The 115,343-nt window shown below is 29.7% G+C and carries 115 protein-coding genes, 3 tRNA genes and 2 riboswitches (2 of these 120 running past the window's edge); of the genes, 65 read left to right on the top strand and 53 right to left on the bottom strand.

What is annotated here, in order from left to right; translation table 11 throughout:
* On the top strand, positions 1-489 hold the final stretch of the coding sequence (locus G6N05_RS01680; protein ID WP_166124828.1) for a gliding motility-associated C-terminal domain-containing protein. The gene continues 1,305 nt to the left of window position 1, outside the view; 489 of the gene's 1,794 nt are visible here — the last part of the coding sequence; its start codon lies off the left edge, out of view; the stop codon is at positions 487-489.
* A 4-nt stretch (positions 490-493) separates the two neighbouring features.
* Here the strand turns inward: G6N05_RS01680 and G6N05_RS01675 are convergent, their stop codons facing one another.
* Complete coding sequence (locus tag G6N05_RS01675) at positions 494-1,234, bottom strand: RDD family protein (protein ID WP_166124827.1); 741 nt, start codon at positions 1,232-1,234, stop codon at positions 494-496.
* A gap of 20 nt (positions 1,235-1,254) precedes the next feature.
* Between G6N05_RS01675 and G6N05_RS01670 the strand changes: the two genes are divergently transcribed.
* The 26 genes from G6N05_RS01670 (at position 1,255) to G6N05_RS01545 (ending at position 34,858) form a co-directional block, all read left to right on the top strand.
* The gene (locus tag G6N05_RS01670; RefSeq protein WP_166124826.1) at positions 1,255-2,232 is read left to right on the top strand and encodes a stage II sporulation protein M; all 978 of its coding nucleotides are present in this window, start codon (positions 1,255-1,257) and stop codon (positions 2,230-2,232) included.
* Complete coding sequence (locus G6N05_RS01665) at positions 2,216-3,157, top strand: DUF4013 domain-containing protein (RefSeq protein ID WP_166124825.1); 942 nt, start codon at positions 2,216-2,218, stop codon at positions 3,155-3,157. Before G6N05_RS01670 ends, G6N05_RS01665 begins: the two co-directional genes overlap by 17 nt.
* Entirely contained in the window at positions 3,147-3,896 is a 750-nt protein-coding gene (locus tag G6N05_RS01660) for a DUF4129 domain-containing protein (RefSeq protein ID WP_166124824.1), read from the top strand. Before G6N05_RS01665 ends, G6N05_RS01660 begins: the two co-directional genes overlap by 11 nt.
* 2 nt (positions 3,897-3,898) lie before the next feature.
* Positions 3,899-5,272: a DUF4350 domain-containing protein gene (locus G6N05_RS01655; RefSeq protein ID WP_166124823.1), complete on the top strand. Its 1,374-nt coding sequence runs from the start codon at positions 3,899-3,901 to the stop codon at positions 5,270-5,272.
* Positions 5,273-5,281: 9 nt separating this feature from the next.
* Positions 5,282-6,304: an AAA family ATPase gene (locus G6N05_RS01650; protein ID WP_166124822.1), complete on the top strand. Its 1,023-nt coding sequence runs from the start codon at positions 5,282-5,284 to the stop codon at positions 6,302-6,304.
* A gap of 107 nt (positions 6,305-6,411) precedes the next feature.
* The gene (locus G6N05_RS01645; protein WP_166124821.1) at positions 6,412-7,743 is read left to right on the top strand and encodes a DUF58 domain-containing protein; all 1,332 of its coding nucleotides are present in this window, start codon (positions 6,412-6,414) and stop codon (positions 7,741-7,743) included.
* A gap of 8 nt (positions 7,744-7,751) precedes the next feature.
* A complete protein-coding gene (locus G6N05_RS01640; RefSeq protein ID WP_166124820.1) occupies positions 7,752-8,696 on the top strand; it encodes a hypothetical protein in 945 nt (314 codons plus the stop codon).
* Positions 8,697-8,730: 34 nt separating this feature from the next.
* The gene (locus G6N05_RS01635; RefSeq protein ID WP_187002984.1) at positions 8,731-11,745 is read left to right on the top strand and encodes an amidohydrolase family protein; all 3,015 of its coding nucleotides are present in this window, start codon (positions 8,731-8,733) and stop codon (positions 11,743-11,745) included.
* Positions 11,745-13,058 (top strand): amidohydrolase family protein, encoded by a 1,314-nt coding sequence (locus G6N05_RS01630; protein ID WP_166124819.1) that lies wholly within the window; start codon positions 11,745-11,747, stop codon positions 13,056-13,058. Before G6N05_RS01635 ends, G6N05_RS01630 begins: the two co-directional genes overlap by 1 nt.
* Before the next feature lie 14 nt (positions 13,059-13,072).
* Positions 13,073-13,492 carry a hypothetical protein gene (locus G6N05_RS01625; protein ID WP_166124818.1) on the top strand — a complete coding sequence of 140 codons (420 nt, stop codon included), beginning with the start codon at positions 13,073-13,075 and terminating at the stop codon, positions 13,490-13,492.
* 112 nt (positions 13,493-13,604) lie between these two features.
* Positions 13,605-14,393 (top strand): TrmH family RNA methyltransferase, encoded by a 789-nt coding sequence (locus G6N05_RS01620; protein WP_166124817.1) that lies wholly within the window; start codon positions 13,605-13,607, stop codon positions 14,391-14,393.
* Between the two features lie 134 nt (positions 14,394-14,527).
* Positions 14,528-16,057, top strand: coding sequence for a serine hydrolase (locus tag G6N05_RS01615; RefSeq protein WP_166124816.1), 1,530 nt, complete (start codon positions 14,528-14,530; stop codon positions 16,055-16,057).
* A 174-nt stretch (positions 16,058-16,231) separates the two neighbouring features.
* A complete protein-coding gene (locus G6N05_RS01610) occupies positions 16,232-18,451 on the top strand; it encodes a RelA/SpoT family protein (RefSeq protein ID WP_166124815.1) in 2,220 nt (739 codons plus the stop codon).
* A 139-nt stretch (positions 18,452-18,590) separates the two neighbouring features.
* Entirely contained in the window at positions 18,591-19,028 is a 438-nt protein-coding gene (locus G6N05_RS01605; RefSeq protein ID WP_091307728.1) for a Fur family transcriptional regulator, read from the top strand.
* 57 nt (positions 19,029-19,085) lie between these two features.
* Positions 19,086-20,357: an adenylosuccinate synthase gene (locus tag G6N05_RS01600; RefSeq protein ID WP_166124814.1), complete on the top strand. Its 1,272-nt coding sequence runs from the start codon at positions 19,086-19,088 to the stop codon at positions 20,355-20,357.
* 233 nt (positions 20,358-20,590) lie between these two features.
* A complete protein-coding gene (locus tag G6N05_RS01595; RefSeq protein ID WP_225875110.1) occupies positions 20,591-23,179 on the top strand; it encodes a DUF7619 domain-containing protein in 2,589 nt (862 codons plus the stop codon).
* Between the two features lie 232 nt (positions 23,180-23,411).
* Entirely contained in the window at positions 23,412-25,115 is a 1,704-nt protein-coding gene (locus tag G6N05_RS01590; protein WP_225875109.1) for an OstA-like protein, read from the top strand.
* 69 nt (positions 25,116-25,184) lie between these two features.
* Complete coding sequence (locus G6N05_RS01585; protein WP_166124813.1) at positions 25,185-26,375, top strand: aspartate aminotransferase family protein; 1,191 nt, start codon at positions 25,185-25,187, stop codon at positions 26,373-26,375.
* 198 nt (positions 26,376-26,573) lie between these two features.
* Positions 26,574-27,968: a tetratricopeptide repeat protein gene (locus G6N05_RS01580; protein WP_394351447.1), complete on the top strand. Its 1,395-nt coding sequence runs from the start codon at positions 26,574-26,576 to the stop codon at positions 27,966-27,968.
* A 9-nt stretch (positions 27,969-27,977) separates the two neighbouring features.
* Positions 27,978-28,622, top strand: coding sequence for a VTT domain-containing protein (locus G6N05_RS01575; RefSeq protein ID WP_166124811.1), 645 nt, complete (start codon positions 27,978-27,980; stop codon positions 28,620-28,622).
* A 99-nt stretch (positions 28,623-28,721) separates the two neighbouring features.
* Positions 28,722-29,480 carry a shikimate dehydrogenase family protein gene (locus tag G6N05_RS01570; protein WP_166124810.1) on the top strand — a complete coding sequence of 253 codons (759 nt, stop codon included), beginning with the start codon at positions 28,722-28,724 and terminating at the stop codon, positions 29,478-29,480.
* Between the two features lie 82 nt (positions 29,481-29,562).
* Positions 29,563-31,521, top strand: a complete 1,959-nt coding sequence (locus G6N05_RS01565; protein WP_166124809.1) for a DUF349 domain-containing protein — start codon at positions 29,563-29,565, stop codon at positions 31,519-31,521.
* A 610-nt stretch (positions 31,522-32,131) separates the two neighbouring features.
* A complete protein-coding gene (locus G6N05_RS01560; protein WP_166124808.1) occupies positions 32,132-32,443 on the top strand; it encodes a hypothetical protein in 312 nt (103 codons plus the stop codon).
* 54 nt (positions 32,444-32,497) lie between these two features.
* Positions 32,498-33,286, top strand: coding sequence for a PhzF family phenazine biosynthesis protein (locus tag G6N05_RS01555; protein ID WP_166124807.1), 789 nt, complete (start codon positions 32,498-32,500; stop codon positions 33,284-33,286).
* Positions 33,287-33,297: 11 nt separating this feature from the next.
* Positions 33,298-33,837, top strand: a complete 540-nt coding sequence (locus G6N05_RS01550; protein WP_166124806.1) for a hypothetical protein — start codon at positions 33,298-33,300, stop codon at positions 33,835-33,837.
* 52 nt (positions 33,838-33,889) lie between these two features.
* Positions 33,890-34,858 carry a hypothetical protein gene (locus tag G6N05_RS01545; protein WP_166124805.1) on the top strand — a complete coding sequence of 323 codons (969 nt, stop codon included), beginning with the start codon at positions 33,890-33,892 and terminating at the stop codon, positions 34,856-34,858.
* A gap of 5 nt (positions 34,859-34,863) precedes the next feature.
* Here the strand turns inward: G6N05_RS01545 and G6N05_RS01540 are convergent, their stop codons facing one another.
* Positions 34,864-35,166 carry an antibiotic biosynthesis monooxygenase family protein gene (locus tag G6N05_RS01540; protein WP_166124804.1) on the bottom strand — a complete coding sequence of 101 codons (303 nt, stop codon included), beginning with the start codon at positions 35,164-35,166 and terminating at the stop codon, positions 34,864-34,866.
* A 109-nt stretch (positions 35,167-35,275) separates the two neighbouring features.
* Here G6N05_RS01540 and G6N05_RS01535 point away from each other — a divergent pair, with 109 nt between their 5' ends.
* From G6N05_RS01535 to G6N05_RS01500, 8 genes are all read left to right on the top strand, one after another.
* Positions 35,276-35,833: an RNA polymerase sigma factor gene (locus tag G6N05_RS01535; RefSeq protein ID WP_205729723.1), complete on the top strand. Its 558-nt coding sequence runs from the start codon at positions 35,276-35,278 to the stop codon at positions 35,831-35,833.
* Entirely contained in the window at positions 35,834-36,445 is a 612-nt protein-coding gene (locus tag G6N05_RS01530) for a cupin domain-containing protein (RefSeq protein ID WP_166124803.1), read from the top strand.
* A gap of 363 nt (positions 36,446-36,808) precedes the next feature.
* The gene (locus tag G6N05_RS01525) at positions 36,809-37,432 is read left to right on the top strand and encodes a hypothetical protein (protein ID WP_166124802.1); all 624 of its coding nucleotides are present in this window, start codon (positions 36,809-36,811) and stop codon (positions 37,430-37,432) included.
* Between the two features lie 41 nt (positions 37,433-37,473).
* Positions 37,474-38,811 carry a 2TM domain-containing protein gene (locus G6N05_RS01520; protein WP_166125416.1) on the top strand — a complete coding sequence of 446 codons (1,338 nt, stop codon included), beginning with the start codon at positions 37,474-37,476 and terminating at the stop codon, positions 38,809-38,811.
* Positions 38,812-38,813: 2 nt separating this feature from the next.
* Positions 38,814-39,119: a 2TM domain-containing protein gene (locus G6N05_RS01515; RefSeq protein ID WP_166124801.1), complete on the top strand. Its 306-nt coding sequence runs from the start codon at positions 38,814-38,816 to the stop codon at positions 39,117-39,119.
* A 15-nt stretch (positions 39,120-39,134) separates the two neighbouring features.
* The gene (locus G6N05_RS01510; RefSeq protein WP_166124800.1) at positions 39,135-39,422 is read left to right on the top strand and encodes a 2TM domain-containing protein; all 288 of its coding nucleotides are present in this window, start codon (positions 39,135-39,137) and stop codon (positions 39,420-39,422) included.
* A 60-nt stretch (positions 39,423-39,482) separates the two neighbouring features.
* Entirely contained in the window at positions 39,483-39,797 is a 315-nt protein-coding gene (locus G6N05_RS01505) for a 2TM domain-containing protein (RefSeq protein WP_166124799.1), read from the top strand.
* A 49-nt stretch (positions 39,798-39,846) separates the two neighbouring features.
* Positions 39,847-40,599, top strand: coding sequence for a LytR/AlgR family response regulator transcription factor (locus G6N05_RS01500; protein WP_166124798.1), 753 nt, complete (start codon positions 39,847-39,849; stop codon positions 40,597-40,599).
* Here G6N05_RS01500 and G6N05_RS01495 read toward each other — a convergent pair.
* On the bottom strand, positions 40,596-41,372 hold the full coding sequence (locus tag G6N05_RS01495) for a CDP-alcohol phosphatidyltransferase family protein (RefSeq protein ID WP_166124797.1): 777 nt from the start codon (positions 41,370-41,372) through the stop codon (positions 40,596-40,598). The genes G6N05_RS01500 and G6N05_RS01495 overlap by 4 nt on opposite strands.
* A 142-nt stretch (positions 41,373-41,514) precedes the next feature.
* Between G6N05_RS01495 and G6N05_RS01490 the strand changes: the two genes are divergently transcribed.
* Positions 41,515-42,000 carry a TlpA family protein disulfide reductase gene (locus G6N05_RS01490; RefSeq protein ID WP_166124796.1) on the top strand — a complete coding sequence of 162 codons (486 nt, stop codon included), beginning with the start codon at positions 41,515-41,517 and terminating at the stop codon, positions 41,998-42,000.
* Between the two features lie 7 nt (positions 42,001-42,007).
* Positions 42,008-42,601: a thioredoxin family protein gene (locus tag G6N05_RS01485; RefSeq protein WP_166124795.1), complete on the top strand. Its 594-nt coding sequence runs from the start codon at positions 42,008-42,010 to the stop codon at positions 42,599-42,601.
* A gap of 75 nt (positions 42,602-42,676) precedes the next feature.
* On the opposite strand, the gene G6N05_RS01480 is transcribed toward G6N05_RS01485, so the two are convergent.
* The 8 genes from G6N05_RS01480 to G6N05_RS01445 form a co-directional block, all read right to left on the bottom strand.
* Complete coding sequence (locus G6N05_RS01480; RefSeq protein WP_166124794.1) at positions 42,677-43,696, bottom strand: COX15/CtaA family protein; 1,020 nt, start codon at positions 43,694-43,696, stop codon at positions 42,677-42,679.
* A gap of 61 nt (positions 43,697-43,757) precedes the next feature.
* A complete protein-coding gene (locus G6N05_RS01475) occupies positions 43,758-44,138 on the bottom strand; it encodes a hypothetical protein (protein ID WP_166124793.1) in 381 nt (126 codons plus the stop codon).
* Between the two features lie 6 nt (positions 44,139-44,144).
* A complete protein-coding gene (locus tag G6N05_RS01470) occupies positions 44,145-45,560 on the bottom strand; it encodes a CCA tRNA nucleotidyltransferase (RefSeq protein ID WP_166124792.1) in 1,416 nt (471 codons plus the stop codon).
* A 98-nt stretch (positions 45,561-45,658) separates the two neighbouring features.
* Positions 45,659-46,033 (bottom strand): GxxExxY protein, encoded by a 375-nt coding sequence (locus G6N05_RS01465; RefSeq protein ID WP_166124791.1) that lies wholly within the window; start codon positions 46,031-46,033, stop codon positions 45,659-45,661.
* Between the two features lie 84 nt (positions 46,034-46,117).
* Positions 46,118-46,684, bottom strand: a complete 567-nt coding sequence (locus G6N05_RS01460; protein WP_166124790.1) for an L-threonylcarbamoyladenylate synthase — start codon at positions 46,682-46,684, stop codon at positions 46,118-46,120.
* Positions 46,685-46,691: 7 nt separating this feature from the next.
* On the bottom strand, positions 46,692-47,324 hold the full coding sequence (locus G6N05_RS01455) for an acetyltransferase (protein ID WP_166124789.1): 633 nt from the start codon (positions 47,322-47,324) through the stop codon (positions 46,692-46,694).
* Entirely contained in the window at positions 47,318-47,962 is a 645-nt protein-coding gene (locus G6N05_RS01450) for an acetyltransferase (protein ID WP_166124788.1), read from the bottom strand. Before G6N05_RS01450 ends, G6N05_RS01455 begins: the two co-directional genes overlap by 7 nt.
* Positions 47,963-47,965: 3 nt before the next feature.
* The gene (locus G6N05_RS01445; RefSeq protein WP_166124787.1) at positions 47,966-49,030 is read right to left on the bottom strand and encodes a DegT/DnrJ/EryC1/StrS family aminotransferase; all 1,065 of its coding nucleotides are present in this window, start codon (positions 49,028-49,030) and stop codon (positions 47,966-47,968) included.
* 93 nt (positions 49,031-49,123) lie between these two features.
* Here G6N05_RS01445 and G6N05_RS01440 point away from each other — a divergent pair, with 93 nt between their 5' ends.
* Positions 49,124-50,290 (top strand): glycosyltransferase, encoded by a 1,167-nt coding sequence (locus G6N05_RS01440; protein ID WP_166124786.1) that lies wholly within the window; start codon positions 49,124-49,126, stop codon positions 50,288-50,290.
* 186 nt (positions 50,291-50,476) lie between these two features.
* Positions 50,477-51,439: a glycosyltransferase gene (locus G6N05_RS01435; protein ID WP_166124785.1), complete on the top strand. Its 963-nt coding sequence runs from the start codon at positions 50,477-50,479 to the stop codon at positions 51,437-51,439.
* Positions 51,440-51,445: 6 nt separating this feature from the next.
* Here G6N05_RS01435 and G6N05_RS01430 read toward each other — a convergent pair whose 3' ends face one another.
* The 5 genes from G6N05_RS01430 to G6N05_RS01410 are packed head-to-tail and all read right to left on the bottom strand — an operon-like array spanning position 51,446 to position 56,337.
* Positions 51,446-52,459: a glycosyltransferase family 2 protein gene (locus G6N05_RS01430; protein WP_166124784.1), complete on the bottom strand. Its 1,014-nt coding sequence runs from the start codon at positions 52,457-52,459 to the stop codon at positions 51,446-51,448.
* 5 nt (positions 52,460-52,464) lie between these two features.
* Positions 52,465-53,613 (bottom strand): glycosyltransferase family 4 protein, encoded by a 1,149-nt coding sequence (locus G6N05_RS01425; RefSeq protein ID WP_166124783.1) that lies wholly within the window; start codon positions 53,611-53,613, stop codon positions 52,465-52,467.
* 8 nt (positions 53,614-53,621) lie between these two features.
* Positions 53,622-54,437 (bottom strand): glycosyltransferase, encoded by an 816-nt coding sequence (locus tag G6N05_RS01420; protein ID WP_166124782.1) that lies wholly within the window; start codon positions 54,435-54,437, stop codon positions 53,622-53,624.
* Positions 54,427-55,395: a hypothetical protein gene (locus tag G6N05_RS01415; RefSeq protein ID WP_166124781.1), complete on the bottom strand. Its 969-nt coding sequence runs from the start codon at positions 55,393-55,395 to the stop codon at positions 54,427-54,429. Before G6N05_RS01415 ends, G6N05_RS01420 begins: the two co-directional genes overlap by 11 nt.
* Positions 55,396-55,407: 12 nt before the next feature.
* Positions 55,408-56,337: an exostosin domain-containing protein gene (locus G6N05_RS01410; protein WP_166124780.1), complete on the bottom strand. Its 930-nt coding sequence runs from the start codon at positions 56,335-56,337 to the stop codon at positions 55,408-55,410.
* Between the two features lie 109 nt (positions 56,338-56,446).
* On the opposite strand from G6N05_RS01410, the gene G6N05_RS01405 reads away from it, so the two are divergent.
* Genes G6N05_RS01405 through G6N05_RS01380 form a run of 6 tightly spaced genes read left to right on the top strand, consistent with a single transcriptional unit; the run spans position 56,447 to position 61,606 of the window.
* Positions 56,447-57,172 carry a lipopolysaccharide kinase InaA family protein gene (locus G6N05_RS01405; RefSeq protein ID WP_166124779.1) on the top strand — a complete coding sequence of 242 codons (726 nt, stop codon included), beginning with the start codon at positions 56,447-56,449 and terminating at the stop codon, positions 57,170-57,172.
* A 2-nt stretch (positions 57,173-57,174) separates the two neighbouring features.
* Positions 57,175-58,323, top strand: coding sequence for a glycosyltransferase family 87 protein (locus G6N05_RS01400; RefSeq protein ID WP_166124778.1), 1,149 nt, complete (start codon positions 57,175-57,177; stop codon positions 58,321-58,323).
* Positions 58,316-59,251, top strand: coding sequence for a glycosyltransferase family 2 protein (locus tag G6N05_RS01395; protein ID WP_166124777.1), 936 nt, complete (start codon positions 58,316-58,318; stop codon positions 59,249-59,251). Before G6N05_RS01400 ends, G6N05_RS01395 begins: the two co-directional genes overlap by 8 nt.
* Positions 59,248-60,030, top strand: a complete 783-nt coding sequence (locus G6N05_RS01390; RefSeq protein WP_166124776.1) for a polysaccharide deacetylase family protein — start codon at positions 59,248-59,250, stop codon at positions 60,028-60,030. Before G6N05_RS01395 ends, G6N05_RS01390 begins: the two co-directional genes overlap by 4 nt.
* Positions 60,031-60,036: 6 nt before the next feature.
* Positions 60,037-60,867 carry a glycosyltransferase family 2 protein gene (locus G6N05_RS01385; protein WP_166124775.1) on the top strand — a complete coding sequence of 277 codons (831 nt, stop codon included), beginning with the start codon at positions 60,037-60,039 and terminating at the stop codon, positions 60,865-60,867.
* The gene (locus G6N05_RS01380; protein WP_166124774.1) at positions 60,857-61,606 is read left to right on the top strand and encodes a glycosyltransferase family 2 protein; all 750 of its coding nucleotides are present in this window, start codon (positions 60,857-60,859) and stop codon (positions 61,604-61,606) included. Before G6N05_RS01385 ends, G6N05_RS01380 begins: the two co-directional genes overlap by 11 nt.
* Before the next feature lie 22 nt (positions 61,607-61,628).
* Here G6N05_RS01380 and G6N05_RS01375 read toward each other — a convergent pair whose 3' ends face one another.
* The 7 genes from G6N05_RS01375 to G6N05_RS01345 form a co-directional block, all read right to left on the bottom strand.
* Complete coding sequence (locus G6N05_RS01375; RefSeq protein WP_166124773.1) at positions 61,629-61,988, bottom strand: transcriptional regulator; 360 nt, start codon at positions 61,986-61,988, stop codon at positions 61,629-61,631.
* Positions 61,989-62,727: 739 nt separating this feature from the next.
* Positions 62,728-63,225, bottom strand: a complete 498-nt coding sequence (locus G6N05_RS01370) for a hypothetical protein (RefSeq protein ID WP_166124772.1) — start codon at positions 63,223-63,225, stop codon at positions 62,728-62,730.
* Positions 63,226-63,258: 33 nt separating this feature from the next.
* Positions 63,259-63,879: a T9SS type A sorting domain-containing protein gene (locus G6N05_RS01365; protein WP_166124771.1), complete on the bottom strand. Its 621-nt coding sequence runs from the start codon at positions 63,877-63,879 to the stop codon at positions 63,259-63,261.
* 63 nt (positions 63,880-63,942) lie between these two features.
* On the bottom strand, positions 63,943-68,256 hold the full coding sequence (locus G6N05_RS01360; RefSeq protein ID WP_166124770.1) for a T9SS type A sorting domain-containing protein: 4,314 nt from the start codon (positions 68,254-68,256) through the stop codon (positions 63,943-63,945).
* A gap of 187 nt (positions 68,257-68,443) precedes the next feature.
* Positions 68,444-69,565, bottom strand: coding sequence for a glycosyltransferase family 4 protein (locus tag G6N05_RS01355; protein WP_166124769.1), 1,122 nt, complete (start codon positions 69,563-69,565; stop codon positions 68,444-68,446).
* Positions 69,565-70,380 (bottom strand): 2,3,4,5-tetrahydropyridine-2,6-dicarboxylate N-succinyltransferase, encoded by an 816-nt coding sequence (locus tag G6N05_RS01350; protein WP_166124768.1) that lies wholly within the window; start codon positions 70,378-70,380, stop codon positions 69,565-69,567. The genes G6N05_RS01355 and G6N05_RS01350 overlap by 1 nt, the downstream gene beginning before the upstream one ends.
* 77 nt (positions 70,381-70,457) lie before the next feature.
* A complete protein-coding gene (locus G6N05_RS01345; protein WP_166124767.1) occupies positions 70,458-71,384 on the bottom strand; it encodes a hypothetical protein in 927 nt (308 codons plus the stop codon).
* 86 nt (positions 71,385-71,470) lie between these two features.
* Between G6N05_RS01345 and G6N05_RS01340 the strand changes: the two genes are divergently transcribed.
* The 3 genes from G6N05_RS01340 to G6N05_RS01330 are packed head-to-tail and all read left to right on the top strand — an operon-like array spanning position 71,471 to position 72,920.
* On the top strand, positions 71,471-71,857 hold the full coding sequence (locus G6N05_RS01340; protein WP_166124766.1) for an RNA-binding S4 domain-containing protein: 387 nt from the start codon (positions 71,471-71,473) through the stop codon (positions 71,855-71,857).
* Complete coding sequence (locus tag G6N05_RS01335) at positions 71,841-72,422, top strand: class I SAM-dependent methyltransferase (protein WP_166124765.1); 582 nt, start codon at positions 71,841-71,843, stop codon at positions 72,420-72,422. Before G6N05_RS01340 ends, G6N05_RS01335 begins: the two co-directional genes overlap by 17 nt.
* 3 nt (positions 72,423-72,425) lie before the next feature.
* Positions 72,426-72,920, top strand: a complete 495-nt coding sequence (locus tag G6N05_RS01330) for a phosphoribosyltransferase family protein (RefSeq protein WP_166124764.1) — start codon at positions 72,426-72,428, stop codon at positions 72,918-72,920.
* Here G6N05_RS01330 and G6N05_RS01325 read toward each other — a convergent pair.
* Positions 72,912-73,427: a shikimate kinase gene (locus tag G6N05_RS01325; protein WP_205729722.1), complete on the bottom strand. Its 516-nt coding sequence runs from the start codon at positions 73,425-73,427 to the stop codon at positions 72,912-72,914. The genes G6N05_RS01330 and G6N05_RS01325 overlap by 9 nt on opposite strands.
* A 201-nt stretch (positions 73,428-73,628) precedes the next feature.
* Between G6N05_RS01325 and G6N05_RS01320 the strand changes: the two genes are divergently transcribed.
* The 8 genes from G6N05_RS01320 (at position 73,629) to G6N05_RS01285 (ending at position 78,903) form a co-directional block, all read left to right on the top strand.
* Positions 73,629-73,701, top strand: a tRNA-Lys gene (locus G6N05_RS01320).
* Between the two features lie 42 nt (positions 73,702-73,743).
* Positions 73,744-73,816, top strand: a tRNA-Lys gene (locus tag G6N05_RS01315).
* A 43-nt stretch (positions 73,817-73,859) separates the two neighbouring features.
* Positions 73,860-73,941, top strand: a tRNA-Leu gene (locus tag G6N05_RS01310).
* Positions 73,942-74,034: 93 nt separating this feature from the next.
* Positions 74,035-74,934, top strand: a complete 900-nt coding sequence (locus G6N05_RS01305) for a MerR family transcriptional regulator (protein WP_166124763.1) — start codon at positions 74,035-74,037, stop codon at positions 74,932-74,934.
* 34 nt (positions 74,935-74,968) lie between these two features.
* On the top strand, positions 74,969-76,429 hold the full coding sequence (locus G6N05_RS01300) for a phytoene desaturase family protein (RefSeq protein ID WP_166124762.1): 1,461 nt from the start codon (positions 74,969-74,971) through the stop codon (positions 76,427-76,429).
* A 1-nt stretch (position 76,430) separates the two neighbouring features.
* Entirely contained in the window at positions 76,431-77,270 is an 840-nt protein-coding gene (locus G6N05_RS01295; protein ID WP_166124761.1) for a phytoene/squalene synthase family protein, read from the top strand.
* A gap of 59 nt (positions 77,271-77,329) precedes the next feature.
* Positions 77,330-77,776: a sterol desaturase family protein gene (locus G6N05_RS01290; RefSeq protein WP_166124760.1), complete on the top strand. Its 447-nt coding sequence runs from the start codon at positions 77,330-77,332 to the stop codon at positions 77,774-77,776.
* Between the two features lie 221 nt (positions 77,777-77,997).
* Complete coding sequence (locus G6N05_RS01285; RefSeq protein WP_166124759.1) at positions 77,998-78,903, top strand: helix-turn-helix transcriptional regulator; 906 nt, start codon at positions 77,998-78,000, stop codon at positions 78,901-78,903.
* A gap of 1 nt (position 78,904) precedes the next feature.
* On the opposite strand, the gene G6N05_RS01280 is transcribed toward G6N05_RS01285, so the two are convergent.
* The 6 genes from G6N05_RS01280 to G6N05_RS01255 form a co-directional block, all read right to left on the bottom strand.
* Positions 78,905-79,348 (bottom strand): hypothetical protein, encoded by a 444-nt coding sequence (locus G6N05_RS01280; RefSeq protein WP_166124758.1) that lies wholly within the window; start codon positions 79,346-79,348, stop codon positions 78,905-78,907.
* Complete coding sequence (locus G6N05_RS01275; protein WP_166124757.1) at positions 79,345-79,884, bottom strand: YqiA/YcfP family alpha/beta fold hydrolase; 540 nt, start codon at positions 79,882-79,884, stop codon at positions 79,345-79,347. Before G6N05_RS01275 ends, G6N05_RS01280 begins: the two co-directional genes overlap by 4 nt.
* Positions 79,884-80,951 (bottom strand): hypothetical protein, encoded by a 1,068-nt coding sequence (locus tag G6N05_RS01270; RefSeq protein ID WP_166124756.1) that lies wholly within the window; start codon positions 80,949-80,951, stop codon positions 79,884-79,886. The genes G6N05_RS01275 and G6N05_RS01270 overlap by 1 nt, the downstream gene beginning before the upstream one ends.
* Positions 80,952-81,048: 97 nt before the next feature.
* Positions 81,049-82,521 carry a hypothetical protein gene (locus G6N05_RS01265; protein WP_166124755.1) on the bottom strand — a complete coding sequence of 491 codons (1,473 nt, stop codon included), beginning with the start codon at positions 82,519-82,521 and terminating at the stop codon, positions 81,049-81,051.
* A 58-nt stretch (positions 82,522-82,579) separates the two neighbouring features.
* Positions 82,580-84,214, bottom strand: a complete 1,635-nt coding sequence (locus G6N05_RS01260) for an ABC-F family ATP-binding cassette domain-containing protein (RefSeq protein ID WP_166124754.1) — start codon at positions 84,212-84,214, stop codon at positions 82,580-82,582.
* 134 nt (positions 84,215-84,348) lie between these two features.
* Positions 84,349-84,549, bottom strand: a complete 201-nt coding sequence (locus tag G6N05_RS01255; RefSeq protein WP_166124753.1) for a DUF2007 domain-containing protein — start codon at positions 84,547-84,549, stop codon at positions 84,349-84,351.
* A gap of 112 nt (positions 84,550-84,661) precedes the next feature.
* On the opposite strand from G6N05_RS01255, the gene G6N05_RS01250 reads away from it, so the two are divergent.
* On the top strand, positions 84,662-87,415 hold the full coding sequence (locus tag G6N05_RS01250; protein ID WP_166124752.1) for a PKD-like domain-containing protein: 2,754 nt from the start codon (positions 84,662-84,664) through the stop codon (positions 87,413-87,415).
* A 78-nt stretch (positions 87,416-87,493) separates the two neighbouring features.
* On the opposite strand, the gene G6N05_RS01245 is transcribed toward G6N05_RS01250, so the two are convergent.
* The 8 genes from G6N05_RS01245 to G6N05_RS01210 form a co-directional block, all read right to left on the bottom strand.
* Positions 87,494-88,108 (bottom strand): DEAD/DEAH box helicase, encoded by a 615-nt coding sequence (locus G6N05_RS01245; RefSeq protein WP_166124751.1) that lies wholly within the window; start codon positions 88,106-88,108, stop codon positions 87,494-87,496.
* 168 nt (positions 88,109-88,276) lie between these two features.
* Complete coding sequence (locus G6N05_RS01240) at positions 88,277-89,440, bottom strand: sigma-54-dependent transcriptional regulator (RefSeq protein ID WP_166124750.1); 1,164 nt, start codon at positions 89,438-89,440, stop codon at positions 88,277-88,279.
* Between the two features lie 94 nt (positions 89,441-89,534).
* Positions 89,535-90,851 carry an ABC transporter permease gene (locus tag G6N05_RS01235; protein WP_166124749.1) on the bottom strand — a complete coding sequence of 439 codons (1,317 nt, stop codon included), beginning with the start codon at positions 90,849-90,851 and terminating at the stop codon, positions 89,535-89,537.
* A 177-nt stretch (positions 90,852-91,028) separates the two neighbouring features.
* Positions 91,029-91,946 carry an ABC transporter ATP-binding protein gene (locus G6N05_RS01230; protein ID WP_166124748.1) on the bottom strand — a complete coding sequence of 306 codons (918 nt, stop codon included), beginning with the start codon at positions 91,944-91,946 and terminating at the stop codon, positions 91,029-91,031.
* 294 nt (positions 91,947-92,240) lie between these two features.
* Positions 92,241-93,356, bottom strand: a complete 1,116-nt coding sequence (dnaJ, locus tag G6N05_RS01225) for a molecular chaperone DnaJ (protein WP_166124747.1) — start codon at positions 93,354-93,356, stop codon at positions 92,241-92,243.
* Between the two features lie 75 nt (positions 93,357-93,431).
* Complete coding sequence (locus G6N05_RS01220) at positions 93,432-93,968, bottom strand: nucleotide exchange factor GrpE (protein ID WP_166124746.1); 537 nt, start codon at positions 93,966-93,968, stop codon at positions 93,432-93,434.
* A gap of 253 nt (positions 93,969-94,221) precedes the next feature.
* Positions 94,222-95,127 carry a TIGR01777 family oxidoreductase gene (locus G6N05_RS01215; protein ID WP_166124745.1) on the bottom strand — a complete coding sequence of 302 codons (906 nt, stop codon included), beginning with the start codon at positions 95,125-95,127 and terminating at the stop codon, positions 94,222-94,224.
* 85 nt (positions 95,128-95,212) lie between these two features.
* On the bottom strand, positions 95,213-95,674 hold the full coding sequence (locus tag G6N05_RS01210) for a DUF4442 domain-containing protein (protein ID WP_166124744.1): 462 nt from the start codon (positions 95,672-95,674) through the stop codon (positions 95,213-95,215).
* Positions 95,675-95,914: 240 nt separating this feature from the next.
* On the opposite strand from G6N05_RS01210, the gene G6N05_RS01205 reads away from it, so the two are divergent.
* From G6N05_RS01205 to G6N05_RS01190, 4 genes are all read left to right on the top strand, one after another.
* Positions 95,915-96,244: a PadR family transcriptional regulator gene (locus tag G6N05_RS01205; RefSeq protein WP_166124743.1), complete on the top strand. Its 330-nt coding sequence runs from the start codon at positions 95,915-95,917 to the stop codon at positions 96,242-96,244.
* A 6-nt stretch (positions 96,245-96,250) separates the two neighbouring features.
* The gene (locus tag G6N05_RS01200) at positions 96,251-97,987 is read left to right on the top strand and encodes a PspC domain-containing protein (RefSeq protein WP_166124742.1); all 1,737 of its coding nucleotides are present in this window, start codon (positions 96,251-96,253) and stop codon (positions 97,985-97,987) included.
* Between the two features lie 294 nt (positions 97,988-98,281).
* On the top strand, positions 98,282-99,121 hold the full coding sequence (locus tag G6N05_RS01195; protein WP_166124741.1) for a GIN domain-containing protein: 840 nt from the start codon (positions 98,282-98,284) through the stop codon (positions 99,119-99,121).
* A 4-nt stretch (positions 99,122-99,125) separates the two neighbouring features.
* Entirely contained in the window at positions 99,126-99,533 is a 408-nt protein-coding gene (locus G6N05_RS01190) for a hypothetical protein (RefSeq protein ID WP_166124740.1), read from the top strand.
* Positions 99,534-99,559: 26 nt separating this feature from the next.
* Here G6N05_RS01190 and G6N05_RS01185 read toward each other — a convergent pair whose 3' ends face one another.
* Positions 99,560-100,420, bottom strand: a complete 861-nt coding sequence (locus G6N05_RS01185) for a helix-turn-helix domain-containing protein (protein WP_166124739.1) — start codon at positions 100,418-100,420, stop codon at positions 99,560-99,562.
* Between the two features lie 92 nt (positions 100,421-100,512).
* On the opposite strand from G6N05_RS01185, the gene G6N05_RS01180 reads away from it, so the two are divergent.
* The 3 genes from G6N05_RS01180 to G6N05_RS01170 all read left to right on the top strand — a co-directional run bounded on the left by G6N05_RS01180 (position 100,513) and on the right by G6N05_RS01170 (position 101,913).
* Positions 100,513-100,875 carry a DUF983 domain-containing protein gene (locus tag G6N05_RS01180; RefSeq protein ID WP_166124738.1) on the top strand — a complete coding sequence of 121 codons (363 nt, stop codon included), beginning with the start codon at positions 100,513-100,515 and terminating at the stop codon, positions 100,873-100,875.
* A 277-nt stretch (positions 100,876-101,152) separates the two neighbouring features.
* Complete coding sequence (locus G6N05_RS01175) at positions 101,153-101,707, top strand: hypothetical protein (protein WP_166124737.1); 555 nt, start codon at positions 101,153-101,155, stop codon at positions 101,705-101,707.
* A 2-nt stretch (positions 101,708-101,709) separates the two neighbouring features.
* Positions 101,710-101,913: a helix-turn-helix domain-containing protein gene (locus G6N05_RS01170; RefSeq protein WP_091464200.1), complete on the top strand. Its 204-nt coding sequence runs from the start codon at positions 101,710-101,712 to the stop codon at positions 101,911-101,913.
* 269 nt (positions 101,914-102,182) lie between these two features.
* Here G6N05_RS01170 and G6N05_RS01165 read toward each other — a convergent pair whose 3' ends face one another.
* The 11 genes from G6N05_RS01165 to thiS all read right to left on the bottom strand — a co-directional run bounded on the left by G6N05_RS01165 (position 102,183) and on the right by thiS (position 112,304).
* Positions 102,183-102,719, bottom strand: a complete 537-nt coding sequence (locus G6N05_RS01165) for a DUF4252 domain-containing protein (protein WP_166124736.1) — start codon at positions 102,717-102,719, stop codon at positions 102,183-102,185.
* 6 nt (positions 102,720-102,725) lie between these two features.
* The gene (locus G6N05_RS01160) at positions 102,726-103,244 is read right to left on the bottom strand and encodes a DUF4252 domain-containing protein (RefSeq protein ID WP_166124735.1); all 519 of its coding nucleotides are present in this window, start codon (positions 103,242-103,244) and stop codon (positions 102,726-102,728) included.
* 146 nt (positions 103,245-103,390) lie between these two features.
* On the bottom strand, positions 103,391-105,307 hold the full coding sequence (locus G6N05_RS01155) for a TonB-dependent receptor plug domain-containing protein (RefSeq protein ID WP_166124734.1): 1,917 nt from the start codon (positions 105,305-105,307) through the stop codon (positions 103,391-103,393).
* Between the two features lie 74 nt (positions 105,308-105,381).
* Positions 105,382-105,591: riboswitch (cobalamin riboswitch) on the bottom strand.
* A 44-nt stretch (positions 105,592-105,635) separates the two neighbouring features.
* On the bottom strand, positions 105,636-106,346 hold the full coding sequence (locus G6N05_RS01150) for a HesA/MoeB/ThiF family protein (protein WP_166124733.1): 711 nt from the start codon (positions 106,344-106,346) through the stop codon (positions 105,636-105,638).
* Between the two features lie 113 nt (positions 106,347-106,459).
* Positions 106,460-107,578, bottom strand: a complete 1,119-nt coding sequence (gene thiH / locus G6N05_RS01145) for a 2-iminoacetate synthase ThiH (protein WP_166124732.1) — start codon at positions 107,576-107,578, stop codon at positions 106,460-106,462.
* The gene (locus tag G6N05_RS01140) at positions 107,578-108,348 is read right to left on the bottom strand and encodes a thiazole synthase (RefSeq protein WP_166124731.1); all 771 of its coding nucleotides are present in this window, start codon (positions 108,346-108,348) and stop codon (positions 107,578-107,580) included. The genes thiH and G6N05_RS01140 overlap by 1 nt, the downstream gene beginning before the upstream one ends.
* The gene (locus G6N05_RS01135) at positions 108,336-108,956 is read right to left on the bottom strand and encodes a thiamine phosphate synthase (RefSeq protein ID WP_166124730.1); all 621 of its coding nucleotides are present in this window, start codon (positions 108,954-108,956) and stop codon (positions 108,336-108,338) included. Before G6N05_RS01135 ends, G6N05_RS01140 begins: the two co-directional genes overlap by 13 nt.
* Entirely contained in the window at positions 108,949-109,701 is a 753-nt protein-coding gene (locus tag G6N05_RS01130; protein WP_166124729.1) for a hydroxymethylpyrimidine/phosphomethylpyrimidine kinase, read from the bottom strand. The genes G6N05_RS01135 and G6N05_RS01130 overlap by 8 nt, the downstream gene beginning before the upstream one ends.
* On the bottom strand, positions 109,674-110,261 hold the full coding sequence (locus G6N05_RS01125; protein ID WP_166124728.1) for a thiamine phosphate synthase: 588 nt from the start codon (positions 110,259-110,261) through the stop codon (positions 109,674-109,676). Before G6N05_RS01125 ends, G6N05_RS01130 begins: the two co-directional genes overlap by 28 nt.
* On the bottom strand, positions 110,261-112,081 hold the full coding sequence (thiC, locus tag G6N05_RS01120; protein WP_166124727.1) for a phosphomethylpyrimidine synthase ThiC: 1,821 nt from the start codon (positions 112,079-112,081) through the stop codon (positions 110,261-110,263). Before thiC ends, G6N05_RS01125 begins: the two co-directional genes overlap by 1 nt.
* Before the next feature lie 16 nt (positions 112,082-112,097).
* The gene (gene thiS / locus G6N05_RS01115) at positions 112,098-112,304 is read right to left on the bottom strand and encodes a sulfur carrier protein ThiS (RefSeq protein ID WP_166124726.1); all 207 of its coding nucleotides are present in this window, start codon (positions 112,302-112,304) and stop codon (positions 112,098-112,100) included.
* Between the two features lie 71 nt (positions 112,305-112,375).
* Positions 112,376-112,473: riboswitch (TPP riboswitch) on the bottom strand.
* Positions 112,474-112,550: 77 nt separating this feature from the next.
* Here thiS and G6N05_RS01110 point away from each other — a divergent pair.
* A complete protein-coding gene (locus G6N05_RS01110; protein ID WP_166124725.1) occupies positions 112,551-113,393 on the top strand; it encodes a T9SS type A sorting domain-containing protein in 843 nt (280 codons plus the stop codon).
* On the opposite strand, the gene cobC is transcribed toward G6N05_RS01110, so the two are convergent.
* From cobC to cobT, 3 genes are all read right to left on the bottom strand, one after another.
* Positions 113,383-113,904, bottom strand: coding sequence for an alpha-ribazole phosphatase family protein (gene cobC, locus G6N05_RS01105; protein WP_166124724.1), 522 nt, complete (start codon positions 113,902-113,904; stop codon positions 113,383-113,385). The two genes, G6N05_RS01110 and cobC, sit on opposite strands and share 11 nt — an antisense overlap.
* A complete protein-coding gene (locus G6N05_RS01100) occupies positions 113,889-114,683 on the bottom strand; it encodes an adenosylcobinamide-GDP ribazoletransferase (protein WP_166124723.1) in 795 nt (264 codons plus the stop codon). The genes cobC and G6N05_RS01100 overlap by 16 nt, the downstream gene beginning before the upstream one ends.
* A 138-nt stretch (positions 114,684-114,821) precedes the next feature.
* Positions 114,822-115,343, bottom strand: partial view of a nicotinate-nucleotide--dimethylbenzimidazole phosphoribosyltransferase gene (gene cobT / locus G6N05_RS01095; protein WP_166124722.1) — the final stretch only. 1,158 nt of this gene lie beyond the right edge of the window; 522 of the gene's 1,680 nt are visible here — the last part of the coding sequence; its start codon lies beyond the right edge, outside the window; its stop codon occupies positions 114,822-114,824.

The raw sequence follows: 115,343 nt of genomic DNA, 5'->3' as shown, positions 1-115,343 counted from the left end.
TCCTATGCGAATTCCATAAAAATTGAAACTAATGATTTGGTAGCTTTTTACGAGTCTGAAAATGATGCAATTGCTGAAATAAATCAAATTGCCAACACTACAAACTTTGAAGCAGTAACTACTCCTAAAACTATTTGGGTACGAATTGAAAATACGGATGGTTGTTTCTCTATAACTTCCTTTTTATTGAAATCGAGAAATTGTGAAATAATTGTTTATAATGCGGTTTCACCAAATAATGATGGCTTAAATGATACTTTTTTTATTGATGGTTTACGAAATATTTATGTGAATTTCAGTCTAGAAGTTTATAACCGCTGGGGAAGATTAATTTGGACAGGAAATAACAACAAACCAGATTGGGATGGAAAAGCAGAAAATTCAGTTGGGGATTCAGATTCTCCTGGCGGAACCTACTACTATATTCTGTATTTGAATGACCCTAAATATCCAGATCCAATGAATGGTTATTTATATTTGAAAAGATAAATAATTACATATTTCTCGTATAGAAATTATAATCTTTTAAAACGGTTCTCATAAATTCTACATCCGTATTTGAATTGTATTTTATACCTGTTACGTCAATAATTTTCTTTCTCATTTTAGAAATGGTCACAAAATCTTTAGATTGTAAACACGTCTCAAAAGTATCTTTAATAATTCGCATATCGTTATCAGAAAGTTTAATTACTTCAGGATAAATAGGCACGTAATCCTCATGTAATTCTTGAAGAATAGTATGATTAATATTTATTTTGTTTTTAAGTGAAATTACAGCAGTTCCGGCAGCAATATCTCCTAATCTTTGATTTTTTTTGCTTGTTGCAATGAAAATCAAACCTATAATTCCACTACCAATTAACACATCAACAGTTCTAAATAACCATCTGATTAAATAATCTCCAAAACCAGCTTGATAACCATCAATTTTAATGACTTTAATTTTCATTATTTTTTTACCAATGGTTCGACCTTCCCATAAACTTTCCTGAAGTAAACTATAAATGATAACCGGAGAAAATATCATAATATATACTGCTCTTGTAGACCATGAATCCTTAAAATCTAAATTATCACTAAATCCAGTATAATCTAAAAGATAAGAAACAGAAATTATATAGGCCAATTGAACCAACATATCAAGTATTTGACCAATAATTCTATCACCAACACTTGCTGCTGTAAAATTTATATTAACATTTTGTGTAGTTGTTATGGATAATTGATTCATAATTTATATTTTAGCACTTCATGAGAGAAGTAGCATTTATTAAGCAAAATAAACCAAAATGGCTCGACTTTGAGCAAGCAATTTTTGGTAAAACTAAAAAAAATCCTGATGATTTAGCTAATTTGTACATACATTTAGTTAACGATTTGTCTTACGCGCAAACGTATTACCCAAAAAGTAAAACCGTTGTATACTTAAATCACTTGGCTTCACAAACGTATCAAAAGATTTATAAAACGAAAAGACAAGACTCAAATAGACTAGCCTTTTTCTTTAAAGAGGAAGTTCCAATGCTAGTTTATGAATACAGAAGATATGTTTTGTATGCTTTTATTTTATTTTTTTTACTAACAGGAATTGGTGTAGTTTCTGCACATTATGATGATTCTTTTGTACGATTAATTCTTTCTGATGGTTATGTAAATGAAACTTTAGAGAATATTAAAAAAGGAAATCCGGTTGCTATTTATAAATCTGGCAGCAATTGGGGAAGTTTCATAGGTATTACTTTTAACAATTTAATGGTTGGAATTAAGTCGTATTTCTATGGCATTTTCGCAGGAATTGGTACGTTCTATATTTATATGTTCAATTGTATTATGATAGGTTCTTTTCAATATTTCTTTTATCAACAAGGTGTTTTATGGCAAAGTGTTAGAGGAATTTGGATTCATGGTTCTATGGAAATTTTCGCAATTGTAATTGAAGCAGCTTGCGGCTTTGCTTTAGGAGCTAGTATTTTATTTCCAAAAACGTTCTCGCGTTTAAATTCATTTAAAATTGGTTTTAAAAATACATTTAAAATATTCTTGAGTACATTTCCTTTTACAATTGCCGCTGGTTTTTTAGAAGGCTACATCACCAGATATTCTGTAGAAATGCCAAATTGGCTTAGCATTGGAATCATCTTAATTACATTATCTATTATCAGTTTTTATTATTTAGTATATCCATTTATTGTTAATCGAAAAATTAAATTACATGTTCCAACTCTATAAAAAAAGAAATTTTAACGACTTAATTGGGGATACTTTTAACTTTTTTAAAGTGCACGGAAAAAATTATTTCGCCAACTATATTGCTATAAATGGTGGAGTTCTTTTAGTATTGATCGTATTACTTTACTTTTTCATAAAAATATTTTATGATGGTCTTTTTACAAATGGATTACCAAATAGCGGAAACGGATTTGAAAGCTATTTTCTGCAAAATATTGAATTATTTATCGGATACGGAATTGGTGCTTTTATTTTAATCTTAATTCTAACTTTAATTAATAGCTTATATCCAATAGCCTATTTAAAATTAGTTGAAAGAAATGAAGAAACTAACACTACAAACATCTGGAAATATATTAAATCAAAAATTGGAAAATCTTTAGTTTTCTTTCTTTTATCTTTAGTAATTCTTTTTCCAATTACCATTATTATTGGATTTTTATGTTTTGCTTTAGTTTTTATATTAATCGGAATTCCTCTGATTTTAATTGTAATTCCAGCCCTTTTCACTTGTATTTCATTTACTTATTATAATTACATTACAACAAATGAAGGTTACTTTGATTCTCTATCAAAAGGCTATAAATTATTTACAAAAAAACCTTGGCCTTTGATTGGTTCAACAATGATTATATATTTTATAGTAAACACGGTCGTTTCATTTATCTCATTCATTCCTTATTTTATTGGAATATTTGGTGTTATGTTCAACATTGAAACTGAAGGGATAGAAAATCAACAAGAAACGATTTCGTTTATGATCATAATGTTTGGAATCACATTTATTCTATCAATTAGTTTAAATTATTTATTACAAAATATAATTTCTATAAATCAAGGAATTATGTATTATTCTATGATTGATGAAACGGAAAAAACAAGTAATATTTCTGAAATTGACTTAATTGGAAGCAATGAAGAATAAGTTTATTTACCTCCTATTTCTATTTTCAATTGTTTTTTCAAATGCGCAAGAAGAAGTGGATTCTTTAGCCATTCGTTCCAAAGAAAACACAGCATATTACGCTACTTCAAAACCCGTAGAAAAAAAGTTTGAAGCTAATTTTCAATCAAAATATAAAGGTGAAGCATATAATTATCAACCTAAATTAGAAAACACGCAGCTTACAGCTTGGGAAAAATTCAAGAAAAAAATCGCTGATTTCTTTAGCCGATTGTTCAGTTTTTCAAATAACGGAAAAGTGTTTTCTAACTTTGAAATTATTATGAAAGTACTAGGCTTTGCTATTATTGGCTTTGTAATTTTTATGATTGTAAAATTAATTCTAAACAAAGAAGGCGGTTGGGTTTTTAGTCGAAATAAGAAAAAAATAAATGTTGGAACTATGGATGAAGAAAACATTCATTTTATCAATTTTAAAGATGTGATTGCTACAGCTAAGTCAAAAAATGAATTCCGAATTGCAACTCGATATTATTATTTATGGTTATTAAAATCGCTTTCCGATAGAACAATTATCGATTGGGATATTGAAAAAACGAACACCGATTATTTAATTGAAATTAAAAATAATGGGCTAAAAAAAGAATTCGAATTTTTATCTTACATCTATGATTATTGTTGGTACGGTGAATTTGAATTAACTCAAGAAGACTTCGCCAAAGCTGAAAATCATTTTATAAACGCCATCCAGAATAGATAATTATGGGTAAAAATATCAAAATACTTATTTTCTTTTTAGTGCTGGTTTTGGTTCTGATTATTTTTGCCGATTCTAACAAGAAAAAACCTTTAAATTGGAGACAAACTTATGGTTTAAACGATAAAATTCCGTTTGGATTAAAAGTTTTCAACGATGAATCTGAAGGTTTATTTAAGAATCAAAATTTAGAAAAATTTTCAGAAACGCCCTATGAGTTTTTTTACGGTACAAATTCATCTGTAAGCGATAGTAACTATTATGAAGAAAACGTTCCTCCAGTTGTTGTAGATACAATTGATGACCAATTTGCAGATACAATTACTTACGAAAATGAAAGTGACACTGTTTCATATAACAACGTTAGTGATACCCTTTCTTTTGACACTATTTCTGTTGATAACAGTTCATATGAAGAAAATGTTATTCAAAGTGTTGAAGTTAGAGATAATAAAAACGGGACTATTTTTGCAATTTCAGATTTCTACAAATTTGACGAAAGATCAACAGAAGAATTATTATATTATGTTGAAAGAGGAAACACGGTTTTTATTAGCTCAACAACAATGCCTGATATTTTAAAAGATTCTTTGAATTTTGAAGTAATGTTAAGGAATCATATCGAAACAAAATTAAAAAGCACATTAGTAAACTCAAACATAAATTTCGAATTTGACAAAGGTGCTTCCGATTATTATTTTAGTAAATTTGATAAAAACACCACTACTATTTTAGGGAATATTCACGATGAAAAATACACTTTACCTAATTTTGTAGAAATAAAACATGGTGAAGGTAAATTTGTATTACACTTACAACCTATTGCTTTTACCAACTATTATTTACTGAAAAACAATTATAAATATATCGAAACTGTTTGTTCACATATTGATTCTGAAACAATTTATTGGAGTGTTGAAGGAAGTCAAGAAAGTTCAATTTCAGATAGTCCTTTACGTTTTATATTCAGTCAACCTGCCTTAAAATGGGCTTGGTATTTAGGTTTGTTTGGAATAATCATTTTTATGCTTTTCAATGCAAAAAGAAGACAACGCATTATTCCTATAACAGAACCTGTGAAAAACACAACCGTAGAATTTGCTAAAACAATTGGAAATTTATACTTTTTAGAAAAAAATCACAAAGACATAGCCGAAAAGAAAATAGTATATTTCTTAGAGAAAATTAGAAAAGAATATTACTTAGAAACAACTGTTTTAGATGAAACTTTCATGAACAGATTACATCAAAAAACATCAAAAGACAAAACAGATATTGTGAAAGCAATTAATAAAATAAATCATATAAAAAATAGTTCTTCTTTAACTGAAAAAGATCTAGTTGAACTGAATACACTAATAGAAAAACTTAATTTATAGTTATAAAATATGGAATCATTTGAATCAAACGAAGTAAACGAAACAACAGAAACAAACGAAAATGTGAATTTTCAATCAAGAATTAATCTAGAACCTTTAAAAACGAGTGTTGATAAAATCCGACACGAATTAGGAAAAGTAATTGTTGGTCAGCACAAAATGGTGGATCAATTAATCGTTTCTATTTTGGCAAATGGTCATATTTTGTTAGAAGGTGTTCCTGGTGTGGCAAAAACGCTTACAGCAAAATTATTATCAAAGTCTATGGCTTTAGATTTTAGTAGAATTCAATTTACGCCAGATTTAATGCCATCAGATATTATTGGAACTTCGGTTTTCGATTTATCAAAGTCAAATTTCGAATTTAAAAAAGGTCCTGTTTTTTCTAACTTTATTTTAATTGATGAGATAAACCGTGCGCCTGCCAAAACTCAAGCAGCTTTGTTTGAAGTGATGGAAGAAAGACAAATTACAGTAGATGGAAAAACGTATATTATGGACGAACCCTTTTTAGTAATTGCTACTCAAAATCCAATTGAACAAGAAGGAACATATCGTTTACCTGAAGCACAATTAGACCGTTTTTTATTCAAAATTAGCATTGGTTATCCAAATTTATCCGAAGAAATTACCATTCTTCAAAAAGAAAACGAATTGCAAAACAGAAATAAAATGGCTGATGTGGCTACAATTGTTTCTAAAAGTGAGATCAAAGAATTTCAAGGTTTATTAAAGCAAATTATTATTGAGCCACAATTAATTGAATACATTGCAAAAGTAGTTTTAAACACGCGTGAAAATCCATTTTTATATTTAGGAGCATCACCTAGAGCTTCAATTGCCATTTTAAATGCTTCAAAAGGTTTCGCAGCTATAAAAGGAAGAGATTTCGTAACACCAGAAGATATTAAAGAAGCAGCAATTCCTGTTTTACAACACCGTGTAGTTGTTACGCCAGAAAGAGAAATGGAAGGAATTAGCGCCTCTGAAATTATCAAACAAATTGTGGATTCAGTAGAAATTCCAAGATAAAACTAAATTATGATGTTTGTCAAGCTGAACTTGTTTCAGCTTCTCTCAATAATTAAAAGATTCTGAAACAAGTTCAGAATGACAACGAATATTTTAACAATTCCAAAATGAAATTATATAAACAATTATTCATCAATAACTTTTTCTTCTATTGCTTAATGGGAGTCATTACTTGTTTTATACTTTCATTCTTTTTTCCTGCTTTGTATTCTGCAAGTTGGTATGTGTTTTTTATTTTATTAGTTTTCACGATTATCGATTATATTTTACTATTTTCTTTCGGACAAAAAATCAAAGCCAACAGAATTACACCTGAAAAATTATCAAATGGTGATGAGAATGAAATCATAATCAAAATTTCAAATCAGTACACCTTCCCTATTGAAATAAATGTGGTGGATGAAATTCCGTTTCAATTTCAGGTTCGAAATTTTACTATTCAGAAAAAAATAAAAGCTCAAGAAAAAACCGATTTAAAGTATTTTCTCCGACCAACAGAAAGAGGCGAATATGCTTTCGGAAACCTAAATATTTATGCCATTTCGCCATTAAAATTACTTTCGAAAAGATATACTTTCGATAACGGTCAAATGGTGCCAACTTATCCCTCGTACATTCAATTGAGAAAATACGATTTGATTGCTTTTTCGAATAAATTATTCCAACACGGATTGAAAAAAATTAGAAGAATTGGTCATACCATGGAATTTGAACAAATTAAAGAATACGTTCAAGGTGACGACATGAGAACCATAAACTGGAAAGCAACTGCCAAGAAAAACGCTTTGATGATTAATCAGTTTCAAGATGAAAAATCACAAAATGTGTATATGGTTATTGATAAAGGTCGTGTCATGAAAATGCCTTTTAATGGTTTAAGCTTACTTGATTATGCGATAAATGCGACTTTAGTTTTATCCAACGTAATTTTAAAGAAAAACGACAAAGCTGGAATGTTTACTTTTTCCAAAAAGGTAGAAAACAGAATTGTTGCCGAAAGAAGAAGCAGTCAAATGAATCTGATTTTGGAAAATTTATACAACATCAAAACAAATTATTTTGAAAGCGATTTCAGCCGTTTGTATGTCGACGTTAAAAAGCATATTAATCAAAGAAGTTTGATTGTTTTATATACGAATTTTGAAACTTTAGATGGTTTAAATCGCCAATTACCTTATTTAAAAGGAATTGCAAAAAATCATTTACTTATGGTTGTGTTCTTTAAAAACACAGAGTTAAATGATTTAATTGATAAAAAAGCAGAAAATATTCAAGAAGTTTACGATAAAGTAATTGCAGAAAAATTCGATTTTGAGAAACGATTAATCGTAAACGAATTAAGAAAATACGGAATTTACGCTTTATTAACACAACCTGAAAGTCTAACTATTGATACTATAAATCAATATTTAGAAATTAAAGCAAGAGGAATTTTATAATGCCGAAATTGAATATTGACCTACTCAATATTTTTCTAATTCTTTTTTCAGGAGTTTTAGCTTTCATTTGTCCTTTTGAAACTTTTCTTATAGTTTATGCTTTTCTAGGTCCGCTTCATTATCTTACAGAAATCAATTGGTTGCAACAACGAAACTATTTTCTTCAAGATAAAACCCATGTTTATTATCTGTTTGTTCCACTATTTCTAATTGGTAGTATTGTTTACATTCCAACTTTAGCGCAATTAAAACCTACAATTCCATTTCTAATATTTTTCACGTTTTTAGTTTCCATTTTCAATTCGAAAGAAAATATAAAACTTTATAAAAATTGGAAATTTATACTTTCAATTGGTATTGGAATTGTTGCTACAATTTATTTTAAAGAATATTTTAAAACCGTTTTTTCTTTATTTCTTCCATCCTTAATTCATGTTTTTATTTTTACTGGAATCTTTATCCTTTCAGGTTTTTTAAAAACTAAAAATAAATGGTCGTTAATCACTTTAATTGTTTTTTTGGCAACTAGTTTGTTCTTGTTGAATTTCAATTGGAAAATTTTTCTTTCAGAAGTAGACATCCTTTCAAAATACCAATCTTTTGAAAAACTAAACCAAACCTTATTAATTCTTCTCGGAGAAACACACACACCTGAACACATCATTTATTTTTCCAATTTAGGAACTCGACTCATGCAGTTTATTGCCTTTGCTTACACCTATCATTACTTAAATTGGTTTTCAAAAACGTCAATTATTCAATGGCATAAAACCACTAAAGTAAAAATTTATGCAATTATTCTAATTTGGATTTTATCCGTTCTACTCTATTTATATAATTACAAAACAGGATTATATTGGTTATACCTATTAAGTTTAACACATGTAATTTTAGAATTTCCTTTGAATATAACATCTGTTAAAAGTCTATTCAAAGGAAAAACTTATCAATAATTTTCCTATTTTTAGCACACAAAAAACCAAAACTATGCGAATATTTAAACTTTTAATAGTTCTTCTGACTGTTAATTTAAGTTTTAGCCAAGATTATTTTCCGAAAAATGACGGCGTAAAACAAACCTTCAAAAACGTTGTAGCTGTAACAAATGCTACCGTTTACACTTCATCAAATGTAAAAATTGAAAAAGCTACAATTTTAATCAAAGAGGATAAAATTTTAGAAATTGGTGCTTTAGTTTCCATTCCTAAAGAAGCGACAATAATTGATGCTACTGGTAAAACAATTTATCCATCATTTATTGATTTGTATACCGAATTTGGTATTCAAAAACCTCAAGCTAAACCAAGAAATTCAAGAGCTCCACAATATGATTCGGAAAGAAATGGATATTATTGGAACGACCACATTAGAGCCGATTTTAATGCCTTTGAAAATTTAAGCTACGATGAAAAAATAGCAAAAGATTTAAGAGAGACAGGTTTTGGAACGGTTTTAAGTTTTAATAACGATGGAATTGTTGCCGGAACAGGTTTACTTTGGACATTAAACGACGGAGAAACTAATGGAAATCGTATTTTAAATAAAAAAATATCTCAACATTTAACTTTTAAAAGAAGTTCACTTTCTAGTCAAGCCTATCCTTCTTCCTTAATGGGAAGTATGGCGTTAATTCGTCAGTTTTACCACGATGCAAAATGGTATGCAGCTGGCGGTTCAAAAAGTAAAGATGCTTCATTAGAAGTCTTCAATCAAAATAAAAATTTACTTCAAATCTTTAATGCAGGAGATAAATTAAACATTTTAAGAGCAGATAAAATTGGTGACGAATTAGGAATAAACTACATCATTAAAGGAAGTGGAAACGAATTTGAACGTATTGAAGAAGTTAAAAAAACGAATGCTACTTTGATTATGCCAATTAATTTCCCAGAGGCTTACGATGTTTCTGATTCTTTTTTAGCAGAACAAGTAGTTTTAGCAGATATGAGATTTTGGAATCAAGCACCATTCAATTTAAAAGTGCTTTCAGAAAACAATATTAATTTCGCATTAACTACCGCCGATTTAAAAAATTCAAAAGACTTTTTAACTAATTTAAGAAAAGCAGTTGAATTAGGTTTTCCAAAAGAAAAAGCTATTGCTGCCTTAACGGAAATTCCAGCAAAAATTGCGAATCAATCAAATATTGGTTCTTTGAAAAAAGGAAATTTAGCCAATTTTATTATTGTTAGCGGTGATATTTTCGATGCTAAAAACACGATTCAAGAAAACTGGATTCAAGGTAACAGATTCGTAATTGAAAAAATGCAACCTTCAGATATTAGAGGAAAATACGATTTGACTTTTGATAATACCAAATACGATTTAGCAATTGAAGGTGAAATTTCAAAATTAGACGCTAAAATTTCTCAAGATAAATTAGAATTCGGAACAAAAATGACTTACAACGAACCATGGATATCAATGGTTGTTAAAAGTAAAGATTCAGTGGCTTCAAAATTCATTAGAATTTCTGGATTAAAATCAGAAACGGGTTTATCTGGAAAAGCAATTTTAGAAAACGGAAAAGAAGTTTCTTGGTCAGCCATAAAAAAAACAGCACCTGCCGAAGTTAAAAAAGAAGAGAAAAAAGAAGAGAAAAAAGCACCTGTTTTTTATCCAGTAACTTTCCCAAATATGGCTTTTGGAAATGCTTCAAAACCAAAACAAGAAACGATTCTATTTAAAAACGCAACCGTTTGGACAGGGGAAAAAGAAGGAAATTTAAAAGAAACTGACGTATTAATTGAAAACGGAAAAATTATCAAAATCGGTAAAAACTTACCGCAAAAAGGAAAAGTGATCGATGCGACTGGAAAACACTTAACTGCCGGAATCATTGACGAACATTCACATATTGCCATTTCAAATGGTGTAAACGAAGGCGGACAAAATTCTTCTGCTGAAGTTACTATTGAAGATGTCGTAAACTCGGAAGATATTAATATTTACAGAAACTTGGCTGGTGGTGTAACTGCTGCTAATTTACTACATGGTTCTGCCAATCCAATTGGTGGTCGTGCCGCATTTATCAAACTAAAATGGGGTTACAATCCTGAGGAAATGTTGGTTCCAAGTGCACCAAAATATATCAAATTTGCTTTAGGTGAAAATGTAAAACAATCGAATTGGGGCGATGTAGAAAGATTACGTTTTCCTCAATCTAGAATGGGTGTAGAACAAGTGTATGAAGATTATTTCTCTCGTGCTTTGGCTTACCAAAAAGAATGGGATTCGTACAATGCTAAAAAAAGTGGAATTGCACCACGATTTGATATTGAATTAGAAACTTTAAGTCAAATCTTAAACAAAAAACGTTTCATTACTTGTCACTCTTACGTACAATCTGAAATCAACATGCTATTAAAAGTAGCTGAGAAATACAACTTCAAAATTCAAACCTTCACACACATTTTAGAAGGATATAAAGTAGCAGACAAAATGGCGAAACATGGTGTTGGTGGTTCTACTTTCGCAGATTGGTGGGGTTATAAATATGAAGTAAACGATGCAATTCCTTACAATGCAGCACTTATGAATAATGTTGGTGTAACGGTTTCAATTAATTCTGACGATGCAGAAATGTCTAGAAGATTAAATCACGAAGCTGCAAAAACATTAAAATATGGTGGCGTTACTGAAGAACAAGCGTGGAATTTCGTAACCTTAAATCCAGCTAAATTATTACAAGTGGATGATAAAGTGGGAAGTATAAAAGTAGGTAAAGATGCCGATGTGGTACTTTGGTCTGATAATCCTTTAACTATTTATGCTAAAGCAGAAAAAACAGTTGTTGATGGAATTTTATTCTTTGATATTGAGCAAGAAAATGCGAAAAATGAATTAGTTCAAAAAGAAAGAAATGAATTAATTAATTTATTGTTAGACGCCAAAAACAAAGGTTTAAAAACACAAGAACCAAAGAAAAAATCGAGCGGACATTATCACTGTGATACCCTTGGTGAAAAATGTAGAGAATTTCACGCTAAATACAACAACTAATGAGAAAACTAACATTCATACTAGCCTTAACTTCATTAGTAAGTTTTGCGCAACAAACACCAGCACCTAAGCAAACAAAATCCATTTTAATTATGGGTGGAACTGCACATTTAGGTAACGGAAAAATTCAAGAAAACAGTTTAATTTCGATTGTTGATGGAAAAATTGCTTCGGTTTCAGATGGAACTTTAGCCAGACCAGCCAAACATGATATTACAATTGAAGCTTACGGAAAACATATTTATCCAGGTTTCATCGCACCTAATTCAACTTTAGGATTAGTGGAAGTGGATGCGGTTCGTGCTTCAGATGATGAAAGTGAAATTGGAGAATTCAATCCACATATTAGAAGTTTAATTGCCTATAATACAGAATCTAAATTAACAGAAACGGCAAGACCAAATGGTGTTTTGTTAGCGCAAATCACACCTCGTGGTGGAAGAATTTCTGGAACTTCATCAGTAGTACAATTAGATGCTTGGAACTGGGAAGATGCCGTAATTAAAGAAAATGACGGAATTCACATGCGTTGGCCAAATAGCTATGCCAGATTAGGTTGGTGGGCTGAACCAGGCGGCATCGAACCAAACAAAAAATACGACGAACAAACTAAAGCCATTCAATCCTTTTTTGACCAAGCTTTAGGTTATTCGAATTCGGATAAAAAAGTAAAAGATATTCCTTATGATGCTATGAATGGCTTACAAAACGGCGATAAAACCTTGTATGTAAACGCAAATGGCGAAAAAGAAATCACAGATATTATTTTATTCAAAAAGAAAAATAACATTAAAAAATTAGTAATTATTGGTGGCTATAACGCACATAAAATTGCCGATTTATTGAAAGAAAATAATGTTTCTGTTTTATTAAGAAGAATTCATGATGTGCCTAATTCTGAAGATGAAGATGTAAACTTACCTTACAAAATTGCAAAAATCTTAACCGATAAAGGTATTGTAGTTGGTTTAGAAAATTCAGGTGATATGGAACGTATGCAAACTCGTAACATGCCTTTTTATGCTGGAACTTGCGCCGCTTGGGGAATGAACAAAGAAGATGCGTTGAAATTAATCACATCAAACACCGCAAAAATTTTAGGAATTGACGCGAAATACGGAACTTTAGAAAGTGGAAAAAGTGCTACCCTATTCATTTCTGAAGGAGATGCTTTAGATATGAAAACGAATAAATTATCTCATGCTTTTATTGATGGAAGACAAATTAGTTTAGAAAGTCATCAAACAGAATTATACGAAAGATATAAAGGGAAGTATGAAGCTGGAAGTGTGAAGTCGGAAGTGAAACAATAGATTTCAAATTTTATATGCTAAATAAATATAACATATTAATTCCAACAACAATAGTTTTACTATTTGGATTATTATCAATTAAATATCAAAATATGATTGGTATTAGTGCACATATTTACATGCCAATTTGTTTGATAATACTTCTTTATAATTTAAATCAAGATAATTTTAATAGTAAAATATCAATTGCTTTTGGATTAATAATTTTAAATGAAGTTATAATACGAATTTTAGGTGATATTTCATTGAAATCAGATGGGAATCCGTGGGCTGCCTTTTCATTTTTGTTAATGTCATTATTAAGTTATTTTACAATTATAATTGCTACATTAATTAAAAAGAATGTACTAGAAAATTATTTGAATAAGGTTATTTATATAACAATAGCTTTCTTAATAATATCAATCTCATATATTTTTATTTTCTTGATATAGATTAAAATAACAAAATTTTCAAAGTCGCAAAGCCATTCGTTTTGCGACTTTGTTTTTATCTCTAAAAAAGATAACTTTGTAACTTAGATTCTTAGCAACTTAGTTACTCAAAATGAAACAAATCACCTCCATTCAAAATCCGTTTGTAAAAAACTTAGTTTTATTGCAAGACAAAGCCAAAGCACGAAAACAATCGGGAACTTTTATTATTGAAGGACAACGTGAAATTGAATTAGCCGTAAAAGGCGGTTACGAATTAGAAACTGTTTTGTTTTTACCAGAAATCATCTCGGAAAATCAAATCGAAAAATTAACTTCACAACAAGTGGAATTAATTGAAATTTCGAAAGAAGTCTACCAAAAATTAGCTTATCGCGATACAACTGAAGGAATTATTGCCATAGCAAAATCGAAACCTTTACAATTATCCGACTTAAAATTATCTAAAAATCCATTAATTTTAGTCGCAGAAGGCTTAGAAAAACCAGGAAATTTAGGTGCTTTATTACGAACTGCCGATGCCGCCAATATTGATGCGGTTATTATTGCCAATCCAAAATCGGATTTATACAATCCAAATATTGTGCGTTCAAGTGTAGGTTGTTTATTTACAAGACAAATTGCTGTGGCGACTTCAGAAGAAGCCATTGCCTTTTTAAAAGAAAACAACATCAATATTTATTGTGCGACTTTACAAGATTCAGCCACTTATCATACACAAAATTATAACGACCCAACCGCTTTAGTAGTTGGAACAGAAGCCACAGGAATTACAGAAGTTTGGAGACAAAATTCAACCAAAAACATCAACATTCCGATGCAAGGTATTATCGATTCTATGAATGTTTCGGTAGCTGCCGCTATTTTATTATTCGAAGCCAAAAGACAAAGAGGGTTTTAATTAGTCAATTATCAATGTGTCGATATGCCAATTAAACATCAATAGCAATAATCGTCACTTCGAGTGATTTTCGAAATGAAATGTAGAAAATTGTATCGAGAAGCTTTTAACTAAACAACCAAAAACATCATAAAATGAAAAAAATAATATTAATCTCACTTCTAACTACATTCACAGCTTTTTCTCAAATCACGGAAAAACAAATTGATGAAGTAGCAGAAAACACACTAAAAGCATTTAATGTTCCTGGTGTTGCAGTAGCCGTTGTAAAAGACGGAAAAATCATTCACAGTAAAGGTTACGGTGTAAAATCTATTCTGAAAAAAGATAAAGTAGATGGAAATACACTTTTTGGAGTAGCTTCCAATAGTAAAGCGTTTACTACTGCTGCCATTGCGATGTTAGTAGATGAAAAGAAAATGAATTGGGATGATAAAGTGGTGAAACACTTACCAAATTTTAAAATGTACAATGAGTATGTTACGAATGAATTTACCGTTCGTGATTTAGTTACACACAGAAGTGGTTTAGGTTTAGGCGCAGGAGATTTAATGATTTGGCCTGACGGAAGTAATTTCAAACCAAAAGATGTTATTGAGAATTTACAACATTTAAAACCTGTTTCTGCATTCAGAACCAAATACGATTATGATAATTTATTGTACATCGTTGCCGGTGAAGTGATTGAAAAAGTTAGCGGTTTATCTTGGTGTGATTTTATAGAAAACAGAATGATGAAACCTCTAGAAATGAACAATAGTGCAGGTTCCTTTTTACGTTTAAAAGACACGACAAACATTATCGATCCACACGTACCAACAGACGGAAAATTAAAAGTTATTTCTCGATATAAAAATCAAACTTTTGATGCAGCTGCCGGAATTTATTCTTCTGTCAACGATATGAGTAAATGGATGATTATGCAATTGCAACAAGGAAAATATGGTTCTGAAAAACAATTCAAAATGTTTTCTGAAGCGCAACATAATGAAATGTGGCAATTACAAACTATCATTCCAGCCAGAACTAAAGAACCCTATTTTACTCATTTTTCTGGTTACGGATTAGGTTGGTTTTTAAGTGATGTGAAAGGCTACAAACAAGTCACACATACTGGTGGTTTAGAAGGAATTGTTACGCAAGTCACTCTTATTCCAGAATTAAATTTAGGAATTGTAGTGTTAACGAATCAGCAATCTGGTGCAGCTTTCAATGCAATTACAAGTACAATTAAAGATGCTTATTTAAAAATTGAGTACAAAGATTATGTAAAAATTTTTAGTGATAGAGAAAAAAACAACATCGCTGAAGCTGATAAAGTAACTACAGAAGTTTGGGCAAAAATTGCAGAAAATAAGAAGAATAAAGTAAAAGTAGATGCTAAAAACTATGTTGGAACTTACAAAGACAATTGGTTCGGTAACATCACTATTACGGAGAAAAAAGGAAAGATGTATTTCAATTCAGAGCGTTCTCCTCAATTAGCTGGTGAAATTTTCTTCTACAAAGACAACACATTTGCGGTGAAATGGTTCAATAGAAGTTTTAATGCTGATGCTTTAATCACTTTTTCAGCCAACAACACCAATATTAAAATGGCAGCAATTTCTGAACTAACTGATTTTAGTTACGATTTTCAGGATTTAGATTTTAATAAAAAATAGGAAATTCAAGAACTAAAAAAAACAACACAGATTAGAGAAATTATATAAATTTTTGAAATTTCTTTAATCTGTGTTTTAAATTATTTTAATCTCTGTTCTTACCTTAATATTTCTTTAATCTTTTTTTGATATCTGATTTTTAAACACTATTTTTATATTTCCCAATATTCAGATATGACAGAGATAGATTTAGAAGCAGAAAACAAAGCCATCGCCAAAGAATATAAAGAGCTACTTCGCATTAGTTATCAAAATCTTACAGATGAAGATAAAAAACTAATTCGTAAAGCTTTTGATGTTGCTGTAGAAGCACATAGCGAACAAAGAAGAAAATCAGGTGAAGCCTATATTTTTCATCCCATTGCTGTGGCCAAAATTGTAGCTTCTCAAATTGGTTTGGGCTCAACTGGTATTGCTTCTGCCCTATTACATGATGTGGTGGAAGATACTGACATCACCATTTCTGACATTGAAAAAATGTTTAATCCTAAAATTGCTAAAATTGTTGAAGGATTAACCAAAATTCCAAAAGTAAAAAACGAACAAGAAATTTCTCTTCAAGCGGAAAATTTCCGTAAAATGTTATTGACATTAAACGATGATGTTCGAGTAATCCTAATCAAAATCGCAGATAGATTGCACAACATGCAAACTATGGACGGAATGGCAGATTACAAACAAGCCAAAATCGCTTCAGAAACCTTATATATTTATGCGCCACTCGCCCATCGATTAGGTTTATACAATATCAAAACACAGTTAGAAGATTTAGGTTTAAAATATACAGAACCAGAAGTTTACGCAGATATTTTCAGTAAAATCAAAGAAACGAAAGAAGAACAAGACGCTTATATTAAGGCTATTTCTGATGTTTTAGGAAAATCTATGTTAGAAGAAGGTATCGATTTTATCATTAAAGGCCGACCGAAATCTATCTATTCTATCCGAAGAAAAATGAAAGCACAAGGGGTAACTTTCGATGAAGTGTACGATAAATTTGCCCTTAGAATTATCTATAAATCCAATCTTCACGATGAAAAATTCCTAGCTTGGAAAATTTATTCAGTTGTGACAGATCATTACCGACCAAGTCCGAGTCGTTTACGTGATTGGATATCTTCACCAAAATCAACAGGTTACGAAGCGTTACACATTACCGTAATGGGACCAATGGGTCGTTGGGTAGAAATTCAAGTTCGTAGTGAACGAATGGATGAAATTGCAGAAAAAGGATATGCCGCACACTACAAATATAAAAATAATGCTACCGAAGAAAACAGCTTAGAAATTTGGTTAAATCAACTGAAAGAAGCGCTAGAAAATTCGAATAATAATGCGGTAGATTTTGTAGAAGATTTCAAGCTGAATTTATACGCCAAAGAAATTTACATTTTCACTCCAAAAGGGGAAATTAAATCGTTACCAAAAGGCGCAACTTCGCTAGATTTTGCTTTTAGTATTCACTCAGAAATTGGAGTAAAAACTCGTGGTACGAAAGTCAACGGGAAATTAGTGCCTTTAAATTATGTATTAAATAGTGGTGATCAAGTTGAAATTATTACTTCTCAAAATCAAAAACCAACAATCCATTGGTTAGATTATGTAACGACAGCCCGAGCAAAAAACAAAATTAAAAACGTATTAAACGATAATATCAAAAAAATTGGCGAAGACGGAAGAGAAATTCTTACCAGAAAATTACGCCATTTAAAAATTACTTTAAACGAAAATTCTATCAACGAATTAGTAAATTATTTTAAACTACAAACCAGTTTAGATTTATTTTACAGAGTTGGTATTGGTGCAATCGAAAATCAACAATTACGTGATTATGCCGCACAAAAAAGCAATACTTTAGTCAACTTCTTCAAGAAAACTATTAAAAGAAATCCAAGTTCTTACGAAGAAAAAATCCAGAAAAATGATAATACTAAAAAATTAGATTTATTAGTTTTTGGAACGGAACAAAGTAAATTAGAGTATAAACTTTCTCCTTGTTGTAATCCAATTCCTGGTGATAGTGTTTTCGGATTTGTTACTATCAATGAAGGTATAAAAGTCCATAAAACCGATTGTCCGAACGCGATAAGTTTACAATCGAATTTTGCTTACCGAATTGTACAAGCGAAATGGATAGATTCAACTCAGGAAGAATTTAATGCCATTTTAAAAATTACAGGAATGGACGTTATGGGACTAACAAACCAATTAACAAAAGTAATTTCTAATCAAATGCATGTTAACATTCAAAGTATCAGTTTAAATACAGATGCTGGAATTTTTAACGGGCAAATTACAGTTGTGGTTCAAAACAATATGATTCTTAAAAAATTAATTGAAAATATAAAAACAGTTGATGGGATTGACAAAGTAACAAGGGTTTATAATAATTAGGCATTAGGAAAAATTAAATAACTTCAATCTTTATACTTAATTATAACACACTTCTTATAATCTTAATTCTATTTTCCAAAATCTTGCATCTATAAGGTAACTTTCATTATATTTGCATTTCTTTTCATTTAAATAACAAATGGATAACAACCAAAACCAAGAAACGGTTAAAAACGTTTTTACAAAATACCTTGAAGAAAAAGGGCATCGCAAGACACCTGAGCGCTACGCTATACTTCAAGAAATTTACGAGAATCAAGAACATTTTGATATCGAATCCTTGTATATCAAAATGAAAAACAAGAATTATCGTGTTTCTCGTGCGACTTTATACAACACCATCGAATTATTATTGGATTGTAAATTAGTACGACGTCATCAGTTTGGTCAAAACCAAGCGCATTACGAGAAATCTTATTTCGACAAACAACACGACCATATTATTTTGACAGATACTGGAGAAGTTATAGAATTTTGCGATCCACGTATTCAGCAAATCAAACAAACTATGGAAGAAATGTTCGGAATCAATATCGAAACTCATTCCTTATATTTTTACGGAACAAAAAATAAGTAAGGACAAGTCGCGACTTGTCCCTTCAAAGCATAAATACAAACAACAAACAACAACACAATGAATGTAGACTTACTACTTGGATTACAATGGGGTGACGAAGGAAAAGGGAAAATCGTCGATGTATTAACTTCAAAATACGACATTATTGCTCGTTTTCAAGGTGGACCAAATGCTGGGCACACACTTGAATTTGACGGAATTAAGCATGTTTTAAGAACGATTCCTTCTGGAATTTTTCATAAAAATAATGTAAATATTATCGGAAATGGTGTAGTAATGGACCCTGTAGTGTTTCAAAAAGAAATTGAAGGATTAGAAAAATTTAATTTAGACATCAAATCAAAATTATTACTTTCAAGAAAAGCACATTTAATTTTACCAACGCACCGTTTATTAGACGCAGCATCTGAAGCTTCTAAAGGAAAAGCGAAAATTGGTTCTACTTTAAAAGGAATTGGTCCAACTTATATGGACAAAACTGGTAGAAATGGTTTGAGAATTGGTGATATTGAAATGGCTGATTTCAAAGAAAGATACCGCGCTTTAGCTGACAAACATGAAGCTATGATTGCTTTTTACGATGTAAACTTGCAGTACAATTTAGCGGAAATGGAAGAGGAATTTTTCGCAGCTGTGGAAGAATTAAAAACATTAACTTTCATTGATTCAGAAGAATATTTAAACAAAGCATTAAAAGCTGGAAAAACAATTTTAGCAGAAGGCGCGCAAGGTTCTTTATTAGATGTAGATTTTGGAACGTATCCATTTGTAACTTCTTCAAATACAACAGCTGCTGGAGCTTGTACAGGTTTAGGAATTGCTCCTAATAAAGTAAAAGAAGTTTTCGGAATTTTCAAAGCATACACAACTCGCGTAGGAAGTGGACCTTTCCCAACAGAACTTTTTGACGAAGATGGAGCCAATATGGCAAAAATTGGTAATGAATTCGGTTCAGTTACTGGTCGTGCTCGTCGTTGTGGTTGGTTAGATTTAGTAGCTTTAAAATACGCTGTTGAAGTAAATGGTGTAACTGAATTATACATGATGAAAGGTGATGTTTTATCTGGATTCGAAACGTTAAATATCTGTACAGCTTACAACTATAAAGGAAAAACATTAAAACATTTTCCATACAATATTGAACCAGAAAATGTACAACCAATTTATACAGAAATGAAAGGTTGGCAAGCAGATTTAACTGGTATGACAACTTACGAAGAATTACCATCAGAATTAAAAACATACATCGAGTTCATTGAAAAAGAATTAGAAGTGCCAATAAAAGTAGTTTCTGTTGGACCAGACAGAACACAAACTATCACAAGATAAATTTTAAAAATCCCGAGCAATCGGGATTTTTTTATTCCCAAAAGTCAACGTAAACTTGTCATACTGAACTTGTTTCAGTATCTAAACCGCTAATTCATAGATTTAATATTCTAAGAATTAGCGGTTTTTTTAGATAGTTTCTTAAAAAACAAACACTTATTATTAAAATAAGAAATTTCTTAAAAAAAGACGCAACCAATTACAAAGTTTTGCATCTTATGAAAAAAGAAACTATGATGAAGAAACTTACTTTTACACTAATTTTAGTAATTAGTACAATTTGCGCAAAAGCACAAATTATCAATTTTCCTGATGCCAATTTTAAAGCAAAATTATTAGAAGCAAATTACAATAATAATATTGCTTCTTCAGCACAACCATTTTATGATTCAACATCAAACTCTTGGTCTACAAATTCATCTAACTCTATAGACACAAATAATGATGGTGAAATTCAGATACAAGAAGCAGAAATAATTACTATCTTAAACTTATCAGGATCAAATATTACAAGCTTAGAAGGATTAAATTATTTCACAAATTTAATCAGTTTAAGATCTAGTTTTACAGGAATTACAAATTTAGATTTAAGTCAAAACGTTAATCTAAAAAGTTTAGATTGTTCAAACAATCAACTAGCAAATTTAGATTTATCATCAAACCCTTTATTAACGTCTTTACATTGTCATTATAATCAAATCTCAAATTTAAATATTACTCAAAATAATCAATTAGAAATTTTGTTTTGTTGTGACAATCAAATTACAAATTTAAATATATCTCAAAACACAGCATTAAAAACATTAATTTGTAGTTCAAATCAATTATCAATCTTAAATACAACTTCTAACATTAATCTTGAAATACTTGAATGCCATAGTAATAATATTTCAAATTTAAATTTATCTCAAAATATATTATTGACACGCTTGACATGTGCATATAACCCAATAACTAATTTAGATTTGTCTCAAAACATTAATTTAATATATCTAAATTGTGACGACATTGAAATATCAAACATTAATATTACTCAAAACATTAGTTTAAAAGGATTAGATGTTAGTAATAATCAATTAACGGGCTTAGATATTTCTAATAATAATTTATTAGAATCTATTGATTGTCAAAATAATCAATTAACAAATTTAGATGTTTCAAATAATAATTTATTAGAAATTATTGATTGTCGAAATAATCAATTAACAAATTTAGATGTTTCAAATAATTTTAATTTAACAATACTAAATTGTAAGGATAATCTTTTAACAATGTTAAATATAAAAAATAACAGTATCGAAAAATCATACAATAGTCCCATGGACATGAACTATACGTCTATTTCATTAATTGGAAATCCAACTTTACAATATATATGTGCTGATGAAACACAAATAAATTTAATACAAAATAAAATACAAGCACTTGGATATATAAACTGTCATGTAAATACATATTGTTCTTTTGTACCAGGTGGAGAATTTTACACCATTGAAGGACAACAAAAATTTGATAATGAAAATGACGGATGTGATATTACTGATAGTACTTTCCCAAATTTAAAATATTCAATTACTGATGGAATTATAACTGGTTCAATAATTTCAAATAATTCTGGTAATTATGCTATACCTGTACAAGCTGGTCAATACACAATAACTCCAATTTTAGAAAATCCTAATTATTTTACTGCTACACCTCCAAATGTAGTTATGAGTTTCCCAACACAAACTAGTCCGTTTACACAAGATTTTTGTATTAGACCAAACGGAATAAAACACGACGTTGAAGTTTCTATTATTCCAACAACTGTGGCCAGACCAGGTTTTGACGCTATCTATAAAATCATCTATAAAAATAAAGGTAATCAAGTTGAGAATGGAACGATTAATTTACAATTTAATGACGCTGTTTTAGATATCGTTTCAACAAACCCAGCATTTACAACTCAAACATTAAATAATTTAAGTTTCAATTATAGTAATTTAAATCCTTTTGAAACTAGAGAAATCAGTGTTGTATTGAATGTAAATTCGCCAGTTGAAAGTCCAGCAGTTAATGCAGGTGATTTCTTAATTTATATAGCTGAAATAACTCAATTAGATTCAGATGAATTACCAATTGACAATACTTTTGGATTAAAACAACTTGTTGTTAACTCTTTGGATCCAAATGACAAAACGTGTTTACAAGGAACAACAATTTCTCCAAGTGAAGTTGGAAAATATGTACATTATATGATTCGCTTTGAAAACACAGGAACTTTCCCTGCAGAAAATATCGTAGTAAAAGATATGATTGACACCACTAAATTTGATGTTTCAAGCTTAGTTCCTTTAAACGCAAGTCATAATTATGTTACAAAAATTTCAGGTAATAAGGTTGAATTCATTTTTGAAAACATCAATTTACCTTTCGATGATGCAAATAACGATGGTTACATTGCATTTAAAATCAAAACTTTACCAAGTTTAGTAATCGGAAATACATTTAGCAACTCAGCAAATATTTATTTCGATTATAATTTCCCAATTGTTACCAATACAGCAACTACAACAATTGCAGCTTTAAATAATCCGAGTTTCGAATTTGCGAATTATTTCAGTTTATACCCAAATCCAACATCTAACGAATTGAATATTGCCTTAAAATCGGCAATTGAAATTAACTCGATTGAAATTTATAACCCAATTGGACAATTAGTAACGGTTCAAACTGGAAATGCTCTAAAAGTTGATGTTTCGAATTTAAAAACTGGAAATTACTTCATCAAAATAAATACGAATGATGGTTTTAGTACCAGTCAATTCATAAAAGAATAATCCTATTTTGTCATACTGAACTCGTTTCAGTATCTCAACCGCAAATTCATAGATTTAATACTCTAAGAATTTGCGGTTTTTTATTCCCAAAAGGTAACACAATCTAATATTAATTCTTTGCGCCTTCGTGTCTTTGTGGCAAAAGCCTTGTCTTATAAAAAAAACCATAAAATATTCTTAATACCTACACATTTTTATACATTTTACTTAAATTTGACAAAAAATAGAAACCTTGAGAAAATATATATATGCTGTCGTTTTGATATTCTCCATTTTATTTGGAAATGCACAAACACCAACTCAACCCATTGCTCCAACAAATCCGAATGGAATTAAAATTTTACATTCTGACTTTATTGATAAAAACCAAAATGAAATTCCTGGTGCGATTGTATTTACTGGAAATGTTCAAGTGGAACATAACGGTGTTAGAATTAACTGCAACAAAGCCTATCATTATACTGATGAAGATTATGTAAAAGCATTCGGAAACGTTTCCTTAAACCAAGGTGATACGATTGTAATGAATAGCCGATATGCCGAATATAACGGTAAAACACAATTCGCTTTTGCAACAGGAAATGTAAATTTACGTTCACCAGATTCTAACTTAACTACCGATACAATTTATTTCGACAGAAGTATTCAACAAGCCTATTATAAAAGCTGGGGTACAATCGTAAATAAAGAAAATACCTTAAAAAGTAAATCAGGAAGATATTTTTTAAACAGTAAAAAATATGTTTTCAAAACAGCCGTTACAGTTGTAAATCCACAAGTGACAATTAAAACTAACAATTTAGATTTTTACGATAATTCTGGTCACGCTTATGTTTACGGACCTAGCACAATTACCAGTAAAGAAAACGTAATCCATACTTCGAAAGGATTTTATGACACTAAAAATGATGTTGGAAGACTGCTCGACAAATCAGATATCGTTTACAACAATCGGAAAGTGGAAGGCGATATAATCAATTACGACAGAAAGAGAAATTTCGCTAAAGCCACAAATAATGTAAAAATAACCGACACAATTAACAATTTAATTGCAACCGGACATTATGCAGAAGTGTTTAGAAATGTTGGTGGCACTAAAAAAGATTCGATGTTTATTACCAAAAAAGCGTTGGTAAAAACGTTGGTGGAAAAAGACACGATGTATTTACACGGTAAAAAAATATTAGTAACTGGTCCACAAGAAGATAGAACGATTAGAGCTTTTAATAATGTGCGTTTTTTCAAAACTGATATGAGCGGAAAATGTGATTCGATCCATTCGAACTACAAAACACAATTAACAAAACTAATAGGTAGACCCGTAATTTGGAATAGCGACAACCAAATGACTGGCGACGAAATTCATTTAATTGGAAATAATAAAACCGAAAAACTAGATTCATTAAAAATTCTAAACAATGCATTTTTAATACAAAAAGACACACTTGGAGAAGATAATTACAACCAAGTAAAAGGACAATTTTTGTATGGAAAATTTAGAGACAATAAATTATACGAAGTTGATTTAATAAAAAATACCGAAAAAATCTATTTCATGTATAACGATGCTGATGAAATGGTTGGTATTGACAAAGGAGTTTCAAGTAGTATTAACATGCAATTAGAGAACAATCAGATTTTAGAATTAACCTCGTTCAAACAAATTTTAAGCGATACCTATCCAGATAAAGATTTCCCGAAAAATGCAAGGCGACTTCGAGGTTTTGTTTGGCGAATTGATGAAAAAATAACTTCTCTAGAAAACATTTTTCCAGAAGAAGAAAAAGCCATCGATGAAAAAATAAAAGCAGAAACGCAAAAGAAAGAAAAAGAAGAGAAAAAACCCATGGACGTAATGAAAGAAACTACGGAATATGGGAAGAAAGAAGTTAAAAAAGAGCCAAGTAAAAAGGCAAAAGTAAAAAGTAAAAAGTGATTAGTGATTAGTGAAAAGCAATTAGCAAACCCTTTTAAACTTTTAACCTTATAAACTCCCAAACTAAACATGCTACAAGATTTCTTTAAATATCAAGCACAAACCTCTCCTCACCCATTAGCTATGGAAATTTCTCATGCTAAAGGTTCTTATATTTACGACACTTCGGGAAATAAATATTTAGATTTTGTAGCTGGTGTTTCGGCTTGTAGTTTGGGACATCAAAATGAGCGTGTTAATAATGCCATAAAAGACCAATTAGACAAATATTCTCACGTGATGGTGTATGGCGAATACGCTCAAAATCCTGCTACAGAATATTGTAAATTATTGGCACACCATCTTCCACATCCGTTAAAAAAAACGTATTTGGTAAATTCTGGAACAGAAGCTACGGAAGGCGCTTTAAAATTAGCAAGAAGAGTAACTGGAAGAAGTCAATTCATTTCTTGTCATAATGCGTATCACGGAAATACGATGGGAAGTTTGAGTGTAATGGGATTCGAAGAACGTAAACAAGTATTCCGACCTTTAATTCCAGATGTCGATTTCATTACGTTTAATAACGAAGAAGACATTCAAAAAATTACCACAAAAACAGCCGGAATTATCTTAGAATCTATTCAAGGTGGCGCTGGGTTTATTCAACCACAAAACGATTTTCTAAAAAAAGTTCGAGCACGTTGTACAGAAGTTGGCGCAATGTTAATTATAGACGAAATTCAACCCGGATTTGGTCGTACAGGAAAATTATTCGGATTTGAAAATTACGATTGCATTCCTGATATTTTAGTGATCGGAAAAGGAATGGGCGGCGGAATGCCAGTTGGTGCTTTCGTAGCTTCAGAAGCACATATGGATTTATTATATGATAATCCGAAATTAGGACATATTACTACATTTGGCGGTCATCCCGTAATTGCAGCCGCTTGTTTAGCAACCTTACAAGAAATTACCGAAACCAATTTAATGGCGGAAACGTTAGAAAAGGAAAAACTATTCCGAAAACTATTGGTGCATCCTTTAATTACCGAAGTTCGTGGAAAAGGCTTAATGTTAGCAGCTATGACAAAAAGTCCGAATATTACCAACGAAGTTATTTTACGATGTCACAAACGTGGTTTAATTTTATTTTGGTTATTATTCGAAGGAACTGCTATCAGAATTACACCTCCATTAACCATCTCCAACCAAGAAATTGAAGAAGGTTGTAAACTTTTGTTAGAAGTTATGGATGAAGTTGAGGCTTTAAATCTTTAAAACATCATATTTATTTGAAACACCGATTAAAGAAATTTTAAAAATTAATATAATTTCTCTAATCTGTGTTGTTATATAGTTGATTTTGAACTTGAATTTTGTTAATTAAATTGTTCAAAACATACACTTGGCAAGGAAATTGCGAGCCTTTAATTACGTAATTTTATTACATGAACTTTAAATAGTTGCGCTATGAATATGAGTCATGAAGAAGAAGAGGAAGAAAACAACTTATCGCTATCTAAATTTGAATCTATGTTAAAAACCAACAAGGTCTTTTTCTTTGATTCAGAAGAATTCGAGGACATTGTTTTGCACTATATGGACACGGGAAGAATCAATCTAGCCAAAAAAGCTTTACGATTGGGCTTAGAACAACATCCAAAATCTACAGGTTTAAAACTAGTTCACGTAGAAATTTTAATCTACGACGACAAAATTGAACAAGCTGAAAAAATACTGAACGAAATCGCTTTATTAGAACCAACTAACGAAGAAGTTTTCATTCAGCGTGCTAATATTTGCTCTAAAAGAGACCAGCACGAAAAAGCTATCGAACATTTAAATAACGCACTTCGTTATACAGATGACGAAGCCGATATCTATTCCATGATTGGAATGGAATACTTGTTCATGGATAATTTAGAATTCGCAAAAGACAATTTCATCTTATGTTTAGAAAACGATGAAGAAGATTATTCTGCTTTATACAACGTAGTGTATTGTTTCGATTTCTTAGATCAGAACAAAGAAGCCATTGTTTATTTAGAAAATTTCATCGACAAAAATCCGTATAGTGAAGTCGCTTGGCATCAATTAGGCCGCCAATTTTATGCTTTAAAAGAGTATGAAAAAGCAGTTTGGGCTTTCGATTACGCGTGTTTAATTGACGAAGGTTTTTTAGGAGCCTTTTTAGAAAAAGCCAAATCGTTAGAAAAACTTAAACGCTACCAAGAAGCGATTGATTGCTACAACATTACAATTGAATTGGACGATCCCACTTCATTTGCCTATTTACGCATTGGTAAATGTTACGAAAAATTAGGTAATAAAGAACAAGCCTTAAACTTTTATTTAAAAACCGTTCACGAAGATCCATTGTTAGACAAAGCTTGGTTAGCCATTACCGATTTTTATATTTCTGAAAAAAACTATCAAAAATCACTTTATTACATCAATAAAGCGATTGGAATTGACGGTGAAAACTCGTTATATTGGAGAAGATATGCGAATATCAATCAGTATTTAAATTTCATTGAAGAAGCGGAAGAAGGTTACAGAAAAGCGTTTGAAAATGGCGATATCGAATTAGATAATTTCCTTTGCTGGAGCGATGTTTTATATGTATTAGGAGAAGTTTCTGCTGCTTTTGAAATCTTAAATCAAGCAAAAGATTTATATCCAAACGAATCAGAAATTCAATACAGAATGGTGGGTTTATATTACAATATTGACGAAGAATTTAATGCCATTGAAGCGTTAAATCTAGCCTTAATCACCGATTTTCATAAAAATTATATTTTAAAAGATTTATTTCCACATGTTTGGGAATCAGAAAACGTACAAAAAATTATCAAAAACCATAATATTTAAGCCCAATCAATGGAATTTATCGACTTTTTATTACACTTTTTAAAAGACCCATTAACCGTAATAACTCAATTAATTGACCAATACAACACTTTAATTTACTTCATTTTATTTCTAGTTGTTTTTGTAGAAACTGGCTTCGTAATTATGCCACTTTTACCTGGCGACTCGATGCTATTTGCTATTGGAGTTATTGCAGCAACTACAGGAAAATTGAGTTTGGTTATCATCATTCCATTATTAATTTTAGCCGCACTTTTAGGGGATAATTTAAACTATTTCGTTGGTCACAAATTCGGTGAGCTCATCAAAGAGAAGAAAAAAATTCTATTCTTAAAAAGAGAATACATCGAAAAAACAGAAGATTTCTTCGAAAAAAATGGTGGAAAAGCCGTAATTATGGCACGTTTCGTACCAATCGTAAGAACAATTGCTCCTTTTGTAGCTGGTGCTGGAAGTATGAAATACAGAAATTACATCATCAATTGTATTCTTGGCGCTATACTTTGGGTAGCAGGAATTACACTTATGGGTTATTTCTTAGGACAATTTGATATTGTAAAAAATAATTTTGAAAAAGTAGTTTTAGGTATTGTTTTACTGTCGATTTTACCTATTTTTATTAAAATTTTCAAATCGAAATTTACTAAAGCATAACTAAAATGAAATCACCATTAACTAAAAGTTTGCCTAAGCAAACACCTATAAAAAAAGAGGTGATTACATATATGACCACTAAAAAATAAATTCACATATATGAAAAAGAAATCACTTAAGAAACAACGAAAGTTTGGGCTTATTGGCAAGAACATAAGTTATTCTTTTTCAAAAAAATACTTTGCGGAAAAATTCTTGCATAACCATTTTCACAATTGTGAATATGAAAATTACGACATTCAAAACGTAAAAGAATTAACCAATGTTATCAAAAACACTAAAGGCTTAGTTGGCTTAAATGTGACTATTCCGTACAAAGAAACCATACTACCTTTTTTAGATAAAGTTTCCAAAAATGCTAAAAAAATTGGTGCTGTAAATTGCATTTCTATAACGAAAAACAAAAAACTAAAAGGCTATAATACCGATTTTTATGGTTTCAAAAAAGCGCTAAAACCACTTTTAAAAAACCATCACAAAAAAGCTTTAATCTTAGGAACAGGAGGCGCTAGTAAAGCCGTAGCCTACGCTTTAAAAAAGCTGAATATTGAATTCGATTTTGTTTCAAGAGATCCTTCTGAATATGAAATTGGTTACAAAGAAATTAATGCAGATATATTTAACGAATATCAAATCGTAATTAACACTACTCCATTGGGAACTTTCCCAAATATTGCCGAATTACCAAAGTTGGATTACTCGTTATTTACTCCAAAACACATCGCTTTCGATTTAGTGTACAATCCTGAAGAAACGGCTTTTTTAAAGAAAGCCAGAAAAGCTGGTGCGGTGACTAAAAACGGACATGAAATGCTGATTTTTCAAGCCGAAAAAGCGTGGTTAATCTGGAATAAGTAACATTTAATCATATAATAGGATAATTTCTTTGAATTTCCCACCTCTTTTGGTATCTTCGAACCCTAAACTTAAGCATTATAACATGTTAGAAGAATTGAATGATAACCTGCAAAACGCAGATGGACAAGAGCAAACAGCATCAATGGAAAACAATTCAACTTTAGAAGTTGAAAATGAAATTGAAACTCAGAATACTGAAGTAACTGAAAACGAAGCTGTTTCACAAGATTTAGAAGTAACAACACCTGTTTCTGCGCAAGATGAAATAGACAATCATTTGGCGGAAGCTAGTGAAGATGGTTCTATTCATGCCGATTTAGAAATCGTGTCAAAAGATTATGAAAGTCTTTCTTTAGAAGAATTAGTGGATGAATTGACTACACTTGTTGGTCATGAAAAAGCCCTATTCTACAAAAATCAAATTGAAGATGTAAAAAAAGCGTTCTTAAACCACTATCATCAAATGATTGAGGAAAAACGTACTGCTTTTTATGCTGAGAATGAAGCTACAACTGAATTTGAATACCACTCGCCTTTAAAAGTAAAATTTGATCATTTATTAGACACGTATCGTGCTAAAAAAGCGAACAATTTTAAAAATATAGAAAATCAGTTAAAAAATAATTTGGCTGAAAGAACACAACTGATTGAAGAAGTAAAAGCTTTAATTGCTAGTACGGATTCTAACATTTCAGACATGTTCAAAAAATTCAACGAAATTAGAGAACGTTGGAAAAACACTGGAGCTATTCCAAAAGACAAATACAATTTAGTGTGGAATAATTTCCATTTCCATGTCGATAGATTTTACGAAATTGTACATTTAGATAGAGAAATTAGAGATGCCGATTTTAAAAATAATTTAGAACAAAAGTTAGAGATTATTGCCAAAGCGAAACTTTTAGTTGATCAACCAGATGTAACGAAATCTTTCAGAGAATTACAATTGTTACACCGTGTTTGGAAAGAAGAAATCGGACCAGTTGACAAGGAAAACAGAGAAAAAATCTGGCAAGAATTTAGCGAAATCACGAAATTGTTACACGACAAACGTGAAGCATTATCTTCTCAATTCAAAGAAAAAGAACAAGAAAATTTAGCTAGTAAAAATGAAATTATTGCTCAAGTAAACGCATTAAGCGCTGAAAAAGTAAATAATCACGGAGAATGGCAAAATCAGATTGTAAAGTTAGAAGCATTACGCGAAGCTTTCTTTAAAGCCGGTCGTGTGCCAGCTGAAGCAACGGAAGAAACTTGGAGTAATTTTAAAAATGCCGTTCGTAATTTTAACGCGACTAAAAACGCCTTTTACAAAGACATTAAAAACGAACAACACCAGAATTTAGAATTGAAGTTTGCTTTAATTGAAAAAGCAAAAGCAAATGTAGACACGGAAGATTTCGAAACTACGACTCCAATTATGAAGCAAATTCAGGACGAGTGGAAAAAAATTGGACATGTGCCAAGAAAACAATCGGATGAAATTTGGGAAACATTCAAAAAGACTTGTAATGCGTATTTCGACAGATTACACGAATCAAGAAAAGAAGAAATTGGTGTAGAAGTTGAAGCATTCGAGAAGAAAAAAGAATATTTAGAAATTGTTCGTGCATTTGAATTAGTAGGCGACCATAAAACGGATTTAGATGCGATAAAAGCGCATATTGCTGCTTGGAAAGAATTTGGAAAAGTGCCACAAAATCGTCGTCATATTGAAGGAAAATTCAATAAGATTTTAGATGCTTTGTTTGAAAAACTAAGTTTATCTAAGAAAGATTCTGAAATGATGAAATTTAGCAACCGTTTAGATCAACTTTCGGAAGGAAACGACCAAAGAGCGATTGCAAACGAGCAAATTTTCATGAGAAGAAAAATTGACGAGTTGAAACACGAAATCAACCAATTAGAAAACAATATTGGCTTTTTTAATAACTCAAAAGGAAACAATCCATTTGTGAAGGAAGTTCAAAAAAATATTGAAAAATATAAAGAAGAATTACAACTTTGGAAAGACAAACTGAAACAGTTGAATAACATCTAATAATAAGGAAGACTGCGAAAGCAGTCTTTTTTTATGGGATAATTTTATATATTTGAAATATAAGTTTATTGAACGTATCAATCCGAAAAATGACTCAAAAAAACATTAGTATATTAATTCTTATTTTATCTATAATTTTATTCTTTATTATTGGAGTTTGGTTTGAAATAGATTACCGAATTCTAACTCGAAAATCTATTAAATATTTTGCGAAATATAAAATCGATTATTATGGCGCCAAAGATTTTCGATTTTTTCAAACTGACATTGCTTTCATTTTGACTTTAATACCAATAAGTTATTTTTTTTTAACCAAAAACTTAACTTCAAATATCATAAAACTAAAACTAGCTTTGTTATACATTATCAGTATCATAGGTTTTTATTGTCTTTATTGTTATGTCGAAAGTGAATTTATTAGAATAACTGTTCAGTTTCCAAAAAAAGAAAATGGAGTTATACTCTATCATCATAATAATATAAATTACAGAGGAATTTTATTTATAACTATTATTTCAACTTTTAGTATCGGAATAATAACAAAGAAGATAATTAAAAAATAAAAACAGATGCGAAAGTCTCCCAACTTTGAGCAATTTAAAAATCTAAAATGAATACAAAAGTTAGACAAGGACTATTTAAGGCAATCGATAGTTTTGCTATAAGAAGTAGAAATGAATTTTATATTATTGGGCAAATACTAGAAGGAACAATACAAGAAAATTGGTTTATTAACGTACCTTTTAACGAATCACTTGCAATGACCATTAGAATTAATGCCATCGAAGATGTGGAATTTTCAAATAAAAAAAATAAATATAAACTATTAATTGTTTCTGGCGAAGATACAGCTATCGACATTTTTCTCAGTTTTGGAATTGAAAGTGAACATTTAGATATTACAATTGAAGGACAAGATTAATAAAAAAAAAGATAATATGGATTTGCTTTAAGCAATTTAAAACTTGTAAAACATATGAAACTTGAATTATATCAAATAGATGCTTTTACCAATAAAATTTTTGGTGGAAATCCAGCTTGTGTTGTGCCATTAACGGAATGGTTACCAGACGAAATCCTTTTACAAATCGCAAAAGAAAATGCTGTAGCAGAAACTGCTTTTTTTGTGAATAAAGGAGAAAAGATACATTTACGTTGGTTTACACCAGATTTAGAAATGGATTTATGTGGTCATGCGACTTTAGCCACAGCACATTGTTTAAAAGCGATACTTAAATATCCAAGTAATACTATAATTTTTGAAACCTTAAGCGGCGACTTAACTGTGAATGCTGAAAATGATTTTTATTTTTTAGATTTTCCTTCTAGAATGCCAATTGAAAACGATTTACCAGAAGTAATTTCAAAATCGCTAAATATTCAGCCTAAAGAAGTCTATAAATCTAGAGATTATGTTTTAGTATATGAGTCTGAGGAAGACATCAAACAAATAGAAATATACAGACAATTTTTCGACCAAATTAATTTAGGTCCTGGTGGCGTAATTGTAACTGCAAAAGGAAATAATTGCGATTTCGTTTCTAGATTTTTCACTCCTCAAGCCACAATTTTAGAAGATCCAGTTACGGGTTCTGCACATTGTTCTTTAATTCCGTTTTGGGCAAATCGTTTACAAAAGAATGAACTTAAAGCTATGCAATTATCTGAAAGAATTGGAAATTTAAATTGTACAAATAAAGAAAATAGAGTAATAATTAGCGGCCAAGCGAGAACGTATTCTATTGGTAATTTTTGGATTGAGTAAACAAAAACCAAATGAAAAAATTAATTATTCTTTCATCATTTTTCCTTATCATAAACTGTGAAAACAAATCTGTTGATAATTTGGATGTTATCATTTCAAATCAAAATTATACTCTAAATTTAGAAAACGGCGATATTGAAATAGATTGGTATAATGACTTTAAAGGAAAGGTGAATTTCACAAAACAAGAAAAAAACAGCATCAATAAATTATTTTTAGAATATAATATTGACACATTAAATGGCGAAAAACATATTTATGGTAAAAAGCCATTAGTTATGCCTAACTTCAATAATAAATTCATCATTCAGAAAAACAAAAAGTCAGTTTCTGAGATTTATATTTCAGAACAAATTAATAAAAAAACGGCAGAATTAAATCAATTTGAAACTTCATTTTATAATTTTAAAGAAAAACTATTTCAAATTTTAACCAAAACAAAGATTTCAAAAACTATAACGATTCTATATATTTATGGAATAATAAACAAAGAAGACTTTTTATGTAGTTTGTATTTACCTTTTATACCAAATCACAATTCAAAACGGTAATAATTGTAACAAATACAATATTCAATCGTCAGATGAAGAAAAAAATAGTATTATGCGTTTTATATATAGCTACATTTTTATACTTACTTGTTTCTTTTCTTTTGCTCAAGAATCTAAAATAGAAATCTTTAAAAAAGACAGTTTACTTATTATTCCAAAAAATACAGAAAAAGGATTTCATCATGAATACATTTTGTTTATTCCAAAAGGAACACCAATAAATAAAAAAACTTTTTTACTTGTAGAACCCAACAATACTGGAAAAATCTCCGACAGTATTCAGTTACACAAAGCATACGCTATTGATTTAGCATCTGTGAGTTCAGTTGGAAATAATGTTTCTACGATGCTGAAAATTCCTTTATTAGTTCCAATTTTCCCTAGACCAGCGTATCAACCGTTGACTTATACTCATGCTTTAGATAGAGATGTGATCATGGAAAATTCTACTGAATTAAAACGATTAGATTTACAATTAATAGAAATGATTAAAGATGCAAAAACAATATTAACTACAATGAATATTGAAGTAGATTCTAAAATATTTATGAATGGCTTTTCAGCTTCTGGAACTTTTACTAATCGTTTTTCATTTATTCATCCAGAAATGATAAAAGCTTTAGCTATTGGAGGTTTTAACGGAGAATTAATGCTTCCTGAAAAGAAAATCAACAATGTAAAACTTAATTATCCAATCGGAATTAATGATTTTACTAAAATATTTGATAAAAAGTTTGATATCAATACGTTCAAAAACATTCCAAAATTCATCTATATGGGAAAATTGGATGAAAATGATGCCGTACAATTTGATGATGCTTACAGCGATGAAGAACGCAACATAATCAATACTAATTTAGGCAAAATAGTTCAAGAACGTTATTTGAAATGTCAAGAAAATTACAACAAAAACAAAATCACTTCTATCTTTAAAACGTATGAAAATGTAGGACATTGGACAACATCAGACGTAAATCTTGAAGTAATTAAATTCTTCTTTAAGGAAATGCAGACAAATTAGAATCTTTACTTCTCAAACCCATACTCCTTCTCTACCTTCGCAATTCTAACCACATAATTTTCATACCATCTTTGTCGGCCTAAAAATTGCGCATCTAAATGATCTAAATTTTGTTTCCAATTCGCAATTGCTTCTAAACTTTCCCAATACGAAACGGTAATTCCAATTTCATTTCGTGCCGATTCCACACCTAAAAACCCAGATTGTAGTTTGGCTAAGGTTTCCATTTTCAGTGCCATTTCAGCATAATTATCATCTAATTCCGTTCGTTTAGAAGTGAATATTACGGCGTAGTAAGGTGTTTGCATAGGCTGTTATATTATGAAATGATATTTATTCTAAGAGAAATTTTAATATATTTACTTAAAATAAAATCTTAACTAAAAATAAGTACGTTTTTTAAATATAACAATTAATTTGAAAGAAAAAATAAAATATCATCAGGATGAATTAGTGGTTTTAATTAAAAATAGAGACCAAAAAGCTTTTTCCTATTTATACGATACTTATTCCAAGGCATTATTTGGAATAATTTATGCTATTATAGGTGATTATGAAGAAACGGAAGTTTTGACTCAAAATACTTTTATTAAAATTTGGAATAGTTTTGATAATTATGACAGCAGTAAAGGCCGACTTTTCACTTGGATGATAAACATTGCCCGAAATGCTGCTATTGATTTTAAAAGATCTAAAAACAACAAAAATCAAAACCGAAACATATCAAATAACGTATATGAACTAAATGAATTGTTTACTGAGAATTTTTCATCAGACACTATTGGTTTAATAGGAGTAGTTGAAAAATTAACTAGTGAAAACTTATTACTAATCCAGCATGCTTATTACAAAGGATATACACAACAAGAAATAAGTAAAGAATTGAATATTCCTTTAGGAACAGTAAAAACGAAAATGAGAAAAGCATTGCTTATTTTGAGAGAACTATTAAAAGAAAAAGCACAAGTACAATAAATGGATCCAATAGAAAAATATATAGACTCAGGTATATTGGAGTTATACGTTTTAGGTATGACATCTGACGAAGAAAATATTGAAATTAGTAATTTAGCTTCACTCCATATTGCAATTAAAAATGAGATTGAATCCATAGAACTTGCTTTAAATGGATATGCAGCAGAAATTGCTCCTGAAATTTCTCCAGCCACTAAAGAATGGATTATGGCTACTATTCATTATACAGAAAGATTACAAAATGGTGAAGAAGTTGCCAATACACCCATGTTAAATAAAAATAGTAAAATTGAAGATTTTGACACTTGGTTAAAACGCGACAACATGCAAGCACCAGATGATTATGATGCCTTACATGCCAAAATTATTTCAGCAACACCAGAAGCAAAAACTTTAATTGTATGGTTGAAATATGGCGCACCACCGGAGGAACACACGAATGAAATGGAACACTTTTTAATTGTAGAAGGCACTTGTGATATTACAATTGGAGATAAAGTACATCATCTCGTTCCTGGAGATTATTTGTCTATACCACTGCATATAGATCATGATGTAAAAGTAACTTCAATAACACCTTGTAAAGTGATTTTACAACGAGTAGCAGCTTAGTAAAAATATAAACGCTCAAAGTCAACGGATTTTGAGCGTTTTTTTATAATTGATTTCTAAAAAATACATTACAACTGTTATAATTAAAGATTTCACGGTTCCAACTTCCTTCTCCCAACTTCTAACTTCCATCACCCAACTTCCTTCTCCCAACTTCCATCTTCAATCTCCCAAATTCCATCTTACATCTCCCATCTTCCAACTTCCAGCTCAAACTACAATTCATCCATAAAAAATTACAATTCGGTAGTTTTAAATTTCATAGCTGAACTTTCTTGTGCAACTTTGCTTCATCAAAAAACAAGAATTATAAATAATAGAATCTGAAACGAGTTCAGATTGAACAATTAAAATTTAGAAATCATGGTAAAATTAGTCACAACAGTAGCATTGGTATTAGTAAGTTTTGTAGCATCGGCACAAACTCAATTTGAAAAAGGAATGGGAAGCGCTTTAAAATTATGGGGCGAAGGCAAAAACACAGAAGCTATTGCTCAATTTGAAAGAATTGCATCGGTAGAAAAAACAAATTGGTTACCTAATTATTATATCGCAGCGATTAACACCTTTCAAGCTTTTGGAGAAAAAGACAAAACTAAAATGAAAACGTTATTAGAAGCGGCTCAAAAAGCACAAGATGAAAATAATACTTTAGCTTCAGAAAATGCAGAAGTATTAGTAATGCAAGCGATGATTCACACGGCTTGGATTGTGTATGACCCAATGACAAACGGACAAAAATTATATGGCGATGTATTATTTTTATACGGAAAAGCTGAGAAAATAGCACCTGAAAACCCGAGAGTAGTTTTCAATAAAGCTAGTTTTGAAAAAGGTGGTGCCGAATATTTTGGAGGTGATACAGCGCCAATGTGTGAAAAAATAAAAGCATCTATCAATTTATTTGCTAATTTTAAGCCTGAAACACCTTTTCACCCAACTTGGGGAATTGAAAGAGCAAAACAAGAAGCAGAAAGTTGTAAATAATTACACAAAACGCTTTTTATAAATTTTGAAACTCAAAAATGATGATAAATAAATTAATAAAAGAAGTTCCGAGAGCCACAATAATCGCCATATCAATATTTTTTGTATTGTTATTAATACGATTTATTACAGGACACACTATACATTTTAATCGCGATTTATTGACAAATTTTGGGTATGTAATGTTGTACGGATTCACATTATATTTTGCTAATGCTTTGTTATTCATCTATTTGGATAAAGTTTTTCAAGCTGAAAGATTTACGCGCAAAAGAATTATTATCGGTTTTGTATCCTCATTTTTAGTTTCGATTTTAGTGATTTTCCTTCTTCGTGTTTTTGAAGATGTAATTATAGAACAACGCTCTTTTTCAGAGTTTTTAAGTAACGAAACCATGTCGAATTACTTGGTTTCAATTATAATCACTTTGATTGTTTCACTAGCTTTTCATGCTTTTTATTTTTACAAAGCGTACAATGAAAGTAAAGTTAAAGAACAAAAAATAATTGCGAGTTCGGCTTCAGCTCAATTCGAAAGTTTGAAAAATCAAATTGATCCACATTTTTTATTCAATAGTTTAAATGTATTGAGTTCATTAATTGAAGAAAATCCGGAAGCTGCTCAGAAATTCACCACATCGTTGTCAAAAGTCTATCGTTATGTTTTAGAACAAAAAGACAAAGAATTGGTTTCTGTTGAAGAAGAATTGAAGTTCGCTAAAACATACATGAATTTATTAAAAATGCGTTTTGAAAACAGTATTACTTTCGAAGTTCCAGAATTTGAGAATGACGAAGCAAAAGTGGTTCCGCTTTCTTTACAATTGTTGTTAGAAAATTGTATCAAACACAATATTGTGAGTGAGAAAAAGCCATTACACATTAAAATTTATATTGAAGAGAACGAATTAATCATCGAAAACAACAAACAAATAAAAGAAGTTTTACAAGATAGAAAAGGTGTTGGATTGCAAAACATTGTAAGTCGTTATGCTATTTTAACCAAGCGAAACGTAATCATACAAGAATCGGAAGTCATATTTAAAGTCAAGTTACCAATTCTTACCAAACAAATTATCTCTATAGATACAAAAGTTATCGAATCAGAAAACATGTCTTATGTAAGAGCAAAAGAACGTGTTGAGAAATTAAAAGGGTTTTATGGAAATCTAATATCATATTGTTGTGTTATACCTTTACTGATGTTTATCAATATAAGAACATCTGACTTTCAGTGGTTTTGGTTTCCAATGTTAGGTTGGGGATTTGGTTTAACGATACACGCAGCGGAGACATTTGGTTACGGTAAAGCTTGGGAAGAAAAGAAAATTAGAGAAATCTTGAATAAAGATAAAGACAGTAACAAAAATTGGAAGTAATCATGGAAAATACAAATCAAGAATACGAAAGATATCAAAAAGCAAGAAAAAAGGTTAAAGAAATTAAAGGTTTTTACAGTCACTTAACGGTTTACATTTTAGCTATAAGTGTACTGACTTACATTAACTTAAAATACACTCCAGAATACATTTGGGTTATTTGGTCTGCTGTTGGTTGGGGATTTGGAGTATTTGGTCATGCTTCAAAAACATTTAATTGGGTTCCTTTCTTTGGTAAAGATTGGGAAGAAAAAAAGATTCAAGAATTTATAGAAGAAGAAAATCAAAAGAAAAACAAATTTCAATAATAAAATATTAAAGTTATGACAACTCAAGAAGAATTAAAATATCAGGAAGCTCAAAAACGAGTAAAAAGAATTAAAAGTTTCTATACTCACTTAATCGTTTTTATTCTAGTGAACACTTACATTGTCATTAAAAAAACACAAAATATTGATCCAGGAGAAAATGTATGGCATGCTTTCAAAGTTCCTTTTTTCTGGGGAATTGGTTTAGTTTTTCATGGAATAAAAGCATTTGATTCTATTCCTTTTATTGGAAAAGATTGGGAAGAAAGAAAGATTAAAGAGATGATGGATAAGAAAAAATAATTATCAAAATTCAATATTTTTAAACACAGATTTAAGAAATTAAACTAAAACTATAAAATTATGACAACTCAAGAAGAAATAAAATATCAGGAAGCTTTAAAAAGAGTCAAAAAAATTAAAGGGTTCTATTCTCATGCTGTAGTATATTTGCTAGTAAATATTATGATTGTATTTTTAAACATAAATGATTTAAAAGAGGGTGAAAGCTATTTTCAATTTAAAAATTTCTTAACGGCCTTCTTTTGGGGAATTGGTTTATTATCTCACGGATTATCTGTTTTTATGCCAGGTTGGATAATGGGCGAAAATTGGGAAGAGCGTAAAATCAAAGAATTGATGGATAAAGAGAAACAAAATAAAGAAATGTGGCAATAAATCAATTTGTCAATTTTCAATGAGTCAATATGCCAATAAAAAATAAAATATGAATATTATAATAGTTGAAGACGAAAAACCAGCTGCACGATTGTTACAACGTAAAGTGGAAAAAATGGGATTAGAAGTCAATCATATGCTTCATTCTGTAGAAGAATCAATTGCTTGGTTTCAAAACAATATACATCCTGATTTAATTTTCCTCGACATTCAATTGTCAGATGGTTTGTCTTTTGAAATTTTTGAAGCGATTGATATCAAAAGTGCTGTGATTTTCACAACAGCTTATGATGAATATGCCTTGCGCGCTTTCAAACTGAATAGTATCGATTATTTATTGAAACCGATTGATGAAGACGATTTAGAAATTGCAGTTAATAAATTTAAAGCTAGAACTACTTCTCAAAATATTTCATTAGATTTTGAAGCGATAAAACGTATGTTGGTCAATCCAGCGGAAAAGGAATATAAAAAACGATTTTCGGTGAAAATTGGAACACAATTAAAGGTTGTTACTATTGATGAAATTGAATGCATTTACAGTGAAAATAAAGGCACTTACATTCATACTTTGGACAACAGAAACTATTTAATTGACAACTCATTAGAAGTTATTGAAAGAGAATTGGATCCGAATCAGTTTTTCAGAATTAGTCGAAAATTCATTATTCCGTTGCATTCCGTTAAAGAAATTCAAATGTATTCGAATTCGCGATTAAAAATTATTTTACCAACTTATAAAGATGATGAAGTAATTGTTGCCCGAGAAAAAGTTTCAGATTTTAAAACGTGGATTGATTAATTACTCACTAAAACATATTTTCTAATTCCAATTAAAACGATAATTGGCAGAGTGAAAAGAATAAAAAACGGTACGATAAATTGCAAATAGCCTAATGGTAACATTACAGCAATGATAAGCAATTGAAAACCTAATCCATAAACAGAAACTAAAGTCATAAACCAATTGGGAAACGAGTTTGCTTTATACGCATCTTGGTCTAAAAAGTGAATAATTCTATCAAAAGCACCATACACAATAGTGTAAATTTTAAATAAAATATTTACTGATTTTTGACTTTCTCCAGGTAAGGCTTTCGGAGTTTTATATTCGAAAACTTTACTGGTTGTATCACCGCCCACCAATTTATTTCTTAAAATCACATAGTAATAATTATATAAAGTTCCTTGCAATTGAATGCCAATAAATGCTAGTATCGAAAACCAAATCGTACTTTCAGAAACATAGCAAATAGCCATAAAAAATAGGAAATTTAAGATGATATCAAACACACTATCTAAATATCTTCCAGAATAAGAAGGCGTGTTTTTTAATCGAGCTAATTCTCCATCAGCGGCATCAATTCCTGATTTTAAAACGATGAAAAATCCTGCCAAAAAGTAATTCCCATTTAAAATACAAAAAATGGCAATTAATCCAGAAATTCCAAATAATAAAGTAACGTGAATGGGTGTAAAACGAGTATTTTTTAAAAGATTGGCTAAAAATTTACCAAAAGATCTTCCATAATCTGATAAATCTAAAAATTTATCCTGCGCTGCGAGTTTAGACATTAAAACGGGTAATCACGAAAATGCGACAATATAGTCAGACTGCAAATATAACTATATTTAAATTTGTATAATTATAATGTTATGTTAATCTGTATGTAAAGTAGTGCATAAATTATTAAATTCGTAACTATATCTAACTTTTATGAAAGCACGTTTACTATTCCTTTTTCTATTTACATTTTCATTTATCAACACGGTAAAAGGACAAGACTTAATTACATTTAAAACTTTTGATGAATTAAGCACTTATATAAAGGAAAATAATTCGAAACCATTGGTTATCAATTTTTGGGCAACTTGGTGCGCGCCATGTGTAAAAGAGTTACCTTATTTTGAAAAATTAAATCAAGAAAACGCAAACGTAAAAGTAATTTTGGTGAGTTTAGACTTTGAAAAACAAGTTGAAAGCAAACTGAAACCCTTCTTAAAAAAGATAAAATACACTTCAACTTCAATTTACTTGGCGGATAAAGATTATAACAGTTGGCTTCCGAAAATCGATAAAAATTGGTCTGGTTCTATTCCGGCGACATTGATAATTAATCAGGATAAAAAAGTATTTGTAGAAAACGATTTTTCAAGCTTTGAAGAACTAAATACATTCGTAAACCAATCAATAACTAAATAAATATATTATGAAGAAATTTGGAATTTTAACATTACTTACGTTAATTTTAATGAGTTTTACCAGCACTTCTGGTTACCAGCCAGGTGATAAAGCTACCGATTTTAAACTAAAATCTGTAGATGGAAAAATGTACAGCATGTCAGATTATAAAGACGCAAAAGGGTTTATTGTGGTTTTTACTTGTAACCATTGTCCGTTTGCAGTTAAATATGAAGATCGAGTTATCGAATTAGCAAAAAAATACAAATCGAAAGGGTATATTTTATTGGCAATTAACCCAAATGATCCAGCTGCAGCACCAGATGATAGTTATGACTTAATGAAAGTTAGAGCAAAAGAAAAAGGCTTCACTTTCCCATATTTATTTGATGAAGGACAAAAAATTTATCCACAATATGGTGCAACAAAAACGCCACACGTATTTTTATTAGATAAAAATTTAATTGTAAAATACATTGGTGCGATTGATGACAATGTAGAAGATGCTTCTGCTGTAAAAGAACACTATTTAGAAAATGCGATTGCAGAATTAGAAAAAGGAAAAGACCCAACTGTTCCGGTAACAAAAGCAATTGGTTGCACGATTAAAGTAAAAAAATAAAAATCTCAAAAAATTAAAAAAGGCGTGAAATTATGATATTTTACGCCTTTTTTATTTGTTTCAAAATAAACTATTCTATTTACTAAATCTATGTAAAGTATACGTCATTGTTGCTAATAAAATAAAAGCCATGATTTGATGTGTTAATCCTAACCAAAGTGGCACGCTAAATAAAAGTGTGAAAACACCTAATAAAAATTGCAAAAACACAATAATTACCAATAAATTCAATCCGTTTTGCTGCTGATTAGAAAGTGAGAATTTTTTACTTTTGAAATATAAAAACAAGATTAATCCCACTACAACATACGCCATTGTTCTGTGTACAAATTGTACACCGCTTTTACCTTCAGTTAATCTAAGTAACCACGAATCTTTTTCTAAAATTACACTTTCGTGAAGCAACTGTCCGTCGCTCATTAATGGCCAATGATTGTGAATTAATCCCGCATTTAATCCTGCCACAAATCCGCCATAAATAATTTGAATGATTAAAAACACAAGAGCTATTCTAGCCATTTTTCTTAAAGGAAGAATCACTTCATTTTTTGTTGGATAAATAATATCTAAAGCTACCCAAAGTGTGTAAGCAAACGTAATGAAAGCAAAAGTTAAGTGTAATGAAAGTCGGAAATGACTCACATCTGGATTATCAATTAAGCCACTTTTCACCATAAACCAACCTAAAAATCCTTGAAACGCGCCCATTCCTAAAAGAATGATACATTTTTTAATCGTTTCAGAATTTAGTTTTTTCTTAATTAAAAAGTATACAAACGGCACAATGAAAACCAAACCAATAATTCGACCAATAAAACGGTGAAACCATTCCCAAAAGTAAATAAACTTATAATCGCTTAATTGAAAATCGTTATGAATATTGATTTTTTGATATTCTGGAAATTTCTTGTATTCTTCAAAAGCAGCTTGCCATTTTTCATCTGTTAAAGGTGGAAAAGTATCTGTTACTAAATGCCAATCTGTCATTGACAATCCTGAATTGGTTAGTCGAGTAATTCCTCCAACAGTAACCATTATAAATAGTAAAACACAACCTGAAAGTAGCCAATAAATGACCGATTTATTTTGATTCATTTTTAAAAAATTTATAGTGTAAAAATACGCTCAAAATTGAAATATTCTTACTAAACAATCGTTAATAATCAATTAGTTTCCCAATTTCATTATATTCTTCTATCTTACTTTTTTTTATGATTTTTTTTAAAAATAATTTATCTATAAAAAAATGTAAAAATGCATAAATAATAACAATAGAAGTTAAAATATACATTCTAATAATTATTCTAATATCATTAATATTTAATAATTTAATATTAAAAAAGTCCTCAATTGCTAATTGAAAATTATAAACAATAACTAGTGCAATTGGTAAAGAAATAATTGAAATAATTAAATAATATATTTTTATTTTTTTATCCTTTATTTTTTTAATACTAAGCTTACGTCTAAATAAAATATTCGCAAATATCACCATAAAAACTAAAACAGCTAAACAAAATACTCCAAAGAAATCCATACAATATTACTTTTTCTTCAACCCTAATTTCTCAGCTCTTTTCATTACAAAATCTAGAGCGGGTTGGTATTCATTTGGAATTTCTCCTTCTAAAATAGCTTCTTTCACGGCTTCTTTTAATACACCAATTTCTCTACACGGTTTCAAATTGAAAATTTCCATAATTTCTTCTCCAGAAATAGGTGGTTGAAAAACTCTCACTCTATCCTTCTCCTCTACTTCAACAATTTTCTGACGAACAATTTTAAAGTTATTATGGTATTTTTGAAACTTCTTGCTGTTTTTTGTAGTGATATCGGCTTCGCACAACGTCATTAAGTTTTCTACATCTTCACCGGCATCAAAAACCAAACGTCTTACTGCTGAATCAGTTACAATATCTTCTGCCAAAACAATTGGACGAGAACTCATCATCACCATTTTCTGTACGAATTTCATTTTCTGGTTTAATGGCATGTGTAATCTTTCAAAGATTTTCTTTACCATTTTTCCACCTAAAAACTCATGTCCGTGAAATGTCCAACCTTGTTTTTTATTGAATTTCTTCGTTGGTGCTTTTCCGATATCGTGCAACAATGCCGACCAACGTAACCAAACATCATCTGTATTCGGACAAATATTATCCACCACTTCTAACGTGTGATAAAAGTTATTTTTGTGTGTATGACCTTCAACTTCTTCCACATTATTCAACGCTGTTAATTCCGGTAAAATAATATCAAGTAATCCTGTTTTAAATAAATGCAAAAAGCCAATTGATGGTTTTTCAGAAGATAGAATCTTGTTTAATTCATCTACAATTCTTTCTCCTGAAATTATGGTAATTCTATCTTTATTTTTAGTGATGGATGCCAAAGAATCGCTTTCAATTTCAAAATTTAATTGTGAAGCAAAACGAATCGCACGCATCATTCGTAAAGGATCGTCCGAATACGTAATATCAGGATTTAAAGGCGTTTTTAAGACTTTATTTTCCAAATCGGAAACACCATTAAATGGATCAACTAAATCTCCAAAATTTTCCGAATTTAATGAAAAAGCCATGGCGTTAATAGTGAAATCACGGCGTTCTTGATCGTCTTTTAACGTTCCGTCTTCAACAACTGGATTTCTACTATCGTGCGTATATGATTCTTTTCTCGCACCAACAAATTCAATATCCATTTCTTTATAACGCAACATCGCTGTTCCGTAGTTTTTAAAAACTTGAACTTTGGGTTTATTTGGTAATAACTCAGAAACTTTTAGTGCTAATTCGATACCGCTACCAACAGCAACAATATCGATATCTTTTTTATGATTTCTTTCTAATAAAATATCACGAACAAAACCGCCAATGACATAACTTTCTAGGTTAAGTTCTTTTGCGGCTTCTGATATTATATTGAAAATTTTATTTTCTAAATGTTGTTTGTAATTCATTATGTTTTATGACGGAAATTCAATGTTTTATGGCCACGAATTCACGAATGATTTTTAATTATATATTATTTGCTTTGCAAATTTCGAATTTTAAAATACTACAAAACAATTCTTTTGTATTCTAAAGAATCATTATTAAAGTTAACTATAATTGCTAATTTATTATTTGATACTTTTAAATAATTCATTGCTTGCGCAATGTGCGAATCAGAAATTGAATTACAACATTTGATTTCTAAAATGATTTTATCAAATATTATAAAATCAGCATAAAACTTATGCTTCAAAAGTATGTCTTTGTACTTCACACTATATTCTTTTTCTCTTTCGAAAAAAATCAAAGATTTTTCTAATTCGTATTCAATTGCATCTTTATAAACAATTTCAGAAAATCCTTTTCCTAAATTTGAATGAATATCAAACAAGATACCCATTAATTTATAGCTTTCGCCTTTATAAATTATATTTGACATTAACTTTTAATTCGTGAATTCGTGGCTTATATTTTATTCTTAATTCGTTTATAATACTAACCAATTGTCAATTGACTAATTGTCTCATCGTCTAATCACTTTAACCTGACTATCCAATGTTAATTTAATAATTGCTGATGGTTTTTTACAAACTTTATCGCGGTGCAAATTTACAACATAGTCGACTCCTTTTATAATTTCTGGAGAAATTTCTTTGAAATTCATAGGAGTTGGTTGTCCGGAAATATTAGCAGAAGTAGAAACTAAAGGTCGTTTCATTCTTTCCATTAATTTGAAGCAAAAAGGTTCTTTTACTAAACGAATTCCTAATGTATTATCTTCTGCAATAATATTCTTTGCTACATTTTTGGGTTGATCTAAAATCAAAGTGGTTGGTCTTTCAGAATTATCCAAAATTTCCCAAGCTACTTCTGGAATTTTTGCAAAAACGTTGTACATCATTTTTTCGCCATTCATTAAGCAAATCATGCTTTTACTTTCTTCGCGTTGTTTTAAGGCATATATTTTCGCAACTGCTTCTTCGTTTGAAGCATCGCAACCAATTCCCCAAACGGTATCAGTTGGATAAAGGATAATTCCCCCATTTTTAATGACTTCGAAGGCGTTATGAATTTCAGTATTGATGTCCATTATATATCTAAAGGTTTAATTTGTTTTTTAATATGTGTGGAACTCCAGCAACCATGCAATTATCAGGAACATCTGCTGTAACAACTGCACCTGAAGCGACAACAACATTTTTCCCAAGTTTTATTTTCGGAAGAATTATGGCATTCATTCCAACAAAAGTAAAACTTCCAATTTTACAGTGACCTCCAATTTTAGCACCTGGTGTCAATTCGACAAAATCACCTATAACAACATCATGTCCAATCATTACTTGTTTATTTATTAAACAAGCTGTTCCAATTTTTATATTTGATGTGATAATTGCATCAGTTAAAACATTTGCCCCATTACCAATTTCAATTCCATAAAATCCGATTTTAGCGAATGGACTTATTACAGAAGTTAACTCTCCACCAAATCCAATAAATTTTTGAGTTAATTTATATCTTAGTAAAGGGTTTCCAATTACAAATTCTTTTGAAACATTTTTAAAATAATTAATTGCATCTTCTGGTTTTTTTAAAACTTCAAAATTTCCAAATAATTTATCCTCAATATCACTATTCACATCATCATAAAAAACTAAATCTTTTAAATTGTTATTTTGATGCAAAATTTCAAGCATTTCTTTCGCAAATCCTTTAGCTCCAATTACTAGCATATACTATTAATTATTTCTGTGATTTGTTTTAATTGTTTTTTAATTTGTGCAGGAACTCCTGCCACCATACAATTATCTGGAACATCAGCTGTAACAACTGCTCCAGCCGCAACAATTACATTTTTTCCGATTCTTACTTTGGGAAGAATTGTAGCATTTGTTCCGATTGTAGAAAAAGTTCCAATTGTACAATTTCCTAATATTTTTGCGCCAGGAGAAACTTCCACAAAATCGCCAATTACAACATCATGATGAACCGAAACATGAGCATTTATCAAGGAACCTTTTCCAATTTTAGAATCTGGACCAATAAATACAAAACTCATAATATTCAATCCTTTACCCAAATTTGCAGAAGAACTCACTTGAGCATTTTTGGCAATAATCGCATGTGGAGAAAAACCAAAACCAACAAATTTTTGATATAATTTATAGCGATGTGTAACTCCACCTAAACCTAAAATAAAATCTTTTTTAGCAACAACATTAAGCAGTTCATCAAAGCTTTGAATTATTTTTTTGTCAAACAAAATTGGTTTTTCATAACTTGTAACATTATCAAAGAAATACACGTTTTCAGTATTCTCACAAATATCAAATACTTCTTTTGCGTGCCCGCTGGCTCCTAAAATTATCATATTCTAATTGATTAAATTAACAATTAATTGCAATTCTGTTTCTGTTAAACCTACGTATAATGGCAAACATAATACTCTTGAAGCTATAGATTCAGAAATTGGCATGGTTTCTCCATTTACAAAATCAATAGTATTTAAAGAAGGATAAAAATATCTTCTTGGGAAAATTTCTGCTTCATTAAGATTCTGTTGTACTTTTAATAATTCTTCTTCTGAATTAAAAATTACTGGGAAATAACTATAATTCCATTCTGTATTTTCTCTAATTTTCATAGTAGTAAGTGTATCAAAATTTAAATTATTCAGATAAAATTCTACTATTTTTTTTCGTTCACTAAAAATATGTTCTAAATTATCAAAAACAGCTAATCCCATAGCAGATTGTAATTCAGAAATTTTAGCGTTGATTCCTAAGCCATGAAAATCTAAAGGACCATTATGCCCAAAATTATGACTATAAAAAAGCTTATGATATAAATCCTTATCATTGCAAAACATTGCACCACCTTCACCTGTATGAAATATTTTAGTAGCATGAAAACTACAAGTACTTACATCTCCATAATTAAAAATTGAATTTTTATTATACGTTACGCCAAAACAATGTGCCGCATCATAAATAACTGATAAATTATGTTTTTTCGCTATTTTTTCAATAGCATCAACATGACATGGATTTCCAAAAACATGAGTTGCTAAAATAGCTGTTGTTTTTGGTGTAATTGCTGCTTCTATTTTTGTTTCATCAATAGATAAATACTCCGGATGAATGTCTACAAAAACGGGCTTACAATTTTCCCAAATAATTGCTGAAGTTGTAGCAACATATGAAAATGGAGTGGTAATAATTTCTCCTTGATTTCCTAATAATTTCAGTGCAATTTGTAAAGGAATTGTACCATTATTAGTAATGATAATATTATTTATTTTATAAGTTTCTTTAATTTTATGTTCTAACTCTAAGGTTAATTCACCTCTGTTAGTTAGCCAAACTTTTTCCCATGCTCTGTTAAGATACGATTGATAAGCTTCAATTGTAGGTAAAAATGTTTTCGTTACGTTTATCATATCAATTCATTAAGTTACAAAAATACTATTAAAATTAAACTATTGGTAAAAATCAAAATAAATTAACTAATTTTGTGTGATAATTTACACTAAATGCAGAAAAAAAATATTGCAATAATTTGTTCTTGGTTGGATATTCCAAAAGGAGTTGGTTCATTTTTTGTGGAACAAGCCGAATTGGTAAAGGATAATTTTCATGTTCATTTAGTGTATTTTAAACCTTACAAATTTGGGTTTAGTAAAAGAAAAAAAGCGAGTTTTTCTATAAAAACAAACACGTATTTTACTGAAAATAAAATTCCAGTTTTCGAAGTAAATTATCCTGAAATATATTTCTTTAGAAAATTTTTATTTCAAAAAGCTATCGAGAAAAAAGCGCAAAAAAGTTTCCTTAAAAAGATTGACAAACCCATAAATTTATGTCATGCGCAATCCTTATTTGACGCAGGATTCTGGTGTTATAAATTAAATAAAAATTTCAATATTCCTTATATTTTTACGGAACACAATCAACTAAATTTAAAAGGTTTACCAAGAAAAAAAGACAAGTTATTACAAAAAGTAATTGCAAATGCTTCGGAAAAATTAGTGGTTAGTGATGATTTAATTAGGCAATTCGCCAGTAATGGCTTATTTTTTGATTTTAATAAATTAGGTAATACTTTCGACGAAAAATGCTTTTCATATTCAAAAAAAACAGAGGATTATTCTTTTAAAATTATTACGGTTGGCGCTTATACCCCTATAAAAAACTATGAAAATTTATTAGAAGCTTTAACAATTGTTGATAAAAATATATTTTCAGAAATTCAATTTACTTGGATTGGATGTGATTGTTGGGGTGGAGATAATGAACAAATAGTTAGCCAATTAACAAAATCTTTAGGTTTAAAAAACATTAAAATAGATATTATAAAACTCGCTACAAAATATGAAGTTGCTAATGAACTAAAAACTTCTACAGTATTTATATCAACTAGTTTGTGTGAAACATTTGGTGTTTCCGTTTTAGAAGCATTAGCATGTGGAGTACCTGTTATTTCAACAAACTCTGGTGGTGTTTTAGAAATGATTACACCAGAAAATGGAATCATCTGTCCAATAAAAAATCCTGAAGAAATTGCCGAAAATATCCTAAAAATATATAATAAAAAATTAGTCTTTGACACTGAAAAAAACTCCGAAGATATCAAATTAAAATTTGGTTCTACAACTTTTATAAAAAAAATAAGCACAATTTATACCCGAAATATAGATTAATACTTTAATGATTTTTTAAAAAATTAATTTCCTCATGATATTAAATTTTAGTCGCATATCAGTATCTTTTTTATGTCTTTTAGTTTTGTATGATTATTTATATATCTGAAAAGCTGGTTATTAAATTGAAAAAACTTATTAAATTTAAATCATATAATTTTGACTTTAGAACAAAACGCAAATATTTTGGCGCAAAAAATAGTAAATGACACTCCAATTGTATCTATTATTTGTCAGACATACAATCATGAAAATTTTATTGAAAGTACTATACAAAGTTTTTTATTTCAGAAAACTAATTTTCCCTTTGAAATAATAATACATGAAGATGCTTCTACCGATGGAACAAAAGATATTATTGAAAAATATCATAAAAAATATCCTAACTTAATTATACCAATTTATCAAAAAGAAAATAAATATTCAAAAATAACAAACATTTGGTCATACTATACTTTTCCCGCTGCGAAAGGTAAATACATTGCGCTTTGTGAAGGTGATGATTATTGGATTGATGACTTAAAACTGCAAAAACAAGTTGATTTTTTAGAAAAAAATAATGATTATTCAGTTTGTTGGACTGATTTTGAAAACATTAAAGGTGATCAATTCTTTAAAAATAATTTTAACGAAATATTACCTAAAGAATATTCAATGAATTTTGAAAATGCATTTGGTCCATATTGTACCTATTCGTTAACATGTATGTTTAGAAAAGATGCTGTTGATGTTGAATTTTTAAAAACATTTAAAAACATTAAGGACAATACTTTGTATTCTGTATTATTAAGCAAAGGAAATGGTGCATTTTTAAATTACGAAACAGCAGTTTACAGATTACATGAAGGTGGTGTTTATTCTATGCAACCGTTTTTCTTTCAACGTTACTCTTCCTATAAAAACTTAAAAGAAATAATTGAAAAAATTCCTGAATCGAGAACTAAGAACATTTATAAAATTGAATTCGAATTGTTACAAGATGCAGCTTTTGAAGTATTAAAAATTTACAAATCAAATATTAAGTTAAACAATGATCATAAAGAATGCATTCAATTTTATATTTCTGAAGCAAAGTTTACTAAAAAAATAAAATTGAATTTAAAATTTGTGCTTTACACTTTTACAAGACTATTTAAATCAAAAAAGTAATTAATACTAAGCAAAAACAAGCTTAAACTTTAATTTTAAAATTCTTCTAAGTTGTTGCCAATTTAGTTCACTGTAGGAAAACAATTGATTTTGCAGCAAACTATTTAAAACTGGTTTTGATTTTGATTTCACAACAATTTCAATCCATTTATTTAATACTATTTTGTTGAATATCTTTTCTGGAAACAATTGTTTTTTACTATTTGCATTAAGAATCGATTCAAAAAAAAGACTAATATTTTCCTTTTTTATTGTGCTAATATCATAGGTAAAAAAAGTATGTGGAATTTCTAACAAGTTAGAATCTAAATCGAATTGTGAATAAATATCTTTTAAAATTGCCATTTCAGAAAAATTCATTTTTTCCAATTTGGTTTTGGAAACACTAGCACTGTGGTTTCTATAATCTACTAATTTATAAGGAAGATTCGCTACTTTAAATTGTTGAGAGATTCTGAATAAAAATTCATAATCTTCAGATAAAATATCTGTTCTATATTCGCCAATTGCTTTAATTTTTTCTAAATCGAATAGTACTGATGAATGTACAAACTGATTAGCAAAAAGTAAATTTGCTACAATATCATCATGCTCTTTTGCGTGAGTAATGGCACCAATTATTTCACTTTTTTCGTTAATGACATTTGCATCTGATCCACATGCTGCGTATGATAAATTTACTTTAAGAAACTTAACTTGATATTCTAATCTTCTAGAATCTGCTATATCATCACAATCTAAAACTGCTAAAAACTTGGTTTTAGCTTCATGCAAGCCTCTATTTCTAGTTTTATTTATGCCTAAATTGGTTTCGTTGTGAAGTAATTTAATTCTACTATCATTAAAAGACTCAATAATTTGTACACTAGAATCTGTAGAAGCATCATTAATAATTAGCAATTCAAATTGAGAATAGGTTTGTGATAAAACACTAGAAATAGATTCTTTTAAATATTCACTACCATTATAAACTGGCATAAATACTGTTACTTCCATATTTTTATTTGATCCTATTTCCATTTCTTTTAATTGAAAAATAATTCTTTATATTTTCTCACATATTCTTCTTCAGAATAGACTTCTTTTATTGAATTATAAGCGTTTTTACTTAATTCGATTACTCTGGTTTTATTTGAGTTTAACGCAATAAGTTCGGCAACAAAATCATCAATTATTTTTCTATCGTCTTGATTGTTATTTATTAAAATCCCATTGTTATTTTCTTCATTTATCAACGATGGAATTTCTCCAACATTCGTAGACAATGGAACCATTCCGTACGCCATACCTTCAAGAATTACCATTGGCAAGCCTTCACGTCTTGAAGTAATCATAATAACATCACCGTTTTTATACTGCTCAATAAGTAGTTGCTTTTCTTTAATTTCATCAACAAATTCCACATTTTCAAGTAAAATATCTTTCTTGAAATTTGAAAAATCACCAATTAATTTAAATCTTAATTCCTTCTTTATTTCGAGCATTTTTCTTGCAATTTCAATAAAAATTCCTGGTCTTTTTTCACCGCTATCTCTACCAACAAATAACACCACTAAATTGTCATTAAACTGTTTATCATAACTTTCAGGAATTGATACTTTGTTATTAATAATAACAATATTTTCATTCAAATCGCTATTTATGTTTTTAGTTTGATATAAATTTATAAAATCATTTTTTGTTTTATTTCCTAAAACAACTCTCTTGTTAATTCTGGAAACATAAGGCAAGCTATAAATTTCTGCAGCCCAACTTTCGTTATCAGAAAACGCATGAATTAAATCTATAATTTTCACATGCTTATCTAAATAGGGAATCAAATCATAAAAAAGTAATGAATTGCAACCAAAAATAATTGGATTTGCTTTAGCATTAATTTGCTTTGCTATCTTCTTTAAAAAGAAAGCTTTAAACTTCTTTTTAGACAACTTTCTTAAATGAATTAAAGTGGCTAAACTTTCAAATTCATCTTTAAAATGGTCTTTAGATTTTTCAGTAATAAAACAAATTGGATGAAACTCCTTGAAAACTTTTAATATATCAATATGCACTCTTTCGGCACCTCCAATGTGATAAAAAGGGAAGAAAAAGAAAATTTCTGTATTTTGAATGTTTGTTTTATGCTTACTTTCAAAGAGAAACTTGACATAATCCCATCTATAATTCAACGCCATAGGTTGTTTTATTTTTTAAAAATTTTTTTAAACAGTTTTCTATACCAAATGTTATTGTACTTGTTTTTATACTTTACAGCATCAGTATTTTGCTTCATTAAATTAGAAATACTAAACTCATTTTCTTTAAAAAAACTATAATGCTTATTGTAAATATACAATCTTGATGCATCTTGAACATCATCAACTTTATTTAAAGTCGTTAACGATTTAGAATTCTTAATTTTTCTGTATTTATATAAAATTTTAGGAATTCTAAATACTGAATTTTTACTTTTCGTAATAGTAATCCAAAGATCCCAATCTTCTAAATATTTTAATTTAGAATCGAACATTCCAGCTTTCAAAAACTCTTCTCTTTTAGTCATGGCAAAAATTGGAATGCAATTTTCGCTTATGAAATTTTTCAAGTTATATTCTGGTAATATCCACTCTCCTTTTTTGTCTCCAAAAAATTCTGCTCTTGAATATACTAATTGTAAGTCACTATTTTGTTCGAATGCTGCAACATATTCTTCAATAAAATTTTTATAAATAACATCATCCGCGTCAATAAAAACTAAGTAAAATCCATTCGCTGCTAAAGCACCTTGGTTTCTAGAATAAGAAGGTCCGCTGTTTTCTTGCAATATCGAAGAAACGGACTTATTTTCAGAAGTTATTTTATTAATTATACTTTCAGAATTATCTTTAGAACCATCATTTACTATAATTACTTCAATATTTTCATAGGTTTGTTCTAATATCGAATATATAGTTTCTTTAATTGTAGATTCATTATTATAACACGGAACTATAATTGAAACTAATTTTTTATTTGTCATAATTAAGATTAAAAACAGTTACTATCCAATTTCTAATATGATATTTTTTAATTATATTTTCTGGGTAAACTGCATCAGAAAAAACAATATTTTTACTTGTATCTGAAATCACTTTAATTTTATGGGCTTCAAAAATATCATACGTTTCAATTGATTTATTGTTTGTAATGACGTTTTTTTGCAAACCAATCGCTTCAAAAATTCGGAAACTTAAACCCGATTGGTTATCTCTTACTAAATCTACAATAGTTTCACTTTCATTATACATTTGTAAGGTTTCGTTTTGATTGAATCTGTTCTTCTTGAAAATTATATTTTTATTTTTTCCTAAAAATAGTTGTTTCAATTGATTCACGAATGCTTTTTTTCCAATAGCATAAAATTTAAACGATTGTTTTTGCTTTTTTAAATGCTCTCCAAAATCGTTCAAATATGTTAATCTATTATCAATAGAACCGATGTAAATGAAATTTTGTTTTGGTTTGTTTATAATTGCTGGTTTATCAAAATAAATATAATTGGTAATTGGCGAAAAACCATAAGTTGAAATATCGATTTTATCAAATGAAAATATTTCATCAAAAATGCCGTCTAACAAATGTTTTACAGGACATCTAGAAACACTATCATAAAGATATGCGATATATTTATCTGTAGATTTTTTAATTTCAAGATGGTATTCTTTGTCAATTAATTCCGGATTAATTACTAAAATTTGATTTTGATGTCCTTTTTCTTTTAACATTTCAAGAATATAATCTTGACGTTTTTTAAGCTTTGGATTTTTGCCTAAAAAAACTTTACTAAAAGTATTTTGAATGCGTTCCCAAGTATTTTTATATTTAAAATTTCCAATTTTTATATGAAAACTATCTACTCCATATTCATTTAAAGCAGTTACAATATGCTTATCATAATTCCAATGATCAAAACTGATTACGCAAATTTTCTGTTTCATAGATGGTTCCAATTATTTAAATATCTTATTCAAAAAGGTTTGAAAAAAACCATCTTTAACTTGCTGATTTACATCAAAATTATTGATTTTATGAACCAATTCTTTTTCTAATATTTTAGAGTAAGATGCTGCCGTTAAATAGTTATCATAAATTTCTCTACACTTTAATTGTGCATTTATAACATCTAAATCACTTTTATTTTGCCACCAAAGAACAATTTTCTCCGCCAATTCTGTTTCGTTTTTTGCTTTAATAATTACATCATCCCAATTGATTATATCTTCAAACGGAAAAACCATATCTGAATCAATTAAAACTGGAATTCTCCCTAAAGATAAAGCTTGATAAAACCGAATAGCAAAGTTTCCTCTACCTCTATTACAAATTGTAAAATGAGAATTAATTAAATTTTGTATGTAGTCATTCTTTAATTGTTCATCGTTTGGTTTTCCTGCCCAAAAGCCTTTTCTTAAAATAAAATCGGTTTCAATACCTTTATTTTTATCCATTGCTTTTATGGTTGACAACCTTTTTCCAATATTTTTTTCAACATTTCCGCAAAAACCAACTTTTGGCTTAGATGTTTTAGGTAATGGAGCTTCAGGTTTATCGTAACATTCCCAAATATAAGGTAATAAAATTTCGTTTTTATTTATTTTGCTTTTATACAATGACGTTCTGTATAAAATAACATTATTTGGAATTTTAAACGCTTTGGAATTATCAGAAACTAAAAAAATCAATACAATTTTGTTTCGTTTTTTATAGGAGTTGATTCTTTTCTGAATTTCTTTAGTGTTGTAAAGTCCAACTTCAAATTTTGAACTTACTAAAATATCACAATTTTCAATAGAAGATTCTGTATAATTGAAATTCTCACATATTGTTTCTTTCGCAATACTTCCTCCTTCAAAAAAAAATTTAAGCTTATTTTCCTCCATTTAATGTAAATATTATATGCAAATATAAATATTATAGTGCATAATAATATTATTAATTTACTCCAAAATCAATTAAAGTTTAATAGTTTTGTATCACATTATGATAAAAATGGATTTAAAAACTCAAGAAATAATAAACCTTGCCAAAAAAAGCAGTACAGATTTTATTGTTGGAACTAGAAACAGCATTAAACTATTGAACTATAATGGTAAAGTTTTAAGCATTAAAACGTTTAAAACACCTGCTTTTTTTACTGGATTTATATATAAATTTTTTAGACCTTCAAAAGCTAAAAGATCCTATTTACATGCAAAACATTTACTATCAAAAGGCATTGGAACTCCTAATCCTATTGGTTATTTAGAAAATCAAAATAGTTTTCAACTTTTAGACAGTTATTACATTTGTGAACATTTAGAAGCCGACTATATTTTTAAAGATTTATTTCCATTACCACTAAAAATATCAGAACCTATTTTAAAACAATTTGCTCAATTTTGCTTTAAAATGCACGAAAATGGAATTGAATTTTTAGATCATTCGCCAGGAAATACTTTGATAAAAAAAATTGACGAAACTAATTTCGAATTTTATTTGGTTGATTTAAACAGAATGAAGTTTCACACCAAAAAAATGGATATTTCTGATAGAATGAAAAACATTTGCAGAATAACTCCAGGATTACCTTTTATTGAAATAATTAGTAAAGAATATGCTAGAGTTGCAAACCTTCCTGAACAAGAAGTTTTTGAATTGCTACACAAACATTCATCAGAATTTTTCAAAAAATTTGATAATAAGAAAAAGTTGAAAAAATATTTAAAATTCAAATAATTATGATTTCAAAGATATTTAATAACAGGAAAGTAATTATTTCTATTTGGGTTTTATTAGCTCTTGTTTCAGCTATAAAACAATATTTAAGAGGAAACCATAACAATTATCTTATCTTTAAAAATGTGTTTTATCACACTTTAGAGCAAAAATCATTATACGCCACTTATCCCGATTTGTATTTTGATCACAATCATTATGGACCAATTTTCAGTTTGTTTATTGCGCCTTTTGCCATTTTACCTGATGCCGTTGGAATGGTTTTATGGTGTGTTTTTAACGCTGTGGTTTTGGTTTATGCGATTAGTCAGATTAAGTTAGAAGCTAACAAAATCAATTTAATCCTTTGGATTTGTGCTCACGAGTTTTTGACCGCCATTTTAGGTCAACAATTCAATCCGATAATGACAAGTATTATCATTTTGTCTTATGTTTTAATTGAAAAAGAGAAAGATTTCTGGTCGGCTTGTTTAATTATTTTAGGAACATTTATAAAATTATATGGAATTGTAGGTTTAGCTTTTTTCTTCTTTTCGAAAAACAAACTTAAATTTATAGGGTCATTAGCCATTTGGTCGGTTGTGTTTTTTGTGTTACCGATGGCCATTTCATCTCCAAATTTCATCATAAATAGTTATTCGGAATGGTTTGCTCGATTAGTTGAAAAAAATAATGAAAACGCTTCATTAACTTCTATGCAAGACATTTCTATAATGGGAATGTTTAGAAAAATTTTAAATATGCCACATCTTTCGAATCTCTTATTTTTAATACCTGGAATTCTTCTTTTTGGATTACCGTATTTAAGATTCAATATGTTTTCGAACAAAAAATTTCAATTATTATTGTTGTCTTCTGTATTAATTTTTACGGTAATATTTAGTTCAGGATCTGAAAGTCCAACTTATATCATTGCTTTTGCAGGTGTTGCCATTTGGTTTGTTATTCAAGAAGAAAAAACAAAATGGACTTGGTTTTTATTTATTTTTGCCATGATTTTAACGAGTTTTTCACCATCAGATTTAATTCCGAAGTTTTTAAGAGAAACCTATGTGAAACCATATGCTTTAAAAGCCTTACCTTGTATTTTAATCTGGTTTCAAATTATTTATGAACTGATGACACTTAAAAAACCTTCTGAAAATGCGTAAATCTATAGCTATAGTTATCCCATCATACAATGAAGCCACAAATATTGATGTTTTAGTAAATGCATTAAACGAAACGGTTTCAAATTTGAGTTACGATTTTAAATTTGTTTTTGTTGATGATGGTTCAAGTGACGAAACAATTGCTATTTTAAAAGAAAAAGCAAAATTGCATGACAATATCTTTTATGTTGAATTATCTCGAAATTTTGGTCACCAAAATGCTTTAAAAGCGGGAATTGATTTAGTTAAAAACGATGCTGATGCCATTATTTCTATGGATGGAGACATGCAACATCCTCCAAAAATTATTCCCAAATTAATTCAAAAATGGGAAGAAGGTTATGAAGTCGTTTATACCATTAGAGAAGAAGACAAAAAACTATCTTACTTTAAAAATAAAAGTTCGAATATGTTTTATGGTTTAATGAATAAACTTTCCGACATAAAATTTGAACCTGGAACGGCAGATTTCAGACTAATCGACAAAAAAGTAGCGCAAGTATTTTCAGATTTCAGTGAAAACGAATTATTTATTAGAGGTATAATTAATTGGGTTGGTTTTAAACAATTTGCCGTTAATTATGAACCTAACGAACGTTTTTCAGGAAAAAGTAAATATACTTTTGGAAAAATGATGCGTTTCGCGATTCAAGGAATTACTTCTTTTAGTACAAAACCGCTTTCCATGGCCATTATTTTAGGTATTAGTTTATCCGTTTTGGCATTTATCTTTTACATTGGATATGTGATATATAGCATTTATTACGGTCATGTAATTTCAGGTTGGGCGTCAGTAATTACAACAGTTGTGTTTTTCGGCGGATTAAACCTTGTCGTTTTAGGGATTATTGGTGTGTATATTGGTAAATTATTTATGCAATCTAAAGGAAGACCAAATTATTTAATAAGCAATACCAATTACAAATGATTTTACTAAGTTTCGATATTGAAGAATTTGACATGCCTTTTGAGTATAATAAAGACATTTCATTTGAAAAACAAATAGAAGTTTCTAGATTTGGTACGACTACAATTTTAGATATTTTAAAAAAACATCAAATAAAAGCGACATTCTTTTCAACAGTAGTTTTTGCTAAAGAAGTGCCAGATTTGATAAAACGAATTATTGATGAAGGTCACGAATTAGCTTCGCATACCTATTATCACAGTAATTTCAAAGTGGAGCATTTAAAAGAATCAAAAGATGCGTTAGAAGAACTTTCTGGAAGTGAAGTTATAGGATTTCGTATGCCAAGAATGTATCCAGTTGATGAACGTGAAATTGAGAAAGCTGGTTATAAATACAATTCATCTATAAATCCTACTTATTTGCCAGGAAGATATAATCATTTTGATAAACCTAGAACGTATTTCAATTTACATAATGTTTGGCAAATTCCGGCTTCTGTAAGTCCGATTGTGCGTTTTCCACTATTCTGGTTGTCGTTTCATAATTTACCTATGTCGATTTATATTTTCTTATCAAAAATCACTTATAAAAAAGACAGCTATTTAAATATTTATTTCCATCCGTGGGAATTTACGCAACTTAATGACAAAGAAGCGTATAATTTTCCAATGTATGTAAGTAAAAACTCTGGCGATAAAATGACAGAAAGATTAAACCAATTTATCCAATCTATGAAGGAAAAAAAATATATATTTGGGACTTTCAAAGAATTTTTGGTTCATAAGAATTTAAAATAATACTGTTTGAGTACAATTTCTGTAATAATTACTACATACAACTCTGAAACTTGGTTAGAAAAAGTTTTGTGGGGTTATGCTGTACAATCGTTTACCGATTTTGAACTTATAATTGCAGATGATGGTTCTACATCAAAAACAAAAGAACTTTTAGATTCATTTTCTTCTGAATTTAAACATTCAATTGTACATGTTTGGCAAGAAGACAATGGCTTTCAAAAAACTAAAATTTTAAATAAAGCTATTGCAAAAGCTTCTTCTTCCTACATTCTTTTTTCTGATGGAGATTGTATTCCTCGTCATGATTTTATCGCAACCCACTTAAAAAACAAGAAAAAAGGATACTTTTTATCTGGTGGATATTTTAAACTAAATGATGTGGTATCAAATTCTATAGATACAAATAGTATTAAAAACCAGAGTTGTTTTCAAATAAAATGGTTGCTTAGCAATGGATTAAAATTGAATTTTAAACTTTCAAAATTGACACAAAATTCATTATTTGCCCAATTTATGAATTGGATAACGCCAACCAAAAAAACTTTTAACGGACACAATACTTCGTGCTTTAAAGACGATTTAATTGCTGTTAATGGCTTTAATGAAGAAATGAAATATGGTGGTTTAGATAGAGAAATTGGCGAACGTTTATTCAACAATAAAATTAAAAGTAAGCAAATAAGATATAGTGCTATTTGTTTGCATTTAAACCATGATAGAAGTTATGCTACAAAAGATAATTGGCTAAACAACAACTACATAAGAAAATTCAACAAGCAAAATAATGTAACTACCATAAAAAATGGTTTATCAAAATATTTGAACCATGAAGACTAAAATTTCTGTATTTATTATCACCTTCAATGAAGAAAAAATCATTGGAAAATGCTTAGAAAAGCTTGGTTCTTTTGATGAAATTATTGTTGTGGATTCAGGCAGTACTGACAATACAGTAGCCATTTGCGAATCGTTTGGTGCGAAAGTAATTTATAGAAAATTTGATAATTTTGGATTGCAAAAACAATTTGCTTTAGATCAAACAAAAAACGGTTGGACGCTTTCATTAGATGCTGATGAAGTACTTTCAGAAGCTTTAATTACAGAAATTAGTAATTTGGATTTCTCATCAGATTATAATGCTTATACGATTCCGAGAACGCACGTTTTCTTAAACAAAGTCTTTACTTATGGTGCAGAAAACAAACGTCCAATTTTACGTTTGTTGAATAAAAATTTTGGTGGTTTCACACCGAATATAGTTCACGAAACCATAGAAATACAAGGAAAAACAGGGCATTTAAAAAACGAAATGTTACATTATACTGTTTTTGATATCGCAACTGCTATTCAAAAACAAATAAAATATGCTCTTTTAAGCGGTGAATTATTACACGAGAAAAATAAAAAAAGTTCGCTTTTTAAACTAGTTATTAAATTTCCTTTTGATTTTATTCGATATTACTTATTCCAAAGAAATTTTATGAATGGTTATGCTGGTTTTACTTGGAGTATGTTTTCAGCGTTTTGCAATTACTTAAAATATGCTAAACTGAAAGAACTTGCTGGTAAAAAATAATCCATCACCCTGTCTTTCACAACTACTTAGAAAACATTTCTTTTAACAAATCAATTTCCAATTGCTTTTTTTCAAGAAGTACATTTTTTTGCTCCAATTCAGCTTTTAAAGCTTTTTCTGCTTTGGTTTCATAAGGAATGTTTAACCATTCGCCTAAATCCATTAAAAAATTATAGTTTACAATTTGGCTCATTCTCCACAAAATAGTAAACTGAAACGAATTTTGTTTTAAATATCTATTAAAAGTTTGTTTAGAAACGTTTAATCCACTACAAACTTTACTACTTGCAATATGATTGGTATGCAAATAATAATGTACAAAATTTCCTAACGCAGGGTTATCTCCTTTTTGTACTACCGTAAATTTTTTCGAGAGATTCATCTTTTTTTATTTCAAAAATACAAAAAAAACAATACCTCAACAAACACAAAATGTATTTTAGTAAACATGTTACTCACTATTGTAAGCAACATCATAAAAACAGTAAGTTTATTAGTTATAGTAATTAGCATTTTCCTTAAATAGTTCATCTTTATCATTATAATTTTATGATTAATGCTTATATATATAAGCATTATCATTATATTATTATAATAAATGCTAAATAAAAAAAGCATATACAATCATAAAGTAAGTATTATACTGACATACATAAACATAAAGCTAAAAAATCCGTGAAATCCGTGGCAACAACCACAAAACAACCACAAAACAACCACAAAACAACCACAAAACAATCCGTGAAATCTATGAAATCCGTGGCAAAAACCACAAAACAACCACAAAACAATCTGTGAAATCTGTGAAATCCGTGGCAAAAACCACAAAACAACCACAAAACAACCACAAAACAACCACAAAACAACCACAAAACAATCCGTGAAATCCGTGAAATCCGTGGCAAAAACCACAAAACAACCACAAAACAATCCGTGAAATCTGTGAAATCCGTGGCAAAAACCACAAAACAACCACAAAACAATCCGTGAAATCTGTGAAATCCGTGGCAAAAACCACAAAACAATCACAAAACAATCCGTGAAATCCGTGAAATCAGTGGCAAAAAAAAAGCATAAAAAAAACCGCCATAAAAGCGGTTATAAAAAACAAAAATCAAATACTAACTAGGCTGTACAGGTTCTGTTGGTGTGGTTCTTCCTGAAGCATTGACTGCAAAACGAGTTTTCAACTGATTATAAATAGCATCAGCACCTGGCACTCCTGCATCTGCTGCCGAACCAAATAACTTGTATGTAGCCAAAGCAGAAGTATAGGCTTCGCTACCTGCCAGCAATTGCGTGTCTTCTAGTTTTTCAAGCAACTGCTTTACCAAAACCACTAACTCATCTAATTGCGAAAACAACAGTAAATCGTTTTGCATATTTGGCACCGATACATAAGACGGAATTAGCCCTGTGTTGTTCACTGCCGCATTAATGGCGTCTTCAGTAAATACTTTGTTGTTGATGTTTATTGCAGGTAATGCAATACGCTCCTCAACTGTTAAGCCTGTTAAAAAAGGTAAATTAGTACCAATGGTTTGCAAAGCTGCTTTTACAGCCGCAATTTGTGCAGCCGTAGCCACAACACTCAATCTGTTGTTTGATAAATTTGACATATAAATAAAAAATTAAAAATTTCGACTTTCGACTTACTCCTTAATAAAAGTAACCGTTTTTGTTTCATTTTCAAAATTTACTTTCATAAAATACGTACCTGTTTTCAATTCCGAAACATTTAGGGTGCTTTTTGGTTGTATGACAGACAGTACTAACTGCCCCAAACTATTATAAATACTAATTGATGTTGCGTTTTTGTTTGTTAAATTAATATTTAAAATATCTTTAGATGGATTAGGGAAAATTTGTAGCTCGTTATTATCTAAATTTAATGAGAAACTATTATTAGATAGTGTAGCAAGATAACTATAAACATTTGTTGAACATCCTAAAGACCCAAGAGCAACCCAAGAACTAGCATCAGTTGGAGAACAACGAGACCTAACAAAAAAAACATTACATCCTGTTGGTGGAAAATTCACAAATATAAATGGATTACTACTTGTTACATAATAAGAATCAGTTGGCAACGGAGCTCCCACATAAAAATCAGGAACTACTGTAACTTCCCAGGCTGTTGCGGTTCCGTTTTCAGTCCAAGATAATTGAGCGGCAGTGGGATATGGAATTGAAAGGGTTAAATTTGATGGAACTGGACATTGTGCATTACCTATTATAACGCTGAACAAAACAAGTAAAGTTATTTTTTTCATAATTTTAAATATTAGAAATCCATTGTCAAATGTAAAACTTTGACAATGGATTTAGTTTAGTTATTAGTTTTTTATTAGTTTTAAAGTAACTGTTTGAGTTTGATTATCCAATTTTGCAAAATAACACCCATTTGGCAAATGTGAAAGATTTATGGTATTATTTTCTTTTGCAATAAGTGTTGATACAACTACTTTTTCGCCTAAAATATTAAAAATTGAAACAGTGTTGTAGGTTTCAGTTTCTTGCGTTAGGTCTATATTAAAAATACCATTGCTAGGGTTAGGATATAGCAAAATGCTATTATAATTTGGGTTAGTATCAATTTCAGGTTCGCTATAAAAAACTTGTGTACTAGACCTAGCTTGCACGCCAGCAGAACCATAAATTCTGGTAATATTTGTAGCTGACAATCCATTAAAAGTTGTGAAATTTCCGCCTACTATTATTTTTCCATCTGGTTGTTGTTTTAATACTCCAATATAACTATCATACATTAGATTACCTGAATAAGGTATACTATTTGTTATACCTGTTCCTATACTAAAAGTTGGGTCTAATTGCCCGTTTGTATTTAATCGGATTAGTTTATTTACATTAGTACTTCCATATTTAGAAAAATAGCCACAAATAATTAATTTGTTTGTTACAGGTTCTAAAATTACATCTACAACAGCTGCCTGCAAATTATTTTGTAATGTATTTATTGCATTATTTGTAAAAGATGTGTCAATAGTACCATTTGGTAACAACCTTGTAATTTTTTTAATAGTACTATTGCCATTATATATACTAAATGGTCCTACTAAAATAATTTTCCCATCTGGCTGAACTAATGTTTTTGTAAATCCTTCTAAATTATTTGCATTAAAAGCACCATAATGTGGTATATTAACATCCCAAAAGCTACCTTGCAAAAATGTAGTGTCTAAAGATCCGTTTGCATTTAATCTTATTAATTGTTTTTCAATTGATTGAACACCATTACTAAAACTAAAATAGCCTAATAATAAAATTTTTCCATCTGGTTGTATTGTTATTTTACGAACAATATTTCTTTTATATCCATTGGAGTTGTTTAATTCGATAGGAATAAAACTTGTATCCAACGTACCATCTGAATTTATTCTTACTATTGAATTTCTAATAGCACCATTATAATAATAAAACATACCACCTAAAAGTATTTTACCATCGGTTTGTACAGCAATAGCATGTAAAGTATATCCGTTTTCTAAAGGATGTTTTGCAACTACAACATTAGCATTAAAAGGAATGTCAAAATTACCATCGGGTAATAATCTTACAAATTTATCAACAAACACCCCACTTTGATTATAATTTGCTGCTAATAATATTTTATTATCCGTTTGGACAGCTATATCTTTTGGAACTTGAAAAGGTGCAATTGTTTGAAAAGTAGTATCTAATGTTAAATTTGTATTTAATCTTGCAATCATAGGCACATATATATTGTTATAAGTGCTAAAATTTCCTGTAATAAGAATTTTACCCGTATTTTGTTGTACAATGCGCCAAACTGGGCCATTAGTACGTATACCTGCAACAATTTGTGGAGTAATTGAAGTACTTACTTTTATTTGAACTGACGCTGTATCAGACGCTGAAATGCTACAATTACCAACTGAAGCTAAATTATAATTAAGTGTATAAGTGCCAGGAAAAGTGCCTGGTGGTATAAAAATATGACCATAATTATTTATTGTAGCGCCTAAAATTGATATTGGTGAAATTAATGAAAATGTTACATTTTGTAAGGAGGCTGTGCTTGTGCTAGAATTATTATACAAGTCATTTACATAAACACTTGGTGTTGTACCTCCTGTATTACTATCAATTGGGAAAATGGTTAAATTGTCATTTACTGCATCAACAGTATTAGAATTTGTAGCCGTTGTAGTAACGTTTATTGTATCATACAACGTTACACTACATCCGCTAGCGTTTGTAAAAGTATAACCAATGGTTGCTACACCAACACCCACAATTGTGGCATTAAAAGCATACACACCATTAGTATTTGTAACCCCTGTGCCTGAGAAAACACCATTGTTAGCTGCACTAGACAAATAAGTAGTTAAATTGGTTAACGTTTGAGTACTACAAATTGAAGCTGGTAAATCAAATTTAGCCCCATTGGTTGGTATTAAGGATACATTATCTATGTAGTAACTTATTAATCTATTACCAAAAGCATTTGCTCCTGTTGATTGATAATTACATCCCCCTATTCCAGTTGTAGCTGGTGTATTTGAAACAAGTGTAGCATTATTTAATAAACCTAAATATAAAAATTGTTCTCCACCAGTTGTTGTTGTAAAATTAAATGAAATTGTATCCCAACCATTTGTGTTTCTTGTAACTGTAGGAGAAATTAATTGTGTTGTAGTATCTGTTGCATTATTAACAATACTTACATCACCATTAGAATTGTATGCTAAAATTGATGGGGGAGTGGTATTTGATCTATGTAAAAAAGCTTGTAAATTACTAGCCCAATGACTAAAACCATCTGCTAATGATACATCAAAACTTAATTGATAATTTGTATTTGCTTGTAAAGGAGTATTTAAAGTTGTATAAATATGTTGCTTTCCACCAATACCAGTAGAAACAAATATACCAGCGTAGTTGTTACCAACATTATTATTACTTGATTGATTTCCTAGCCAATTACAGGGTACTCCAAAGCCTGAATGAGTTGTAGTAGAAGACAAAAAAATTCCACTTGCACTACTACTAATTACTGATTGAAAAACAGAGTCCCAGCCACAAGATTTTCTTATGTCTGTTACTATAATTTGAGCAGAAAACTGTTCAAAATCCCCATTCATTACCAAATTGCACGCACTTGCTGTTGGACTACATCCACCAGTACTAGAAGGAACGCGAATGTATAAATATATATATGTAATATTACCTCTTTTAGTACCGTTTATTGGAACATACCGTAATATATGTAGACCAGTAGTTGCACTACTAAAATTTATTGATGTTGAGGAAGTGCCACTTGTTGCAGACAAAGTTGAAACAGCACTAATATCTTGCAAACATTCAAAACCAGTAACACTTATATCATTATTTAGAATAGTTGCTCCACTAATTACTATGTTGGTATTTGCGTTTCCTACAAAAGTGTAATCTCCATTACTATTTATTCCATCATTTAATCCTGCCACGTTTATACCTGCACAAGCTGTTCCTCCATAATTGTAAAATCCTCCAATTGTTGAACTTACACCAAAAGTTGTTTTCACATTATAGCCAATATCACAAAGTACATTCCGTTCTTCGGGTTTTAAATAACGTTTGGTTTTTCCTACTATATTTACATTACTTAAAACAAAGTAATTATCGTTTCCATTCGGATTAGTACAAGTAGGAAACAGCATATCTTCAAAATGACTTAAGCTACTTCCTTGCTCAAAGCAAGTTGGAGTATAAACTGGTACTGTTGAAGACCCTACATATTTTATAGCATCATTACAAGTGGTGTTGTTTAGTACCCCGTTATTTATATTATTTGGTAATGTACAACCAGGTCTTAATGCATTTGGTGAAACAGCGGAATTAAAACTAATATCATACATACTACAACTTCCAATAGTTAGCAATGGAATGTTGGAATTTGTTCTTAAAAAAGTGTCGTATCTGCTGTAATAAGGTGATGGGTCAATTGATGCACCATTTTGATTTATGAAACTGCCAAAACCTAAAGAATGAACAACTTCGTGAAGTATAACAGTGTATAAATCATATAAATTGCTAGGCGAATTGATAGATAAGTTTGTGTTCCAATTTATACTAGAGTCATTAAAATTAAAAGCAACTTTACCATGATAAAAAAGGTTTGTACCATTTAAAACGTTGGTGTAAGAATCTACTCCCAAATGAATTGTTTTCCAAATTTCACCATCTAAAATACCACCAACTGTATTTGTATTGTTAGAATATGGAATATAAAAAGAAGAAGCCAATCCTAATGTGCCAACTTGAGCACTTTCATTTGCTATATTTCTAACCCAAATATTAACTTTATTGCCAGTAGTTGAAAGTGGAGAAGTTATAAAATTAGATATATCTTCAAATACTTTGCATATTACTGCTCGACGAGCATTGTGTGTAGGGTTTGAAGTGTCATCCATACCACAACCAGGTTCAAAATATAAATTAAAATAAGAAGTAGTTGAACAAGTTACATTAGTAGTTTTTAAATAACCTATCTCTTTAGGTGCATCTATTAAAATGTCCTTAAGTTTTAATAGATTTCCACGATTGTCATACACTGTTTCTAATTTTCCCTCTGGCGAAAGATTAATTTCATATTGTTGCGAATAGCCTTTGAAAAAACACAACATTATTAAAAAAAAGAGAGTATACTTGTTTGTTTGTTTGTTTGTTTGTTTTTGTCATAGCTTAGTTTGTTGGTTACTATGCGAATATAAAAATATAATTTGATTAAAAAACAAAAAAAAAGGATAAATACTTGTTAAACATTTATGCTTTTTATAAGCAGTTTATGTTTTTGCAATTATTTAAAATATGCTAAACTGAAAGAACTTGCTGGTAACAATTCATAATATTTGTAGCAATTACATCATCATTAAATTGTTGTGCAAATTTTAAACCTTCCTCTTTCATTTTTGTTGACAGTGAAATATCACTTAAGACTTTTCTTATTTTTGTTGACAAATCCTCAACATCAAAAGGTTCGATGTATAAAGAATTTGGTCCAGCAGCTTCAGAAAAAACTCCTGTTTTATTAGTAATTACTGGCGTTTTAGAATACAATGCTTCAATTATCGGAATTCCAAAACCTTCAAATATAGAAGGATAAACAAAAACGGAAGCCAATTGATAGGTAATTGCCAATTCTTCGCTAGTTAAACCTTTTAAAAAATGAACTCGTTTTTCTAACTTATTTTCTGAAATATATTGATGAATTTTTTCAGTATAATCGGTTTGTTTTCCGATTAAAACCAAATGAACCTCTAAGTTTTTAATGGCTTTTACAATCGTTAAAGCGTTTTTTCGTTCTTCAATTGTCCCAACATTTAAAACAAAAGTTTCAGGCAAATTGAATTTTTGAGTAACTAATTGTTTTTCAGAATCCGAATATTCTCTTTTGAAAACATCTTGACAACCTTGATACACCACTCTAATTTTATTCGCATCAATATGCAAATAAGTCATAATATCTTTCTTAGTTTGTTCGCTAATGGCAATCACTAAATCGGCTCTTTCAGCTGCTTTTTTAAACTTATAAAAATGAATTTTTCTATCGAAAAAAGAATATAAATTAGGATAACGAACGAAAATTAAATCGTGAATAGTTACTACTGATTTAATTGCTTTTTTTTCTAAACCTGAAGGCAATTCACCTGAAAGCCCGTGATAAATAGTAACATTGTCTTTTACCAAATCTTTTACAACCGTTTTTTGACGCCATAAATTCTTAAATTTTTGATTGAATTTAGATATAGGATTTTTCTCAAAAACGTTCGTATTATTTGAAACAAAAAGAGTTTTTTTATACTTTTTTGGATTGTATAAAAAATAATGATGCTCTGGAAAATAAGTAGCTAAAACTCGAACTAAATCTCGACTATAATTACCTAATCCCGTTTTATTATGAAAAACTCTTTTTGCTTCAAACCCAATATTCATTATACGGCTACGTTATATTCTCTTAAAGCGTCATTTAAAGACGTTTTTAAATCTGTAGATGCTTTTCTTTGTCCAATGATTAAAGCACAAGGCACTTGGAAATCACCTGCTGGAAATTTTTTAGTGTATGTTCCTGGAATAACTACTGAACGAGAAGGCACAACACCTTTATATTCAATTGGTTCACTTCCAGTTACATCAATAATTTTTGTAGAAGCGGTTAAGCAAACATTGGCTCCTAAAACCGCTTCTTTTTCAACTCTTACTCCTTCAACAACGATACAACGAGAACCGATAAAAGCTCCGTCTTCAATAATTACTGGAGCAGCTTGCAATGGTTCTAAAACACCACCAATTCCTACTCCACCACTTAAATGTACGTGTTTACCAATTTGCGCACAACTACCAACAGTTGCCCAAGTATCTACCATAGTTCCTTCATCAACGTATGCACCTATATTTACATAAGAAGGCATTAAAATTACACCTGATGAAATATATGCTCCGTGACGTGCAACAGCATTTGGAACGACTCTAATTCCTCTTTCAGCAAAGTTACGTTTCAATGGAATTTTATCGTGGTATTCAAAAATACCCGCTTCTAAAGTTTCCATTTTCTGAATTGGGAAATACATGACTACTGCTTTCTTCACCCATTCATTCACTTGCCAACCATTAGCAACTGGTTCCGCTACTCTAAGCGTTCCGTTATCTAATAAATCAACAACTTCTCTAATGGCATTTTGAGTAGTTTCTTCTTGTAACAATGCACGATTATCCCATGCTGTTTCTATAATAGATTGTAAATTTGTCATGTTTATTTTTTTAACAAAGATAAAGTTTCCAATTAGTATTACAAATAAAAAAATCCTGCTTTTAGCAGGATTTTGTGTTATTTACATGAAGAATCTAAATGTCTAGGTTTACCATTTCCTCCTGGAGAGCAAACTGGAATGCTTGCAAAATCATACCAACCTGGATGAACACCTGGAGTAATTATAGGTTTTTTTATTTCTTCTTTTGTTAATTTTCCATCATTATCATCATCAAAATCTCCATAATTAGGTTTTCCATCTCCATCAGAATCAATGGCTGTACCTGAAACCAAACCAGTTCCTAAATACTCATCTTTCGAAAGAATTTTATCACCATCATGATCTTTATATCGCAACTTCATCAATTTAAAATTAAATATAATTGGAGTATAACTTGGAATTGATGTAGAACTAATGTTGAAATAAGCTAAACCAGATGGTATGAACATTATCCCAGCTCCGAAATCACTAAAAGTAGTTATTCCAGTTGAATTATCTGTTACTGATGCACCTGTTTTAAATAGTGGAAAAATTTCTTTCCATCCTTGAATTACTTGATCCAATTGTAACCAATCTGGTGTAGATGCTTCATCAAAACTAGTTAAATCGGTTTTATATCCTTTGTAAGATGCATAAATTGAATCCAGTTTTGTTGGATTGTCATTATTTGGATCCGAATCGTTGTTACCTAATCCTTCTCTTAATTTAATAAAATATAATTTATAATCTACACCATCTTTAGAAATTGTTTTAAAATATAAATCAGGGCGACCAGAAATTGGTGCTCCTGGAGTACTTCCTGTAATTTTAGTAAAAGTAACATTATAATCTGCATCAACAGTGATGAAGTGAGTATCCATAAAATCTTCAATATCACCTATATCTTCAGCATAAACTTCAGAATAAGGTCTAACTTGTACCTCTTCTGGAGAATCATCTCCCGGACATCCAACCATAACAAATATAAATGGTAATAAAAGTAATAATCTTAATGATAATTTCATTTTGTAATATTTTAATTTAAAAAGTGCCCGCAAGATACGATTTTCATTTATTTTTGTACAAATATTAACACTGATTTTTGAATTTTATGCGAATTGATAAATATTTATGGTGTATTAGATACTATAAAACAAGAGGTCTAGCGGCTGAAGCCATTAAAAAAGGGCATGTTTCGGTGAATAATGTAAAAGCAAAAGCGTCTAGAGATGTTTTTCCTTTGGACAAAATTACCTTAAGAAGAGATCAAATTAACTATATTGTTAAGATTTTGGATATTCCACCAAGTAGAGTAGCTGCCAAATTAGTAGATTTATACAGAAAAGACGAAACTCCACCAGAATCTTTTGAACATTTAGAAATGATAAAACTTTCTAAAGAACATTATAGAGCTAAAGGTGAAGGAAGACCCACTAAGAAAGACAGAAGAGATATATCTGATTATACTGAAAATGATAGTGATGACGACACTGAATAAAGAATACTGGGAAAACAGATACGAAAACAATGATGCGATTTGGGATATTGGACATATTTCAACACCTTTAAAAGAATATATTGACCAATTGGAAAACAAAGACATTAAAATTCTGATTCCTGGAGCTGGAAATGCTTATGAACTAGATTATTTAATAGAAAATGGTTTTCACAATGTTTTTGTAATCGATTATGCGCAACAACCAATTGATGCTATAATAAAGAGAAACAAAGCCTTAGAAAAGCATTTAATCCAGGATGATTTTTTTAATCATACAGAAACTTATGATTTAATTATCGAACAAACTTTCTTTTGTGCTTTAAATCCGAATCTTAGAGAAAATTATGTTTCAAAAATGCATAATCTAATATCTGAAAAAGGAAAAATAGCAGGTTTATTATTTAATTTTCCGCTAACGGAAGTTGGACCGCCATTTGGAGGAAGTTATGAAGAATATATAAATTTGTTTTCTGAAAAATTTAGAATTAAAACATTAGAACCTGCATATAATTCGATAAAACCTCGTGCTAATAAAGAATTGTTTTTTACATTTGAAAAAAAATAAACCATGCAACACATTATTTTAACTCACACCGAAATAGAACACAAAACAAAACGCATTGCTTATCAAATTTATGAAACGTTTGCTAACGATTCTGAATTAGTAATTGCAGGAATTTCAAATAGCGGATTCATATTCGCACAGAAAATTGCCAAGCAATTAGAAACGATTAGCGATATCAAAATTACTATTTGTGAAGTTAATATTAATAAACAAAATCCGTCAGACCCCATTACAACTTCTTTAAATTCTGACGAATACGCCAATAAAAACTTAGTTTTAGTTGACGATGTTTTAAATTCTGGTGGAACTTTAATTTATGCAATTAAGCACTTTTTAAATGTACCTTTAAACAAATTTAAAACAGCAGTATTAATTGACAGAAATCATAAAAAATATCCTGTAAAAGCAGATTTCAAAGGCTTGTCATTATCTACTTCTTTGCAAGAACACGTTCAAGTGGTTTTTGAAGAGAATAATTCTTACGTATATTTAAGTTAGTTTAGAAACTATTTCTTTAACAATTTCCAATTCCTTTTTGTCATCAATAGAAACAATTGTTTTTACTTGATGATAGAAATAACTACGCTCAAACAAATGCTTCGCAACAAACTCCTGAAGCTCTTCTTCATTAAAACGAGACACTAATGGTCTTGATGCTTTCTGAGCATGTAAACGTTTCAATATCGTGTCTACAGAAGCTTTTAAGTATACAGAATGAATACTTTCCGATTGATACAATTCAAAATTATCATAATAACAAGGCGTTCCTCCACCCAATGCTAAAACATAATTTTCAGTTGTGTTTAGAAATTCCATTAAAATTTCTTTTTCCTTTTTTCTGAAAAACAATTCTCCTTTTTGTTCGAAAATCTCATCAATTGTTAAATTCAAATTCGTTTCAATTAAATGGTCTAAATCGTAAAAAGGAATATGTAACGACTCAGAAAGTAGCTTTCCAATCGTAGATTTTCCGGATGTCATGTATCCAACTAGAATAATTTTCATAATACTTCTGCACTTTTAAAGGTATAAATGTATAATAATTTAATGAAACTTTAATTTTTATTTAAATTCGAAAAACAACAAATACTTATAAATTAAGGGGTTATAAATTATTTCAAAAAAAACATTAAAATATTATACAAAAGCTATTGCAAAATAAATAAATCGTCCTATATTTGCACCCGCAATGAAGGAATAGTTTTAGACTCTGTAGCTCAGCTGGTAGAGCATTACACTTTTAATGTAGGGGTCCTGGGTTCGAATCCCAGCGGGGTCACTAAAAATATTCAAAACATAAAAATTACAACTTCATTGCTACGACTCTGTAGCTCAGCTGGTAGAGCATTACACTTTTAATGTAGGGGTCCTGGGTTCGAATCCCAGCGGGGTCACAAAAAGAAGCTAAGCAATTGTTTAGCTTCTTTTTTTATTTAAGGCCATGTGGAGGAATTGGTAGACTCGCCATCTTGAGGGGGTGGTGCTGTAAGGCGTATGGGTTCGAATCCCATTTTGGTCACAAACAAAAATCTTGCTAATGCAGGATTTTTTTCATTTTATAGTACTTCTTAATAATTTTTATGTATTTTTGTTTAAACTTTTTAAGCAAAAGATGAACAATATAAAATCTACATTCAGTATTAAGGACTTAGAAAACCTTTCAGGCATTAAAGCCCACACTATTCGTATTTGGGAAAAGAGGTATGATTTACTTGGACCAATGCGAACTGACACGAATATTAGACTTTACGATATTAAAAACTTACAAAAACTTCTAAATGTAGTATTGTTAACCAATTTTGGATATAAAATTTCAAAAATTTCTAAACTAGATCAAGAAGAAATTGAAAAATTTGTACTAAAAATCCAAACTGATAAAACAGTTAATAATCACGTATTAAGTCAATTCAAAATGGCAATGCTAAATTTTGATCAGTCGCTTTTCGTAAAAACTTATAATGAATTACTTAGCAAAAAAGATTTTAGTACCGTATTCTTTGAAACTTTTATTCCACTACTTGAAGAGATTGGAATTTTATGGACAACAAATACAATTACTCCTGCACATGAACATTTTATTTCTCATTTAATAAAACAAAAAATATTAATTGAAATAGAGAAATATCAAATTTTACAAAAAGATATATCAGACAAAACCTACATATTATACTTACCTTTCAACGAAATACACGATTTAGGACTTTTGTTTTTACATCATGAAATTATAACGAAAGGACACCATTCTGTTTACTTAGGAAGGAGTTTACCAATTGAAAATTTAATCGAATTAAATTTTCACTTCAATAAGATTACATATATTACTTATTTAACTGTTGAACCCGGTGAAGATGAAATTGAAAACTACATAAATGAATTCAAAAACACGATATTAAAAGATAACAATAATGAATTATTAATTTTTGGAAGAAAAGCACAAACAATAAATAACGAAAAATTACCAAATAGAATTAAATCAATTGAAAATATCAAAGATTTTCTAGACATATTATAAACCAATTTTAGATTTAAACCGTAATTATATATATATGCCCAAAACAATACAAATAATAGGTTCTGGATTTTCATCTTTAGCAGCAGCTTGCTATTTAGCTAAAGAAGGTAATAAAGTAGCTGTGTTTGAAAAAAACAATAGTTTAGGCGGTCGTGCCAGACAGTTTACTGAAAAAGGATTTACGTTTGATATGGGGCCTTCTTGGTATTGGATGCCAGATGTTTTTGAACGTTTTTTTGCCGATTTCGATAAAAAACCATCAGATTATTATGGTTTAGAAAAATTATCACCAGGATATAGAGTGTTCTTTGAAAATAACGAACATTTTGATGTTTCAGATGATTTAAGTACGATTATTTCCGACTTCGAGAAAATAGAAAAAGGCAGTGGAAAACAATTAGAAAAATTCATTTCTAACGCAAAAAGTAATTACGAAATTGCTATAAAAGATTTGGTTTACAGACCAGGTGAAAGTATTTTAGAATTAATAACTCCACAAACTGCCTTAAAATTAGATCAGTTTTTTTCCAATATTAAAAGAGATGTTCGAAAAAAAATAAAAAATAAAAACTTACAACAAATTTTAGAATTCCCTGTCTTGTTTTTAGGTGCGAAACCTTCAGATACACCTTCTTTTTATAACTTTATGAATTATGCCGATTTCGGATTAGGCACTTGGCAACCCAAAAATGGTTTTTTTGATGTAATTCAGTCCATGATAAAATTAGGAACCGAATTAGGAGTTACTTATCATACCAATTCAAACATTAAGGAAATTATCGTAGAAAACAATAAAGCTGTCGGAATTAAAATAAATAACGAAATTCTAAAATCAGATGTAGTACTTTCAGGAGCTGATTATCATCATACCGAAACCTTATTACCAAAAGAAAACAGACAATATTCTGAAACGTATTGGGACAAAAAAACGTTCGCGCCTTCTTCCCTATTATTTTATGTTGGGTTTGATAAAAAGCTAAAAAACGTTTGTCATCATAATTTATTTTTCGATTCTGATTTCGACAAACATGCTGTAGATATTTACGACAATCCAAAATGGCCAGAAGAGCCTTTGTTTTATGCTAACTTCACATCAATAACAAATAAACATACAGCGCCAGAAGGTTGCGAAAACGGCTTCTTTTTAGTGCCAATTGCGCCCGATTTAGAAGACAATGAAGCACTTAGAGAAATTTACTTTGAAAAAATAATTTCAAGATTTGAAGCCATCACTAAACAAGACATTCGTAAAAGCATTATCTTTAAGAAATCATTTTGTGTCAACGATTTTAAATCCGAATACAATTCATATAAAGGAAACGCATACGGAATGGCAAATACATTGTTACAAACTGCTGTTTTACGTCCGAATTTGAAAAGCAAAAAAGTTAAAAATTTATATTTCACGGGGCAATTAACTGTTCCGGGACCGGGAGTTCCACCAGCATTAATATCAGGGAAATTAGTCGCACAATTAATACAAAAATATCAATAAAATGAAGGCATTATTTGACACCGTTTCTTTCGCTTGTAGTGTAAATGTTACCAAAGCTTACAGCACCTCTTTTTCATCTGCTGTGAAAATGTTAGCGCCATCCATCCGACAAGATATTTACAACATTTATGGATTTGTTCGTTTTGCTGATGAAATTGTAGATAGTTTTCACGATTATGATAAAGAAGAATTATTCCGTAAATTTGAAATAGAATTAGATGATGCGATTAAAAACAAAATAAGTTTAAATCCGATTTTAAATTCGTTTCAACATACCGTAAACAGACACCATATCAAACGAGAATTAATTGATGCTTTTATGAAAAGTATGAAACTCGATTTGGAGAAACAAGAATACAAAACAACAAAAGAATATCACGAATATATTTACGGAAGCGCTGATGTTGTTGGTTTAATGTGTTTGATGGTTTTTGTAAATGGAGATGAAAAAAAATACAATGATTTGAAAGATTCTGCCATGAAATTAGGTTCTGCTTTTCAAAAAGTGAATTTTTTAAGAGATTTAAAAGCCGATTTTGAAGGTTTAAACCGAACCTATTTTCCAAATACCGATTTAACAAAGCTAACAGAATCTTCAAAAAAAGAAATCATTGAAGACATTGAAAATGATTTCAAATTGGCTTATGAAGGCATTTTACGTTTACCAATTGAAGCGAAATTCGGAGTATATACGGCTTACCGTTATTATAAAAGATTACTTACTCGTTTAAAAGCAACGCCTTCAGCAGAAATAAAAAACACCAGAATTAGAGTTCCAAATTACCAAAAAGCGGAACTTCTAGCGCGTTGTTATGTAAAATATAGATTAAATTTATTGTAAATTACGATCTACGATTTGGGATTTACGAAGTTGACAATTTAAATTAAAAAAATAAAATTATGTGGTTATATATTATAGTATTTATACTAACTTTTTTCGGAATGGAATTTATGGCGTGGTTTACGCACAAATACGTTATGCACGGCTTTTTGTGGAACTTACACGCCGATCATCACAAAAAAGATCACGATTCTTGGTTTGAAAGAAACGACACGTTTTTTGTATTTTATGCTGTTGTAAGTATGACGTTTTTCTTCTTATGGCAAAACGGAATTTTAGAAATTGGTTTAGCAATCGGATTAGGAATTTTCGCTTACGGATTAACTTATTTTTTAGTCCACGATATCTTCATTCATCAACGTTTTAAGTTATTTAGAAATGCTAATAACAAATATGCACGAGCTTTAAGAAGAGCGCACAAAATGCATCACAAACATTTAGGAAAAGGACAAGGAGAATGTTTCGGAATGTTGTTATTTCCTTTTAAACATTATAAAAATGCATAAAAAAAAGCTCCATTTGGAGCTTTTTTTATATAATCACTAATCACTTCTGATTAAGACTATTTCTCTATTTCTCTTAAGTTTTCCATTTTCTTATGTGCCAAGAAACCTTTGATGTCTTCAAAATGTTCTTTCTCGTTTGTTTCCGAATTCGGAAACTTTTGTAGTTAAACCTTAACATTCGAAAAGTTATTTAATTAAATTTGTTGTAAAGATTTGACACAATGTTACAAAACAAAATTTCTAGACAATTATTAATCATTAATATATTACTTGATAACCAAGACGGTATATCAAAAAACGAATTGGTTAGTTTTATTGAAAAGAAATTCGAATTATTAAACCAAAATTTTAAATATCTTGACTTAGCATTTAAACGAGATTTAAAAGAATTAAGAGAAGATTTTGGACTTGATATACCGTATTCGAAAAAACACAAAATTTATACTTTAAACGATTATACCATTAACGATTCAAGAATAGAACTTTTATTAAATTCATTTAAAATTTTTTCATCATTAGTAAATAGTTCAGGTTTGCCTGAATATATAATTCCTGAAAAAAGAAAATCAAATGGAATTGAAAATTTTTCGATTTTAACTGAAGCAATAAATAAAAAATCAATAATTGAATTTTATTATTTCAAATATGATATTAATGTAACGGAGACAAAAACTGTTAAACCATTTGCTTTAAAAGAAAGTAAAAACAGATGGTATTTGATTGGATTTTATGAAAACACACAAGAATTTAGAACTTTTGGCTTAGACAGAATTAATAACGTAACATTAACCGTTAGAACATACAAAAAATCGCCTTCAATTACGGAAATTAACGATTATTTTAGAGATTCTTTTGCAATGTTTACAGATGAAAAAACTGAGTTTGTAAAATTAGGTTTTGATATTCGTGATGGTAATTATATAAAATCGTATCCAATTCATACTTCTCAACAAATAAATTTTATTGAAAAAGAAAATCGATATGAAGTTACTTTAAATATAAAAATAACACTAGATTTTATAATGGAATTGTTGTCCAGAAGTTGGTCTATTGAAGTTATAGAACCTTTACACTTAAGAAAAAAATTAGCTTCTATTTTTCAAGAAGCTTTAAAAAGAAACAAATAAATTACAGAAAAAAATCTAATGGTTTATTAGAAATTGCAATTAGTTTGATTGCTTCATCACTGTTTTTAACACTATTTTCAAAATCTTTATTTTCAAAAGCAATTTTATGTTGTAAATTTAAATACTGTACTTGTTTTTTTATTGCTTGATTAATGGAATATTCAACATAATTATAACCTAATTTTGCTACAAAAGTTAATATTTCTTTTTTTAAACTAATATTTGTAGTTGAAATAGGTTCAGAATCATAAATTTCCATTATTTCATTATAAATATTTTCTTTTTCTTCTCTAATTATCTTTAACTCATTACGAAGTAATAATGATTTTTCGAATTGTTTTTCTTTTACAAGTTTATGTTTTTCAAAACGACATTTAGATTCTTGTGGAATTAATGCAATGTATTTATCCCTTTTTTCTTCAAATAATTCTATTGGTGTTTTCATAAATAAAATGCATTAATTAAGTTATCAATTTCTATATAATGTTCATTTAAATTCTTAAAATTATGAGTCGACTTTTCATCAATAATAACCTGGTTATTTTTAAAAATAAAAGAAGTCTCAGATAAATATTTTTTATGGTTTATTACTTCATCATTCTTTGAAAAAAGCAATAATGATTCCGAATGTTTTTCAATTTTTAATAAATATTGCAAAAGTTGATTTGGCATTAATCCAGAATCATAAACATCAGATATATCAAACAATGGATTAATAAAAACTAATTTAATAAAATTTGGTTTGCACATTTGACGTAATTGATAAGCTAAATTACAACCTGTAGAACTAGCAATTATACAAGTTTCATTAGATTTATCTGCTTCAATTTTATGTTTCCATTCATTTAGTTTTAAATGAATAGTATCATCAACTTTCCACGTTAAACATTCGATGTTTTGATATTTTTCTTTTAACTCTAAAAACTTGTATGATTTTTCAGAACCATACAAACCATGTATATAATATAATTTTGTTTCCATTATAAACTATCTAACAAATCATTTAATGCTTTTTTATTATTTACTATATTTTCTGTAACATAAGAAACAATATCTTCTGTTTTAGAAATAATCTTCAAACCCTTTTCAGTTCGATAATAGAAACTATTATCAATGTCATTATCATAAAAACAGGGCTTATTATAAAAAATTTTCACTTCTATAATTGGCACTAAAACATTGTTGATTTTCACAAAATGAATTTGCAAAAAATACTTATGATTCGGGAAATATGAAAAAATTTCTTTTTTAATTAACGTTGTAATAGAAGCAATTGATTTATTATCAAAAAATGGCTGAATTATTCCTTTATTAAAATTACATAAAAACACATTCCCGCCTTTTGAATTAAACAAACTTGCGATTTGAATTCGTATGTTATGATAATCTAAATCTGTAATAAAAGCTGATTTTTGTAAATTAATATTCTTTAATTCTTGATTAATATTATTCCTAAATATTTGTTTACTTTTTGTATTAATATCTGCAAATCTAAATTCAAAAGGAGTTTGCAAAGTAGTATAAACTAAATTTTGACCAAAACCTTTTTTTTGAGACTTTGAAATTAACTGCACTTCATCTTCTATTTTTGAAGTATCAATTTGCATATATTTATAATAACCATATTCTCTAATTAAAGATTTTTTTGTTGTTTCAATATCATTTTCAGATAAATTTTTTATAGCATAAATCAAAAATCTATCCTCTTTTTCATCTAAAATGTTCATATATAAAATTGGTTCTTTTACTACCATATACATTGCAATTCCGTCAATACCAACATTATTTTCTGCAAATGAAACTGTCGTGTTTTGAATATCATTAAGAGAAACTTCATTTTTAACTAATTTTTCATTTTCTCTAAAAAACAACTGTTTACCTTGTTGCAATAATTGCACATAATATTCTAAGTAGTCAAAAGCACGTTGTCTTGCAATTTCTGGATTAATATCTATAAAAGTATGCTCAATATAAGTAGAATCATTTTCTAATTTTCTTCCTTGAATTACATAATAAATAGCTGGCTGATTGATGTTATCTGTTGTCATAATTTATATTTTTTGTAAAGGTAATTCTACACAGTATCATTTTATGATATTTTAAAAACGGAATTTAAAAAAACCGCTTGAAAGCGGTTTTGAAATATTATCTATTATTTTTTTCTAAATTACTTTTTGCACACATTAATTGAAGTTCTAACTTATCTTTTAAAAACGTAAAATCTTCTTTTATTAAATTAATTTCGTCATCTAAAAGTAAATCACTGTCTATAATTTCATTACCAATTTTTGCAAGTTGTTTAATAGATTCTTTACCTGATTTAGTTATTCCCTTACTTTTTAACAGCTCAGTCAAATTATACAATCCGTTTAATTTGTCTTTAAAATCTAGTAAAAGTGATTTCATTGGAACAACATGATCAATAGCAATTTTCCTTAGTGTTGGAACACTTAAAATATCATATTGATTTTCGATTGCAAGTTCTGTATATACTAATCTATGCTTATTTTCTAATGTTTCAACATAAACTTTATCTTTTTTTATTGAAATTCCCTCAATATTCTTCAATAAAATAAATTCTCCTGAATTAGATGTAAATATTTTAATTTCTTCAATTTGATTTAAAATAAATTTATCAAAGAACACTTTATTTTCATTTTTCTGATAAAATATTTTCTTCAAAAATCTAATTGGAAAATAAACATCACCATAAAGTCTGTCTTGGGTAATCATTCGCATTTTGAAATTTGAAATTAATGAAACTTTATCAATTTCAAAATCAATAAATTCATTTTCATCTGTAATTTCTCTTATAACTAATCCTAAATCATCTGAGTTATTTTCACCTAGATTAATTTTTAAATCAATACATTCTGTCTTTTCAATTAAGTTTAATTTAGAAAACACCTCACTTGAAGTATAAATCGAACATAAATCAATATCAAACTTTAAAGAAATAAGGAATGATTTATACTCTGATAATCCTGACTTGTATTTACTTTTGTTTTCATTAATCGTTTTTTTATGAATAATTGATATGCATAAATTTAATAAATCTTCAATTTCATCTGAATTATTTGAATTTATAAAATGCTCTTCAATTTTACCAAAAAAATCAATTTTTAGATTATCATTTAAAGTATTTTTAATTGCTGATGAAACGTAACTTGCATAACTTTTTGCAGAACCAACAGTAAAACTTTCTTCATTAATTAAATAATTAATAAACTCTTTTCTTAAAAAGAAATTTGAAAATTCAATTTTTTCTTCTTTTAAAATTAACAATTCTGTTAAAAATCTCAAATAGTTATTTTTACTTAAAAGCGCATTGGGTATTCCGTTACCAAATTTTTTATTATATTGAACAAAGCCTTTAGCTTTAATTGCTAATTTTGACTTAATTATGTTGATTTTTAATTCAATTTCATTTGAATTATCTACATCAATTTCAAATGGATTAATTAAATAGTTACTATAAAACTCATTAGAAATTTCCTCTAACTTTTCTTCAAAAAGTAAAACATCATTTTTAAAATTATTTTTTAAATAGTTTGAATTTTTATTTTGGTTATTTATCACATACCAATGAATAAATTTTTTAATCATAAAATTTTCCATACTATTAATTTTATACAAACATAAACTTCCTTAACATCAAAACATGATGCTTAAAAAACTATTTCTCAATTTCTCTTAAGTTTTCCATTTTCTTATGTGCTAAGAAACCTTTGATGTCTTCAAAATGTTCTTTCACACGTTTGTTTCCGAATTCGAAAACTTTTGTGGCTAAACCATCTAGGAAATCACGGTCGTGAGAAACTAAGATTAATGTTCCATCAAAATCACGTAACGCATCTTTAATGATGTCTTTCGTTTTCATATCTAAGTGATTTGTTGGCTCATCCAGAATTAAAACATTTACAGGTTCTAACAAAAGTTTAATCATGGCTAAACGTGTTTTTTCTCCACCAGAAAGCACTTTTACTTTCTTTTGAATATCGTCACCTTTGAACATGAACGCTCCTAATAAATCTTTAATTTTCGTACGAACATCGCCAACAGCAATTTGATCAATCGTTTCAAAAATAGTCATGTCGCCATCTAATAATGAAGCCTGATTTTGAGCGAAATAACCAATTTGTGAATTGTGACCTACTTCTAATTTCCCGCCATCAAAATCAATTTCTTTCATGATTGCTTTAATCATTGTCGATTTTCCTTCTCCATTTTTACCTACGAAAGCCACTTTTTGTCCGCGTTCTATAACTAAATTGGCATCGTCAAAAACTACATGATCACCATATTTTTTTCTTAAACCTTCTACAACAACAGGATATTGTCCAGAACGTGGAGACGGTGGGAATTTTAATTTTAAGGCAGAAGTATCGACTTCATCGACTTCAATTGGAACAATTTTTTCCAACATTTTCACACGCGATTGTACGGATTCTGTTTTAGAAAAAGTTCCTCTAAAACGATCAATAAACGCCTGATTATCGGCAATAAATTTCTGTTGTTCGTCGTAGGCTTTTTGTTGGTGAATTCTTCTGTCTTTTCGCAATTCTAAATAATGAGAATACACCGCTTTATAATCGTAAATTCGTCCCATTGTCACTTCAATAGTACGATTGGTAATGTTATCAACGAAAGTTCTATCGTGAGAAATTACCATAACCGCTTTCGCTTGATTGATTAAGAAATCCTCTAACCACTGAATACTTTCAATATCCATGTGATTGGTTGGCTCATCTAATAAAATCAAATCTGGTTTTTTCAATAGGATTTTGGCCAATTCAATTCGCATTCTCCAACCACCAGAAAACTCAGATGTATTTCTAGTAAAGTCTTCACGTTCAAAACCTAAACCTTTTAAAACTTTTTCTACTTCCGCTTCATAATTTACTTCTTCAATAGAATAGAATTTTTCAGAAAGTTCCGAAACGCGTTCGATTAACTTCATATACTCGTCACTTTCGTAATCTGTACGAACTGTTAATTGCTCATTAATTTCGTCAATTTCTTTTTTCATATCTAAAACATCAGCAAAAGCTTTTGATGCTTCTTCCATAACGGTACAATCGTCTGAAGTCAATAAATGTTGAGGCAAATAAGCAATTACAGCATCTCCAGGTGCAGAAATTGTACCACGAGTTGCTTTGCTTTCTCCTGCCACAATTTTTAATAATGTCGATTTTCCCGCACCATTTTTACCCATAAGGGCAATTTTATCATTCTCATTAATAGCAAAAGTAACATCGCTAAAAAGTGTTGTTCCGCCAAATTCTACGGCAATATCGTTAACTGTAATCATTTTTTCTGTTTATAAGTTTATGCGTTTAGAAGGTTAAAAGGTTTTGTGTAAATGGTATTTACTATATACTTTTTACTTTGCTCTTTTTACTTGGCTCTTTTTACTTGGCTCTTTTTACTTGGCTCTTCACTAATTTACATATTCATTTTAAAATCCTCGATAGCATCGCGAACTTTCATAAAATCGTCTTCTTCAATAAATAATTCAACGATTGCTGCGCTTCCAGAATTTTGTTTGTTTTCACGTTGTGTAACAGTCACATTACCTTTTTCAATAACCGTTTGTAAATTTTTGGCAATGCTTTCTTTTCCAGAAAAAATTTTAATAAGTCCCATGTATATGTATTTGGATTTTCGAGGTGCAAAGATAGGATATTTTAAAAATTATTTAATATTAAAACAGAATAGAATAAAATTAATTACATTTGGTTTCTATAAAACAAATCATATGAAACATACACTACATTTTTTTTTAATCACTATTTTTTTATTATCTGGAATAAACTCTTTTGCGGAAAATAAATCTAATGATACTTATGCTTGTCCAACTGCTACTATTAGCTATGTAGGTACTCCGTTTTGTTCTTCTGACACAAGCATACAAAATGTAACTTTAACAGGAACTGATGCTTATTTAGGTGGCGTTTTTATTTCTACATCTGGATTAACATTAAACCCAACAACCGGAGCAATTACACCAAATACTAGTACACCTGGTGTGTATACCGTTTTATATACAATTGCAGCAAACGGAAGTTGCCCTGCTGTAAATGTCACAACATTAGTTACTGTTTTACCAAGTAATACTGTTACATCAGCTTCTTCATTTCCGGTATTGTGTATAAACACTTATTTGACAACAATTACACATTCAACAACAGGTGCAACAGGTATGGGAATTCCTACAGGATTACCAACTGGAGTAACGGCAAGTTGGTCTTCAAACACCATAACAATATCGGGTACCCCAACAGTTGCTGGTGTATTTAATTATAATATTCCTATTACTGGAGGTTGCGGAACGGTTAATGCTACAGGTACTATTGTTGTTTCAGCAAGTAATACTGTTTCAATTGCTTCATCTTTTCCAACATTGTGCATTAATACCCCTTTAACACCGATTACTCATACAACAACAGGAGCAACTGGAATTATACAGTCAGGATTACCAGTAGGAGTAACAGCTTCTTGGTCAGGAAATACAATAACTATTTCAGGTACACCAACAATGGCTGGCGTATTTAATTATACTATTTTCTCAACTGGAGGTTGCGGAGAGGTTAATGCTACAGGTACAATTATAGTTTCAAGTAATACTGTTTCAGTTGCTTCTTCTACACCAACATTATGCATTAATACACCTGTGACACCAATTACACATACTGTATCAGGTGCAACAGGTATGGGAGTATGTACTGGATTACCAGCGGGATTAACAGCATCTTGGTCTAGTGGTATGATAACAATAACAGGTACACCTGCATCAACTGGTGTATTTAATTATACGGTTCCTTTAACAGGAGGTTGCGGAACGGCTTATGCTACAGGTACAATTACTGTGGTTATGGGTCCAGGAAATGCCACAATTTCTGGAGGTACATCAATTTGCGCTGGAGGCTCAGCTAATTTGACAGTAACAAGTAATCCAGAAGTCGTTTTCACAATGACTGATGGTAGCAATTTATATACTTATACAATTGGTTCTTCTGGAATCATTGTTATTCCTGTTTCTCCAACAGTAACCACAACTTATACTTTAATCAGTGCAAATTTAAATAGTTGTTCAACTTCAGTTTCTGGACCCGAAAGCACAACCACTGTTACAGTTACTCCAACACCACAATTTATCACGCAAATTCCAGATATTATTATTTGTAATGGCGAAACATTGAATATTGCTTCACAATTAACAAGTACCTTACCAGGTACAACTTATACCTGGAATGCAACTGCATCTAATGTAAATATGGCTTCTATTAGTGGAAACCATACTAATATTGACCAAATTGTTAACTTAATTAATTCGTCAATAAACGGAACAATCAGCATATCAGTTATTCCTCAAATTGGGAGTTGTTATGGAACTCCGCAACAAATTTTAGTAACAGTAAAACCAATTCCGGTTATTACTTCAACGGTTGCTAATCATAACGTAATTTGTAATAATCAATTTGTGACAATTACAACAAATAGTTATCCATATGCAATGAATTACAATTGGCAAGTAAGTTCTGCAACAGGTGTTCAAATTGTTGGAGGAGTAACAAATGGAACTTCTACAACAGGAATTGTTAATGTGCAATTAGCTTTAATTAATTCATTAACAGCAGGTACTATAAGTTTTAACATAACACCAACAAATGGAAACTGTATTGGAGCAACTATTACAAATGCCGTAACAATTACTGTAAATCCAACGCCAGGAGCACCAATTAGTTTACCATCATATAATATATGTAGTGGAGAAACGGCCAATTTAATCATTGCTACTTCCCCAAATATTGCAGGAACAACATTAGAATGGACGGTAACTGATTTTCAAAATGTAAGTGGATTTTCAAATGGAACTGGTGTATCACCACTTTCTATAAACGATGTATTATACAACACTTCAAATGTTCAAGGATATGTAAAATATAGTGTAACTACTAAATTAGGAAATTGCGAAGGAGGGACAACTGATTATATCGTACATGTTAACCCTTTACCAAACACTTCAGCATTAACAGATGGGGAAATTACAGTTGATGAGAATGGAAATTTAATTCCATATGTATTAGACACAGGATTAGACACTTTTAATTATACTTTTGAATGGTATTTAAACAATACAATTATACCAAATGCAACTTCTAATACGTATACCGCTACAGAAGAAGGTAATTATTCTGTAAATGTATTTAATATGGTTACAAATTGTTCAGGTGTTACTTATGCTTTAGTTACTGAAAACCTAGTTAATGATAACGGAAGTGTAGATTTAGTTATGTTTCCGAATCCATCATTTGACAACATAAACTTTAGTTATAATAACAAAGTTATGTCGGTTCAAATTTCAAACCAAATGGGTCAGACTGTTTTATATAAAGATCTTAATACAAAAACTGGAACTATTGATTTGTCCGATTTAAATACAGGTATTTATAACATTGTATTTGAAACAGAAAGCGGAATAGTAAATCAAAGAATCATCAAACAATAAAGAGATACAAATAGTAAGAATAAAAAAAACTCAAACTGTAAGGTTTGAGTTTTTTTATTTTGAGTAATATTTTATAATTTAATCTTCCATTTCGAAGAATAATGGCTCAATCATTGTTCTATCAGCTACAGCTTCAACTCTATCTGAAATTTTATTACAAAAAATCAAACGTTGTGATTTAGAAATACTTTCAGAAATTCTGTTTGTTTTTGCATCTAATCGAAGTTTAAACAAAATATCTGCATCATCAACTACATACATAAGTAATCTATTTACGTCAAAACCGGCAGTTGCAAACATTAAATCTAAACGATTAGGCGTTCCGATTAAAACATCAATTCCTAAAGAAATTTGATTTTTATCCCAATCCATATCACCTTTATCATGTGCGCCATACACTCGTAATTGCGTGTAACGGTTATATTTTTTGAACATTTCAACCATTTCCAAAACCTTCTCTTTAGTTTCGACAATAATTAATGCTCTTGGCGATTCCATAAATTGTTTTTCCAAACGTTGAATCACATTTAAAACAATTGTAGTTGATTTTCCTGATTTTTTTCCAGATTGAATTACTGCATCAGCACCACTTTTAATAGTTGAAAAAGTTTCTTGTTGCATTTCGTTGGCTTCAATTAAACCGTTTTCAATTAATGCTTCCTGTAAAAGTGGGTTTATTTTTTTTAATTGCATTTTGTTTTTTTATTTCGAAGAAATTCTCTAAAGTGTCCGCAAAGATACATAAAGATTTCATATTAACATTTGTCAACCTGAACTTGTTTCAGGTTCTACAAATATCAATTTCATAAGATTCTGAAACAAGTTCAGAATGACAAGATATTTCTCTTTGTAATCTTATTATTATTTAGAAGCAAATAAATTCACATCTGATTCTGAAATTTCATGGTTTCCTAAAATGATTAAACGTTCCACTACGTTTCTTAATTCGCGGATATTTCCTGTCCAATCGTATTCTTGTAATAACTTTATCGCTTCTTTTGAAAACGTTTTTTTAGCATTTCCTTGTTCTTCAGAAATTTTAGTTGTGAAGTGTTCAATTAACATTGGAATATCATCTCGTCTATCATTTAAAGCTGGAACTTTAATTAAAATTACGGCTAATCTGTGATATAAATCTTCTCTAAAACGACCTTCGGCAATTTCCAATTTCAAATCTTTATTCGTTGCCGCAATGACACGAACATCGACTTTAATATCTTTATCCGCACCAACTCTTTGAATTAAATTTTCTTGTAAAGCACGTAATACTTTGGCTTGCGCCGACAAACTCATATCGCCAATTTCATCTAAGAAAATAGTTCCACCGTTGGCAGCTTCAAATTTTCCTGCTCTGTCTTTCACGGCAGAAGTAAACGCTCCTTTTACGTGTCCGAATAATTCACTTTCAATTAATTCTGATGGAATCGCAGCACAATTGACTTCAATAATAGCTTGGTGCGCACGATTACTATTTTCATGTAATTGGTGAGCAACTAATTCTTTACCCGTTCCGTTTGGACCTGTAATTAAAACTCTAGCATCGGTTTGTGCTACTTTTTCAATCATAGTTTTAATATGAGAAATGGCATCGCTCTCGCCTATCATTTCGTAGTTTTTAGAAACTTTTTTCTTAAGAATTTTATTTTCTACTACTAATTGTTTTTTATCTAAAGCATTTCGAACCGTGTTTAACAAACGATTTAAATCTGGTGGTTTCGAAATATAATCAAAAGCACCTAAACGCATAGTGTTCACAGCAGTTTCTAAATCACCATGACCAGAAATCATCACCATTGGAATTTCAGGTTTGATTTTTTTGATGGCTTCTAAGACTTCCACTCCGTCCATTTTTGGCATTTTGATATCGCACAAAATTAAATCGAAATCTTCGTTTTTAACCATTTCAACACCTTTCAATCCGTCTTCGGCTTCTTGCACCAAATACGTTTCACTTTCTTCCGATAATATTTTATTTAAAACGCGTCTAATTGGCGCTTCGTCTTCTATGATAAGGATTTTACTCATTCGTTTTTTGGGTTAAAAGTTTAATGGGTTAAAAGTTTAAAAGGGTTTGCGAAATATCTTCTAAACTTTTAAACTAAAACCTTTTAAACTATTTTTAATATTTCAACCATTTATACAATTCTTTCCAAGTTGGTTTTTTTCCATACATTAAAATACCTACTCGGTAAATTTTGCTGGCAAACCAAACTACACCAACAAATGTACCAAATAATATGACCAATGAAACAATAATTTGCCAAGTTGGTACACCAAACGGAATTCGCATTAGCATTACAATTGGTGAAGTAAATGGAATCATAGAGAAAATCGTAGCTATATTTCCGTGTGGATCACTGGCAACAGTGAAAAACCCAATATAAACGCCCAACATTAAAGGCATAATAATTGGCAATAAAAATTGTTGTGAATCTGTTTCGTTATCAACAGCCGCACCAATAGCGGCGTATAATGAACTGTATAAGAAATAACCACCAATAAAATAGAAAATAAATGAAATGATGATTGTTGCTATTGGTAGATTTCCTAATTCATCTAAATACAAAGGTAATTTTGCCATTAAACCACTATTTTCAGCGGCTAATTTTACAGCTTCTGGATTGGTTGTCGCCATTGTACTTGCAGCGGTTTCGCCTCCAAAAAAGGTGGAAACAATAAAGAAAATTGAAGTTCCAACTATGGCCCAAATGGTAAATTGTAAAATTCCAGCTAATGAATTTCCAATAATTTTTCCCATCATTAACTGAAACGGTTTTACGGATGAAATAACAATTTCGATAATTCTATTCGTTTTTTCTTCAATAACACTTCGCATTACAAAATTTCCGTAAATGATAATGAACATCATAATTAAATAGCCAAAAAGAAAACCTAATCCGATTTTAATTTCATTAATTCCTTTTAAACTGACATCTCCAGAATATTTACTCAATTTTAATGACGATTCAACTTTTGCTTTTTCAATTTTAAAAATGTCTAAATTATTCGTTTTGAAATTATCTTGAGTTAAGATAGAATCTACTTTATTTTCGACATTTATTATAAATTCGGCACTAGCACTTTCGTCTGAAATAAATTCTACTTTCGATTTTAAATCCTGAATAGTGGCTGTTTTTGGAATAAACAATAAACCTTCATAGCTTTTACTTGCTGTATCTTTAGCCACATTGAAAGGCATCGCAGACAAATCTGTATAAGCGGTTTCTTTATCCGATTTTAAGCTACTTTTTAAAATATTACCTTGGTCGTAAATCGCAATTTTAGTCGCTTCATCTTTATTAATGCTAGATAAATAGCCAATTAAAAACGACATTCCTAAGAAAATAAGTGGACTTAAAAAAGTCATTACGATAAAAGATTTGTTGCGCACTTTGGCAATAAATTCTCTTTGTATGATTAATAGTAATTTGTTCATTATGTTTTTTGTTTCAAGTTTAAAGTTGTTTTGGTTTCAAATTATAAAAATTGTAAAGCAACTTATATTTATTTTAGTTCTCGATACAATTTTCGTTTCTCGTTCTCAAAAAACGAGAAACAAAAATCACTCGAAGTGACGAATCTATTTATATTGATTTTTCTATTGCAATTGTTATTAACTAACAGTTTGAATAAAAATATCGTTTACACTTGGAATTTTTTCTGCGAAATGTGTTACTTGTCCGTTTTGAGATAAAATAGACAATAATTCATTTGTAGTATGATTTCCTAATTGCACTTCTAGTTTTAAATCGTCATTCAATGATTTGAAGTCGGTTTGCCCGATAGTGAACTTTTGAGTCAACTGATACATTAAGCCTTCTACATTTTGAGTCATTACCCCAACTTGGAATGTATTTGTTCTGAATTCGCGTTTTACATCTTCTAATCTTCCTTCGATTAATTTGTTCGATTTATGAATTAAAGCGATGTAATCGCACATTTCTTCTACACTTTCCATTCGGTGTGTAGAAAATATAATCGACGTTCCTTTTTTATTTAATTCGATAATTTCATCCTTAATTAAATTCGCATTTACAGGATCAAAACCCGAAAAAGGTTCGTCTAAAATTAATAATTTCGGATTGTGAAGTACGGTGACAATAAATTGTACTTTTTGCGCCATACCTTTAGAAAGTTCTTGTAGTTTTTTGTCCCACCACGTTTCAATTTCAAACTTTTCGAACCAATATTTTAGCTGTTTTTTAGCTTCTTGTTTGCTCATTCCTTTCAGTTGAGCCAAGTATAAACATTGTTCTCCAACACGCATCGATTTATATAAACCGCGTTCTTCTGGCATGTAGCCAATCATTGAAATGTGATTTGGATTTAATTTTTCACCATTTAAAATAATTTCACCAGCATCTGGCAAAGTAATTTGATTGATGATACGAATTAATGAGGTTTTTCCTGCTCCATTTGGTCCTAATAAACCATAAATACTGCCTTCAGGAACATTTAATGAAACGGAATTTAGCGCGGTATAATCGCCATATTGTTTCACTACATTTTTAACTTCTAAAATATTATTCATTGTATAGTATTTCTTTTCAATATGTTGATATTATTTTTTCTTTATTGGTCATATGTAATTCGCATATCAAAATTTGTTTTTTTTATAACCTATTTAAGTAATGCTCATTTCTAAATTAGTATAGAATATAGGCTTTTCGTTACAAAAAAACTTCCGAAATTATGTAACAAACAAAGATATGCTAAAAAATAAATCCCATCCTTACTTTAAAAAATTAGGATGGGAAAAATTGCTATGAAAAAGATCTCAGTTTCCTTAAAAAACTGAATATCAAATGTATGAAATATTTTTTATTTATGAGAACATATCTTTCACTTTTTCAAAAAATGATTTATCTGACTTTTCCGGATTTGGAATAAAGTTTTCGTCTTCAATCATTTTTTCGAAAAATTGTTTTTGTTCTTTGTTTAAGGTTTTAGGTGTCCAAACATTTACGTGAACTAGTAAGTCACCATTTCCGTAACTATTTAAACTTGGAATTCCTTTTCCTTTTAATCGAAGAATTTTTCCAGATTGGATACCTTCTTCTAATTTAATACGAACTTTTCCTGAAACAGTTTCTATTTCTTTTGAAATTCCTAAAGCAGCTTCTGGGAAACTCACATATAAATCGTAATGTAAATTTTCACCTTCACGCTTTAAAAACTCATGTTCAATTTCTTCAATAGCTACAATTAAATCTCCTGGAATACTGTTTTTTCCTGGCGCATCGTTTCCTTTTCCAGAAACTTTCAATTGCATACCATCAACAACTCCAGCAGGAATTTTAATTGAAACGGTATCGTCATCTGTAATAAAACCTTGACTATCAGCATTGGCAGGTTTACTGTCAATCATTTGACCTGCTCCACCACAATTAGGACAAGTTGCTGCAGTTTGCATACGACCTAAAATAGTGTTTGTCACACGCATTACTTGACCTTGACCATTACATGTAGAACACGTTCTATAAGTTACACTAGCTGCTTGAACTTTACGTTTAACTTTTACTTTTTTCTCAACACCATTGGCAATTTCTTCTAAAGTAAGTTTTACTTTAATTCGCAAATTACTTCCTTTCATTCTGCGTTGACCTCCGCCTCCGCCTCCGCCAAATCCGCCGAAACCACCACCGAAAATATCTCCAAATTGACTGAAAATATCATCCATATTCATGTGATGCCCACCGCCAAAACCACCATTACCATCAAAGGCTTGGTGACCATATTGGTCGTATTTAGCTTTTTTATTTGGATCACTTAAAACTTCATAGGCTTCTGCACAGGTTTTAAAGTTTTCTTCAGCAGTTTCATCACCCGGATTTTTATCTGGATGATATTTAATTGCTTTTTTTCGGTAAGCTTTTTTTATTTCTTCAGGAGAAGCATTTCTTGCTATTCCTAATACTTCGTAAAAATCTTTTTTACTCATTTTTTTTAGTTTCAGGTTTCAAGTTATTTTTGTTTCAGGTTATGCCAAACTTGAAACTTAAAACTTGAAACAAAATTAATTACCTAAGATTACTTTTGGAAAACGAATAATTTTGTCTCCTAATTTGTAACCTTTTTCAATTACATCAACAATTTTCCCTTTTAATTTAGGAGTTGGAGCTGGAATTTGAGTAATAGCTTCAGCAAAATCTGCATCAAATGCATCACCTGCTTTTATTTCAACAACTTCTAATCCTTTTGACATTAAAGTTGATTTTAATTTTTCATGAATTAATTCTACTCCTTTTACCAAAGCTTCATCTTCTGATTGAGACACTTGAGCCCAAGCTCTATCGAAATCATCTAATACTGGTAACATAGATTGTAAAATTTCTTGTCCAGCTGTTTTAAACAATTCAACACGTTCTTTTGAAGTTCTTTTTTTGTAATTTTCAAATTCTGCGTAAAGTCTTATGAATTTATCTTTTTGTTCTTGCAATTGCTCTTCAACTGACACTTCTGGTTCATTATTTTCTTGAACATCTTGGTTTTCTACCACATTTTCATCCTGAATGATTTCCTTTTCGATGTTTTCAGTATTTTCTTGACTCATGATTGTATATTTTATTTTCAAATTGAGATTGCAAAAGTGTTGCCATTCTTTAATTTATGACACATTGTCAGTATATTATTTTTTAATTTAAGGCGTTTTGGAAGAAATTTTAATATTTCTTTAAGAGTTTCTTCTAAATCAATTACATAAATTTGGAGAAGTAAATCATAATTTATTTCATCTTAAATTATATAACTAAAAAGTGTTACGTTAAATGAAACGTAACACTTTTTTATTTTAGCCTATTTTACTATTATTTTAGCAGATTTTGCAACGATTTATTCAACGATGCAAAATGAAATTGAAAACCAGCATCTAATATTTTTCTACAACTTACGTTTTGACTACTTGTTAAAATAATATGCATTTCACCTAAAATCAAATTCAACATAAATTTTGGCACATTTGGCAGAAACAAAGGTTTTTCTATCGTTTTGGCGATAGCTTTTGTCAATTCTTCATTGCTTATTGGATAGGGAGAAACGGCATTGTAAACACCTTTTAAATCAGTATCTAAAATAAATTTAAAAATACTAACCAAATCATCAACATGAATCCAAGAAACATATTGTTTTCCAGATGACAAAACAGCTCCAAAACCATATCTTACCGGTTTAGTCATTTCAACTAGTGCGCCAGATTCTTTTGCAAAAACAACACCAATTCTGACAATTGAAACCTTAATTGATAAATTTCTAAATTGATTGGCACTTTGTTCCCATAGTTCTGTAACTTCACCTAAAAACGATTGGTCAATTTGTGTATTGTTTTCATGATACACATAATTTAAATCGTTTGGATAAATACCAACTGCAGAAGCCGAAATAAATCGTTCTACTTTATTTGGAATATTTTTAAGCGTTTCGAAAATTAAATTCGCACCTTCTACTCGACTTTCAATAATTTCTTTTTTGTAGGCTTTTGTCCATTTTTTTGAAATAGAAGCTCCGGCTAAATGTATAATTACGGAAACATCTTCAAATGCTTTGGTATCAATTTCACCCGTAGATGGATTCCAATAAAAGCCTTTGTAATTAAGATTGTCTTTTAATTTCGATTTAGAAGTAGATAAGTAATGTATTACATGATTGTCTGTATGAAGCAAGGCAACTAGTTTATTACCTACCAATCCAGTAGCACCTGTTATTAATACGTTCATTTCTATAAGATTTAGTATACAAATTTACAACATGCTGACTGTTAACAATAAACATTAACTAAGATTAACTTACATTAACAAATGTTTATTTTCTAACTCTCGCTTTTAACGTCCATTCAAATTGCATTTCTGATACTTGTTCCCCTTTTTCATTTACGCCAATAGATGTTAACCAAACTGTTTGTCCTTCATTTGTATCAATAGCTTTTTGAATCACTTCTGCAATTAAATCCCCTTGATTACAAGTGAAAGTGATTCTTCCAGTAGCCTTTTTTGTAAAAACTGCTTTGTTTTGAGCCACTAACATAGAAATGTCTTTTCCACTTTCTTTGATACGATACATCACTAAAGCTCCAGTGGTAAACTCCGCAGCCATTGCTTGAACCGCAAAATACATGGATTTAAAAGGATTCTGATTGAACCAACCATGTTTAACTGTTGTTTGACATATTTCAGGTGAAATTGACTTTACTCTCACGCCACTCCAAAAAGCAGAAGGTAATTTAAAAAACGTAAAAGTGTTTAGTTTAATCGGTGTGAACTCCATAATTACTTATATTTTTTGTAAAAATAACAAAAAATACTATGCATTCATAATAAATTTTAAATGTTAAAAAAATGTTAAATATCAGTACTATGCGATACAAGGTAACTGCTTTTAGATATATATTTGCATAAGAAAATAACATACTTACTATAGTACTATTTTCAAATCATCAAGTTTCAATCATCAAATCAAAAAACGAAATCCTGACGTTTTCAGGACTAACAAAAAAATGAGCAACAAATGAACATTGAAAACACAAAAGCACAAATGCGTAAAGGTGTTTTAGAGTTCTGCATCTTATCTGTATTAAAAGAAAAAGACGCTTACACATCTGAAATTTTAGACACTTTAAAAACCGCTAAATTGCTTGTAGTTGAAGGAACGGTTTATCCTTTACTAACAAGATTAAAAAACGATAACTTATTAAATTATCGTTGGGAAGAATCAACTTCTGGACCACCAAGAAAATATTATGGTTTAACAGATGAAGGGAAAGAATTTTTAAAAGAATTAAACAACACTTGGAGCGAATTATCTGGTGCTGTAAACACAATAACTAATCAAAACTAACAGGTCATGAACAAAACAACAAGTATAAATTTAGGAGGATATTTTTTTCATATAGATGAAGATGCCTTTAAAAAATTAAGCAATTACTTTGATGCGGTTAGAAGATCATTGTCTCCAGACGGTAGAGAAGAAATTATTAAGGATATAGAAAGTAGAATTTCTGAAATTTTTACAGAAAAACTAGGGACTACGAAACAAGTAATTGGTTTGAAAGAAGTAGACGATGTTATTGCTATTATGGGACAACCTGAAGACTATAAAATTGAAGACGAAACTCCAAAAAACGAATATTATTCAAGTTATTCTAACTCAGGTGCTTCAACTAAGAAATTATACAGAGATAAAGAAAATTCTTTATTAGGTGGTGTTATGTCTGGATTAGGTCATTATTTTGGAGTAGATCCATTATGGTTAAGAATAATAATGGTGATCTTATTCTTCGGATTTGGAACTGGTTTAGTGTTGTATTTAATCTTATGGATTTTAGTACCTGAAGCTATTACAACTTCTCAAAAATTAGAAATGAGAGGAGAGCCGATTACAATTTCAAATATTGAGAAAAAAGTAAAAGAAGGGTTTAGTGAAATTTCAGATAAATTCTCCAACTTAGATCACGACAAGATTGCTGCCAATGCGAAATATGGAGCAGAAAGAGTAGGTTCTACATTAAGTGACATTATTGTAACCTTATTCAAAGCTTTCGGAAAAGTACTTGGATTTTTTATCTTACTTTTCGCAACAGTTTCATTTTTAGGAGTAGTAATCGGATCAATCGTTTTATTATTTACGTCAACATTACCAGAAATAATGTTACATGACAATTTTCATACACCATTTAATTTTGATATTCCACTTTGGGCACAAGGCTTATTTGTATTATTTACAATAGGAATTCCATTATTTTTCTTTGTATTAGTTGGTTTAAGATTATTAATTCCGAACACCAAATCAATTGGAAATTATGCAAAATACACTTTATTGGCACTTTGGTTATTTTCAATCGTGGCTTTAGGATTTGTAGGTGCAAATTATGCAACGGAAATAAGTCATGATGGAAAAGTTTCTAAAAAAGAATTACTTCCAATTGTAGCAACTGACACACTTGAAGTTAAATTTGCAACTAATGATTTCTTCTCAAAAAGTAATCATGACAATTCAGGTTTAAGAATTACTCAAGATTCAGCGAAACATGATATAATTTACTCTAACAATGTAAACTTTCATTTAAAATATACAGATAAAAAACAACCTTATGTTATTGTAGAAAAAACGGCTCAAGGTAAAAATTTCGATGAAGCAAATAAAAGAGCGGAAAAAATCAAATACAACTTCAAATTTGTGGGTAAACAATTGCTTTTAGATAATTATTTCTTAACGGATGTTGAAAATAAATTTAGAGGTCAAGAAGTAGATATTTACTTATACATGCCTGAAGGAATGGTATATTATCCAAACAAAAATGTTGAAAGATATTTAAGCGGACATAACTCTGATTATGATTACGGATACGGACCAGAAGGCTTCAGATACAAAGTTACTGAAAATGAGCTAAAATGTTTAGATTGTCCAATTGACACGGATAATGAGGACGAAGAAACTCATATTGAAAATGTTTCTGGAGAAATAATTGGAGATAATAGAGTGGAAACTACTAAAATTGAAAACGATAGTATTGAAAAAGTTTCTGTTAAAGTAAATGGAAAAGAGATTATTAACACGGAAGTGAGAAAATCAAAAAATTAATTTTTTAACAAAACTTTATACTTTTGTTAAATGAGAGTTGAGAAAATTTTAATAATTTTACAACACTAAAAATCGAAAACACTAAACTAAATAATTATGATACAATTTGTAATAAAAGTAATTGATGTTGCTGTACAACTAGTGATTCAATTTATAGAAAGCATATTTTAGTAATAAATAACAAAACATATTTTCTGTAGGATTTCCTATAAATTCTACTTGCATATCATATAAATCCCGATTTTTTCGGGATTTTTTTTAATATATTTGCCTATCAAAATAAAAAACATAAAAATGACAAAAAAATTCACAATCATCGTTATCGCATTGTTTAGCTTCACTATTGCCTCAGCTCAAGTTAAATTAGAAAAAATAAAAGGTTCAAAAATTGTTACTATTTCAGTAAAAGAAGTTGAGTCATTCGAAAATGTTGAAATTGAAGAATTTTTAGATGTGTATTTTGTAAAATCAGAAAAACAATCAATTGAAATTGAAGCTGACGATAATTTACACGACATTATTAGTTATAATGTTTTGGGAAATACGTTAAAACTAACAGCTTTAAAACAACCTACTGGCGAAAAAAAGGTAGCGATTAGAGTAAATTATACCGATAGTTTAAAAACAATTGTAGCCCGTCACGATAGTAAGATTAATGCTATTGCTGATATTAATTTAGAAAACATTACCATTAAAAATTTCGATAGATCACAATCTTTTTTAAACATAAGATCTACGAATTTTACATTAATAATGACAGATAAATCGAAAGCAGAAATTAATGTTAAATCGGATAAAACTTTTCTTGAATTAAGTAAAGATGCAAAAGTAAAAGGCTTAATTGCTTCGCCAGAAGCTAAAATCGATTTGTACCAAAAAGCGGAAGCTGAAATTGAAGGCGATGCGCAAATTGCTAAAATCAGATTAGACAATAATTCAAGTTTAATTGCGAAAAAGTTCACTGTAAAAGATATGGAATTAGTCGCAGAAAGCTACACAAAATGTTCTGTAAACGCTCAAAAATCAATTGAAATTTCAGCATCAGGGAAAACAGAAATCGATTTATTAGGCGAACCTAAAGTAGATTTAAAAGTCTTTACAAATAGTGCTATTTTAGCTAAGAAAGAGAAGTAATATAATGAAGAAAGATATTATAATTCCAGAAGTGGAAAACGTATATATTGTAGCCATTAAAGAATGGAATGAAGATTTTGGAGAAAATTCTTGGTATGCCTACATCTTAAATAATAGTTCAGAAAAATTAGAAATGGCCATGGTGGTTTCTAATGCAGAAGGAATTATTAATAACGAAGAAAGAAAAACCGGAAGTTTCCGTCACGCTTTTGCAGAAGTTTTACCAGAATCTGCCATAAAAGTTGAATTATTAGAAAACAACGTGCTACAATTGAACAATCATTTCATGTTAACGTATTTTCTAAACGGAAAATTATACGATAAAAAATTTACTTTTGAAGCCAATTCATTAACTGACGAAAATACTACCGAATTACTTAAAATCAAAAGATTTGGAATAATTGGTAAATAAAAATATTTTCCTATTACGCGATTTTTCTACACCAACCCCTTAAAATCTTTCGGAGTCAAATTGGTATATTTTTTAAAAACTTTCGTGAAATAAGAATAATTTTCAAATCCTAATTCGTTTGCCACTTCGCCAATTGTCATGGTATTAGCGGACAATAAACGCTTACTTTCTAAAATAATTTTGTTATAAATAAATTCAGTTAGCGTACAATCTAATACATTTTTGCAAATTCGGTTCAAATGTTTCAAACTCATATTCATTTTATCCGCATAAAAAGAAGGCAATTTTTCAGTCTTAAAATACTGGTTCACTAATTGTTCCAATTCCTGAATTTTTACGTTATACGAATGCAAATTATGATCTTGCTGGGATTCATAAATTCTAGCTAATTCAATATGAATGATATCTAAAAGGTTTAATAATTTCTCTGTTTTTTTGAATTCATTTTTGTGATTTTCTTCCAATATCAAATCAAAATAAGTAGAAATTTCTTGGGTTTGAAAATCGTTTAAAATCATTTCTGGCGAATTTTTCGAATCTCGATAAAACGAATAATTTTCAATTTGTTTCGAACCAAAATACACATTGTACACTTCTTGAGAATAAAACGCAATATAACCATCTATATCTTCGGAAAGTTGCCAACTATGTATTTGTCCAGGTTTCAATACAAACAAAGAATTCGGTTGAATAGCATATGTATTAAAATCGACCGTATGAAGTCCGGTACCATTCGTAAAAAGCATCAATAAATAGAAATTATGACTGTGCGAATTTTCAATAAAATCGTGATCAATTAAATGCGATTTGAAATCATTGAAATACAAATCGTTTTCTTCAGAATGACAATTGAATTTTTTTATTTGATAAACAGGCAATTTTTTCATCTACTCTAATGTCTTAATAATACCATTTTTAGCGAATATACGACAATTTTAAAACATGTTAATGTCTTAATTTTGCATAAAAATAATTGATTATGTTACAAATTATCAAACACATATTGAATAATGATTGTCCAAATTGTTATAAAGGAAAAGTATTTAGAGATAAAAGTTTTTTCTTCAGTATTGGTTTTCCAAAAATGAACGAATATTGTAGTCATTGCAACAAGAAATTTGAAAAAGAACCTGGCTTTTTCTTCGGTTCAATGTTTGTTAGTTATGGTTTAGGTGTTGGAGAAGCTATAATTACGTACGTCATCGCACATCAATTTTTTGAAAAAACAATCGATTTAAGAATGATACCAATTATTGCTGTTGTGATTTTATTGTTGTCATCTTTCAACCTAAGATTGTCAAGAATGATTTGGATTTATATTTTCAAAAACTATTCGAATTAATATTTAAAAAATTATATCATTAGATTTTATGGGAATTTTCGTCAGTTCGAGTGTTCCTTTGAAGCATGAATTGGAATGTATCGAGAACAAGTAAAATTATAGGTTCTCGATACATTTTTTGTTACGTTTCACTACACAAAAAACACTCAAACTGACGTTGGAAATAAAATCACGGGTTTGAAATTATTTTCAAATCAATCGAGAAAAAATATATTTTTATTGTTTTTCAATAAATTTTTATTGATATTTGCATCATCAACTTTTAATATTTAAAATTATGGAAATTAAAATTAGTTCGAAGCAAATGCTTATGGTGTTAAGAATTCTTTGTTGGATTATCTTTATTGGACTTTGTATTGAAGCCGGTGGAATTCTATTCAATCTTTTTTATACCTTACTTTATAATCCAATTGGAGCAGGTTTTTTCTGGAATCAAATCGACTTTTCATCTTTGTACCAATTTGACAAAGGTCATTTTATTGTTGTAACTTCAATCATGAGTATAGTGTCTATTCTAAAAGCCTTGATGTTTTACTTGATTATTAGAATTATTGAAAACAAAGAACTTTCCATAACTTCACCATTTAATCATTCCGTGAGAAAATTTATTTTATTAGAAGCATTTATCTCTTTTGGGATAGGTTTTTTCTCTAATTATGGTTTGAATTATACAGAATGGTTAGCGAATCAAAATATAAAAATGCCTACTATTCATTTATTAAAAATTGCTGGTGGAGATGTTTGGTTATTTATGGGTGTGATTTTATTTGTGATTGCCTTTATTTTCAAAAGAGGCATTGAATTGCAAGAAGAACTAGATTTAACCGTATAATTATGGCTATAGTTGTAAACTTAGACGTGATGATGGCAAAGCGAAAAATGTCGTTAAATGAACTTTCAGAAAAAGTCGATTTGACATTAGCGAATTTGTCCATCTTAAAAACAGGAAAAGCAAAAGCCATTCGTTTTAGTACGTTGGAAGCGATTTGCAAAGTATTAGATTGTCAGCCTGGAGATATTTTGGAATATACTGAGTAATCTAGTTATTTTCAACAGAAAAGGTTCTTGATACATTTTTTTGGTATCTCATTTTGGAATGAGACACCAAAATACCACTCGAACTGACGGCAAAATAACTATTTAAAACAATAGGTTATTTAACATAAAAAAATCCCGAAACTTCAACAGAATCGGGATTTTGCATTTTTATAAAAACTTACTTATTTTATATATGTAAATTTTATTTTTTATAGGTCATATATGAATAGCTTTTATTTTGGTATTTGCTTACGCAAACTTTTTTATTGCTATTTCTTATTTACGAAATTCAAAATAGGTTTAAGTTGTTCCATATCGATATTTGATTTTTGTAAGATGCTGAAAAACTGCATTGCATCTTCCGGCTTCATGTTATCACCTAAAACACGAATTACAGTAAAACCTAAATCTTTCTGATTTCCGAATAAAACCAATTCGTCAATTTCTTTATTATCGCCAACTAACATAATAGAAGCGTTATGCCCTACTCCATTTAATTTAATCAAAGGTTGAAAAGTCGTATCTTTTAAAATCTCTTTTACTTCTTTGATTTCTTTTGAATACTGCGCGTTGTTTTTATCGTCTTTTTTGAAAGCTAATACATTTACTTTATCAAAAGAAGCCAAAGCTTTTTTCTCAGAAGCTGATAATTTACTTTCGTTCACATTTAAAATCGATGAAGAAATATCCATAGACATAAACTCCTTTTTCTCGCCACTTTTTACAAAGTATTTTTGCAAAGAAGGTTCATCGTCTTTACAACTCATCATTACTACAACTAAAGCAATACCAATTAATTTTTTCATGATGTTTTATTTTGAAATTTTACTTAAAATATCTGCTCCAGGAATGTTTAATTTCTTTACGATTAAAGCAATCTCGCTTAATGGAAAATCACCTTTAATAGATAAAACAGAAGTTTTCACACCGTTGAAATTTCCATTTACCACAACTAAAACTTCTTTAACATTTGCTTGATTCGTATCCGTTTTACCATAAATTTTAATTACATTTCCTTCTTGAGTAGTAGTAGAAATAGCTTCTAACGGATTTCCTTTTAAATAAGTCGCTACAGCTCCATTTAAATCACCACTCAATTTTGGTTGCGACGTATAAACCGCTTGTAAATTGTCTAATTTTTTAAGCAAGTTCATATATTGTTGCATTTCTTTGTCTTTTGCATCAACTTTCACTTTGCTCATCATTTCGAACATTTTTTTCGAAACTACAATGCTTTCTACACCTTCTTTATCTTCTAATTTATCAAAAGCATTTTGAGAAAACGCCAAAGATGAAACTAACAATGCTACGTAAACGATAATTTTTTTCATTTTTAAATAATTTTATATTTATAGTATATCAAATTCTATTCCAAATATAAGACAATACTTTAGACATTTTGTTACATAAAAAAAGGATTTAAAGTAAAACACCCTAAACCCTTTTAGCAACATAACTTTAATTTTCAATTAATAAATTAGAAATTGAAATTTAATCCTACTTTAAAGTTTCTTCCTCTTGTAGAATAACCAGCTTTTTCAACAAAATCTACATCAAATAAATTTGTTACTCCAGCAAATAAAGATAAATATTTATCTACTTTAAATGATATATTCGAATTTAATGTTTGGAATGATTTTAACTCAACTTCCGTTCTTGAAGGATTATAAATCAAATCTGCTTTATGATCTGTATATTGGTATTGAGCAGAACAATTTAATCTTTTAGTAATTTGATAATCAACACCTGCATTGAATTTATGTTTAGGAATTAATTGTAAAAAAGTAAAACTATTTTCAACTTGAGTAAATGTGTAATTTGTAGATAATTTAATTTTATCAACAGGTAAATAAGTAAAATTAACCTCTACTCCTTTAGCATTAATTTTATCCACAATATTTCTATATTGTCCCCAAGGTGGAAGACTTAAATTGATAAAATCGATTTTATTTTTTTCTTCTCTATAAAACCCAACTGCATTAAGAATAATTTTTTTATTTAAAAAAGCTTTTTCAAAACCAAATTCGGCTGTTTTATCTTCTTCAGGTTTTAAATCTAAATTACCATAAGCAGAATATAATTGATATAACGAAGGCGTAATATATGCAGTACTATAAGAAGATAAAATTCTTAAATTAATTTTTTGAATATTGAAAGATGGATTTATGTTATAAACTACATTATTACCATATTGACTATGCATATTTAAACGCGCACCAGTATTTACATTTAATCCGAAAGAACTATTATAAACAGCCGTAACATAAGGATCTACAATACTAAATTTTGTTATCTTATTATTTACTTCACCCCATGCACCAGATTGATAATAATCCATAAATTGAGATTGAACACCAGTAATTAAATAAACCTGTTTTGCTAAATCTAATTTATTTACTAAATCTGCGTTAACTGTTCTTGATTTGTAATACGATTCATCTAAAGTTAAAGTCCAAGTATTAAAAGACTCATAATTACGTTCTAAATTTGCAAAAGCAGCATTTAAATAAATTTCACCTTTTTTGTATTTATATTGTGGCTTAATTCCAAATCTTAATTGTTCTGAAGCATATTTATTTAAATCCGAATCTTTGAAGGCTGCTAAATCATAATTAGAAATAAATTTATCATAATTGGCAAAAGCTTCTAAATTAAATTTATTAGAAAATTTATATCCAATTTTTTGATTTAAGCTGATTCTTGAAAACTTATCACGCTCAAAATTCACACCTTGTGCTTCACTAATTCCATTAGCTTCAGTACTATTTAGCGATGTATTAAAATTAAATTTTCCTGAGCTTCCATTTATACCAAAACCTTGATTAAGTTCTTGTCCGTATAAATTAGTTTTTTCAGTAGTGTTTTGTGTTCCAATATTAAAATAAGCATTACCTGTAATTCCGTCTTTTTTTGCTTTTTTAGTTGTAATATTAATTACGCTAGTTGCAGCACCTGAACCATATAAAACACTTGAAGATCCTTTTAAAATTTCAATTTGTTCAATTTGTTCAACTGGTAACAATCTCAAATCGTAAACAGTGGTAATACTTGAAGCGTCATTAACTGGAATACCATCGATAAGAATTAATACTTGACGACTTCTTCCTCCTCTGATATAATATTCTAAATTTTTTCCCGCAGAACTATTACTTCCGTTAATTTCAATACCTGCAACTTGATTTAAAATTTGTGCAGCAGATTGTCCTTTTCTTGCTTCTAAGTCTTTTGCAGAAACAATATCAATGATTTTTCCAGACTTTTCCTTGCTTTGAGCAAACTTAGTATCAGAAATTACTACTTCTTCAATAGTTTTTGTAGAATCTTGTTCTTGTGCGATTGCAAAAGAAGTTACCAACGTTAAAAACGTGGCAAGTTTAATGAAATTTGTTTTCATCTTTAATTTTTAAATTTTAAAAAATAGGAAAAAAGCATAGAATTACCCATACCCAAACTTTTTCTCCCGAAAGCTTGATACAATGAATTGAGGCAGGTCTCCTGGCTTGCGTATTATTGTTTTCCTTCCCAAGATGCTGAAAAAATTCAACAAACTCAGTGGATTTGTAGTAACAATAACCTAATTAGCATACAGTTGCGGGTACAGCTCAGGTATTTCACCTGATTCCCTTTTAATGAATTTTACGAAAAGTGTAAAAATCAACCATAATTCGAGAACAAAAATACGAATTATCTAATCAAATCAAAATATTAATTAATTTTTATGATTAAAATTTCAATTTCGTGAAATTAAAATTCAAAGTATCAAAGAGTAATAGTTCATTTTTTAAAGTAGGTAACTCCAAAATAAGTTTTAAGGTTTCTTGTGCCATTAGCGTTCCAATTATTCCAGGCAAAGTTCCTAAAACCCCATTTAATGAACAATTTGGAACATCTTCAGGATTCGGTGGTTCTGGAAAAATATCTCTTAAATTTTTAGAATTTTTGTGATTGAAAACAGCAATTTGTCCTTCAAATTTAAAAATACTGCCATAAATCAATGGTTTATTAAGTAACACACAAGTATCGTTGATAATATAACGGGTGGTGAAATTATCCGTTCCATCGACTACCAAATCGAAATTCGTGATGATTTCTTTTGCATTTTCTAAAGTCAATTTTTCTTTAAAAGATTGAATATTGATATTCGGATTTAAGTTTTCTAAAATTGTTTTTGCAGTCGATGCTTTTAATTGCCCAACATGATTTTCAGTATATAAAATTTGACGATGCAAGTTGTGTACTTCCACTTTATCAAAATCTACAATACCAATATTTCCAACTCCAACTACCGCTAAATATTGTAAAACCGGACAACCCAAACCACCAGCACCGATTACTAAAACGCGAGCTTGTTTGATTTTTAGTTGACCTGATTCGCCAATTTCAGGCAATTGTATTTGTTTACTATATCTTAAAAAATCTTGAATTTCTATCATTTTATTTTTGTTTATTGAAGATATACTAAGTGATTAAAGTTTCACGCAAAGACGCAGAGTCGCAAAGAATTTATTTTGCAATCTTGTTTTTATACTATCTCCAATTATTTACTTTATTTTGAAGAAAAAGCCAAATCCCAATCTTTCCAAACCGGTTCATAACCAGCATTTTTAATCAGATTTGCGATTTCATCAACGCTTCTATCATCACTAATTTCAAACTGTTCTAAAGATTCTACATTCACTACATAACCTCCAGGATTTGTTTTAGAAGCGGCACTCATGCTTGTCACTCCAATCGGAATAATATTATTTCTGAATTTTTCGTTTTCACGAGTCGAAATGGAAATTTCTAAATCTTCATTCCAAATTCTGTACGCACAAATTAGTTGTAATAAATCTTTGTCGTCCATAATAAAATTAGGTTGTTCTACTCCTTCTGCTGGTCGCAATCTTGGAAAAGAAACCGAATATTTACTCTTCCAATACATTTTCTGAAGATAATCAATATGCAAAGCATTGAAAAAACTATCGGTTCGCCAATCTTCTAAACCCAACAAAACCCCTAAACCTATTTTATGAATTCCAGCCCTTGCCACTCGGTCTGGTGTTTCTAATCGGAAATCGAAATTTGATTTTTTTCCTTTTGGATGATACTTTTTGTACACTTCTTGATGATACGTTTCTTGATAGACTAAAACCGAATACACACCCGCTTCATGTAATTGTGAATATTCTTCCGTTGACAAAGGTTGCACCTCAACAGAAATATTAGAAAAATCCTTCTTAATTAAGTCAATCGCATTTAAAAAATAATTGATATTAACGGTATAATTCGCTTCGCCTGTTACTAATAAAACATGATCAAACCCCATTTTTTTGAGTTCAGCCACTTCTAGTAAAATTTCTGAATCTTTTAAAGTAATGCGCTTTATTTTATTATCTAAACTAAAACCACAATAGGTACAAATGTTCTGACATTCGTTACTTAAATACAACGGCGCATACATTTGAATCGTTTTTCCAAATCTCTTTTTCGTTAAATAATGACTCATTTGTGCCATTTCTTCCAAATAAGGTTGGGCGGCTGGTGAAATTAAAACTATGAAATCTTCCAAACTTTTCTTTGATTTAGCTAACGCTCTTTCCACATCAATTGTGGTCGTTTGATAGATTTTAGTTTGGATTTCCTTCCAATTATAGTGTTCAAAAACAGCTTTAAAAGTATTCATTATAAATCATTTAAAAAGGCTGTTAACGGACTTGAAGCCACTGCAAATTTCATCGGTTGTGCTAATTGAGCTTCAAAGGCATGTCGCCCAGCAATTACAGCTTCTTTAAAAGCTTGCGCCATTAAAACTGGATTTCCAGCAACTGCAATTGCCGTGTTTACTAACACCGCATCAGCACCTAATTCCATGGCTTTTGCTGCATCAGATGGCGCACCTAAACCTGCATCAATAATTACAGGAACCTTACTTTGTTCGATAATAATTTCTAAAAAATCGATGGTTTTTAAGCCCTTATTGCTTCCAATTGGCGCACCTAATGGCATAACAGCTGCAGTTCCAACTTCTTCTAAAAGCTTACACAAAACGGGATCGGCGTGAATGTATGGTAATACAATAAAACCTAGTTTTGCTAATTCTTCTGTTGCTTTTAAGGTTTCGATTGGATCAGGCATTAAATACTTTGGATCGGGATGAATTTCTAATTTTATGAAATTTGTTTCCATAGCTTCTCTGGCTAATTGAGCAGCAAAAACTGCTTCTTTAGCATTTCTCGCACCAGAAGTATTTGGTAATAGCTTAATATTATTTGGGAGATTTGATAAAATCGCATCCGTTTCTGTTTCAAAATCGACTCGTTTCAAAGCAACTGTTACCAATTCACTTTCCGAAGCTAAAATCGCTTTTCCCATTTCTACATTCGAACCAAATTTTCCAGTTCCTAAAAACAAACGCGAGTTGAACGTGGTATTTCCTATTTTTAATGGTTGCATATTTCTTTGGGTTTAAATAAAATTTCTGGGTTTTTATGATGTGTAATTAAACCAGATACTGCTACTCCATACACACCCGCTTGCTCTAATTTTTCAACATCTTCTATTTCAATTCCGCCAATAGCATAAATTGGGATGTCAATATTTCTATTTTTTACTTCCTTTAAAATTTCTTGATAGCCTTCAATTCCTAAGACTGGACTTAATTTTTCTTTAGTTGTTGTAAATCGAAAGGGGCCTAATCCGATGTAATCGCATTTTTCATTCACTCTTTGTAAAACATCTTTTAATGAATTTGCAGTTCCGCCAATGATTTTGTCTTTTAATAATATTCTTGCTTCCATAACAGAAATATCATCTAAACCTAAATGCACTCCATCTGCATTAATTTCACTAGCCACTTGCACATGGTCATTAATTATGAATGTGGCGTCATACGCTCTACAAATTTTTTGTACCATTTTAGCAAGCGTTTGTACTTCTTCTATGGCTTTGTTTTTATAGCGTAACTGAATCCATTTGCAGCCAGCGTCTAAAGCCTTACTAATATTGGCTAATTGTTGTTCAGGTGAATCTCCTTGCGAGATGTATTGAATTTTTTCAAGCATGATACGCTAATTTTGATAAATTGGATTGTAATATTTTTTCTGTATATAATTTTGCTTTTCTACAAGCTTCTTCTAAGTTTTCACCTAAGCTCAAATAAGCTGTAATTGCCGAAGACAACACACAACCAGATCCATGTTTCTCTGAACAATTATTTAAAGTTGGATGTATACTAATTTCTGTATTCTTGGTAAGAAGAATATCTGTTCCTTTTGCTTCCTTTTTATGTCCGCCTTTCCATAAAACTGCAGTATGATTTCTTAAATAATTCAGATTTTCTTCCACTGAAATGGCACTCGGAATTAATTTTAAAACCTCATCATTATTTGGTGTAATTAATTGAATTGCTTGTAAAATAAATTGTAAATCTTGCCGGTTTTCTATTTCTAAAAAAGAGAATTCGGTTGTCGATTTTAAAACAGTGTCCCAAATTATTGGAACTTTTGAATCTATACTTCTAATTTTTTGAATGATAAATTTCAAATCCGACAAACAAGAAACAATTCCGATTTTGATGGCTTTAATTTTATATGCTTTCAGGAACAATTCAATTTGAAATACTACTTTTTCAATAGCAACCCATTCCATTTCTATAAACTGATTTTCCGTTTGAATGGTGTAAGCTGTTGGAATAGCAATTCCGTACGTTTTCAATTGTTCAAACGTTTTAATATCCGCTAAAATTCCAGCTCCAGCTGAAGGATCAAATCCTGCAATGGTTAATACGAATGGACGATTTTCTGACATTTTTTAAATTTTTGAATTGGATTATCGTTTAACCAAATACATCCTAAAAGCGCTACATCATCAAAACCAGAATCTAAAGCGATTTTGATGTTATTTTCATTTATTCCTCCAAGTGCTACTAACTTTGTATTAAAATTGGTTCTTTTACTTATTGTTTCTAAAAGATTTTCATCTGACTTATAATTTGGTTTCGAAATACTTGGGAAAACAGGACTCAAAAAAGCAGAATAAAATTCGGTTTTTAAATCATTAAATATTGTCATATTATGTGTTGATGTTGAGAAAACATACCTACAAGGTTTTTGAAACCTTGCAGGATTAACTTGCTCTTTCTCATAAAAATGAATTCGATTGATTTGAAATTCTTCCGCCAGTTTATGATACTTGTGTAACACAATTCGAGAACGATAATTTTCATCAATATTAGTAAGAAAACTTCTCATCTCCTTTTCGGAATACGTTGGTTTTCTAACATGTAATAATGCTAATCCTTCTTCAAACAATTGATGAAGTATTTGAAATTCATTTTCGATTGAAAAAGGATTAGTGATGACAATCATTATGAATAAATTTCTTTACCGTTTTCTACAAACTCTTCCGATTTGGCTTTCATACCTTCTTCTGCGGCAGCGGAATCTCTAATTTCTTGAGAGATTTTCATCGAACAGAATTTCGGTCCACACATCGAACAAAAATGCGCGACTTTCGCACCATCAGCAGGTAAGGTTTCATCGTGAAATTCTCTTGCTGTATCTGGGTCGAGTGCTAAATTAAATTGATCTTCCCAACGGAATTCGAAACGTGCTTTACTCAAAGCATTATCTCTATATTGTGATCCTGGATGCCCTTTAGCTAAATCGGCAGCATGAGCCGCAATTTTATAAGTGATTACACCATCTTTCACGTCTTTTTTATTGGGTAATCCCAAATGTTCTTTTGGCGTTACATAACACAACATGGCACATCCGTACCAACCAATCATGGCAGCTCCAATTGCTGAAGTAATGTGATCATAACCTGGCGCGATATCAGTGGTTAATGGTCCTAAAGTATAAAAAGGAGCTTCATCACAATGTTCCAACTGTTTCTCCATATTTTCCTTAATCATGTGCATTGGCACGTGACCTGGACCTTCAATAAAGACTTGCACATCATGTTTCCAAGCGATTTTTGTTAGTTCACCTAATGTTTCTAATTCTGCAAATTGTGCGGCATCATTCGCGTCGGCGATAGAACCTGGACGTAGTCCGTCACCTAATGAAAAAGCGACATCATATTTTTTTAGAATTTCGCAGATTTCCTCAAAATGTGTGTATAAAAAATTTTCTTGATGATGAAACAAACACCATTTTGCCATGATAGAACCACCTCGAGAAACAATTCCGGTTACACGATTTGCGGTTAAATGAATGTATCTTAAAAGTACACCAGCATGAATCGTAAAATAAGAAACACCTTGTTCCGCTTGTTCAATTATTGTGTCGCGGAAAATTTCCCAAGTTAAATCTTCGGCTACACCTTTTACTTTTTCTAACGCTTGATAAATGGGCACTGTTCCGATTGGCACTGGCGAATTACGAATAATCCATTCTCTAGTTTCGTGAATATTTTTACCAGTTGATAAATCCATAATCGTATCAGCTCCCCAACGGCAAGCCCAAACTGCTTTTTCTACCTCTTCATCAATACTTGAAGTCACGGCGCTGTTTCCGATGTTGGCATTAATCTTCACTAAAAAATTTCTACCAATAATCATCGGTTCACTTTCTGGATGGTTGATATTATTTGGAATTACTGCTCTACCACATGCTACTTCGTTACGAACAAATTCTGGTGTAATTTTACTTTTCGGCGTATTCGCACCAAAACTATTTCCTGCATGTTGGCATTGCATCGCTTTCGTTTGATTTTCTAATTGCTCGATGCGTTGGTTTTCACGAATGGCGATATATTCCATTTCTGGAGTGATTATTCCTTGTTTTGCGTAATACAATTGTGTTACGTTTTGACCTTCTTTCGCCCGTTTTGGCTTATGTTGGTATTCAAATCGTAAGTGATTCAATTTTTCATCGTATAAACGTTGCTTACCATATTCGGAAGTGATTTCGTCTAGAATTTCTACATCATTTCTGTCTAAAATCCATTCTTCACGAATTCTTGGAATACCTTTTCGCACATCAACTTTAATATCAATATCTGTAAACGGTCCGGAAGTATCATAAACTGTTACGGGTGGATTGTGTTCTACATTACCATTTGCTAATTTAGTATCTGACAATACGATTTCTCGCATCGCAACTTTTATCGGATGAATTTCCCCATCGAGGTACACTTTTCTCGAATTTGGAAAAGGTTTTGTTGAAATTTTTTCTTCTTGCATTTTATATATAGATTAGTTAACCGCCTTGAGTTGCAGTAATGATTAGAATATCGTCTGAAGGAAATAGGAAAGTGTTTTCCCAATGAATTTTGGAAACAATAGAGCCGTTAACACCAATGGCAATACCATTTTGTTTGTTTGGACGTTCTAAATCCAAAAGTTCTTGAACAGAAATAGTTTCTTGTTCGAAGCTTTTTAATTGATTGTTGATTTTTAATTCCATTACCTAAATTTTTAAAAAAAGCTTTAGGAATGGCTACTCAAAAAAGTGCGTATGAAATACACTTATACAGAAAGAAGTCATTTACTTTTCCCTACGCTAGTATGATCTAGATCAGGTTCAGAGGGTAAAATCTCAGCTTGCTAATTCGCAAACACCCCTAAAGCATTGCAAATATATTAATAAAATTATTAACATTCTGAAATTATTTCCTTATCTTTACGTAAGAATTTAAGCACGTAAATTATTATGAAAAAATTTATACTATTATTATTGAGTTCATTTGTGGGATTTGCACAACAATCGATTGAACTAAAGTTAGTGAATGATAATATTGGTACACCATTTTATAATTCTATGGCAGGTATTTATGGAGCAAACTCTAATGATGCTGGATTAAATGCAATATTACTAAACCATAATGTTATGACTTATGCAGATAAAGGAATAAATGCTGCAGACAATTTACATTATATGGCAATTGATTGCGGAAACTGTAACTTACAAAATTTAAAACAAGATTTAATTAATTATAACAGCGTAATTCAAAGTGCGGGTATTTCGGAATATTATTATTTCAATAATACATTGATTGTAAGATTTATAAATAATAATTTTATAACAAGTATAAATCCAAATAATGGAATAATTGAAACAAATGATAGTCCCTTAAATTCAATATTTCAAAATCATAATGTTTATTTAATGAATAATGCATATTCTATGCAAGACAGATATTTTATTAAATGTAATGATTGCAATTTAAACAATTTAAAAACTGAATTAGAGTCTTATGTAACTGGAATTATAAATACAGAATACGTAACCAGTCAGTTGGTTTTAAACAACGAAACATTTGAAAACAAAGCAACTTCAATTTATCCGAATCCATTTCAAAATGAATTAAAAATAGAATCTGTTAAAACAATTTCAAATTATGAAGTAATTGATATTTCTGGGAAAATGATAATTAATTCTCAAAGTAAAACTGAATTTGAAAATTCGATTTCACAATTAAATAATGGAATATATTTTCTTCAACTAAACTATGATGACAGCTCTAAGTCAACTCATAAAATAATTAAAAACTAAGTTTTATTACTTCTCCATATTTAATAGAATATAACGAAAAAGCATCTATAAGATTGGTTTTATGATAGTGAGATAAAATACTTCTTATACTGCCAGCATGACAAATAATTATGACTTTAGCTTCTTTTTTATGAAGTAATTCGGAATAAAATTCACCTACACGTTCATGTAAATCTTCAAATGATTCGCCATTAGGAACACTTACGGTAACAAAATTATCCATCCAAGATTGAATTTCTTCTTGCGAAATGTCATTCCAAGGTTGTAATTCCCAATTGCCGAAATTCATTTCCATCAAACGTTTATCGAAAGTACTTTCGTTTGAAATAAATTCAGCCATTTTTTTACATCTCATCAAAGGACTCGAATACACAATAGCATCAGTAGGAAGTTGTGCTTTTATTTCTTCAAAAACATCTAAATATGGTTCTTTTATGTCCATATCGGCTTGACCGTAACAAATCCCTTTTTCACAAATAGTTTCCGTATGACGAACTAAATAAATTTCCATAGTGCAATAATTGATAAATAGATAATTACCTCAGCTAATTGCTGTGTGGCTCCTAAGCAATCTCCAGTATAGCCGCCAATCCATTTTTTAAAATAACGAATTAAGAAAAAACGTAAAACACATAAAGGAATTAAGATTAAAATATATTTCCAGTTAAAAAAAGTAAGAAACAACAAAGGAGCTAACCCAAAAACAAAAGCACCAACAATTTCTTTCCAAGTGTTTTGTTTTGCGATGGGTTTACTTTTGGACAATTCATCTTCTCGTACATATTCTGTGGTGAAAATAATGGATATGGCAGTTAATCTGCTTAACGCGTGAACCATTACAAATAAGAAAGCACACTCGGTAATTACAATATAATAGTTACTATCAGTATCAATAACTTCTTTAATCGCGAAAAACTTAATCGCAAATAACAACACCAAACCAATCGCACCATAGGCACCAATGGCGCTGTCTTTCATGATTTTTAGGATTTTTTCTTTCGTCCAACCGCCACCAAAACCGTCACAAACATCTGCGAAACCATCTTCGTGAAACGCGCCTGTTGTTAAAATATTAGCTATCAAACTAAAAAGAATCGCTAGTTCTAAAGAAAATATTTTATAAGAAATGGCAAAAAATATAGCTCCAATTCCTCCAACAATCCATCCAATTAAAGGAAAATACCTGGTGGCTTTGTTTAAATAAGTTGGATCGTGTGTGATGTTTTTCGGACAAGGAATTCTTGTGTAAAACATTAAGGCTGTAAAAAATATATCTAATTGTTTTTTCATGTTTTTTATATTTAACCGCAAAGAACGCAAAGTTTTTCGCAAGGCTCGCAAAGTATTTCTTTTACTTTTTACTTGACTCTTTTAACTTTTTACTTGGCTTCGAGAGCCTCAGCCAACCGGTGACTGAGGTTCTCGAAGTCACTCTTTATTACTTATTCCGGCACTTTCAAAAGTTGTCATTTCGTTTAAAAAAGTTAGCGAAGATTGAATAACAGGAAATGCAACTGCACAACCACTTCCCTCACCTAATCTCATATTTAAAGATAAAATAGGTTCTACTTGTAAATAATTTAGCAAATCGATGTGTGCTTTTTCTTCTGAACAATGTGAAAAAATAGCATTTTGTTTGATTGCTGGATTCTTTTGATAAGCAATTAAAAACGCAACCGTAGAAATAAAGCCATCCACTAAAATTAGCATCTTATTTTGATAGGCTTGCAACATTCCTCCTGCCATTTGCAAAATTTCAAAACCACCAAAATATTGAACTAAATTTCCCCAATTCGCTTCTTCTTCAAAATTAGAAATCGCTTTTGATAAAATCTCAATTTTGTTTTTTAATTTTTCATCTACAACTCCAGTTCCTTTTCCTACACAATCTTCAATTGGTATCTTGGTTAACACACTCATTAAAACTGAAGCTGTAGAAGTATTTCCGAT

The sequence above is a fragment of the Flavobacterium bernardetii genome (genome assembly GCF_011305415.1).
Lineage (GTDB): Bacteria > Bacteroidota > Bacteroidia > Flavobacteriales > Flavobacteriaceae > Flavobacterium > Flavobacterium bernardetii.
The sequence above is the reverse complement of the archived record's forward strand: the minus strand, read 5'-3'. Positions and strand labels throughout refer to the sequence as shown.

Excerpts from the sequence above, each read along its gene's own strand:
- G6N05_RS01560 (WP_166124808.1), top strand. The coding sequence starts at position 32,132 with ATGAATACAAAAGTTAGACAAGGACTATTTAAGGCAATCGATAGTTTT.
- G6N05_RS01500 (WP_166124798.1), top strand. The coding sequence starts at position 39,847 with ATGAATATTATAATAGTTGAAGACGAAAAACCAGCTGCACGATTGTTA.
- G6N05_RS01595 (WP_225875110.1), top strand. The coding sequence starts at position 20,591 with ATGATGAAGAAACTTACTTTTACACTAATTTTAGTAATTAGTACAATT.
- G6N05_RS01555 (WP_166124807.1), top strand. The coding sequence starts at position 32,498 with ATGAAACTTGAATTATATCAAATAGATGCTTTTACCAATAAAATTTTT.
- thiC (WP_166124727.1), bottom strand. The coding sequence starts at position 112,081 with ATGCAAGAAGAAAAAATTTCAACAAAACCTTTTCCAAATTCGAGAAAA.
- G6N05_RS01410 (WP_166124780.1), bottom strand. The coding sequence starts at position 56,337 with ATGGAGGAAAATAAGCTTAAATTTTTTTTTGAAGGAGGAAGTATTGCG.
- G6N05_RS01485 (WP_166124795.1), top strand. The coding sequence starts at position 42,008 with ATGAAGAAATTTGGAATTTTAACATTACTTACGTTAATTTTAATGAGT.
- G6N05_RS01675 (WP_166124827.1), bottom strand. The coding sequence starts at position 1,234 with ATGAATCAATTATCCATAACAACTACACAAAATGTTAATATAAATTTT.
- G6N05_RS01290 (WP_166124760.1), top strand. The coding sequence starts at position 77,330 with ATGTGGTTATATATTATAGTATTTATACTAACTTTTTTCGGAATGGAA.
- G6N05_RS01665 (WP_166124825.1), top strand. The coding sequence starts at position 2,216 with ATGTTCCAACTCTATAAAAAAAGAAATTTTAACGACTTAATTGGGGAT.
- G6N05_RS01220 (WP_166124746.1), bottom strand. The coding sequence starts at position 93,968 with ATGAGTCAAGAAAATACTGAAAACATCGAAAAGGAAATCATTCAGGAT.
- G6N05_RS01280 (WP_166124758.1), bottom strand. The coding sequence starts at position 79,348 with ATGAAAACACCAATAGAATTATTTGAAGAAAAAAGGGATAAATACATT.
- G6N05_RS01380 (WP_166124774.1), top strand. The coding sequence starts at position 60,857 with ATGAAGACTAAAATTTCTGTATTTATTATCACCTTCAATGAAGAAAAA.
- G6N05_RS01390 (WP_166124776.1), top strand. The coding sequence starts at position 59,248 with ATGATTTTACTAAGTTTCGATATTGAAGAATTTGACATGCCTTTTGAG.
- G6N05_RS01285 (WP_166124759.1), top strand. The coding sequence starts at position 77,998 with ATGTTACAAAACAAAATTTCTAGACAATTATTAATCATTAATATATTA.
- G6N05_RS01440 (WP_166124786.1), top strand. The coding sequence starts at position 49,124 with ATGCAGAAAAAAAATATTGCAATAATTTGTTCTTGGTTGGATATTCCA.
- G6N05_RS01230 (WP_166124748.1), bottom strand. The coding sequence starts at position 91,946 with ATGAATAATATTTTAGAAGTTAAAAATGTAGTGAAACAATATGGCGAT.
- G6N05_RS01645 (WP_166124821.1), top strand. The coding sequence starts at position 6,412 with ATGAAATTATATAAACAATTATTCATCAATAACTTTTTCTTCTATTGC.
- G6N05_RS01585 (WP_166124813.1), top strand. The coding sequence starts at position 25,185 with ATGCTACAAGATTTCTTTAAATATCAAGCACAAACCTCTCCTCACCCA.
- G6N05_RS01450 (WP_166124788.1), bottom strand. The coding sequence starts at position 47,962 with ATGATAATTTTAGGAGCCAGCGGGCACGCAAAAGAAGTATTTGATATT.
- G6N05_RS01180 (WP_166124738.1), top strand. The coding sequence starts at position 100,513 with ATGTTACAAATTATCAAACACATATTGAATAATGATTGTCCAAATTGT.
- G6N05_RS01160 (WP_166124735.1), bottom strand. The coding sequence starts at position 103,244 with ATGAAAAAAATTATCGTTTACGTAGCATTGTTAGTTTCATCTTTGGCG.
- G6N05_RS01550 (WP_166124806.1), top strand. The coding sequence starts at position 33,298 with ATGAAAAAATTAATTATTCTTTCATCATTTTTCCTTATCATAAACTGT.
- G6N05_RS01510 (WP_166124800.1), top strand. The coding sequence starts at position 39,135 with ATGACAACTCAAGAAGAATTAAAATATCAGGAAGCTCAAAAACGAGTA.
- G6N05_RS01165 (WP_166124736.1), bottom strand. The coding sequence starts at position 102,719 with ATGAAAAAATTAATTGGTATTGCTTTAGTTGTAGTAATGATGAGTTGT.
- G6N05_RS01275 (WP_166124757.1), bottom strand. The coding sequence starts at position 79,884 with ATGGAAACAAAATTATATTATATACATGGTTTGTATGGTTCTGAAAAA.
- G6N05_RS01430 (WP_166124784.1), bottom strand. The coding sequence starts at position 52,459 with ATGGAAATAGGATCAAATAAAAATATGGAAGTAACAGTATTTATGCCA.
- G6N05_RS01620 (WP_166124817.1), top strand. The coding sequence starts at position 13,605 with ATGAAACAAATCACCTCCATTCAAAATCCGTTTGTAAAAAACTTAGTT.
- G6N05_RS01265 (WP_166124755.1), bottom strand. The coding sequence starts at position 82,521 with ATGGAAAATTTTATGATTAAAAAATTTATTCATTGGTATGTGATAAAT.
- G6N05_RS01335 (WP_166124765.1), top strand. The coding sequence starts at position 71,841 with ATGACGACACTGAATAAAGAATACTGGGAAAACAGATACGAAAACAAT.
- G6N05_RS01195 (WP_166124741.1), top strand. The coding sequence starts at position 98,282 with ATGACAAAAAAATTCACAATCATCGTTATCGCATTGTTTAGCTTCACT.
- G6N05_RS01650 (WP_166124822.1), top strand. The coding sequence starts at position 5,282 with ATGGAATCATTTGAATCAAACGAAGTAAACGAAACAACAGAAACAAAC.
- G6N05_RS01515 (WP_166124801.1), top strand. The coding sequence starts at position 38,814 with ATGGAAAATACAAATCAAGAATACGAAAGATATCAAAAAGCAAGAAAA.
- G6N05_RS01465 (WP_166124791.1), bottom strand. The coding sequence starts at position 46,033 with ATGTCAAATATAATTTATAAAGGCGAAAGCTATAAATTAATGGGTATC.
- G6N05_RS01345 (WP_166124767.1), bottom strand. The coding sequence starts at position 71,384 with ATGAAATTATCATTAAGATTATTACTTTTATTACCATTTATATTTGTT.
- G6N05_RS01260 (WP_166124754.1), bottom strand. The coding sequence starts at position 84,214 with ATGATTACAGTTAACGATATTGCCGTAGAATTTGGCGGAACAACACTT.
- G6N05_RS01480 (WP_166124794.1), bottom strand. The coding sequence starts at position 43,696 with ATGAATCAAAATAAATCGGTCATTTATTGGCTACTTTCAGGTTGTGTT.
- G6N05_RS01460 (WP_166124790.1), bottom strand. The coding sequence starts at position 46,684 with ATGGACATCAATACTGAAATTCATAACGCCTTCGAAGTCATTAAAAAT.
- G6N05_RS01175 (WP_166124737.1), top strand. The coding sequence starts at position 101,153 with ATGGAAATTAAAATTAGTTCGAAGCAAATGCTTATGGTGTTAAGAATT.
- G6N05_RS01295 (WP_166124761.1), top strand. The coding sequence starts at position 76,431 with ATGAAGGCATTATTTGACACCGTTTCTTTCGCTTGTAGTGTAAATGTT.
- G6N05_RS01155 (WP_166124734.1), bottom strand. The coding sequence starts at position 105,307 with ATGAAAACAAATTTCATTAAACTTGCCACGTTTTTAACGTTGGTAACT.
- dnaJ (WP_166124747.1), bottom strand. The coding sequence starts at position 93,356 with ATGAGTAAAAAAGATTTTTACGAAGTATTAGGAATAGCAAGAAATGCT.
- thiH (WP_166124732.1), bottom strand. The coding sequence starts at position 107,578 with ATGAATACTTTTAAAGCTGTTTTTGAACACTATAATTGGAAGGAAATC.
- G6N05_RS01670 (WP_166124826.1), top strand. The coding sequence starts at position 1,255 with ATGAGAGAAGTAGCATTTATTAAGCAAAATAAACCAAAATGGCTCGAC.
- G6N05_RS01125 (WP_166124728.1), bottom strand. The coding sequence starts at position 110,261 with ATGATTGTCATCACTAATCCTTTTTCAATCGAAAATGAATTTCAAATA.
- G6N05_RS01340 (WP_166124766.1), top strand. The coding sequence starts at position 71,471 with ATGCGAATTGATAAATATTTATGGTGTATTAGATACTATAAAACAAGA.
- G6N05_RS01610 (WP_166124815.1), top strand. The coding sequence starts at position 16,232 with ATGACAGAGATAGATTTAGAAGCAGAAAACAAAGCCATCGCCAAAGAA.
- G6N05_RS01445 (WP_166124787.1), bottom strand. The coding sequence starts at position 49,030 with ATGATAAACGTAACGAAAACATTTTTACCTACAATTGAAGCTTATCAA.
- G6N05_RS01215 (WP_166124745.1), bottom strand. The coding sequence starts at position 95,127 with ATGAACGTATTAATAACAGGTGCTACTGGATTGGTAGGTAATAAACTA.
- G6N05_RS01205 (WP_166124743.1), top strand. The coding sequence starts at position 95,915 with ATGAACATTGAAAACACAAAAGCACAAATGCGTAAAGGTGTTTTAGAG.
- G6N05_RS01330 (WP_166124764.1), top strand. The coding sequence starts at position 72,426 with ATGCAACACATTATTTTAACTCACACCGAAATAGAACACAAAACAAAA.
- G6N05_RS01190 (WP_166124740.1), top strand. The coding sequence starts at position 99,126 with ATGAAGAAAGATATTATAATTCCAGAAGTGGAAAACGTATATATTGTA.
- G6N05_RS01305 (WP_166124763.1), top strand. The coding sequence starts at position 74,035 with ATGAACAATATAAAATCTACATTCAGTATTAAGGACTTAGAAAACCTT.
- G6N05_RS01520 (WP_166125416.1), top strand. The coding sequence starts at position 37,474 with ATGATAAATAAATTAATAAAAGAAGTTCCGAGAGCCACAATAATCGCC.
- G6N05_RS01245 (WP_166124751.1), bottom strand. The coding sequence starts at position 88,108 with ATGCAATTAAAAAAAATAAACCCACTTTTACAGGAAGCATTAATTGAA.
- G6N05_RS01185 (WP_166124739.1), bottom strand. The coding sequence starts at position 100,420 with ATGAAAAAATTGCCTGTTTATCAAATAAAAAAATTCAATTGTCATTCT.
- G6N05_RS01530 (WP_166124803.1), top strand. The coding sequence starts at position 35,834 with ATGGATCCAATAGAAAAATATATAGACTCAGGTATATTGGAGTTATAC.
- G6N05_RS01570 (WP_166124810.1), top strand. The coding sequence starts at position 28,722 with ATGAAAAAGAAATCACTTAAGAAACAACGAAAGTTTGGGCTTATTGGC.
- G6N05_RS01475 (WP_166124793.1), bottom strand. The coding sequence starts at position 44,138 with ATGGATTTCTTTGGAGTATTTTGTTTAGCTGTTTTAGTTTTTATGGTG.
- G6N05_RS01425 (WP_166124783.1), bottom strand. The coding sequence starts at position 53,613 with ATGGCGTTGAATTATAGATGGGATTATGTCAAGTTTCTCTTTGAAAGT.
- G6N05_RS01170 (WP_091464200.1), top strand. The coding sequence starts at position 101,710 with ATGGCTATAGTTGTAAACTTAGACGTGATGATGGCAAAGCGAAAAATG.
- G6N05_RS01660 (WP_166124824.1), top strand. The coding sequence starts at position 3,147 with ATGAAGAATAAGTTTATTTACCTCCTATTTCTATTTTCAATTGTTTTT.
- G6N05_RS01505 (WP_166124799.1), top strand. The coding sequence starts at position 39,483 with ATGACAACTCAAGAAGAAATAAAATATCAGGAAGCTTTAAAAAGAGTC.
- G6N05_RS01635 (WP_187002984.1), top strand. The coding sequence starts at position 8,731 with ATGCGAATATTTAAACTTTTAATAGTTCTTCTGACTGTTAATTTAAGT.
- G6N05_RS01490 (WP_166124796.1), top strand. The coding sequence starts at position 41,515 with ATGAAAGCACGTTTACTATTCCTTTTTCTATTTACATTTTCATTTATC.
- cobC (WP_166124724.1), bottom strand. The coding sequence starts at position 113,904 with ATGGAAATTTATTTAGTTCGTCATACGGAAACTATTTGTGAAAAAGGG.
- G6N05_RS01395 (WP_166124777.1), top strand. The coding sequence starts at position 58,316 with ATGCGTAAATCTATAGCTATAGTTATCCCATCATACAATGAAGCCACA.
- G6N05_RS01325 (WP_205729722.1), bottom strand. The coding sequence starts at position 73,427 with ATGAAAATTATTCTAGTTGGATACATGACATCCGGAAAATCTACGATT.
- G6N05_RS01100 (WP_166124723.1), bottom strand. The coding sequence starts at position 114,683 with ATGAAAAAACAATTAGATATATTTTTTACAGCCTTAATGTTTTACACA.
- G6N05_RS01655 (WP_166124823.1), top strand. The coding sequence starts at position 3,899 with ATGGGTAAAAATATCAAAATACTTATTTTCTTTTTAGTGCTGGTTTTG.
- G6N05_RS01495 (WP_166124797.1), bottom strand. The coding sequence starts at position 41,372 with ATGTCTAAACTCGCAGCGCAGGATAAATTTTTAGATTTATCAGATTAT.
- G6N05_RS01150 (WP_166124733.1), bottom strand. The coding sequence starts at position 106,346 with ATGATAGAAATTCAAGATTTTTTAAGATATAGTAAACAAATACAATTG.
- G6N05_RS01355 (WP_166124769.1), bottom strand. The coding sequence starts at position 69,565 with ATGAATATTGGGTTTGAAGCAAAAAGAGTTTTTCATAATAAAACGGGA.
- G6N05_RS01420 (WP_166124782.1), bottom strand. The coding sequence starts at position 54,437 with ATGACAAATAAAAAATTAGTTTCAATTATAGTTCCGTGTTATAATAAT.
- G6N05_RS01400 (WP_166124778.1), top strand. The coding sequence starts at position 57,175 with ATGATTTCAAAGATATTTAATAACAGGAAAGTAATTATTTCTATTTGG.
- G6N05_RS01240 (WP_166124750.1), bottom strand. The coding sequence starts at position 89,440 with ATGAGTAAAATCCTTATCATAGAAGACGAAGCGCCAATTAGACGCGTT.
- G6N05_RS01365 (WP_166124771.1), bottom strand. The coding sequence starts at position 63,879 with ATGAAAAAAATAACTTTACTTGTTTTGTTCAGCGTTATAATAGGTAAT.
- G6N05_RS01615 (WP_166124816.1), top strand. The coding sequence starts at position 14,528 with ATGAAAAAAATAATATTAATCTCACTTCTAACTACATTCACAGCTTTT.
- G6N05_RS01350 (WP_166124768.1), bottom strand. The coding sequence starts at position 70,380 with ATGACAAATTTACAATCTATTATAGAAACAGCATGGGATAATCGTGCA.
- G6N05_RS01210 (WP_166124744.1), bottom strand. The coding sequence starts at position 95,674 with ATGGAGTTCACACCGATTAAACTAAACACTTTTACGTTTTTTAAATTA.
- G6N05_RS01360 (WP_166124770.1), bottom strand. The coding sequence starts at position 68,256 with ATGTTGTGTTTTTTCAAAGGCTATTCGCAACAATATGAAATTAATCTT.
- G6N05_RS01470 (WP_166124792.1), bottom strand. The coding sequence starts at position 45,560 with ATGAATTACAAACAACATTTAGAAAATAAAATTTTCAATATAATATCA.
- G6N05_RS01375 (WP_166124773.1), bottom strand. The coding sequence starts at position 61,988 with ATGAATCTCTCGAAAAAATTTACGGTAGTACAAAAAGGAGATAACCCT.
- G6N05_RS01255 (WP_166124753.1), bottom strand. The coding sequence starts at position 84,549 with ATGGGACTTATTAAAATTTTTTCTGGAAAAGAAAGCATTGCCAAAAAT.
- G6N05_RS01135 (WP_166124730.1), bottom strand. The coding sequence starts at position 108,956 with ATGCTTGAAAAAATTCAATACATCTCGCAAGGAGATTCACCTGAACAA.
- G6N05_RS01415 (WP_166124781.1), bottom strand. The coding sequence starts at position 55,395 with ATGAAACAGAAAATTTGCGTAATCAGTTTTGATCATTGGAATTATGAT.
- G6N05_RS01575 (WP_166124811.1), top strand. The coding sequence starts at position 27,978 with ATGGAATTTATCGACTTTTTATTACACTTTTTAAAAGACCCATTAACC.
- G6N05_RS01110 (WP_166124725.1), top strand. The coding sequence starts at position 112,551 with ATGAAAAAATTTATACTATTATTATTGAGTTCATTTGTGGGATTTGCA.
- G6N05_RS01625 (WP_166124818.1), top strand. The coding sequence starts at position 13,073 with ATGCTAAATAAATATAACATATTAATTCCAACAACAATAGTTTTACTA.
- G6N05_RS01565 (WP_166124809.1), top strand. The coding sequence starts at position 29,563 with ATGTTAGAAGAATTGAATGATAACCTGCAAAACGCAGATGGACAAGAG.
- G6N05_RS01250 (WP_166124752.1), top strand. The coding sequence starts at position 84,662 with ATGAAACATACACTACATTTTTTTTTAATCACTATTTTTTTATTATCT.
- thiS (WP_166124726.1), bottom strand. The coding sequence starts at position 112,304 with ATGGAATTAAAAATCAACAATCAATTAAAAAGCTTCGAACAAGAAACT.
- G6N05_RS01600 (WP_166124814.1), top strand. The coding sequence starts at position 19,086 with ATGAATGTAGACTTACTACTTGGATTACAATGGGGTGACGAAGGAAAA.
- G6N05_RS01605 (WP_091307728.1), top strand. The coding sequence starts at position 18,591 with ATGGATAACAACCAAAACCAAGAAACGGTTAAAAACGTTTTTACAAAA.
- G6N05_RS01235 (WP_166124749.1), bottom strand. The coding sequence starts at position 90,851 with ATGAACAAATTACTATTAATCATACAAAGAGAATTTATTGCCAAAGTG.
- G6N05_RS01370 (WP_166124772.1), bottom strand. The coding sequence starts at position 63,225 with ATGTCAAATTTATCAAACAACAGATTGAGTGTTGTGGCTACGGCTGCA.
- G6N05_RS01270 (WP_166124756.1), bottom strand. The coding sequence starts at position 80,951 with ATGACAACAGATAACATCAATCAGCCAGCTATTTATTATGTAATTCAA.
- G6N05_RS01540 (WP_166124804.1), bottom strand. The coding sequence starts at position 35,166 with ATGCAAACACCTTACTACGCCGTAATATTCACTTCTAAACGAACGGAA.
- G6N05_RS01200 (WP_166124742.1), top strand. The coding sequence starts at position 96,251 with ATGAACAAAACAACAAGTATAAATTTAGGAGGATATTTTTTTCATATA.
- G6N05_RS01545 (WP_166124805.1), top strand. The coding sequence starts at position 33,890 with ATGCGTTTTATATATAGCTACATTTTTATACTTACTTGTTTCTTTTCT.
- G6N05_RS01455 (WP_166124789.1), bottom strand. The coding sequence starts at position 47,324 with ATGCTAGTAATTGGAGCTAAAGGATTTGCGAAAGAAATGCTTGAAATT.
- G6N05_RS01630 (WP_166124819.1), top strand. The coding sequence starts at position 11,745 with ATGAGAAAACTAACATTCATACTAGCCTTAACTTCATTAGTAAGTTTT.
- G6N05_RS01130 (WP_166124729.1), bottom strand. The coding sequence starts at position 109,701 with ATGTCAGAAAATCGTCCATTCGTATTAACCATTGCAGGATTTGATCCT.
- G6N05_RS01580 (WP_394351447.1), top strand. The coding sequence starts at position 26,574 with ATGAGTCATGAAGAAGAAGAGGAAGAAAACAACTTATCGCTATCTAAA.
- G6N05_RS01140 (WP_166124731.1), bottom strand. The coding sequence starts at position 108,348 with ATGCAACCATTAAAAATAGGAAATACCACGTTCAACTCGCGTTTGTTT.
- G6N05_RS01300 (WP_166124762.1), top strand. The coding sequence starts at position 74,969 with ATGCCCAAAACAATACAAATAATAGGTTCTGGATTTTCATCTTTAGCA.
- G6N05_RS01525 (WP_166124802.1), top strand. The coding sequence starts at position 36,809 with ATGGTAAAATTAGTCACAACAGTAGCATTGGTATTAGTAAGTTTTGTA.
- G6N05_RS01405 (WP_166124779.1), top strand. The coding sequence starts at position 56,447 with ATGGATTTAAAAACTCAAGAAATAATAAACCTTGCCAAAAAAAGCAGT.